This window comes from Candidatus Chlorohelix sp., from assembly GCF_037138995.1.
Lineage (GTDB): Bacteria > Chloroflexota > Chloroflexia > Chloroheliales > Chloroheliaceae > Chlorohelix.
In genome coordinates, this window is the sequence record NZ_JBAXHI010000007.1 from 1 (window position 1) to 115,343 (window position 115,343).

The 115,343-nt window shown below is 45.5% G+C and carries 96 protein-coding genes, 1 pseudogene and 1 riboswitch (1 of these 98 running past the window's edge); of the genes and pseudogenes, 43 read left to right on the top strand and 54 right to left on the bottom strand.

What is annotated here, in order from left to right:
- The first annotated feature begins 455 nt into the window (after nt 1-455).
- Nucleotides 456-2,612, top strand: a complete 2,157-nt coding sequence (locus tag WCK19_RS04990; protein WP_342396266.1) for a molybdopterin oxidoreductase family protein — start codon at nt 456-458, stop codon at nt 2,610-2,612.
- A gap of 753 nt (nt 2,613-3,365) precedes the next feature.
- A complete protein-coding gene (locus WCK19_RS04995; protein ID WP_342396267.1) occupies nt 3,366-3,722 on the top strand; it encodes a hypothetical protein in 357 nt (118 codons plus the stop codon).
- A gap of 122 nt (nt 3,723-3,844) precedes the next feature.
- Here the strand turns inward: WCK19_RS04995 and WCK19_RS05000 are convergent, their stop codons facing one another.
- Nucleotides 3,845-4,051 (bottom strand): hypothetical protein, encoded by a 207-nt coding sequence (locus WCK19_RS05000; RefSeq protein WP_342396268.1) that lies wholly within the window; start codon nt 4,049-4,051, stop codon nt 3,845-3,847.
- Nucleotides 4,052-4,420: 369 nt separating this feature from the next.
- Here WCK19_RS05000 and WCK19_RS05005 point away from each other — a divergent pair, with 369 nt between their 5' ends.
- From WCK19_RS05005 to WCK19_RS05015, 3 genes are read left to right on the top strand one after another with little or no spacing between them, the layout of a single operon-like run.
- Entirely contained in the window at nt 4,421-5,365 is a 945-nt protein-coding gene (locus WCK19_RS05005) for a LysR family transcriptional regulator (protein ID WP_342396269.1), read from the top strand.
- Nucleotides 5,362-6,009 carry a dephospho-CoA kinase gene (coaE, locus tag WCK19_RS05010; protein ID WP_342396270.1) on the top strand — a complete coding sequence of 216 codons (648 nt, stop codon included), beginning with the start codon at nt 5,362-5,364 and terminating at the stop codon, nt 6,007-6,009. The genes WCK19_RS05005 and coaE overlap by 4 nt, the downstream gene beginning before the upstream one ends.
- A gap of 2 nt (nt 6,010-6,011) precedes the next feature.
- Nucleotides 6,012-6,869 (top strand): transaldolase family protein, encoded by an 858-nt coding sequence (locus WCK19_RS05015; protein WP_342396271.1) that lies wholly within the window; start codon nt 6,012-6,014, stop codon nt 6,867-6,869.
- 29 nt (nt 6,870-6,898) lie between these two features.
- Here the strand turns inward: WCK19_RS05015 and WCK19_RS05020 are convergent, their stop codons facing one another.
- Both WCK19_RS05020 and purL read right to left on the bottom strand, forming a co-directional pair.
- Nucleotides 6,899-7,393, bottom strand: coding sequence for a GNAT family N-acetyltransferase (locus WCK19_RS05020; RefSeq protein ID WP_342396369.1), 495 nt, complete (start codon nt 7,391-7,393; stop codon nt 6,899-6,901).
- A gap of 1 nt (nt 7,394) precedes the next feature.
- Nucleotides 7,395-10,325 carry a phosphoribosylformylglycinamidine synthase subunit PurL gene (gene purL, locus WCK19_RS05025; protein WP_342396272.1) on the bottom strand — a complete coding sequence of 977 codons (2,931 nt, stop codon included), beginning with the start codon at nt 10,323-10,325 and terminating at the stop codon, nt 7,395-7,397.
- 533 nt (nt 10,326-10,858) lie between these two features.
- On the opposite strand from purL, the gene WCK19_RS05030 reads away from it, so the two are divergent.
- The 4 genes from WCK19_RS05030 (at nt 10,859) to WCK19_RS05045 (ending at nt 14,295) form a co-directional block, all read left to right on the top strand.
- Nucleotides 10,859-11,479 (top strand): molybdenum cofactor guanylyltransferase, encoded by a 621-nt coding sequence (locus WCK19_RS05030; RefSeq protein ID WP_342396273.1) that lies wholly within the window; start codon nt 10,859-10,861, stop codon nt 11,477-11,479.
- 52 nt (nt 11,480-11,531) lie between these two features.
- Nucleotides 11,532-12,023, top strand: a complete 492-nt coding sequence (locus WCK19_RS05035; RefSeq protein WP_342396274.1) for a DinB family protein — start codon at nt 11,532-11,534, stop codon at nt 12,021-12,023.
- A 60-nt stretch (nt 12,024-12,083) separates the two neighbouring features.
- A complete protein-coding gene (guaB, locus tag WCK19_RS05040; RefSeq protein ID WP_342396275.1) occupies nt 12,084-13,571 on the top strand; it encodes an IMP dehydrogenase in 1,488 nt (495 codons plus the stop codon).
- Between the two features lie 262 nt (nt 13,572-13,833).
- Entirely contained in the window at nt 13,834-14,295 is a 462-nt protein-coding gene (locus WCK19_RS05045; protein ID WP_342396276.1) for a hypothetical protein, read from the top strand.
- 16 nt (nt 14,296-14,311) lie between these two features.
- Here WCK19_RS05045 and WCK19_RS05050 read toward each other — a convergent pair whose 3' ends face one another.
- The 3 genes from WCK19_RS05050 to WCK19_RS05060 form a co-directional block, all read right to left on the bottom strand.
- A complete protein-coding gene (locus tag WCK19_RS05050; RefSeq protein ID WP_342396277.1) occupies nt 14,312-14,842 on the bottom strand; it encodes a hypothetical protein in 531 nt (176 codons plus the stop codon).
- Between the two features lie 255 nt (nt 14,843-15,097).
- The gene (locus tag WCK19_RS05055) at nt 15,098-17,371 is read right to left on the bottom strand and encodes a VWA domain-containing protein (RefSeq protein ID WP_342396278.1); all 2,274 of its coding nucleotides are present in this window, start codon (nt 17,369-17,371) and stop codon (nt 15,098-15,100) included.
- Nucleotides 17,372-17,568: 197 nt separating this feature from the next.
- Complete coding sequence (locus tag WCK19_RS05060; RefSeq protein ID WP_342396279.1) at nt 17,569-18,198, bottom strand: LysE family translocator; 630 nt, start codon at nt 18,196-18,198, stop codon at nt 17,569-17,571.
- A 433-nt stretch (nt 18,199-18,631) separates the two neighbouring features.
- Between WCK19_RS05060 and WCK19_RS05065 the strand changes: the two genes are divergently transcribed.
- Complete coding sequence (locus WCK19_RS05065) at nt 18,632-19,084, top strand: hypothetical protein (RefSeq protein WP_342396280.1); 453 nt, start codon at nt 18,632-18,634, stop codon at nt 19,082-19,084.
- 176 nt (nt 19,085-19,260) lie between these two features.
- On the top strand, nt 19,261-21,150 hold the full coding sequence (htpG, locus tag WCK19_RS05070) for a molecular chaperone HtpG (RefSeq protein ID WP_342396281.1): 1,890 nt from the start codon (nt 19,261-19,263) through the stop codon (nt 21,148-21,150).
- Between the two features lie 61 nt (nt 21,151-21,211).
- On the opposite strand, the gene WCK19_RS05075 is transcribed toward htpG, so the two are convergent.
- From WCK19_RS05075 to WCK19_RS05085, 3 genes are read right to left on the bottom strand one after another with little or no spacing between them, the layout of a single operon-like run.
- Entirely contained in the window at nt 21,212-23,389 is a 2,178-nt protein-coding gene (locus tag WCK19_RS05075; RefSeq protein WP_342396282.1) for a helicase-associated domain-containing protein, read from the bottom strand.
- 21 nt (nt 23,390-23,410) lie between these two features.
- Nucleotides 23,411-24,502, bottom strand: a complete 1,092-nt coding sequence (locus tag WCK19_RS05080; protein WP_342396283.1) for a dipeptide epimerase — start codon at nt 24,500-24,502, stop codon at nt 23,411-23,413.
- Between the two features lie 4 nt (nt 24,503-24,506).
- Entirely contained in the window at nt 24,507-25,013 is a 507-nt protein-coding gene (locus WCK19_RS05085) for a GNAT family protein (RefSeq protein ID WP_342396284.1), read from the bottom strand.
- Between the two features lie 116 nt (nt 25,014-25,129).
- Between WCK19_RS05085 and WCK19_RS05090 the strand changes: the two genes are divergently transcribed.
- Nucleotides 25,130-25,444, top strand: coding sequence for an AraC family ligand binding domain-containing protein (locus tag WCK19_RS05090; protein WP_342396285.1), 315 nt, complete (start codon nt 25,130-25,132; stop codon nt 25,442-25,444).
- Nucleotides 25,445-25,511: 67 nt separating this feature from the next.
- On the opposite strand, the gene WCK19_RS05095 is transcribed toward WCK19_RS05090, so the two are convergent.
- The 3 genes from WCK19_RS05095 to WCK19_RS05105 form a co-directional block, all read right to left on the bottom strand.
- Complete coding sequence (locus tag WCK19_RS05095) at nt 25,512-25,910, bottom strand: hypothetical protein (RefSeq protein ID WP_342396286.1); 399 nt, start codon at nt 25,908-25,910, stop codon at nt 25,512-25,514.
- A 33-nt stretch (nt 25,911-25,943) separates the two neighbouring features.
- Nucleotides 25,944-26,588, bottom strand: a complete 645-nt coding sequence (locus WCK19_RS05100) for a hypothetical protein (protein WP_342396287.1) — start codon at nt 26,586-26,588, stop codon at nt 25,944-25,946.
- A gap of 404 nt (nt 26,589-26,992) precedes the next feature.
- Nucleotides 26,993-27,874: a response regulator transcription factor gene (locus WCK19_RS05105; RefSeq protein WP_342396288.1), complete on the bottom strand. Its 882-nt coding sequence runs from the start codon at nt 27,872-27,874 to the stop codon at nt 26,993-26,995.
- Nucleotides 27,875-28,276: 402 nt separating this feature from the next.
- Here WCK19_RS05105 and WCK19_RS05110 point away from each other — a divergent pair, with 402 nt between their 5' ends.
- From WCK19_RS05110 to pgm, 4 genes are all read left to right on the top strand, one after another.
- On the top strand, nt 28,277-28,933 hold the full coding sequence (locus WCK19_RS05110; protein WP_342396289.1) for a hypothetical protein: 657 nt from the start codon (nt 28,277-28,279) through the stop codon (nt 28,931-28,933).
- A gap of 100 nt (nt 28,934-29,033) precedes the next feature.
- On the top strand, nt 29,034-33,578 hold the full coding sequence (locus tag WCK19_RS05115; RefSeq protein ID WP_342396370.1) for a PAS domain S-box protein: 4,545 nt from the start codon (nt 29,034-29,036) through the stop codon (nt 33,576-33,578).
- A gap of 1 nt (nt 33,579) precedes the next feature.
- A complete protein-coding gene (locus WCK19_RS05120) occupies nt 33,580-34,692 on the top strand; it encodes a response regulator (protein WP_342396290.1) in 1,113 nt (370 codons plus the stop codon).
- A 46-nt stretch (nt 34,693-34,738) separates the two neighbouring features.
- A complete protein-coding gene (gene pgm / locus WCK19_RS05125; RefSeq protein WP_342396291.1) occupies nt 34,739-36,376 on the top strand; it encodes a phosphoglucomutase (alpha-D-glucose-1,6-bisphosphate-dependent) in 1,638 nt (545 codons plus the stop codon).
- A gap of 56 nt (nt 36,377-36,432) precedes the next feature.
- Here pgm and WCK19_RS05130 read toward each other — a convergent pair whose 3' ends face one another.
- Both WCK19_RS05130 and WCK19_RS05135 read right to left on the bottom strand, forming a co-directional pair.
- Nucleotides 36,433-38,631, bottom strand: a complete 2,199-nt coding sequence (locus WCK19_RS05130; protein ID WP_342396292.1) for a Tex family protein — start codon at nt 38,629-38,631, stop codon at nt 36,433-36,435.
- Between the two features lie 15 nt (nt 38,632-38,646).
- Nucleotides 38,647-39,264 carry an RraA family protein gene (locus WCK19_RS05135; protein ID WP_342396293.1) on the bottom strand — a complete coding sequence of 206 codons (618 nt, stop codon included), beginning with the start codon at nt 39,262-39,264 and terminating at the stop codon, nt 38,647-38,649.
- A 404-nt stretch (nt 39,265-39,668) separates the two neighbouring features.
- Here WCK19_RS05135 and WCK19_RS05140 point away from each other — a divergent pair, with 404 nt between their 5' ends.
- Nucleotides 39,669-41,381, top strand: coding sequence for a right-handed parallel beta-helix repeat-containing protein (locus WCK19_RS05140; RefSeq protein WP_342396294.1), 1,713 nt, complete (start codon nt 39,669-39,671; stop codon nt 41,379-41,381).
- On the opposite strand, the gene WCK19_RS05145 is transcribed toward WCK19_RS05140, so the two are convergent.
- Entirely contained in the window at nt 41,373-42,398 is a 1,026-nt protein-coding gene (locus WCK19_RS05145) for an aspartate-semialdehyde dehydrogenase (protein ID WP_342396295.1), read from the bottom strand. The genes WCK19_RS05140 and WCK19_RS05145 overlap by 9 nt on opposite strands.
- A gap of 164 nt (nt 42,399-42,562) precedes the next feature.
- Here WCK19_RS05145 and WCK19_RS05150 point away from each other — a divergent pair, with 164 nt between their 5' ends.
- The 6 genes from WCK19_RS05150 (at nt 42,563) to nagA (ending at nt 49,106) form a co-directional block, all read left to right on the top strand.
- A complete protein-coding gene (locus tag WCK19_RS05150; RefSeq protein WP_342396296.1) occupies nt 42,563-43,045 on the top strand; it encodes a dual specificity protein phosphatase 23 in 483 nt (160 codons plus the stop codon).
- 159 nt (nt 43,046-43,204) lie between these two features.
- Entirely contained in the window at nt 43,205-44,410 is a 1,206-nt protein-coding gene (locus WCK19_RS05155) for a Coenzyme F420 hydrogenase/dehydrogenase, beta subunit C-terminal domain (RefSeq protein WP_342396297.1), read from the top strand.
- 136 nt (nt 44,411-44,546) lie between these two features.
- The gene (murQ, locus tag WCK19_RS05160; protein ID WP_342396298.1) at nt 44,547-45,476 is read left to right on the top strand and encodes an N-acetylmuramic acid 6-phosphate etherase; all 930 of its coding nucleotides are present in this window, start codon (nt 44,547-44,549) and stop codon (nt 45,474-45,476) included.
- 3 nt (nt 45,477-45,479) lie between these two features.
- Complete coding sequence (locus tag WCK19_RS05165; protein ID WP_342396299.1) at nt 45,480-46,406, top strand: BadF/BadG/BcrA/BcrD ATPase family protein; 927 nt, start codon at nt 45,480-45,482, stop codon at nt 46,404-46,406.
- Nucleotides 46,407-46,410: 4 nt separating this feature from the next.
- Entirely contained in the window at nt 46,411-47,967 is a 1,557-nt protein-coding gene (gene nagZ, locus WCK19_RS05170; protein ID WP_342396300.1) for a beta-N-acetylhexosaminidase, read from the top strand.
- Nucleotides 47,967-49,106, top strand: a complete 1,140-nt coding sequence (gene nagA / locus WCK19_RS05175) for an N-acetylglucosamine-6-phosphate deacetylase (protein WP_342396301.1) — start codon at nt 47,967-47,969, stop codon at nt 49,104-49,106. Before nagZ ends, nagA begins: the two co-directional genes overlap by 1 nt.
- Nucleotides 49,107-49,151: 45 nt before the next feature.
- Here nagA and WCK19_RS05180 read toward each other — a convergent pair whose 3' ends face one another.
- From WCK19_RS05180 to WCK19_RS05195, 4 genes are all read right to left on the bottom strand, one after another.
- The gene (locus WCK19_RS05180; protein WP_342396302.1) at nt 49,152-49,772 is read right to left on the bottom strand and encodes an FMN-binding negative transcriptional regulator; all 621 of its coding nucleotides are present in this window, start codon (nt 49,770-49,772) and stop codon (nt 49,152-49,154) included.
- Nucleotides 49,773-49,843: 71 nt separating this feature from the next.
- Nucleotides 49,844-51,124: an acetyl-CoA hydrolase/transferase C-terminal domain-containing protein gene (locus tag WCK19_RS05185; RefSeq protein WP_342396303.1), complete on the bottom strand. Its 1,281-nt coding sequence runs from the start codon at nt 51,122-51,124 to the stop codon at nt 49,844-49,846.
- Nucleotides 51,125-51,334: 210 nt separating this feature from the next.
- The gene (locus WCK19_RS05190; protein WP_342396304.1) at nt 51,335-53,392 is read right to left on the bottom strand and encodes a glycoside hydrolase family 172 protein; all 2,058 of its coding nucleotides are present in this window, start codon (nt 53,390-53,392) and stop codon (nt 51,335-51,337) included.
- Between the two features lie 11 nt (nt 53,393-53,403).
- Nucleotides 53,404-54,309, bottom strand: a complete 906-nt coding sequence (locus WCK19_RS05195) for an alpha/beta hydrolase (protein ID WP_342396305.1) — start codon at nt 54,307-54,309, stop codon at nt 53,404-53,406.
- A 535-nt stretch (nt 54,310-54,844) separates the two neighbouring features.
- Between WCK19_RS05195 and WCK19_RS05200 the strand changes: the two genes are divergently transcribed.
- Both WCK19_RS05200 and moaA read left to right on the top strand, forming a co-directional pair.
- Nucleotides 54,845-55,780: a hypothetical protein gene (locus tag WCK19_RS05200; RefSeq protein WP_342396306.1), complete on the top strand. Its 936-nt coding sequence runs from the start codon at nt 54,845-54,847 to the stop codon at nt 55,778-55,780.
- Nucleotides 55,781-55,843: 63 nt separating this feature from the next.
- Nucleotides 55,844-56,884 carry a GTP 3',8-cyclase MoaA gene (gene moaA, locus WCK19_RS05205; RefSeq protein WP_342396307.1) on the top strand — a complete coding sequence of 347 codons (1,041 nt, stop codon included), beginning with the start codon at nt 55,844-55,846 and terminating at the stop codon, nt 56,882-56,884.
- Between the two features lie 11 nt (nt 56,885-56,895).
- On the opposite strand, the gene WCK19_RS05210 is transcribed toward moaA, so the two are convergent.
- The 16 genes from WCK19_RS05210 to WCK19_RS05285 all read right to left on the bottom strand — a co-directional run bounded on the left by WCK19_RS05210 (nt 56,896) and on the right by WCK19_RS05285 (nt 75,626).
- On the bottom strand, nt 56,896-59,295 hold the full coding sequence (locus tag WCK19_RS05210) for a tetratricopeptide repeat protein (protein ID WP_342396308.1): 2,400 nt from the start codon (nt 59,293-59,295) through the stop codon (nt 56,896-56,898).
- 68 nt (nt 59,296-59,363) lie between these two features.
- Nucleotides 59,364-60,236 carry a hypothetical protein gene (locus WCK19_RS05215; protein WP_342396309.1) on the bottom strand — a complete coding sequence of 291 codons (873 nt, stop codon included), beginning with the start codon at nt 60,234-60,236 and terminating at the stop codon, nt 59,364-59,366.
- A gap of 73 nt (nt 60,237-60,309) precedes the next feature.
- A complete protein-coding gene (locus WCK19_RS05220; RefSeq protein WP_342396310.1) occupies nt 60,310-61,068 on the bottom strand; it encodes an inositol monophosphatase family protein in 759 nt (252 codons plus the stop codon).
- A gap of 248 nt (nt 61,069-61,316) precedes the next feature.
- On the bottom strand, nt 61,317-61,676 hold the full coding sequence (locus WCK19_RS05225; RefSeq protein ID WP_342396311.1) for a hypothetical protein: 360 nt from the start codon (nt 61,674-61,676) through the stop codon (nt 61,317-61,319).
- Nucleotides 61,677-61,696: 20 nt separating this feature from the next.
- Nucleotides 61,697-62,287, bottom strand: coding sequence for a poly-beta-hydroxybutyrate-responsive repressor (phaQ, locus tag WCK19_RS05230; RefSeq protein ID WP_342396312.1), 591 nt, complete (start codon nt 62,285-62,287; stop codon nt 61,697-61,699).
- A 385-nt stretch (nt 62,288-62,672) separates the two neighbouring features.
- Nucleotides 62,673-64,232: a hypothetical protein gene (locus tag WCK19_RS05235; protein WP_342396313.1), complete on the bottom strand. Its 1,560-nt coding sequence runs from the start codon at nt 64,230-64,232 to the stop codon at nt 62,673-62,675.
- 351 nt (nt 64,233-64,583) lie between these two features.
- Nucleotides 64,584-66,206, bottom strand: a complete 1,623-nt coding sequence (locus WCK19_RS05240) for a long-chain fatty acid--CoA ligase (RefSeq protein ID WP_342396314.1) — start codon at nt 66,204-66,206, stop codon at nt 64,584-64,586.
- Nucleotides 66,207-66,344: 138 nt separating this feature from the next.
- Nucleotides 66,345-67,109: a L,D-transpeptidase family protein gene (locus tag WCK19_RS05245; RefSeq protein ID WP_342396315.1), complete on the bottom strand. Its 765-nt coding sequence runs from the start codon at nt 67,107-67,109 to the stop codon at nt 66,345-66,347.
- A gap of 5 nt (nt 67,110-67,114) precedes the next feature.
- The gene (locus WCK19_RS05250; RefSeq protein ID WP_342396316.1) at nt 67,115-68,392 is read right to left on the bottom strand and encodes a glucose-1-phosphate adenylyltransferase; all 1,278 of its coding nucleotides are present in this window, start codon (nt 68,390-68,392) and stop codon (nt 67,115-67,117) included.
- 315 nt (nt 68,393-68,707) lie between these two features.
- On the bottom strand, nt 68,708-69,028 hold the full coding sequence (locus WCK19_RS05255; protein WP_342396317.1) for a hypothetical protein: 321 nt from the start codon (nt 69,026-69,028) through the stop codon (nt 68,708-68,710).
- Between the two features lie 89 nt (nt 69,029-69,117).
- Nucleotides 69,118-69,276, bottom strand: coding sequence for a hypothetical protein (locus WCK19_RS05260; protein ID WP_342396318.1), 159 nt, complete (start codon nt 69,274-69,276; stop codon nt 69,118-69,120).
- A 172-nt stretch (nt 69,277-69,448) separates the two neighbouring features.
- Nucleotides 69,449-72,838 (bottom strand): tetratricopeptide repeat protein, encoded by a 3,390-nt coding sequence (locus WCK19_RS05265; RefSeq protein ID WP_342396319.1) that lies wholly within the window; start codon nt 72,836-72,838, stop codon nt 69,449-69,451.
- A gap of 326 nt (nt 72,839-73,164) precedes the next feature.
- The gene (ruvA, locus tag WCK19_RS05270; RefSeq protein WP_342396320.1) at nt 73,165-73,761 is read right to left on the bottom strand and encodes a Holliday junction branch migration protein RuvA; all 597 of its coding nucleotides are present in this window, start codon (nt 73,759-73,761) and stop codon (nt 73,165-73,167) included.
- Nucleotides 73,758-74,615 carry an amidohydrolase family protein gene (locus tag WCK19_RS05275; RefSeq protein WP_342396321.1) on the bottom strand — a complete coding sequence of 286 codons (858 nt, stop codon included), beginning with the start codon at nt 74,613-74,615 and terminating at the stop codon, nt 73,758-73,760. Before WCK19_RS05275 ends, ruvA begins: the two co-directional genes overlap by 4 nt.
- A gap of 8 nt (nt 74,616-74,623) precedes the next feature.
- Nucleotides 74,624-75,124, bottom strand: coding sequence for a polyhydroxyalkanoate synthesis regulator DNA-binding domain-containing protein (locus WCK19_RS05280; protein ID WP_342396322.1), 501 nt, complete (start codon nt 75,122-75,124; stop codon nt 74,624-74,626).
- A gap of 178 nt (nt 75,125-75,302) precedes the next feature.
- Nucleotides 75,303-75,626, bottom strand: a complete 324-nt coding sequence (locus WCK19_RS05285) for a hypothetical protein (RefSeq protein WP_342396323.1) — start codon at nt 75,624-75,626, stop codon at nt 75,303-75,305.
- 227 nt (nt 75,627-75,853) lie between these two features.
- Here WCK19_RS05285 and WCK19_RS05290 point away from each other — a divergent pair, with 227 nt between their 5' ends.
- Nucleotides 75,854-77,530, top strand: a complete 1,677-nt coding sequence (locus tag WCK19_RS05290) for an AMP-binding protein (RefSeq protein ID WP_342396324.1) — start codon at nt 75,854-75,856, stop codon at nt 77,528-77,530.
- 231 nt (nt 77,531-77,761) lie between these two features.
- Nucleotides 77,762-78,289: an inorganic diphosphatase gene (locus WCK19_RS05295; protein ID WP_342396325.1), complete on the top strand. Its 528-nt coding sequence runs from the start codon at nt 77,762-77,764 to the stop codon at nt 78,287-78,289.
- An 86-nt stretch (nt 78,290-78,375) separates the two neighbouring features.
- Here the strand turns inward: WCK19_RS05295 and WCK19_RS05300 are convergent, their stop codons facing one another.
- Nucleotides 78,376-79,515: an inositol-3-phosphate synthase gene (locus tag WCK19_RS05300; protein WP_342396326.1), complete on the bottom strand. Its 1,140-nt coding sequence runs from the start codon at nt 79,513-79,515 to the stop codon at nt 78,376-78,378.
- 280 nt (nt 79,516-79,795) lie between these two features.
- Here WCK19_RS05300 and WCK19_RS05305 point away from each other — a divergent pair, with 280 nt between their 5' ends.
- Nucleotides 79,796-80,104, top strand: coding sequence for a 2Fe-2S iron-sulfur cluster-binding protein (locus WCK19_RS05305; protein ID WP_342396327.1), 309 nt, complete (start codon nt 79,796-79,798; stop codon nt 80,102-80,104).
- A 2-nt stretch (nt 80,105-80,106) separates the two neighbouring features.
- Here WCK19_RS05305 and WCK19_RS05310 read toward each other — a convergent pair whose 3' ends face one another.
- On the bottom strand, nt 80,107-80,661 hold the full coding sequence (locus WCK19_RS05310; RefSeq protein ID WP_342396328.1) for a hypothetical protein: 555 nt from the start codon (nt 80,659-80,661) through the stop codon (nt 80,107-80,109).
- A gap of 843 nt (nt 80,662-81,504) precedes the next feature.
- Between WCK19_RS05310 and greA the strand changes: the two genes are divergently transcribed.
- Both greA and lysS read left to right on the top strand, forming a co-directional pair.
- Nucleotides 81,505-81,978: a transcription elongation factor GreA gene (greA, locus tag WCK19_RS05315; RefSeq protein ID WP_342396329.1), complete on the top strand. Its 474-nt coding sequence runs from the start codon at nt 81,505-81,507 to the stop codon at nt 81,976-81,978.
- 126 nt (nt 81,979-82,104) lie between these two features.
- On the top strand, nt 82,105-83,628 hold the full coding sequence (lysS, locus tag WCK19_RS05320; RefSeq protein ID WP_342396330.1) for a lysine--tRNA ligase: 1,524 nt from the start codon (nt 82,105-82,107) through the stop codon (nt 83,626-83,628).
- 116 nt (nt 83,629-83,744) lie between these two features.
- Here lysS and WCK19_RS05325 read toward each other — a convergent pair whose 3' ends face one another.
- The 4 genes from WCK19_RS05325 to WCK19_RS05340 form a co-directional block, all read right to left on the bottom strand.
- On the bottom strand, nt 83,745-84,494 hold the full coding sequence (locus WCK19_RS05325) for a VWA domain-containing protein (RefSeq protein ID WP_342396331.1): 750 nt from the start codon (nt 84,492-84,494) through the stop codon (nt 83,745-83,747).
- A gap of 120 nt (nt 84,495-84,614) precedes the next feature.
- Nucleotides 84,615-85,559 (bottom strand): hypothetical protein, encoded by a 945-nt coding sequence (locus WCK19_RS05330; protein ID WP_342396332.1) that lies wholly within the window; start codon nt 85,557-85,559, stop codon nt 84,615-84,617.
- A 32-nt stretch (nt 85,560-85,591) separates the two neighbouring features.
- On the bottom strand, nt 85,592-87,466 hold the full coding sequence (locus WCK19_RS05335) for a hypothetical protein (protein WP_342396333.1): 1,875 nt from the start codon (nt 87,464-87,466) through the stop codon (nt 85,592-85,594).
- A 2-nt stretch (nt 87,467-87,468) separates the two neighbouring features.
- On the bottom strand, nt 87,469-88,173 hold the full coding sequence (locus tag WCK19_RS05340) for a protein phosphatase 2C domain-containing protein (RefSeq protein ID WP_342396334.1): 705 nt from the start codon (nt 88,171-88,173) through the stop codon (nt 87,469-87,471).
- Between the two features lie 379 nt (nt 88,174-88,552).
- On the opposite strand from WCK19_RS05340, the gene WCK19_RS05345 reads away from it, so the two are divergent.
- From WCK19_RS05345 to WCK19_RS05355, 3 genes are read left to right on the top strand one after another with little or no spacing between them, the layout of a single operon-like run.
- On the top strand, nt 88,553-89,707 hold the full coding sequence (locus tag WCK19_RS05345) for a M50 family metallopeptidase (RefSeq protein ID WP_342396335.1): 1,155 nt from the start codon (nt 88,553-88,555) through the stop codon (nt 89,705-89,707).
- Nucleotides 89,708-89,745: 38 nt separating this feature from the next.
- Entirely contained in the window at nt 89,746-89,997 is a 252-nt protein-coding gene (locus WCK19_RS05350; protein WP_342396336.1) for a zinc ribbon domain-containing protein, read from the top strand.
- A 9-nt stretch (nt 89,998-90,006) separates the two neighbouring features.
- A complete protein-coding gene (locus WCK19_RS05355) occupies nt 90,007-90,807 on the top strand; it encodes a hypothetical protein (RefSeq protein WP_342396337.1) in 801 nt (266 codons plus the stop codon).
- 55 nt (nt 90,808-90,862) lie between these two features.
- On the opposite strand, the gene WCK19_RS05360 is transcribed toward WCK19_RS05355, so the two are convergent.
- Complete coding sequence (locus WCK19_RS05360; protein ID WP_342396338.1) at nt 90,863-91,864, bottom strand: polyprenyl synthetase family protein; 1,002 nt, start codon at nt 91,862-91,864, stop codon at nt 90,863-90,865.
- Nucleotides 91,865-91,925: 61 nt separating this feature from the next.
- A complete protein-coding gene (locus tag WCK19_RS05365; RefSeq protein WP_342396339.1) occupies nt 91,926-92,582 on the bottom strand; it encodes a hypothetical protein in 657 nt (218 codons plus the stop codon).
- A gap of 227 nt (nt 92,583-92,809) precedes the next feature.
- Between WCK19_RS05365 and ubiE the strand changes: the two genes are divergently transcribed.
- Together ubiE and WCK19_RS05375 are read left to right on the top strand one after the other, a co-directional pair.
- On the top strand, nt 92,810-93,577 hold the full coding sequence (gene ubiE / locus WCK19_RS05370; RefSeq protein ID WP_342396340.1) for a bifunctional demethylmenaquinone methyltransferase/2-methoxy-6-polyprenyl-1,4-benzoquinol methylase UbiE: 768 nt from the start codon (nt 92,810-92,812) through the stop codon (nt 93,575-93,577).
- A gap of 86 nt (nt 93,578-93,663) precedes the next feature.
- Nucleotides 93,664-94,329 (top strand): redox-sensing transcriptional repressor Rex, encoded by a 666-nt coding sequence (locus tag WCK19_RS05375; protein WP_342396341.1) that lies wholly within the window; start codon nt 93,664-93,666, stop codon nt 94,327-94,329.
- A 49-nt stretch (nt 94,330-94,378) separates the two neighbouring features.
- On the opposite strand, the gene WCK19_RS05380 is transcribed toward WCK19_RS05375, so the two are convergent.
- Nucleotides 94,379-95,731: a nucleotide pyrophosphatase/phosphodiesterase family protein gene (locus WCK19_RS05380; RefSeq protein WP_342396342.1), complete on the bottom strand. Its 1,353-nt coding sequence runs from the start codon at nt 95,729-95,731 to the stop codon at nt 94,379-94,381.
- 366 nt (nt 95,732-96,097) lie between these two features.
- Between WCK19_RS05380 and WCK19_RS05385 the strand changes: the two are divergent.
- The 7 genes and pseudogenes from WCK19_RS05385 to WCK19_RS05415 form a co-directional block, all read left to right on the top strand.
- Nucleotides 96,098-96,625 (top strand): annotated as a pseudogene (locus WCK19_RS05385) (HAD-IB family phosphatase); the annotation flags it as partial.
- A gap of 27 nt (nt 96,626-96,652) precedes the next feature.
- Nucleotides 96,653-97,990: a phosphoglycerate dehydrogenase gene (serA, locus tag WCK19_RS05390; RefSeq protein ID WP_342396371.1), complete on the top strand. Its 1,338-nt coding sequence runs from the start codon at nt 96,653-96,655 to the stop codon at nt 97,988-97,990.
- 179 nt (nt 97,991-98,169) lie between these two features.
- The gene (locus tag WCK19_RS05395; protein ID WP_342396343.1) at nt 98,170-98,295 is read left to right on the top strand and encodes a hypothetical protein; all 126 of its coding nucleotides are present in this window, start codon (nt 98,170-98,172) and stop codon (nt 98,293-98,295) included.
- 335 nt (nt 98,296-98,630) lie between these two features.
- Complete coding sequence (locus tag WCK19_RS05400) at nt 98,631-99,296, top strand: carbon monoxide dehydrogenase subunit G (protein ID WP_342396344.1); 666 nt, start codon at nt 98,631-98,633, stop codon at nt 99,294-99,296.
- A gap of 37 nt (nt 99,297-99,333) precedes the next feature.
- A complete protein-coding gene (locus WCK19_RS05405; protein WP_342396345.1) occupies nt 99,334-100,107 on the top strand; it encodes a DUF364 domain-containing protein in 774 nt (257 codons plus the stop codon).
- Nucleotides 100,108-100,134: 27 nt separating this feature from the next.
- A complete protein-coding gene (locus WCK19_RS05410; protein WP_342396346.1) occupies nt 100,135-101,430 on the top strand; it encodes an MFS transporter in 1,296 nt (431 codons plus the stop codon).
- Between the two features lie 24 nt (nt 101,431-101,454).
- The gene (locus tag WCK19_RS05415) at nt 101,455-102,690 is read left to right on the top strand and encodes a copper resistance protein CopC (RefSeq protein ID WP_342396347.1); all 1,236 of its coding nucleotides are present in this window, start codon (nt 101,455-101,457) and stop codon (nt 102,688-102,690) included.
- A gap of 91 nt (nt 102,691-102,781) precedes the next feature.
- Here WCK19_RS05415 and WCK19_RS05420 read toward each other — a convergent pair whose 3' ends face one another.
- The 9 genes from WCK19_RS05420 to accC form a co-directional block, all read right to left on the bottom strand.
- A complete protein-coding gene (locus WCK19_RS05420; RefSeq protein ID WP_342396348.1) occupies nt 102,782-103,513 on the bottom strand; it encodes an ABC transporter ATP-binding protein in 732 nt (243 codons plus the stop codon).
- Nucleotides 103,514-103,559: 46 nt separating this feature from the next.
- Nucleotides 103,560-106,187: an FtsX-like permease family protein gene (locus WCK19_RS05425; RefSeq protein WP_342396349.1), complete on the bottom strand. Its 2,628-nt coding sequence runs from the start codon at nt 106,185-106,187 to the stop codon at nt 103,560-103,562.
- 333 nt (nt 106,188-106,520) lie between these two features.
- A complete protein-coding gene (locus tag WCK19_RS05430; protein ID WP_342396350.1) occupies nt 106,521-107,135 on the bottom strand; it encodes a biotin transporter BioY in 615 nt (204 codons plus the stop codon).
- A gap of 24 nt (nt 107,136-107,159) precedes the next feature.
- Entirely contained in the window at nt 107,160-108,251 is a 1,092-nt protein-coding gene (gene cobT, locus WCK19_RS05435; protein ID WP_342396351.1) for a nicotinate-nucleotide--dimethylbenzimidazole phosphoribosyltransferase, read from the bottom strand.
- A 216-nt stretch (nt 108,252-108,467) separates the two neighbouring features.
- A riboswitch (cobalamin riboswitch) is annotated at nt 108,468-108,625 on the bottom strand.
- A gap of 87 nt (nt 108,626-108,712) precedes the next feature.
- Nucleotides 108,713-109,666, bottom strand: a complete 954-nt coding sequence (locus WCK19_RS05440; protein WP_342396352.1) for a hypothetical protein — start codon at nt 109,664-109,666, stop codon at nt 108,713-108,715.
- Nucleotides 109,667-109,792: 126 nt separating this feature from the next.
- A complete protein-coding gene (locus tag WCK19_RS05445) occupies nt 109,793-110,107 on the bottom strand; it encodes a hypothetical protein (RefSeq protein WP_342396353.1) in 315 nt (104 codons plus the stop codon).
- A 116-nt stretch (nt 110,108-110,223) separates the two neighbouring features.
- Nucleotides 110,224-111,885 (bottom strand): methylmalonyl-CoA mutase family protein, encoded by a 1,662-nt coding sequence (locus WCK19_RS05450; protein ID WP_342396354.1) that lies wholly within the window; start codon nt 111,883-111,885, stop codon nt 110,224-110,226.
- A 96-nt stretch (nt 111,886-111,981) separates the two neighbouring features.
- Nucleotides 111,982-112,497 (bottom strand): acetyl-CoA carboxylase biotin carboxyl carrier protein subunit, encoded by a 516-nt coding sequence (locus tag WCK19_RS05455; RefSeq protein ID WP_342396355.1) that lies wholly within the window; start codon nt 112,495-112,497, stop codon nt 111,982-111,984.
- Nucleotides 112,498-112,536: 39 nt separating this feature from the next.
- On the bottom strand, nt 112,537-114,063 hold the full coding sequence (accC, locus tag WCK19_RS05460) for an acetyl-CoA carboxylase biotin carboxylase subunit (RefSeq protein ID WP_342396356.1): 1,527 nt from the start codon (nt 114,061-114,063) through the stop codon (nt 112,537-112,539).
- A 357-nt stretch (nt 114,064-114,420) separates the two neighbouring features.
- Between accC and WCK19_RS05465 the strand changes: the two genes are divergently transcribed.
- The gene (locus WCK19_RS05465) at nt 114,421-115,032 is read left to right on the top strand and encodes a peptide deformylase (RefSeq protein WP_342396357.1); all 612 of its coding nucleotides are present in this window, start codon (nt 114,421-114,423) and stop codon (nt 115,030-115,032) included.
- An 82-nt stretch (nt 115,033-115,114) separates the two neighbouring features.
- Here WCK19_RS05465 and nifJ read toward each other — a convergent pair whose 3' ends face one another.
- Nucleotides 115,115-115,343 carry the final stretch of a pyruvate:ferredoxin (flavodoxin) oxidoreductase gene (nifJ, locus tag WCK19_RS05470; protein WP_342396358.1) on the bottom strand. Its footprint extends 3,380 nt past the window's final position, so 229 of the gene's 3,609 nt are visible here — the last part of the coding sequence; the start codon falls outside the window, past its right edge — the gene reads right to left on this strand; the stop codon is at nt 115,115-115,117.

Genomic DNA, 115,343 nt, shown 5'->3' on the forward strand with positions numbered 1-115,343 from the left:
GGAGGCTGACCATAAGGCGGTTGTCCCTGCGGAGGCTGACCATAAGGCGGTTGCCCCTGTGGAGGTTGGTTTGGATATTGAGCCATGGTATCTCCTTTCTGTACGGAAGAATTCCGACTCACTCTAATATTGGAAAACAATTATTCCTGTTTCAGAAAAACACTCTTAACATAATTATAGCGCAAAACATGTGTCTGTAAAGCCATATATGCTATTGAAAGCGTTGGAATCCACGTCTCAATATGTCAAGACCGATAATAAAGAGCATTATTAACACTAATCGGTTAAAAAATCCGGCTTATTTCATCTCTTTATTAACCAATTAGGTCAAACTGCTTATTTCGGCGTTATTGGACAACCTGTATAATTCAATTTATAGTGCATTTACCAGAGGGTATATATCATAGATGCAGATTAGCATATGATTTTGCTTTTAAAATAAATGAGAGGCTTGTATGACGATTGCGCCTGATAGAACTCGGCAATTGCCGATGGTTGAGAAAAAGCGGGTGGTCTGCCCGCACGATTGCCCTGATACCTGCCTTATGAATGCAACGATACAGGACGGGCGGGTTATCAAGGTTGAAGGTGACGAGGAAATGCCTTTTACAGGGGGTTTCCTGTGTATCAAAACCCGCTATTATCAGGAACGCATTTATAGTCCTATCCGTATAACAACTCCTCTAAAACGAGTTGGCGCAAAAGGCGCGGGCGAATTTACTCCGATTAGTTGGAATGAAGCTCTGGATATTATTGTCGAGCGTTTCAAGGCGATAATTGCCGAGTATGGCGCAGAAGCAATTTTGCCGTTCAGCTATGCGGGAAATATGGGCAAGTTGGCGTATGCCAGTATGGACAGACGCTTTTTCCACTATATGGGCGCGAGCCTGCTTGATCGTACTATCTGCTCAACCGCAGGAGGAGTGGGCTATACCTACACAATGGGCGCGAAAATCGGCACCGACCCTGAGACGGTTGGGGAAAGCAAGCTCATCATTGCGTGGGGCGCGAACCCGGTTTCCAGCAATGTCCATTTGATGCCATTTATAAACGAGGCAAGAAAGCGTGGCGCGAAATTTGTGGTAGTTGACCCACATCGTAGCAAAACCGCCGAGCAAGCAGATTTGGTTATCCAACCCTACCCCGGCACAGATTCAGCGTTGGCTCTTGGTATGATGCGGGTGATTATTAATGAGAATTTATACGATAAAGCCTTTGTCGAGCAGGATACACTCGGTTTCGAGCTTTTGCGCGAGCATGTTCAGCAATTTACCCCTGCGTATGTGGAAGCAATTACTGGGGTTAGGGCTGTGCAAATGCTTGATTTTGCGCGAATGTATGCCACCATCAAACCCAGCTTTATACGGCTTAATTACGGGTTGAACCGCCACACCAACGGCGGAATGATGGTGCGTACAGTTGCTTGTTTGCCTGCTCTGGTGGGGGCGTGGGGTGTGCCGGGCGGTGGCGCATTGCTTAGCGCTGGAGGCGATTTCCCGCTAAATCTGGCAGCTTTAGAGCGTGCCGACTTGCTAAACCGCCACCCTAAAAGACCGCGCACCATCAATATGATTAAATTGGGCGAGGCGTTGTTGGAATACAACAATCCGCGTGTGATGGGTCTATTTGTCTATAATTGCAACCCCGCTTCAGTTGTGCCTAATCAGACAAAAGTGATAAAAGGGTTGGAACGCGAAGACCTTTTCACCGTGGTTCACGAACAGGTTATGACCGATAGCGCACGCTACGCTGATATTGTGCTGCCCGCGCCCACCATTTTTGAAGATACCGATATTTTTGCCGCATACGGGCATCTGTATGTGCAGCTAAACCGCCCTGTAATAAATCCGGTAGGCGAATCAAAGCCCAACATCGAGGTATTTCGCTTGCTGTCACAGCGCATGGGCTTTGTTGACCCTTGCTTTAATGATAGCGCGGAGGATATGATTCGTCAGGCGCTTACCAGTAAAGACCCGCGCCTCGAAGGGATAACCTACGAGCGTTTGGAGAAAGAGTCGTTTGCGCGTCTCAATCTGCCTCGCCCCTATGTCCCCTTTGCTGATGGCAAATACCCCACTCCCAGCGGTAAAATAGAGTTCTACAGCGAGCGCATGTTGCGAGACGGTCTCGACCCTCTTCCGAATCATAATCCTTCGGCTGAAAGCGCGGATGGTTCGCCTGAATTGTTCAGCCGTTATCCGATTCGGTTGGTAACACCCGCTGCCCACCATTTCCTCAACAGCAGTTTCGCCGATATGCCCACCATGCTCAAGAAACAGCGGTTTCCTACCCTAGAATTGAATAGCAGTGATGCGGAGGAGCGCGGTATTCAAAATGGGGATTGGCTACGCGCTTTCAATGGTCGGGGTCAAGCCTATTTTGTAGCAGAAGTGGGCGATTCGGTAACTCAAGGGGTTGCTTGCCATCTTAGCATTTGGTGGAACAGCCGAAGCCCAAAAGGCTGGAATTGCAATGTACTAACCAGTGACGCTGAAGCCGATATGGGAAAAGGCGCAACTTTTCACACTAATCTAGTGCAGGTAGAGCAAGCCTCTCGAACACTTACCGTTGATGAAATTACGGCTATGCAAGCTTTATACGAGAGAAATTAGCTCTTATAATTAGGGAGGTTATGACTAGAGGAATGCCCGAATTTAGGAATTGCGCGAAATTTCGGCGCAAGAATAGAAACTTTTGGGACAGCTTGGCGTTTAATACTGTATACACAACCGAAATTTGCAACACCAATAGCGAATTATGAAACATTGACAAAAAATTCACGTATATATCTATGAAAGTTGCCGCATAAGTGGATTACTTCTGTTATAATAGCATTGAGTAAATCTAAAAAAGCTTTCTGCTTGTTAACATAAATCTTAATTTTCTAACAATGGGTTCTTCGCTAAACTGGAAATTACCTCTATCCAGCAAATAAAACTATTGCCCCGACCAAGTTTGTTTCACGCCGGTGTGGTACTCCGATGATGGGTTATAGGTTAAAGTTTCATATTCAGATTCTCAACCTGTAACCTTCAAGCGAATGACTTATTTGATATAAAGTTCTGTTTTTTAATTTGAAAGGATATTTTAATGGCTTTTGTGAAAAGACCTACCGGTCCTAGATGCCCGGGCTGTGGGAGAATATTTCAACCGCGTGTATTACGCGATGGTAACATGTCCCAAAGTTGTGGGCAAACCTCTTGCGTCGCATTGATAAATCGCCGCAAAAATGTACAGTTTGACCGAAAAGTGGGTCCACGCTCTTTAAGCAACGTAAATTAGTCGTATTCAATAAAATCATATCAGGGTACTGAGTTTCGCATACCGCGATACTTATTATTTAGTGTTGGAGTAGTACAAGTAGTATGGCAAAACCTATTCAGATTATTATTTATCGTATTACCGGAAAGCAATTTTTCTTTAGTGTTTCAGATGAAATGTGCGAAGAATGTGAATTGACCATCGGGCTAACTAAAAGCGTGCTGAAAGAATTGGGTGTTGGTCAGAATGACCCGCGTGTTAAACTCATAGTCAAGCCTTGGATTGAGTTTTCGCTTGAGGCGTTGGCTAAAGGGGGCTGGCACGCTCCGGTACTTATGATTGATGGCTCTATATTTACGCAAGGTATTATTCCTCACCGAACAAAGCTAAAAGAACGGCTTGCCCAGGAGCTTAAACGCTTTGGAACCGGGCAAATGCAAGAGGATTCAATCGCAGGTTAATAAAATTAGCCCCTATGCTAGGCGAAAGGGGCTTTTTAATATTGAGATTAGCCTATACCTCGACCACTTTTGTGCATATGCGGGGCTGTAGATATTTTCTGGTGCAAAATGCTCAGGGTGGTTCACTGAGAGATTGGTCTGGTGGCAGCGTAACTGTTGGCAGGTTGATGCGCTTTCCCCAGATGAATTACTCCCGCCAGTTCTATAGACCAACCCTCTTTTTCAAGCTCTTGGCGAAGCTCAGCAAAGGGCTGGAAATTGCCAGAACGGGAGGTTTTCATACTTACAACCAACCCATCATCAAGTACCAGACTTTCAATTTCAAGCACCCTGTCTTCTGCATCGCAGTGAATTAATTGTTTGTCATATTGCATAATTAGGCTAACTTAGATAGAACCAACGTCTCAATATTACTGTATAAATTGAGACTATTTGAAATCATAGGTGTATTCAGGCGCATGCTCTTTAGAGAACGCCCTTTCTTGATAATGTTCCGGTAAGTAACTTCGTCAATCATCAAACTGTTATCCACTACCTTTATACCATAAACGGGAGACTTCTGGGTATTTGCTTCTACTTAACAAACTTCCGGCGACTGCGACTGCTTCACTCGAAAAGAGATGGAATAACTTCTACCATCGTGTTATAATCGCTGGAATAGATAGAAATTGTTATATCCATAGAAATGGATAATGGTTATGCTAAGTCTTGATCTTCAAAAGCTACAAATATTTTGTGAAGTAGCCCGACAACGCAGCTTTACCAGAGCAGCAGAAGCATTGTATTTAACCCAACCAACCGTTAGCCAGCAAGTGCAAGCCCTCGAACGTCAGATTGGGGTACGCCTCTTTGAGCGACTCGCCAAAGAAGTTTATTTGACTGAGGCGGGGAAGGTGCTTTACGCCAAAGCCGTAAACCTGCTATCGCAAGCTCAGGAGACTGAGCAAGCGGTAAGGGAAGCCGCCGGGATTTCGGCTGGCAGACTTGATTTGGGAGTTGGGGTAACTCTGGCGACTTATGTGTTGCCCGAATTATTGCGCCGTTTCAAATTGAGTTATAACTCACCTAGCAATGGGGCAGTTAAATTTGAAATTGCGCTTGGTAATACCGAAACCCTTGCTCAGAAGTTATTGAAGAATGAAGTTGACCTCGCGTTGGTGGGAACTCCAATGGAGCCTCATCCTTTGCTGGAAATCCACCCTTTCCTAGAAGATAAATTAATTATGATTTGCAGTCCCGCTGATGGATGGGCGATGGAAGGGCGCAACAGCGTTAATCTCAGCGAGATTGGGAATCGCACCATGTTAATTCGGGAGCGTGGTTCGGCATTGCAAGCGTTTGCTTCTCAAATGCTGGAAGTTGCCCATACCCAAGCGGAAAATTATTTAGTAATGGCAAATCTCGAAGCGATAAAACGCAGTGTGGAAATTGGTTTGGGCGTGGCGATTATTCCCGCTCTTTCTATTAGGCGCGAACTTGAGTCTGGTAGGCTGCATGTGATGGATATTGATGGCGCAAAGGCAGGACGCACTTTTGTTTACGCCCATCATAAAGATAAAGAATTGACTCGCCCGGCACGCGCTTTTCTCGAAGTTATCAAAGCCTACGCGGGTTATTCTATTGCAGTTGAGGCGGAAGCATGACGGTTTCTGACCTCAGACAGGGCAGAACAGATATTTATCTAATAGGGATTACCGGAAACATCGCCTGTGGCAAAAGCGCGGCGCTGGAAATGTTGCGTAGGCGCGGCGCTTACAATGTAGATGCTGATACCGCCGTTCATCGCATCATGGCTCCCAGCGGCAGCGCGTATGCGCCTATTGTGGCACATTTTGGCAAAGAAATACTTCAGGCTGATGCGCCCAATCCTGCCCCGATAGACCGACGTAAGCTCGGCGCAATTGTTTTTGCAAATCCTCAAGCACTGCGCGAATTGGAACAACTTACTCACCCGTTGGTTAGAATAGAAATCCTGCGGCAGCTTGTCGAAGCTACTTCCCATATTGTTGTAATAGACGCTATAAAGTTGCTAGAAAGCGGCTTAGCGGATAATTGCGATACCATTTGGGTAGTAACTTGCGCTTCTGAAATTCAACTTGAACGCTTGATGCGCCGCAATAATTTTTCTGTGGAAGAAGCCCGCTTGCGGATAAACGCGCAACCGCCCCAATCGGAAAAAATTGCTCGCGCAGCAGTAGTAATTGATAATAGCGGTACTCTGGAAGAAACCGAACGGCAGGTTGAAGAAGCCTGGCGCAAAATACCCCTTACCTTTCGAGGAGGTTAACTGTGGCTCTTTATCTTGACTCAGCCAGCTTGAGCGATGCCCAAGAAGCGGCAGGTTATGGGTTCGTAGCGGGAATTACCACTAACCCTACGTTGTTGGCAAAGGAAACTTCTGCCCCTTTTGAGCATCTCAAAAAAATGACGGCTGCTTTTCCCGGTCCGGTATTTTATCAGCTTATTGCTTCTACACCCGAAGAAATGGTTAAGGAAGCGTGGCAGGCGCATGCGGTTGCGCCGGGCAAAATCATCCTGAAAATCCCATGCAACCTCAACGGCTTGAAGGTAGTATCCCAAATGAGTCCGCAGGTTATATGCGCCGTTACTGCGCTTTTCAGTGTACAACAGGGTTGGTTGGCGGCTTTGGCAGGGGCGCGTTATGTGATACCCTATGTTAGCCGCACCGAAAGGCTGGGAGGCACCCCGCTAAAATTGGTTGAAAATCTGTCGCTCCTTTATCGGGAAAAACCATTTTCCACCGAGATTTTAGCTGCCAGCGTTAAAACACCAGAACAAGCGTTGGATACCCTGTTGGCGGGCGCACATCACCTAACTATTCCCTTGAGTCTGATAAATGAATTGGCGGAGCATGCGTGGAGTGTACAGGCAGTAGAAGATTTCAGCAAGTCTGCCAGCGACATGAAAAGCGCACCACCCGCTACCCCGTCCCTGAGCGAAAATGTGCGTGTGCCGTTTGATATGCTGGATTATATTATCGGCAAAATCCAGATTGAAGAACTGTTTGCTTCTAATAGCCAGCAAGATTTGAAGGCTTACATGGCGCAACGTGAGTTGGAAAAGCTGATTGAAGAAGACGAAATTACAACGCGGCTTGAGGAATTGAAAAAGAAGCTGGGCAAATAACCCAGCTATGCTTCTGTTATTTCTAACCCTTAATGGGCAATACCAAGCTCAAACTGGAATAGCGTCCATTCTATTCCGCGCAATGGCATTTGCGCCACACCGCTAAAACCCGCGTTTTTATAGTAGGCGTTTAATAAGGGATTTTTGGCGGGAGTATCTAGCCGCAAGTAACGCTTGCCTAGCGAACGGGCGTAGCCTTTAACCCAATCTAGAACTTGGCTACCCAAATTTTGCCCGGCAAACTCGCGCCGAATAGAGAAGGTGTGGAAATACAGGCAGTCTCCATCATCTTCTCCCCAGAAGTCAGGGTCAGAATGGATGAGCCTAAACTCACCTGCAATTTGCCCATTCATTCGCACCATCCAAAATTCCCCAGCTCCTATCTTCTGCACAATCCATTCTAGCTGAAATGGCAGGAGCCAGTGATTTTCTCCAAGGCTTGCCATCCAAGCGCGAGACTGTTCTAGCGTATCGCGGATTGCTACGGCATCGGGCAGAACGGCAAGCGCAATCTGTAGATTCATATCAGGCAAAGAGCGGTTCTTTCCAAGCTGCTTTTAATGCGCCAATATGCAAACGTAGCATAGTTGCGCTGGAAAGCCCTGTAATGGAAAACTCATCATCTTCCAGCACTACCCCAATGCGGGCAAAAACCGTTCCGTGCATTGCTGCTTCAAAAGCCTCTTTCTTGTCAGGCTCAACTTCTATAAGAAACCGGCTAGGCGTTTCGCTGAACAAGATTGCGGCATTGGTGCGGTCGCGCCTTAGCCCGGAATAGGGCAGATGAAGCAGGTCGAGGCGCATACCATAGCCTCCGGCAATGGACATTTCCGCCGCCGCTACCGCTAGACCCCCTTCGGACATGTCGTGACAGCTACTCACCAAACCTTCATGGATGGCTTTGGATAGGGCGCGGAAGTTGCGAAGGGCTGACCCTGCTTCAACTTTGGGTACTTCGCCCTCAATCAAGCCGTACAGTTTGCTGTAATAACTTGCCCCTAGTTCCGGGCGTGTTCGTCCAAGGATATAGATTAAATTTCCGGGCTGCTTTAAATCCATCGTAACCGCTCGTTCTACATCTTCAATTATAGAGATGGCAGAAACCAGCAGCGTACCGGGTATAGCAATACGCTTACCTGTCGCAGGGTCTTTGTACTCATTGTTCAAGCTGTCCTTACCGCTGATAAAGGGCAGCCCAAAAGCAAGCGCGTAATCTCGACAAGCCATAACAGCGCGGGTTAGTTCGCCTAATCGTTCCGGTACATTTGGGTTGCCCCAACAGAAATTATCCAGCAACGCCATATGCTTTATATCTGCGCCAACCGCTACGGCATTGCGTACTGCTTCATCAATAGCGCAAGCCGCCATGTGGTAAGGGTCAATTAAGCTGTAGCGCGGGTTAATGCCGTTTGAGATGACAAAGCCACGCTTTGAATCGGGCAAAGGGCGAATTACTGCGGCATCGCTTGGTCCGTCATTGGCTTGTCCCACCAATGGTTTTACTACTGTGCCGCCCTGTACCTCGTGGTCATATAGGCGTATGACCTGTTCTTTGCTGGCGATATTGGGGTCGGCTAGGATTTTGAGCAAAACATTTTCGTAGCCCTGATATGGACGGGAGTGTTCGTATTCGGCGCGGAGATTGCGCGGGCGAGTGGCGCGTCTTTGCCATCGTGCCGAAAGCTCTCGGCGGGGCAAGCCATTATGCAGGAAGTCCATTTTCAGGCTACCAACCGTGTTTCCGGCATAGTTCAGGGTTAGCAGATTATCGTTTGTAAACTCGCCTATAACAGTGGCTTCTACATTCTCAAGTTTACATAACTCCATAAATTTATCAAGCTTGGCTGGCTCTATTGCCAGCAACATGCGCTCTTGCGCCTCGCTCAACCAGATTTCCCAAGGTTCTAACCCGGCATACTTGAGCGGTATTTTCTCAAGCTCAACCCGTACGCCCGTATCCTTGCCCATCTCGCCTACGGCGCTGCTCAAACCGCCGCCACCGCAATCGGTAATAGCGCTGTAGAGCTTCAAATCACGCGCCTTAAGAATTAGGTCGAGGGTTTTCTTCTCCACGATAGGGTTGCCGATTTGCACCACGCTGCCCGCTTCAGCGGCGATTTGCTCACCGCCCAATTCAATGGAACTGAAAGTCGCGCCATGAATACCATCGCGCCCTGTGCGCCCACCCACTACTACCACCAAATCGCCCGGTTTGAGATTGCTAGGATGGCTGCCGTGTGGGGCAATACCCACCGTGCCGCAAAACACCAAAGGATTAGCCACATAACCGGGGTCGAACAGAATTGCGCCATTGACGGTGGGAATACCCATTTTGTTGCCGTAATCGCGCACGCCACCTACCACGCCATCAAATATGCGCTGTGGTGGAAGCACCTCGGAGGGCAACGTGGCGGGGTCGGTATTAGGCATACCAAAGCAGAAAATATCAGTGTTAGCGATAGGTTTAGCAGATACTGCCATAATATCGCGAATTACCCCACCTAACCCGGTATTAGCTCCACCAAAAGGCTCTAATGCGCTGGGATGGTTATGGGTTTCCGCTTTAAAACTCAGGTCGTAGTTGCGATCAAAGCTAATGATTCCGGCATTATCCACGAAAGCGGAGATAATCCACTTTTTGTTCATTTGGTGAGTGGGCGCAGCAATTCCCTCTTTGAACAAGCCGTCAATTATATTTTCTTCCACCACTGCTCCGGCGCTATCGGTTTCGGTGTAAGTGATACGCGCTTTAAAGGTCTTATGTACGCAATGCTCGCTCCAAGTTTGCGCCAGAGTCTCCAATTCCACATCGGTTGGGTCGCGCTGCTCTTGCCGGAAAAATGCCTGAATCGCTTGCATTTCCGCCAGATTCAAAGCCAACAACCCTTCGCGGGAGATTCGCTCTAATTCTGCTTCTGCCACCTCACGAATTGGGATAATACTCGCCAACCCTTTGGCGGAATGCTCGAAATGGAATTGATGTTCGAGAAATTTGCCGACATCCCCTGAAAGCGGTACGCTCTCCTGAATTAATTCGTTAATCAAATGTTGCCGCACATAAGCGGGGTCATTTTCTTTGAGTAGGTATAAATCGGCAGTACGCACGCGCTTAAGCGGAGGCAAATCCGCTTCATATTCCGCCAGCACCCTATAGCCGGTAAAAACGCTCTCGCCGGTGGTATCAGTAACGCCGGGGCGATAGGCGGTAAGCAGGGCAAAAGCTGCGCTCGAATCGTTCAAGCTTTTTAGCAAATCTTCTGCTAGCCCGATATTGGTTTCTTCTATAACCGGGTCGCTAAATAGGGTATCTGCCACCTTTCGGGTAGCGTTTTCCGCTAACTCGCGCTTAATTTCGTTTTCAAACTCAAGCAGATAAAGGCGCGAGCGGGAAATCACCAACCCGTTTGGGGAGTAATGTGTCAGTTCGGTGTGGTTTTGACTGGTTGCAACAGTCACGCAATAAATCATCTCTTTACACCTTTTTAGGAATTATTTCACTTTGGCAAGTTTACACTCGGCATCTATTACCAGCAAGCCTGTACCTGCGCCAAAACAACGCGCACACACCATCAGCGGTTCCCCACTTATAATAAAACTTTTTTCGGTGTGCGAGCAAATAGCGTGTTCTTTGCTCCAACTGAAATTGGCGATAGCCCTAAAGAACAGTATAGCGATACACCATCATATGTGGCATCAGTATATGTCCTAAAAAGACAAAAACCACCGTTACCTTGCCAACTAAACGGCGATTACAATGGGTACGGTGTATTGATAAATTCTTAGGTAACGCCATAGGTGGAATAGATGGTGTCCAGAAAAAAGATTAAAAATACAAAATATTGTGGTCTTAAATTTTCGAACACATCTTAACACGGCTTTAGGTGAGTCGCAACTTTGTTAATTATTGCAATAGATTGTAGGTTGTGGTAGCATAAAATTGATATTTATGACCTGAAGCATGGAATCAGGTTCGTATTTGAGGAGTATAGTTGAGTAAAAATACAGGTGTTATAATTTTAGCGGGTGGTCAGAGCCGTAGAATGGGTACTGAGAAAGCCTTGCTAAAATTTGAAAAGGACGGTCTGACTCTGCTTGAAATGGTAGTAGAGGCGGCTCGCCCGGTAGCAAGCGCCGGTATTGTGCTTGTTACAAACCAGCCAGAAAAGTACGAGTTTCTAAAACCAAGCCTGTCGGTAGTAGTAGATAACCAACCGGGTGGTGGTCCTTTGGCGGGTCTTGAGGCAGGTATAGAAGCTCTTACGGCACAACAATATCTTTTGCTGGCGTGCGATATGCCTTTTGTCCGAACCGAGTTGCTTAAAGGGCTGGTTGAATGGGAAGAAGAAGGCAAATCACGGGATGCGCTAGTGCCGTTGAACCCAGAGGGATTGCCTGAGCCACTTTGCGCTCTGTATAACGCAAGGGTATTAGCGGTTGTGAAAGAACATCTGGGCGAACATAGATATAAAATGTCCGACTTTCTTGCTTCGATAGTTACCCGGTACTTAGTAGGCATTGAGTTGGAACAATATGACCCAGCTTTACGCAGTTTCTTAAATTTTAATACCCCTGCGGATTTCGAGCGCTATAAAGCGGTTTTTAGTAAATAATAGCGCTTATCAATTCACTAAATTGGCATCTGACACAGGGAGTAGGGATATTATGTTCGAGTCCGAAACTATAGCCCAAGCAAAAGTGACTATCAAGGAGCTGTCAGAATTGACTCAGCTTCTAAACCGGGAGATAGAGGGGCTCAGCCCGAAGCTTTACGAGTTTAAACCTACGCCACAGGATTGGAGCGTAAAAGAGATTATCTGCCACATGCGTGATGTTGATGAAATATTTCATGAGCGTTGTGTGCGTATGGTGGAAGATGATGAACCGTTCCTTCGCTCTTTTAATCCCGAAGAATTGGCGGAAGAAAAAGGTTATTCGCGCCAACTCTGGGAAGAAGTGCTTCAGGAATGGGACACCAACCGAGCGCGTAACCTTGAGTTATTCAAGAGCTTAAGCCCTTTACAATGGCTGAAAGGCGCTTTTCATCAGGAGCGTGGGCATTTCAATGTGATGGATATTGCCTCCGCTTTGATAAGGCAAACTGAAGAGCATTTGGAGCAAATACGCAGTAACTTGAAAGTAGCGCATTCAATGTAAAACCGGTAGCCCCGATCGAGTCGGGGCTTCTTTGTATTCATTTATTATGAGGATGGAGTAATGGCTATTAGCGACCGTTTTGTTTATTCGGGTTTAACTTTTGACGATGTACTTTTGCTTCCCGCAGATTCGGAAGTTATTCCTGCTACAGTGGATGTTTCCACCAACCTAACCCGGAATATCAGATTAAAAATCCCGTTGCTAAGTTCTCCGATGGATACTGTTACTGAGGCGCGAATGGGTATAGCGTTGGCTCAAGAAGGGGGTTTGGGTGTTATCCATCGTAACCTTACGATTGAGCGTCAGGCAGAGGAAGTGGATAAGGTTAAGCGCAGTGAAGCGGGAATGATTCTTGACCCGATTACGCTTAAGCCCACCGCCAACCTGAGCGAAGGTTTAGCGATGATGGAGAAATTCCATATCAGCGGTATTCCCATTACTGACGACAAGGGTTTGCTGGTAGGTATTCTCACCAACCGCGATATTCGCTTCGAGGAAGATTTTAGCAAGCCCATCTCAGAATTGATGACCAATAAGGAACTGATAACCGCTCCGATGGGTACTAACCTTGATGAAGCCAAGAAAATCCTGCACCAATATCGCATCGAGAAATTGCCGATTGTGGATGAACACGGATTTTTGAAAGGTTTGATAACCGTCAAGGATATTCAGAAAAAGATAAAATATCCCAATGCTGCCAAAGACCATATTGGTCGGTTACTGTGTGGGGCGGCGTTAGGCGTTGGACGCGATATGCTGGATCGGGCTGCTGAACTGGTGCGCCACAATGTGGATGTGCTGGTGCTAGATAGCTCTCACGGGCATGCGCGGGCAGTACAGCGGGCAGTAACCCAGCTTAAAGAGAAATTTCCCAATGTGGCGGTTATTGCCGGGAATGTGGCGACAGGCACTGGCACTGAAGCGTTGATTAAAGCAGGCGCAGATGCGGTTCGTATTGGGGTAGGACCCGGCTCAATCTGCACCACTCGCGTGGTAACAGGCGTGGGTGTACCGCAGGTAACTGCGATTATGGAAGCCGCCGAGATTGGCGCAAAATATAATATCCCGGTTATAGCGGATGGCGGCGTGAAATACAGTGGCGATATTACTAAGGCATTGGCAGCAGGCGCAAGCTCCGTTATGATAGGTTCGTTGTTCGCAGGGGTAGAGGAAAGCCCCGGAGATGTGGTTTTGTTCCAAGGCGAGCATTTCAAGGAATATCGCGGGATGGGTTCGATGGGGGCGATGAAAGCGGGCGAGGGCGCACGCGAACGTTACCATCAGGACGAAGTGAAGGATTCGGTCAAGCTTGTGCCGGAAGGCATTGAAGGGCGCGTGCCATATCGCGGCTCTCTTAGCAATCTGGTATTTCAGCTAATGGGAGGCTTGAGGAGCGGTATGGGTTATGTGGGCGCAGGTTCGATTTATGAACTTCAAACCGTATCACGCTTCATGCAAATTACTTCTGCCAGCTTGAAAGAAAGCCACCCGCATGATGTAGTTATTACCAAAGAAGCGCCTAATTATGAGGTGAGATACCGAGATTAGCTTCAAAAAGACATATTAGAACATAAATGGACGGGCATACACCCGTCTTTTTTTGCGTTATAGACCTATAAAAAGATGTGTTTTGAAATCATTTGTATATTTTGTAACGATAATTTCCATGTTATAATTATTACAACTTGTTACTACTTCTGGTATCTGTTTATGTTATGTTCGCTACTTTCCAATGTGGAAAACATTGTAGTATTGTTATATTATTAATTCTGAATGAAGCAGTAAAACTTATTCTCGGTATGGGTGACATATGCATAATAACATTGAAGCTGAGCGTAGCTACCAACTCGATGCTTGGATTAACTCAAATCGCGAACAGATTCTGGTAGAAACAACACAGGCAATCAAACATTCCGATAACACCCATTTTCAAGATTTATCTGAAGAAGTTCTCTTTTACTTAACCGAACGTTATTTGCCCTTTAGTTGTTTCCAGCCTCTAAACGGTAAAGAATACGCTACGTTTGCCGCTTTTTCCCTGAAAAGGGGTGCTTGCCTTGAAGAAGAACTGAAAATACTCCGGTTATTCTATAGAACGCTTGAGTCCATAATCTGGCATGATCGAGAGTTGGAAATAAGTTTGCGCCAGTTTATGTGTGAGCGCATTCAGCTTACCGGAACATTAGTAAGCGCCGGGCTGACCACCGCTCATCTCAAATGCTTGATGAGTGGCAGCTATAATCAAGAGGCATTAAACGGTCAATCTGCCTGAGCATTACAGGCTGAGGTTACATCTGCAAATCAAGGAAAGCTAACGCAGAGCTAAGCATCTGCGCTTCGGTGTGGTAGCCGAAGTCTGACAGTATTTCGTCCAAACGGTAAATTTTACCTTCTAAACGCATACAGGCTTGGTAATGCAAAGCTGCGCGTACTTTTAATTCGTTCAGAATTCCACGCTTAATCAGATAATCTGCCACCAACACCTGCACTTTGTTGTTGTCGTAATATTCTTTCAGGGTTTTAATAGTTGCCTGTTTATTATTGGCACGTGACTTTTTTTCCACCAATTCATAGTATCTTTGCGCGATAATATTACTTGGATTGCGGCTTAAAATCCGATTGAGATACATTTTAGCTTCTTCTGGGTTGCAGGAAAGCCGCCCACACCAGATTAGCGCGGTTTCATTATAAGGCTCAAGCTCAAGCGCTTTCTGGAAATGTTCGAAAGCTGCTTCTTTGTTGTCATGATGATATTCGCAAATACCTAGCGCGAGTTGCTTACGGGTTGTTAAGGTGACAGCTTTATTATCGGTGACCATAATGTCTCTCCAATCATGGAAGTTAGAACAACAGCTTATATCTTTTAAGTGGAGAGTAAGCGAAGAAATAGCGGGTGAGGTTCTGCTTTAATGTTGGAAAAATACCCTTACTTGCTCCTTACTACTACATTAAATTTAACAGACCTCGCATTTTAATACTGTGATAGCCCTTTCTTTATTAATGTGACTGTTCGCACTTTTTGATATTATTTCCCGTAACCATTTGCGATAGGAATTGTAGGATTAAATGCCAAGTTACTCCACCAATTTTGCTGCTACTACCAGCGCATCATCTACCAGATATTGCAAAACCAGCCGTCTTTTCTGACCGGCAATAGGCGTTACGGGGCTGGCATCGGGCTGACCTGCTAGATTAAAACTTAGCTTGAATGGATGGCTCAAGAGTTGCTTAAGGCTATCCTGTGCTAGGCTAAGTTCGTTTTCGTTTTGCGCCTCCGCATAATAGCCTCCTGTCATTTCAGCCATCTGGCGCAAACTGGCGGCGGTTTGTGGGGTGGGGCGATAGCTGACCACATAAAGGTTCACGTCATATTCCAGCAAGCGATCCAGTATAAATGAGGGGCGTGTTACGGGGCTGAAATTATCGCCACCGGCAGTAAATAAGACCAGAGCTTTGCGCCCGCTACTTCCCTTAAATTGCTCTACCCCGTTGAGTAGCGCATCGAAAGTGGCGTTTGCTCCATTCGGGCGGTAGTTTTTCAAAGATTCGGCGATTTTAGTTGGGTCGCCGCCCAACTCTACCGCAATTTCCGCTGTGACGGCATAGCGCAGCAATCCCAATTTGCTTTTATTACTAAAGCTTGCGCTAATTTGGTTGATACTATCTTTGGCATGGTTCAGCACGGTCACAGTCATATTGTCGCTGGTATCGAGCGCAAATAGTGCTGTCAGAGGCTCAACTGTTTGCTCCAGCTTCATAACGGTTAATTCGCGTCCTTCTAGGTAAAGGCGTAAGCCCTGACTTTTTATATCCTGCACCGGCTTGTTATCACGATTGAGCGCATTGAAGAACAGGGTTATTAGCGGCTCTTTCGCGTTGAATTGCTGGAGCAAGAGCCTGCCGGGTTGGGTTTGTGGAGAAGTAGCGGTAACGGGTGCAACCGCCGCCGCGCTCGGTAAGCTAGTCGAGTGTAAGTTTGTTGCGGTAGGGCTAGAGAAGGTGGTAACAGGCGCAGTAGCGCTAATAAGAGGCGCCGTATTTTCGGTGGTGCTTGCCAGAACAACGGTTTCGGCTTTGCTTCCAAAGCTCCACCAGTTTTGCGATACCCCGATGATAGCCCCCGCAACTAGCGCCACTACCAGCGCTGCTGCTACACCCCACAGCCAATTACGCCGGGTAGGGTAGTGCTTCCGGTGAGCTACCGCCAGTTCATCACGTAACGCCTGAAAATTAGGGAAACGCCGTTGTGGCGTAAGAGCTAGACCTCTTTCGAGTGTTTTAACCAATTTGCGCTCAAGTGAATGTCCGTTATGCTCGAACAGCAATGCCCTTCCACGATTGCGATATTGCGTAAGACCCTCAATATCGGCGGTAATCATAAAATAGAGGATGGCGCAAACGGTAAATTCATCGCTGCGTTGGTCTCTATCGGAACGCTTGTTATATTCAGGCGGTAAAAACAAATGGGCATATTCGGGCGCGGGCGCATCTACAAATTCAAAATCAGGCTCTAGCTCGCCATTAGCCGATACTGTTATATCGTGCAGACCATGTGCGCCTGTTCCCAACCAACATTTAGCCTGTTTTTTCGGGTAATATGCCAGCAAATTGTCGCACAGGCTCAAAATTAAATCCAGTGCTTCGGCTTCAGGGATATTGCCTACCTGTTCAAGAAAACTAGCGAGCGCGATATTCTTCAGGTTGGCAGGGGTGCGATGGTATTCTTGCCTATCTTCTATCAGATGGTCGGGCTGCTCTTTAAATTGCGAGTCGGCGCTATAAAGCGCAAAGCTGCCGTTATAGATATGACGCGCAAGCAGTTTGCGCCCGTTGTCAGTCAGTACATAGGGTTCATAAAGTGACTTTAACTTGTGGGTTTTGCCCTGCGCTCTAGCGATTTTTTTATCTGACGCTGTGGGTTCTGCGGTTTTGCCGGATTCGATAACTGCCAATCCGGTCTCTTCGGGGGCAATTTCGCGTACTTCTGCGTTTATCACCTCATCAGGGGCGGGGTAAAAGCTAGTTCCCATGTTGCCAAGCTTGATTTCGACTCCCGTTTCAGGAGTTGGCAAATCTTGCAGCGGCTCAGGGATTTGAGGCGTATCTGCGAACTTTTCCAAACCAATCAACGCATTGCGATTATTGGGGTTGAGTGCCAGCGCTCGCTCGAAGCACTCTTTTTTCCGCTCAGGTTCTTCCACTAAAGCTGCCATCCACAGCCATGCTTTTTCGTTGGCGGGGTCTTTGTATAGGGAAAGACCAACTAAGCGACGCGCTTCTGCCTTGCGTTTGGCTTTGAAAGCGACAATGCCCTGCTCGAGCAGCAAATCTGACTTGCCGGGTGGCATGCTCTTACCTCATTCTTTTGGAATCAGTTTGGAAATAGAAAAATGTCCGAAAAGCACGGGGACCCGAAAGTTAGCCTAGTTTAATACTTTATAGCGGAAAGGTCAATATCAAGAGGGTTCTTAGTTTTAACAGGCGATTTTTAGGCAAGAGGCTTAAGCTTCTTTGGCGGCACCCGCGAAACCGAAAACGGCACTTTCTAACTGCGTTCACTCAGGACAATACGCACCCCCAATAAAATAAACACGCTTCCGGTAAACCAGCGTTGCGCTCTGGTGAAGCCGGGACGCGAGTTCAGGAAAGAGCTTGCCCCGGCTGCTATCCACGCGACCCCACAGTATAAAATCGTGCTGCTGGTATTGAACAGCATACCAAGAAATAGAATCTGCCAGAAGGCGCTACCCTTGCTTGGGTCGGTAAATTGAGGCAGGAACGCTAGAAAGAATAAAGCCACTTTTGGGTTCAATACGTTAGTAACCACGCCCTGACGAAAAATTCGGCTCAATTTTTCTTGTGGTAGCGCTTTGTTTAGGGAAAGGTTCTCTTTGGTTATGAGCGTTTTTATTCCGAGATAAAGCAGATAAGCCGCCCCGGAATATTTGACCACTTCAAACGCTACCGGAACCGAGATTAACAAGGCGGATAGACCACAAGCTAATAGTAAGGTATGTACTACTATGCCACCGCCGATGCCTAACGCTGAAACCAAGCCCGCCCTCCGGCTTTGCCCAACGCTACGTGCAATCACATAGAGCATATCCGGTCCCGGTACTAGGTTTAGAGTGAGTGAGGCTGCCATAAAAACGAAAATAGTTGATAACTCTGGCATTAATCACCACCGTTTGTTTCTATATTTGATAGGATGCGAAGAATATAACAAATTGTGGGATGTTGGTCTAGCTTTTTTCTGGAAATCACTAATTCAATTGCTGAATCATACTGATTTGCACTAACCTGTAAGCATAATTAATCATTACAAAAAAGAATGAGAGAGAATTATTAGCAAAATACGATGGGGTATATTGAGCGCGAATAATTGCTAAAAGCTAAACCTTAAAATGTTATTAGAGAAATGTGATGTATGTTATACTTTTTGTAATAATCTTTTGCTATGATTGAGCTATTGTTAGAATGGTCTAACAAAACTTTTCTCGCGTACTCTTCGCTAAGCAGTTACCGTTTTCCCATTGTTTTATTTTACGTTATGTACCCCGTAATGTGCGGGAGGACAAAAGTTAGGTATCTTTTGAAAGGAGCCTTTAATGTTTAAGAAACTTGGCTTGATGATTATTGTTGTACTCATGATGACCATTGCATTGGTAGCTTGCGGTGATGAGGCTGCGGTAGTTCCTACTTATAGTGGCGCAAGCACCGTAACGTTGCCTGATTCGCTCAAAACCCAAATGGAAACCAGTATGGGCGCAAACGTTAAGAATGCCAAGATTGAAGCTTTCAAAACCAGTGATGATGCCGCGAAGGTTAAAACTTCGTTAGCAGACGGTTTCAAGAAGAATGGTTGGGATGACAAGAGCAAAGATTTAGGCGATACCACTACTCAGATGGACAGTATCGGCGCATTTGCAATGCTGTACCAAAAAGGCACCAGCGCAGCGGGCGTGATTGGCTTCCCCGGCGCTATCGCAGGTGCGATGGGCTTTGCCGGCGCAACTGATAAGGACACCGTGTATATTATTGCCAGCGGTACTAGCAAGTAGGCTTTTTCCACTGCTTCTCTAATAAATTAGCCCTCTCTTTGGGAGGGCTTTTTATTTTGATTTGCTCTAACGCATTTCTAACTGTATGCTTATGTTGCTCTAACACTTTATAATGTAAAAAGGTTCTTAGAATTATCTATCCAAAACAATTTCTATAAGGAGGCTAGTTGCAACATATGAGCGTGGAAACGCAGAAAGAAACCTTAGGCTTTCAAGCCGAAGTAAAACAACTTCTCGATTTAATGATTCATTCGCTTTATAGCAATAAAGAAATCTTCCTGCGCGAGCTTATTTCCAATGCTTCAGATGCGGTGGATAAACTGCGCTTTGAGGCATTATCCGATAGCGCCCTTTATGAAGCAGACTCTGATTTAAAAATACGAATCAGCTATGATAAAGAGGCACGCACCATAACTATATCTGATAATGGTATCGGGATGTCGCGTCAGGAAGTAATTGATAATATCGGCACAATTGCTAAATCCGGCACTCGCGAATTTTTTCAAGCGCTGACCGGAGACCAACGCAAAGATGCTAACCTAATCGGGCAATTTGGGGTGGGCTTCTATTCCTCCTTCATTGTGGCGGAAAAGGTATCGGTTATAACTCGGCGTGCCGGATTGGGCGCAGAACATGGGGTGCAGTGGGAGTCGGACGGCAACGGCGAATACACCATTGAGAATACTAATCGCGAACTGCGCGGCACGGATGTAGTGTTGCACCTACGCGCCGAAGAAGATGAATTGCTGGACGGTTACGGGCTGCGCCAGATTATTCGCAAATATTCCGACCATATCAACCTGCCGATTATCATGAAACGCGAGAGTACCGAAGAAGGTGAGCCGGAAGATGAGACGGTAAACAAGGCTTCCGCATTATGGGCGCGTTCTCGCAACGAAATTACGGATGAGGAATATAACGAGTTTTACAAACACGTAGCGCATGATTTTACCGACCCATTAGGGCGTATCCACAGCCGCATGGAAGGCAAGTACGAATATACCTTGCTGCTGTATATTCCTTCCCGCGCCCCCTTTGATTTGTACAACCGTGATAGCCGACACGGGGTTAAGCTGTATGTACGGCGCGTTTTCATAATGGATGATGCCGAACAGTTAATGCCTTCCTATCTGCGTTTCGTGCGTGGTGTAGTTGACTCAAGTGATTTGCCGCTCAACGTTTCTCGCGAGATTTTACAGCATAACCGGGTTATAGAAACTATCAAAGCTGGTGCGGTAAAGAAGGTGCTGGGTTTCCTTGAGGATTTATCCAACAATGACAAGGAAAAGTACGCCACCTTCTGGCAGGAATTTGGCTCGGCGTTGAAAGAGGGCGTAGGCGAAGATTCTGGTAATAAAGAGAATATTGCCCGTTTGCTGCGCTTCTCTACCACCCTGAACGATAGCGAGAAGCAGGAATCTTCGCTGGATGATTATATCAGCCGGATGAAAGAGGGACAGGAAGATATTTATTACATCACCGCCGAGACCTTTGCGGCTGCAAAAAACAGCCCGTTGCTAGAAATCTTCCGCAAGAAGGGTGTAGAAGTGCTGTTGCTCGCCGATATGGTTGACAATTACATGGTTTCGCATATGTTCGAATATAAGGGCAAGTCGCTGCAATCTGTTTCAAAGGGCGTGGCAGACCTTGCCGGGATGTCGGACGAGCAGGAAAAGCAAGAACTCCAAAAATCTGCGGATGAGTTCAAAGAATTAACCGAGCGCATCAAGCATACTTTACAGGATAAGGTTAAGGAAGTGCGGGTTTCTAACCGCTTGACCAGTTCACCCTCTTGTATTGTGGCGGACGATAACGATATTGACCCTAGCTTGCGCCGCTTGTTAAAAGCTGCGGGAAAAGATTTGCCTGGCGGTAAACCTGTATTCGAGATTAACCCCAACCATCTAATCCTGCAAAAGCTTAAAACTGAGGGTGACGATGCACGTTTTGCTAACTGGACTCACGTATTGTTTGATCAGGCGCTATTGGCTGAAGGCGAACAATTAGAAGACCCGGTTAGTTTCGTTAATCGCTTGAATGAATTGCTGGTAGCTTTATCGGCGTAAGGATTCGGGTTAGAGCTAATAAGGGCGCGGCGTAAAAACCGCGCTTTTTTAGTTTCAACTGCTAACGGGTAGAATAACCTGCATTTTTGAGCTTGGTTTTGAAGGTTTTTAAGGGGTCGCTGCGTGAATAGCTTTCAAGGGGCGGAATATTCAAGATAGCAGCGGTTGGCGAAAGTCGCTTTGTGATAAACCCTGCAAATTGTTTGCTGGCAAGCAATTCATCCAGCACTTCTGCATTCCCGGCTTCAAGCAATACAGCACGTTGTACCTCCACCGATTTGAAGCCTTTGCACCAATCTTGAATCGAAATCAGAATATTTTGAGCTGGCGGTTGTGCGCTCTTGTCTATTAACCACTCTTGGATTGCTTCCGCGCTTTTCCCGCATTCAACCGCTTTGAGAATTGAAGCGCGGGTCATGCTGTACAGGCTGACGCTATCGAGCTTTTTTCGTTCGGTAAACTGCATCAAGTCCCAAAGAGTTTGGCTGTGGGGTACAAAGAGCATAATTTCAAAGTTAGCCAACGCTAGTAACGGGTTGGGAGTATCGGGGAAAGCTTGCTTTATTGCTTGCGGGTGTCCGATAATTTCAGCCCCAAAATCGGTTAAGCTGAAAGCAACGGGATTACCTTGAGCATCGTGCGAGATTCGCACCAGCCCCAACCACTCGAAGAGCAAGCCAATAGAGCTGCGGATTAGTTCCCCCTCAAGTTTTTGCCATTGGTGGGACATTAGTTGCAAACGCTGCGCCCCGAATATATTCAGCAAATCGCGGCGGGAGCGGATAAAAAAGGGCTGCTCTTTCTCTACTTTCAGCAGCAACGAATTTAGCGAATACCAAACGCCCGGTTGGCAATTTCGTAGCCATGAGAACATTGCGTTTATAGCGGTTACTTTATTTTCCTGACTGTTGTAAGGGTAGGAGAAAAATACCGGTTCTGAAAAATAATTATGTTCTAACCAGAATTTAAATATGTGACGAGTTTGCTCGTATAAGTCCAGTTTAAGCCATTCATTCAGCTCAGGCGCTAACCGCAGAGCTTTCTCATCTTCTTCCCGGTCAAGTAAATCGAGAGAATTACACAGGTTTATCAATAGGGCAGTGCGATTAAGCGCGTCAGGGTTTTCAGGATGCCACAAAAGCTCTCCTAACTTTTTCAAATGGCGTTTTGGTATCCGTCCTTCATTGGTAACTTCTACCTCATTCAGTCGAATATAATTAAGAAAAGTTAGAATATCCCAAGCGAAAGCGTAAGGAGGGTACTTGGTCATTTCGGTTGGTTCGGTGACAGTCTGAAGTTCAATTGTACTGCTTTGTTCGATTGAAACACGCGGTTGGGCAATTTCGTTAGGAACCCATACCACACTTTTCCCATCCTCAAAGGCTTCCCAAACCATCCGATATTCCAGCAAAGGCTGGATGGTACGGCTTAACCGCTTTATGCTGACATACTTTTTCAGCAATTTATCTATAGTTGTGCGATTTTGCTTGAGATTGGCAAACAACTCGCGAGTATCCTTATCCATGTCTTCTAGAATCTGTTTCTGAGTAGCTTCTTCGCTCATCAAGCGGCTAAGCTCCTCATAGAACTGCTGGTTTTTAGCCTCGCCCTGCATGCTGTATGCGCCCCACATTGCTGCCAGAATATCCAGTCCTTCCACTTCGCTTTTCTTTAGCAAGCTGATAAGCGGTAGATGTGAGTATTTAATCTGATTGCTGGAAGCCGAGAACTCACCTACTTCCAACTTTTCAGATAACAGCCTTTTGAGAGAGTGAGTCAGTTCTCGCGGTACGGTCACTACAATTTTGGTTTGAAAAAGCTCTGCTTGGTTACGGCGGTTATAATCACCCCAACTATTCTTGCGCTTAGGTATAGACGGTTTAATACTTTCCAACTCGGCGACAGGAATCCTGATGGTATCTGGGTATATCAAGCCGTTATTGCGTAATTCATTTACCAGCTTTTCGGCAACTGTCGGGGGAATTTGAAGCATAGCAGCCAGTTCAAAAACCTGCAAAACTGCTTCTTGCTGTGAAACCAGCGTCAGTAGCAATCTTTGCTGCTCCACCCCTAGTTTTTCCAGAACACGGCGCTGCATAAACTCGCTAATCATTTGCTTTGCCAGTTCAAAGGTATTACCTGAGAAAAGCTTGGTGCTTAGGGTAACTTCCCAGAAATCTACTATCTCTCTGAGTTCAATTGGCGCACGTTCGTTTAAGTAGGCAACCAGCGTTTTCAAGCTCTTAATCCTTTAATTATATTAAATATAACCTGAAGGGCGCCCAGACGGGTAGCAGCCGATTCCGGCTTTTATCTCGCTAAGCTCATAAATGCCGCCGCTTTGTTTCCAACCTCCCTCGAAAGGGTCTTCTGCCAGCAGCATCGGGGTATCCAAATCTATATAATCGAATCCGCCCAACCCGGCGGCAAAATGCGCCGAACAGCACATCGCCAGTTTCGATTCAATCATGCCACCAATCATCAATTGAATATTTCCGGCGCGACATACGGCGGCAATATCTAATGCTTCTACCAACCCGGATTTCATGAGCTTGATATTCACCACCGTAGCTGCGCCTGTTTCTATAACCCGGATGGCATCATAGGCATTGAATATTGTCTCGTCTGCTGCAACTGGTACGCTGCTATGTTGGGTCACATATTTCATGCCGTTCCAGTCGTGCTTGGGGACGGGCTGTTCAAAAAGGCGCACCGGAATATTGAGTCGCGCAAGTTCATTCAGCAGTTGCACCGCGCCGGGGGCGTTATAGCCTTGATTTGCATCTAGTTGGATGCCTAACTTAGATCCGCCTTCCACCACGCCCAATACCCGCGCTACATCTGCTGCTATATCGCCCCCGACCTTGATTTTGATGAAATGCACTCCTCTTGCCTGAATTTCGGCGGCAAGTTCACGGGCGCGTTCAGGGGTCACAATCGGAATACTGATGTCGGTTTCCACCCGACTACTTGCTCCGCCTAGAAACTTGTAAAGTGGTACACGCATACTTTTGGTGGCGGCATCCAGCAACGCCATCTCGATACCAGCACGAGCAGCGTTTTGCATAGAGAAAACTTTATGAATCTCGGCGGAAATTGTACGCCATTCTAGCGCATCACGTCCAACCAATAGCGGTGTATATGTTTTCAGAGTTGCCAGTATCGTGGCTTGGTTTTCGCCATTGATAGGCTCTAAAGCGGCGGCTTCACCGTAGCCGATTGCGCCGTTTTCCAGTTCTATTGTAATTAGCACATTGCGTACATGTTCAAGCCGCCCAATCGCAATGGTGAATGGTTCTAGCAAGGGAATATCCAGCGGTTCGTAGGTTATTTTGACGATTTTAGTTGACATAATGTTATTTTACCTTGAGTTTCCATTTTATCAGGTTATCTATTATTCCGGTTCTTACCAAACCGACTTTTTCCAACACCCCAATAGAGGCGAGGTTGTCGTTTTCGCATTCGGCAACAACTTGCCGTACTTTAGGTTGTGCGGTTGCCCATTCTAGCAGCGCTTTGACCGCTTCGAGCGCGTAGCCCTGGCGACGGTATTGTGGCAAAATGCTATAGCCTATTTCGACAGTGCCTTTGAAATCGGATGAGCCTTTGAAACCAGCATCTCCTATAATAATCGACTCGGTGCGGTGGCGCAAAAAGCGCAATCCCCATTCCGCATGCTCTGAGTGATTGGTAAGTTGCTGTTGGAGAAATGGCAAAAATTCGGCGACCTCTGGAGAGGGATAATCTATTGGTAGCCTTGCCAAAACTAGCCGTTCAAATTCGTTTCGTTTGTGCAACAAAGCCTGCACCATTACGGCAGAACAGGCAACCAATGATAGGCGCGAGGTTTCAAGAACGGGCAAAATAGCAACCTTTTACTCAAAAACACGAATTGTAATACACTAAATGGATAGTATATGCTATAGCACAGATAGTCGCAATAAAATTAAAACAGAAAAATTCGCTTAGGAGGCGCAAAATGGAAGAATCGAAACTCGTTGTTATTCGCTGGAATAGCCTCACAATACCTGATGAGCAAATGCTTCGAGAGCTTATGGAGCAGGAAGGTTTACAACCGTATAGATGGTGGAATTATCCCGGCGACATCTATTTACCTCACACCCACCCTTATTTTAAGGCTCTATACGTGGTGAATGGTTCGATTACATTTGAACTGGCGAGTGGAGAGTTGCTGGAATTAACTGCAGGTGACCGTTTGGATTTGCCTGCTGGGATAGTGCATGCGGCAAAGGCTGGAGTAAATGGGGTAATTTGCTTGGAAGCGACACGCTAAAATAAAAGGGATGAGTCAGTTACCTTACTCATCCCTTCCCAATTACACCGTCAAACTGAGTTTGCGCTTATTCTTTGCTACGGGTATATATTTCCTGTACTACAAAGCCTGCTACCAGCGCTATAAGCCCTCCGGTAATTTGCAAGCCCCACAGCTCGTTTTTCAGCTTAGAATAGTTAAAAAGGTAGGGGGCAGACATCACCCATATACCGATAAAAACCATTACAGCGCCACCGTAAAAGCGGAGGGTTTTAAGCCCCTCGTTTTTTTCGGTCACAACCAGCAGCAATGAAACTACAATGGCTATTGCTCCGCAAATAATAGACAATAGTTGAGCATTGCTACCGGGCGTTTTGTCATCGCTATAGCCTAGTAAAAAAGGCATAATAATAAGCCATATTCCACCCACTGCGCCCAACATCCCGATTATCGTCAGATTTAGAGTGGATAAAGGTCTATTCTTCATACGAAATTGACTCCTTTCGAGCTTGTTTCTCACTCACTTGGCTGCGGTAACCGGTGGCAAACTGCTGCCGGGTGTTTTGGAAGAACGGCGGAATAAGAAACCGGGTTCCCACGGAGTGCCTAGTGCGGGCAACACGTAGCGATCTAGTCCCCACCATCCGGCGGTTCGCCATGCCAGAATAACAAACACGGCAGTACCGAAAAGAACCGGGTTTGTCGAGGTAGAACCAGCCAATTCAAAACTAAAGTTTAATATAGTTCCAAAGAAGGCAGCTACTGCGGTCAGGCAGCCAAAGATTAAGCCTAAACCTACCGCCATTTCCCCAAAAGCAACAAACCAAGAGAACCATTCGTAATGACCGCCATTTAACATACCTTTGATAAATTCGTAGTACCAATCGTAGGTGATAACTGCACCTTGCGCGCCGGGCGGGACGGCAACTATTCTTTCCCAGAATGATTTTAGCCCTTTACCGCCATTGGCAATGTATTGGCTATTGCTAATATCCCAGAACATAGCTTTGCCCCAACCTGAGGAAAACCATTGCAAGCCTAACCATACGCGCACAACCAACCATATTGGCGCTGAACTGGTATTGGCAAACAACCATTTAGCTACAGGTGGTTCATTTACCATTGCGCCGAATTTCCCTGTTTTGTGTGGCGCTTCCATACTCATAAAGAAACCTCCTTTAATGATACTGCTACGAGTGGATGTGCAGCACATTTGTACTTTTTACTACTAACGAGAAACGAATAGATATAAAATAGAAAATTTTAGTCGGGAACTGGAACAATATTATACTGAGTAATTTGTATAACTTTGGAGTTTAGATAAACATAATTAAGAGCGAATTAACCTGTTGCAAAGGGATAAAGCTAGTTATGGGTATCCCTTTGCAAAGCTATAAAAGCGCTGCTAGATTAGCGTTTATCCAAACATCAAATAACTAGGAAGGACGAGCGTAAAATTTTCTCTCTCATGATTTATGGGAGAATCCTAACACAATGGTTAGATTTTTGCAAGGGGTTTGAACTCACAACGCCCGCAGTTTTTCCAATTATTAGAATTTAATTAATCTATTACAGCGCAGCCATGTGATAGCCATAACCCCGCGTGGTGAATATATAGCGAGGTTTTGAGGGGTCTGGTTCTATTTTTTGGCGCAATTGATTGATAAATACATGCAGGTATTGCGTTTCCTGTTCGTATTCAGGACCCCAGACACTCAGCAAGATACTTCTATGAGAAAGAATTCGCCCAGCGTTTTCTGCCAAGAGCTTCAATAATTCAAATTGTCGTGGACTTAGCTTAAATGCTTTTCCTTCAACAGTTACTATATGTTGCTGTGTATCAATTGAAAGTCCATTGCATTTTATAATCAAATTCGGTTGAGCGGGATTTTTCTCTACATTTGAAATTTCAGCGGAAGCTTCAGCGTTGTCTGTCAAATTATTTTGCTCAGCCTGAAACTGCTCGTATTTATCAATATCAATATCAATGCTATTCAGCATTTGCTTGATTGTATTGGAGGCAAGTTGAAGTTCATCAGATACCGGTTGTAGAATTGCAGATTTTACTTTGGCTTGCTTTTCAAGGCGCGTTTTGACTGCCTGTAGCAATTCTTTTTGCGTAAAAGGCTTCGTCAGGTAATCGTCCGCGCCTAACTCCATGCCATAGCGTAAATCACCTTTTGCTGCTTTAGCCGTTAGAAAGATGAAAGGAATAGTGAGGGTGGAAGGGTCATTACGTAAAACCTCCAGCACCTCATACCCGCTCATTTCAGGCATAATAATATCGGAAATAATCAGGTCAGGCTTTTGTTGTTGGGCAATTTGTATGCCAGCCGTGCCATCTGCTGCGCTTACTATCTGGAAACCTTCAACTTCGAGAAAGTATTCCAAGTTAAGACGAATGGTAGCTTCATCTTCGATTATTAGTATCTTTTTTTGCGTTTTTCCCATTTTGTTATCAACGAATATAATTATGCTATAGTGACTAATGCTTCGACTTATAAATAGCTACATTTAGCCTATCCAATACGTTTTGAGGAATCAGCTTAGAGAAATCTACTTCTATTTTACTACTTTGACGGGTTTATATCCAGATTAATTCACTTGGATTTGTATTATGAAATCAAATTGTAATATTGTGTATCTATTCTAAAATATAGGTAACATTTAGATATAGCGAATATCGTCTTTATGAAGGGTTTAGATAATAGCTTTATAATTATTATTAAATCATTTATGTAATTTGTGGGTACTTCGGCGCATTGTATCTGCAAGCATTTGCGTTTTTTGTTACCGCTAGGATGTATTAAAAGGAATCTATTACCCTTTATTTGAGAGGTGGGAATAATTACTATGTTAGCTCCAATCACAAAAACAATTCTGGTTGTTGAAAGTGCAAAACTAGAAGGACAAAAACTTTCCACCTTTCTCGATACAATCGGTCTTGACACTATTTTGACCGAAGAGGTGTATGGAATTCTGTTAACTAAAGGGAAAATTGCCAAACGAGAGCTACACTACATCTTGCTTTCTAAACTTAACGATACAGCACAACCCCTTTCGATAGATATTAATCAGAAGCTTAGCCAGAATTCGGTTAGATTTCTAACTTCTCAAGACCACGTAGGCGCACCGGATGATGGGAATATTTTGGTAGCAGTTATGGATAATGCCTCTGAACTCGTGGCAACTGTAAAACGTTATCAAATTAATATAAAAAATCAAGCTGAATTCGAATATAATTCTAATACAGCGGTTTCAACTAACCAAAAGTTACCGCCCAGCTATCCTAAAAAACTGAGTTTTTTGGAAAAAGTCGAATTGGTAGTGAAAAATAGTCCACCTAGTTCGGTAGAACATAGGTTGTTTCAAGGAGAGTGTGTTTCTCGCTTAGAAATAAGGTGGCGGATAAAGTCCCTTTGGGGAGAATATGATGCCAGCCTATACGAGCCGTCTGGTCTTATTGCTGTTTGGTTGGAAAATAAGTTGGCAGAAATTGAAAATAAATGATAATCTAGATTTTTAATAGCTCCGAAATATAGAGTTGTAGTAACGATATGGATAATAAAATATGACAGTTGGTATATCCTTCTCAGATTCCCATACACTAATGTCGGCATTGTTTAACAGCAGCCCTAGCTCAATGATTTTAATTGGCGAGAACTTTCAGATTATCGCCATAAATAAGCAAGCTAAAGAAGAATCAGCCGCATTTTTAGGGTGCGAAATCAGAGTAGGGGAATATATATTACCACTGGTAGAAGTATTTAGAATCTCAAATTTCGAGAGGCATTTTAAAGAAGCTCTGACCGGAAAACTTATAACAATTGAGCAATATTACAACAATCTAAATGGTCAGGAAAAGTGGCTTGAGTATAGCTATATTCCGGTGCATGAAAATACAGATAAACCTTCGATAGTTTGCCTTTCCATCCAAAATATAACATCCCACAAGAAAACTGAAGATTTATTTAACAGCAATGTTACGGTAAATCAGACTATACAGGAATGTATCCCTGATATGATTTTTCAGATAAAACGGGATGGGACTTTCCTGAACTTCAAAGCGGGAGACCAAAGCAATTTACTTCTTGAACCCAATTATTTTATCGGAAGAAATGCTAAGGATGTGCTTCCGCCGGAAATTGCAAACCGTACCATAGAATATCTAGAAAAAACCTTTGAAACTGGCAAATTGCAGATTTTTGAATATGAGCTTGTGCTAGAAGGTACTACCAGTTTTTTTGAAGCTCGGATAGTAGTTAGTAGCAGAAATGAGGCACTCATTATTGCGCGGGATATTACCGAGCGCAAACAGGTAGAAAAGGCTCTTAGGCGTTATAGGCTTCTCTCCGAAAATACCCTTGATATTATTCTGTTTATTAAGCCAGATGGCACAATTCTGGAGGCTAATAGGGCGGCGGCGCAGGCGTACGGCTATAGTATTGAAGAGCTACAAGCCCTCAATATTCGCGACTTGCGTGCGTCTGAGATACTTACCCAAGTAACTGTTCAGATGCAACGCGCCGGTACCGAAGGTATTTTATTTGAAACAAACCATCGTCGCAAAGATGGAAACATTTTCCCGGTAGAAGTAAGCTCTCATGGTATTGACCTAGATAATGAGCGCGTTTTATTAAGCGTTATTCGCGATATTTCTGAACGCAAACAGTCAGAGTATGCCGTTAAGGAGAGCGAAGCTAGTTATCGGGAACTTGCCGATAGTATTACAGATGTTTTTTATGCCTTCGACTCCGATTTAAGGTTTACCTATTGGAACAAAGCTATGGCTTTGATAACCGGAATCTCTGCCGACACAGCTTTAGGTAAGAAATATTTTGATATCTTTCCGGATGAACCGCTTAGAAGAAAATCCTTCGAGTTTTTCTGTGAGACGCTAAAAACTCAACATGCCACTTCTTTCCAAAACCAATACAACAATAAAATATACGAGTATAGCGTATATCCTACAAAAAGCGGCATAGCAGTATTTAGCCGTGATATTACCGAAAATTATACTATTAACGAGGTGCTTCGGGAAAAGGAAGAACTCTACCGTAGTGTTATTAGCGCAATGTCAGAGGGAGTTGTTATACAGGGGAAAGATGGAGCTATGATAGCTTCAAACAAAAGTGCTGAAAAATTTCTGCCCCTTTCCAAAAATACATTGGAGAGACGCACCGCAAACGACACGATTTTGCATGCCATACATGAAGATGGCTCTCCTTTCCCCAAAGAAACACACCCTGCAATGGTCACTTTAAGAACTGGTGAGAAGTGTTCGGGTGTAATTATGGGCTTACAAATGGCGGATACTTCGGTTAGCTGGATCTCAATAAATACCAACCCTCTCTTCCACTCCGATGGTGTTACCATACGTGGCGTAGTATCTTCGTTTACTGATATTACTCAGCAAAGGCAGATGGAGGAATCTTTACGGCGCAGCGAAGAACTGTACCGAACATTAGTATATAGCCTACCCGGCACTTCGGTGGTGCTTTTCGACCATGAACTACGTATCCTAGTAGCCAGCGGTGATAATGTGCCGGGTCGCAGTTTTACCGGCGATACAGTGGAAGGAAAAACGCTCTACGAAGTTGTATCAAATACGGGAGTCGCCAGAATTGAGCCTTACTACAAAGCGGCTTTGTCGGGGATTGAACTGACAGAAGAATACAAATTTCGGGATAAAACATTCCTATTACGCTCTACTCCGGTTAGAAATGCCCAAAATGAAATATTTGCCGGAATGCTGCTTGTATTTGATGTAACCGCTCTGAAAAAAGCTGAACAAGCTCAGCATGAGAGTGAAGACAGATTCCGCTCGGTTATAAATAATGTCACGGAAGTAATTTTCCAAACCGATGCAGCAGGGCTATGGACATTCCTGAACCCCGCTTGGCACGAAATAACCGATTTTACGCTTGAAGAAAGTATTGGGCAAAACTTCCTCGATTACGTTCATCCAGATGACCGAGAACGAAATACGGCTCTATTTATCCCATTAATAGAACGAAAGAAAGAGTATTGCAGACATCAGGTGCGTTATCTGACCAAATCAGGCGGCTTCCGCTGGATTGAGGTTTATGCGCGTCTGACCTTGGATGATGAAAATACTATTGTCGGTACTTCCGGCACGCTCCGGGATATTACAGAACAGCGCTTAGCAGAAGAAGCCCTGCAATATCGCCTAGAGTTTGAACAAATATTAGCGTCTATTTCTACCAGCTTTATAAATCTGGGAATTGGAGAAATAGAAGAAGAAATGCATAATGCGCTTGTTGCGGCAAGTCATTTCGCGGGGGCTGACCGAAGTTATATTTGCATTTTCTCTGAAGATGGCAAGCAGGTAATCCAAACGTATGAATGGTGCGCTCTCGGCATTCAACCTACCCCAGAAACACATAAAATTCAGCCTATTACTGCTTTTCCGTGGCTAATGTCTCGTATTAAGCGATTAGAAAGCCTGAATTTAGGTAGTCTTGTGCAACTGCCGGAAAATGCTAAAGCTGAAAAGGCACTATTGGAAAGTTTGTCAATAAAATCCACTTTAATTGTTCCGATTGCCTATCAGTTAAAACCGATCGGATTTTTGGGTTTTGATAACATTTTAGTGGCAAAGAGTCGAAGTGATAATGATATACGTCTCCTGAAAATGATAAGTGAGATTTTTGCCAATGCTATCAAGCGGAAATCCTATGAAAGCCAGATTGTAGAACAGCGTGATTTTGCTCAATTGGTGATGAATACAATGGGGCAAGGTTTAACAGTTTCTTCCGATAATGATCGTTTTGACTTTGTAAATCCTGCCTATGCTAGTATGCTTGGTTATTCGCCGGATGAGTTAATAGGTAAGAGACCTTCAGATTTGACCGATTCCGCTGACCGACCTAAGTTAAAAGATGCCTTTAATCACAGGCGTTTTGGTGAAATCAGCACCTACGAGAATCGCCTTATCTGCAAAGATGGCTCTATCCGCTATGTTACTATTACCAGTGTTCCGGTTATGAAAGAGGGGCAGTTAAAAAATATTATCGCGGTAATCACCGACCTTACCGAACGCAAAAAAGCAGAGGAAGCCTTGCGTGAAAGCGAGCAAAGGCTGCGGACGGTGGTTTCCAATGTGCCTCTTATTCTATTTGCTATGGATACTAACGGTATAATTACTTTAGCAGATGGACGCGGCTTCAAAGACTTAGGGATTGAACCCAATATAATTGTTGGCAATTCTATTAAGAATAGTCACCCATCTACTGCTGAAGATATTCGGAAGGCGTTGGATGGGCAGTTTGTTAATACTACACTCGAACTGGGTAAAGGAATCTTCGAGTTTTGGTATATACCAATCAAAGACCAATACAACCGGGTTTCAAGCATTATCGGCGTTGCTTTGAATATTACCGAAAGAATACGTGCCGAGCAAGAACTAGTTATTGCCCTCGAAAAAGAAAAAGAATTGAATAACCTCAAATCTAGTTTCGTTTCGATGGCATCTCATGAGTTTCGTACTCCTTTAACCACTATACTTTCTTCCTCAGAGTTACTTGAAAATTATGGTCATAGATTGACTAAAGAGCGAAATCAAGAGCTATACCAACGCATTAATCACGCCGTCAAAAACATGACACAGCTTATTGATGAAGTATTGCTGATTAACCGCGCCGAAGCCGGAAAATTGGATTTTAACCCTGATTGGTTTGACATGTCCGTTTTCAGCGCAACGGTAATCGAAGAGATTCAGCTGGGACTCGGCATTCATCATCGCTTTGATTTAAATATTTCAGCCGCCCCTCAATTGATAAAGGCAGATGAAAAACTATTGCGGCAGGTGGTTTCCAATTTGGTCACCAACGCGATTAAGTATTCAAAGAGCGGTAGTATAGTTTATATCGAACTGGTATATAAAAGTGACAAAGTGATTTTTACAGTTAGAGATGAAGGCATCGGTATCCCCCCGGAAGGGTTAAAACACCTTTATGAGGTGTTCTACCGCGCCCCCAACGTTGGCAGTATTCAGGGGACGGGATTAGGGTTGGCTATTGTTAAACGCTGCCTAGATTTACATAACGGTACTATTGATATAATGAGTGAACAAGGTAAAAGCACTACTTGTATCGCGACAATTCCGCTATCATCAGAAAAGGCGATTAAGTAACATGAAAAAGAAAATTGTAATAATAGAAGATGAAGAACCAGTTCGAATGAATCTGCAATTGTTGCTCGAATCCGAAGAGTTTGAAGTATATACCGCTTCGGATGGAGAACAAGGCTTGAAAGAAATTGCCAGCCGAAAACCAGACCTTGTTATTTGCGATATGATGCTGCCTATAGTTGAAGGCTATGAAGTTTTGAAAAGGATGCGGCTTGAAGAAAGTTATAGAAATACACCTTTCATTTTCCTAACGGCGCGTAATGATAAAACCTCTATGCGTCAGGGAATGGAACTTGGGGCGGATGATTACATTACCAAGCCTTTTACTATGAAAGAAATACTAACTGCGATTAACATCCGGCTGGAAAAAATGGATTTAATCGAAAAAAATGCTGAGCTAAAAATGAATGAGTTAAGGCTTTCAATGGCGCATTCCTTACCTCACGAATTTATAACCCCTTTAAGTTCCATAATCGGCTACTCTGATATGTTGATTGCCGATAAGGGTAATTTTGAGGAGAGCATCCGGCAAGAAATGTTGGAGAGTATTTATTATAATGCGCTACGCTTGAATCGCCTGACTCAAAATTTCCTACTTTTAGCAGAATTGGAGATTCTAGCCACCGATAAAGTTAAATTAAATGGTTTCAAAACAGAAATCACAGAAGCTGCCGAGGAATTAATAATCGGGGTAGCTTCCTCCAAAGCGCGTTCCTTCGATAGATTAAGTGATTTGGAGTTTGATTTCGAGCAGTCTAATATTACTGCGCCGCTATCCTCATCAAATTTAGCAAAAATAACTGAAGAACTGGTAGATAATGCCTTTCGTTATTCAGAGGTCGCGCAAAAAGTTCATGTAACTGCAAGCCTCCAGAATGGCAATTTTGTTATAAATATAACCGATAATGGTAGAGGCTTGACGCAAAAACAAATTGCCAAAATTGGCGCTTTTATTCAATTTGAGCGGAAACGCTATGAGCAGCAAGGTGTTGGTCAGGGTCTCTCGTTGGTTAAGCGTCTTGTAGAGCTACACGATGGCGAATTTAGTATAAGCAGTGTGCCGGGAAAGCTGACTGTAGCGCGTGTTTTAATTCCTGTTAAAGTAAAAACGCTATGAATTCTGCCGGACACAATTAGAAAGTCTCCAAAAGGAGTATTTATTTATGGCAATTAGCCCATTAGCGGGTAAACCTGCTCCAGCACAGCTAATTATTGATGTTGATAAACTTACCGACCAGTATTATCGTTTGCATCCTGATGTTTCTGACCCTCAACAACAAGTTCAGTTTGGTACTTCAGGGCATCGCGGCTCTTCCGCTAACGCCGCTTTCAATGAAGACCATATTCTGGCAGCAACTCAGGCAATTGTGGAATACAGACAGAGCAAAAATATTAGCGGTCCACTATTTCTGGGCATAGATACTCACGCGCTTTCTGCTCCGGCGCACCGCACCACCTTAGAAGTGCTTGCCGCGCATGGAGTTGAGGTTTTTATTGCACAGAACAACGGCTATACCCCTACTCCGGTTATTTCGCATGCTATTCTGGCTTATAACAAGGGGCGCACTGCCGGGCTTTCCGATGGAATAGTAGTTACTCCCTCGCATAATCCGCCAGCTGATGGCGGTTATAAGTACAACCCGCCAAACGGTGGACCCGCCGATGTGGATATTACGGGCTGGGTGCAAAATCGCGCCAATGAATTGTTGCAGAACAAAAATAGGGAAGTGAAGCGCATTTCTTATGAAATGGCTCTCAAGGCTGCCACTACCCATCAATATGATTACATCACTCCTTACGTGAACGACTTGGTTAATGTAGTTGACCTTGAAGCTATCAAGGAAGCCGGATTGAGATTGGGTGCAGACCCGCTTGGAGGCGCAAATGTGGCGTATTGGGAGCCGATTGCCTCCCGTTACGGCTTGAATATTACGGTGGTAAATAATTTGGTTGACCCAACTTTTCGCTTTATGTCGGTTGACCATGATGGCAAAATCCGCATGGATTGTTCCTCGCCCTATGCGATGGCTAATCTAATCGGCTTGAAGGATAGCTACGATATTGCCTTTGGTAATGATGCAGACTCAGACCGTCATGGGATTGTTACTCCTAGCGTTGGCTTGTTGAATCCTAACCATTTTCTATCGGTTGCGATTTGGTATCTATTCCAAAACCGCAAAGATTGGTTACCTACCAGTGCCATCGGTAAAACACTGGTGAGCAGTTCTATGATTGACCGAGTTGGCAAGGACATAGGACGGGTTGTGTCCGAAGTCCCTGTCGGGTTTAAATGGTTTGTGGATGGTCTGGTGGACGGTAGTTTTGGCTTTGGCGGGGAAGAAAGCGCGGGCGCATCCTTCTTGCGTAAAGATGGTACGGTTTGGACTACCGACAAGGACGGCATAATTATGGATTTGCTCGCGGCGGAAATTACGGCGAAAACGGGCAGAGACCCCGGCTTGCACTATCAAGATTTAACCGCGAAGCTCGGCACTCCCTACTACAACCGAGTAGATGCGCCCGCTACCCCTGAACAGAAAGCGCGTCTCAAGAAGCTTTCGCCGGACGATGTTAAGGCGGAGAGCATGGCAGGGGAGAAGATTATAGCGCGTTTGACCAAAGCGCCCGGTAATGGAGCAGAGATTGGCGGCTTAAAGATTGTGACTGAGAATGGATGGTTCGCGGCACGTCCCTCCGGCACTGAGAATGTCTATAAGATTTATGCAGAGAGCTTTATAAGCCAGCAACACCTTGCACAAATCCTGAGCGAGGCACAGGAAATCGTTACACAGGCACTTTAAAAGCAAAGACCGCCGGAAGAAATATGACTCTCTCCGGCGGTTTTTACCTGCTATGCTCAGGGCAATTTCATGCTCAGGCTGACTCGTCCGCGCTTTTCATCTATGCCCAACACTTTCACCTCGATAATCTGCCCAACCTGTACCACGTCTAGCGGGTGCTTGATGAAGCGATTGCTCATTTCGGTGATATGCACCAAGCCATCTTGTTTTAGCCCAATATCCACGAATGCGCCGAAATCAATCACGTTGCGGACTGTGCCTTTAAGTACCATGCCGGGTTTGAGGTCTTGAAGTTTTAGCACATCGTTTCGCAGGATGGGCTTGGGAAGCTCATCGCGTGGGTCACGTCCCGGTTTTTCGAGGTCATCAAGAATATCGGAAAGGGTCAACGCGCCCACGCCTAGTTGTCGGGCTATATCCTCCATACCTTTAAGTTTCGACCTGAATTCTTTTACGGCAACGGCTGACGGTAGCGTGGTAGCTTTACCAGACCCTATCAGCTTTAGTAATTTGTCAGCCGCCTCGTAGCTTTCAGGGTGAACAAAGGTATTATCCAAAGGGTTAGAGCCATCAGGAATTTTCAAAAAACCTGCTGCTTGCTCGAAGGCTTTTTCACCCAAGCCCGGTACTTTGAGCAACTCCCGCCGGGTTTTGAAAGAGCCTTTAGTCTCTCGGTAGGTTACGATTGAATCTGCTACCTTGCGATTAATCCCCGAAACATAGCGCAAAAGGGCAGAAGAGGCGGTATTTAAATTTACTCCTACATAGTTCACGCACGACTCCACTACCGTATCGAGAGTTTGACCAAGCGTTTTTTGGTCAACATCATGTTGGTACAAGCCGACTCCGATAGCTTTCGGCTCAACCTTGACCAATTCGGCTAAGGGGTCTTGTAAGCGGCGTGCAATTGAAATATTTCCACGTTGGGTAACATCGAGGTCGGGAAATTCCTTTCGCGCCAATTCGCTCGCGCTATAAACAGATGCGCCCGCCTCGCTCACAATCACATAGGATGGCTTGGGTTCTGGGCAGGCGGCAATTACCTCTGCTGCCAGCATTTCAGTTTCACGACTGGCAGTGCCGTTCCCGATTGCAAAGACATTTACCTTGAAACGCTTGGATAATTCAAGCAATATTTTCTTTGAGCCTTCCCAATCATTTTTTGGTTCGTGCGGGTAAATATTCAGGTTGGCAATTGGCTTTCCGGTGGTATCAATCACCGCAACTTTACAGCCAGTACGAAAGCCGGGGTCAATGCCCAACACCGACATACCACGCAAGGGCGGTTGCAACAATAGCTGGCGCAGATTGGCGGCAAATATTTTAATGGCATGCGCTTCCGCCTGTTCGGTCAAAGCGGCGCGTACTTCGTTTTGAAGTGAAGGAATCAGCAACCGTTTCAAGCTATCGGCAATCGCCGTTTCTAATTCAGCTTTGAAGATGCAGTGCGAATCAGCCGGGTAATAATAAGCCGCCGCTTTCTCGGCAACCCCACTCGGTAATACCAGATTTATCTTCAATGCTTCCTCACTCTCACCACGATTAAGGGCGAGGACGCGGTGTGGCGGGATTCTGGAGGCAGGTTCGGCATAATCGTAATATTGCTGATACTTGCCCTCCTCGTCTTTTGCGCCCTTTGCCAGCGTTGCGCTAAAGGAGGCTTGCTTGAGAAATAACTGTCGCAACTCTCGGCGCAGGTTTGCATCTTCCGCTACCTGCTCCGCTACAATATCCCTGGCTCCGCTCAAGGCTGTTTCGTTGGTATCTACCCCTTTTTCAGAGTTAATAAATTTAGCGGCGTAATCTCCGAGCTTGCCGTTAAAAGTTTTCTGAGTGAGTATCAAATTGGCAAGCGGCTCAAGCCCTTTTTCGCGGGCAGCGGTAGCGCGGGTATGCCGTTTGGGGCGATATGGCAGATATAAATCCTCTATCTCCTGTAAAATCACCGCTTTCTCGATTGCCGCTTTTAATTCGGCAGTGAGTTTCCCCTGTTGTTCGATAGAGGCTACTATTTCCTGTTTACGGCGGGAAAGCTGGCGTAGATAAGTTACGCGCTTTTCAAGTTGGCGCAACTGCTCTTCATCCAGATTGCCCGTCACTTCCTTGCGGTAGCGCGAAATAAAGGGAATCGTTGCTCCCTCGTCCAATAACTCAAGCGCGTTACGCGCCGAGGCGGTTCTGAGCTTTAGCTCTGCTGCAGCTTGCTCGATAATCCAGTTTTCATTCACCACTGTAGTTGAGTCTGAAGATGCCAAAAGAAACTCCTATATTTATCGGGTTAGTATCTCATCCAGATATTTGAGGATGGCTTCGGCGTTGCCGGAAATCTTCGCTTCTCGTTTTATGTCTTTTTCGAGCTTATCTTGCGCTTTTCGTAAAATTTTCTGTTCTTTTGACTGTGGTATTACCACTACGCCGTCCGCATCTCCCACAATAATATCGCCGGGATTTATCGAAACGCCACCGCAGGAAATCGGCACATTGATTTCGCCCACACCGGCTTTACCGCTGGCAGCAACCGCCGTACCTTTGCAGAAAACCGGGAAATCGAGCTTCTTTATGCCTTGTATATCCCGGATAACCCCATCTACCACAAAACCCTGTATTCCAAGAGTTTGCGCCATTCCGATTACAAAATCTCCGGCAATGGCGCGATAGGTGTCGCCTTTAGCGTTAATCACCACCACATCGCCCGGTTGCGCGTTTCTCATCGCTTTAAGAACCGCGAGGTTATCGCCAACGGGCATTTTCACCGTCAAAGCTCTACCCGCGATTCTGTATTCCTCCTTGAGCGGCTTTATAGCTGAGTCGAGGTTGTTAAGCCCTTCCATAGCATCAGAAATGCAGGTAGTGGGTAATCCTAAAAACTCTTTCAGAATGTTCTCCAAGTCGAATGTTCTCCTATTTCTAAATTTGCTATCGTACAGATTCACAATACCACCCCCGCTTGCGGGTCAGGTTCTAGACAACAACCAAAAAAAATTTTACTTGACTTTAACAACTTATACAAGTTAGCAAGCATACTGGTTTGAAAGGCTTCGAAACAACTCGATAGGGATGTCAAACAATTACGCTACTACTTAAGCCGGGCAATCTTCGGTAAAAATGATTGTTTGGTAATGAAAAGCCTAAATTTTGTAATCGCCAAAAAGGTGGCAGTCCCACGTTCGCAATTAAAAAAATTCAAGCAGTCTGTAAGCTTGTCCGTAATCATCAAATTTTATACTAAAAGATAGCAAAGTAAATTTTTACAGTGGCATACTTTTTTATTAGAGAAAGGGTTAAGAACTTTATGCGATACGCCGTTCGCCCTCAAAAAACCATATTATTTACTGGCGGATGCTTGCTGTTTATTCTGGTATTTCTTCTATGCAATTATCCCTACAAGGTGTCTGCTCAAGCACTCGATGTCCAGAAATATGACATCGGGACACCTGTTGTCATGGATGTATGGGTTGATTACACGAACGGCAATGATTCTAATAATGGTTCAAGCCGTTCTCAAGCTCTCAAAACGCTGAATGCAGCTTGGAATCTTATACCGGAAGGTCAAGAATTAGCCGAAACTGGCTATCGGGTTATGCTGGCGGCAGGAAATTATCCGAGGGATTCGATTCCTAATTATCTGGAGAATCGGCTTGGGACTGCCCAATTCCCTGTTATTTTTCAATCTGCGGACGGGCGAGGCAAGGCTCAACTTAATGGTGACTTGAATATCTATAATTCCAGCTATTTTTATCTTATAGATATAGCTATCATGCCTGACCCACCCGGCGATGCTTTCCATTGTGAGAAATGCAATCACTTTCTGATAAGAGGCACAACCCTGAGCGTGGCAAATCGGGCGGCGCAAGAAGTGATAAAAATAAATCAATCCCAGTATATTTATATTGAGGATAGCGATATTTCAGGGGCTTATGATAACGCTATAGATTTCGTGGCGGTACAATATGGGCATGTGAAAGCAAACCGGATTCATGATTCGGAAGATTGGTGTTTTTACGCGAAAGGCGGTTCTGGCTATTTGCTGGTGGAAGGCAACGAAGTATTTAACTGCGGTACCGGGGGCATTACCGCCGGACAAGGCACTGGCTTTGAATATATGGTTTCGCCTTGGCTGCACTACGAGAGTTATGATATAAAGATTATCAATAACTTGATACACGACACCAACGGCGCAGGGCTTGGGGTAAACGGCGGGTATAATATCCTGCTGGCTTATAATACCCTCTATAGAGTAGGAGCGCGTAGCCATTTGATAGAAGTAGTGTTCGGTAGCCGTAGCTGTGATGGGGATACTGACCGTTGCACTGCGAATTTGCAAGCGGGCGGTTGGGGTACTGTATCTGCTGATAGCCCTCAACTTATCCCCGACCGCAACGTTTATATTTATAATAACTTGATATACAACCCGGACGGCTATCAAAGCGGTTACCAGCACTTTGCTATTTATGGGTCGCAGCAACCTTCTGACAATAGCAATATACCTGCCCCTGCTCGTACCGATACTAATCTGCAAATCAAAGGAAATATTATCTGGAATGGTTCGGCAGATTACCCGTTAGGAATTGAAGATGAAAACGCAGGTTGCCCACCCGCTAACCCTACCTGCAATGCCGAGCAATTGCGCCGCGATAATATGATAAACATTTTCCAACCGCAATTGGTTAATCCAGTCATAGGAGATTTCCACCCTATTTCGGCTAACAATGGGCTTAATGCGCGTAGCGTGGCGATACCAGATTTTGTTGGGGGCGATTTGCCGCAAAGCTGGAATATTCCCGGCGGTAATATCGCAAATAATATCAATCGGGATTTGGAGGCAAATCAACGCTCCGATAAGGTGCAGGCAGGCGCGTTATTGGCGCAAGGTAGCGTGGCTTCTACCAGCGCAAACGTAGCGCATATTACTACGCCAAGTGTTGCCCAACCGCAAAAGGCACAAGCCGCGTTGTTCAACACCCTGCTTGCGCTTTTTTTTAAGGCGCTGGGCAAATTATACTAGCTTAAGGCGGGAGGCGGATTCGGCTATCTGGATAGCGTTTAGAGCAGAGCCTTTTCGGAGATTGTCCATGCAACTCCAGAAAGCCATCGTGTTATAATTGCTGTCCAGTTCCCGGATACGCCCAACCACAATATCGTCAGTATTGATGCTTTGCCATGGCTGCGGGTACAAATTGACGCTTGGGTCGTCTGATACTTTTACGCCGGGGGTATCTCCCATTACCTCGCGCATTTCATCGGGAGTAACTTTTTTACCCAAATCAACTATTATTGATTGGGACATGCCTTGATAAAGCGGCACACGGATTGCCGTAACCGCAATGTTGAGTTCGGGCATACGCCAGAGACGTTTTATTTCGCGAATTATGCGTGCTTCACTGCGGGTTAAGCCTGTATCCAGAAAATTCTCGGTTTCAGGTAACAGGTTAAAAGCTATCTGGTGGTGATAGGTGTGGGGAATAACATTTTTCCCATCCAATACCGTTCGCGCTTCTGTAGTTAGAAACTCAACCGCACTATGCCCACTTTCCGAAACAGGCTCATAGCTGTGTACTATCAAACGGCGCAGACTAGTCCATTGTCGAAGGGTGTTCAACGGCAGTGAAAGTTGGATAACGGCGGGACTGGGAGAAGCTACTAACCGTTTCTTTTTTAGCTGCTGAAGTTCTTCCGCATTGATTTCAGGGATTATCGAAAGAACTTTTTCATCGCCCCGAAACGCGCCGCTCACGTCAATAACGAAACAGCCAAACTCGGTGATAATGGGCGCAAAATGTTGGGCAGTTTCGGCATCTCCACAGAAAAAAGCTATATCCACCTCTTTAAAGGCGCGACTGGTAATTTCCGGCACCTCAAAGTCTTTACCTGAGAAAAAGACACGACGACCGGGTACATATTGAGCTGGATTTGTCAGAAACTTTATATTGTTGACGGGAAACCGCCGGGATTGCAAGATTTTTATCAATTCCTGTCCGGTTAACTCGGTTGCGCCTACGATTGCAAGATTATAGCCTGCCATAATAATACTTTTAATTACTTCTCACTTTTTTGATAATCCTGAAAAACACCTTGCCTAGTTTAACTATGCCTATATGATTTGTCAAAAGACTTGTACAAGCAATCAGCGGGCGATATAATCACTGGAATTATCAAACTGATTTTGCAGAGAGGGTATTAGGCGATATGTTGGAGAACTGGGGTTGGGTAATCGAGGGGAAACTGGCGGGAAGCGCCCTTCCCGGCGGGAGCGGTAAAGAGGATGAAGACCTCCTATTTTTGCACCAACAGGGTATTCGTGCCATCGTTTCTTTATCCCAAAAAAGCCCACGCCCCGAATTACTTCAAAAATACCAGATAATGCACAAACATTTGCCGCTTCCCGATTTTAGCGCACCTACAGTAGAGCAGATTGAAAAGCTCGTTCACTTTATCGAGAAACGAATACAGCGCCTTGAACCTGTTCTGATACACTGTCGCGCAGGATATGGTAGAACCGGGACAATATTGGCTTGCTATCTGGTACATCGCGGAATGAGCGCATCTCAGGCAATCGCGGAGATACGGCGGATTCGCCCCGATTCGATTGAAATTAAGGAGCAAGAACGCGCTGTACAGGAATATGCCCGTCGCTTGCACGTAATGCCTCTGGAGGAGAACGCTTGGTAAAGCCGCGCTGCTTGGTTTGATAAAACTATTAATAGGTAGTTCCTACTACAGACGCAAAGCCTCTAACTACACTAATATGCTAACAAACTCAGAATTGCAAAATGTTGTTTAATGCTGCTATCTGTCATTTCTGACATAGCAAAAAAGCGAGATAAGATAATGAGCCAGACTTACGAGCCGAATCTGCCAATCCAAGTTTCCCGAAAGGGCGATGTGGCTTCAAACCGCCTAGACAAGCCGTTGATGTGCAGTCGCTGTGGTCTTTGCTATGCCAACCGCCGCGAACAACTGCCGGATGCTTGCGTGTTTGTGGGGAATCGCTACGAAGAAATCGAGCTTCGGCTACACGGTCGGGGTCGAGTACCCACCTCTGATGAGGATATGTTTGGGATTTTCCAGCACATGTACACCGCTCGTTTGAAACAACCGGTAGAGGGCGCACAATGGAGCGGCATTATGAGTACAGCGGCAAGCATGCTTCTGAAAAATAATATGGTGGATGGCGTAATCGTAGTAGATAACGTACCCGGCACGCGCTTTAAGCCCATGCCCAGAGTTGCTACCACCGTTGAAGAAATATTTGCGGCAAAGGGAAACAAGCCTTGCCTGTCCCAAAACGTTTCAGCCATCGAAGAAGCCGAAAAGAGGGGACTAAAACGAATTGCCTTTATCGGTAACGGTTGCCAAACGCATGCGGTACGCGCAATCCAAGATACGCTACCCTTTGAGAAAGTCTACTTTCTGGGCTTGCCATGCACCGATGTTGTGACTTATCAGAAGTGGAACAAGTTCCTTGAGGTTGTATCGAAGTCGCCTTCAACGGTTGTTCACCTAGAGTTTATGCCGGATTATCGGGTTTGGATGAAGCATGAAGATGGGCATATCGAGAAAATCGGCTTTTTCGAGCTTGATTTGGACAAAATGGGGGCGGATATTTTCCCCGATAGTTGCTTGAGTTGCTTTGACTACGCCAATGCTCTTTCGGATATTACGATAGGTTATTTGGGCGCAATAATGCCATACCAGTGGATAACAGTTCGTACCAAGGTTGGCGAAGAACTATTCGAGATGTTGCGCCCGCACTTGGAATTTACACCCTTGGTTGAGAAGGGCGATTACCATCGCGCCGTCCAACTTTCGGTAGATATGCTAAGTAAGCCCCCCCGCAAATTGCCGAAATGGGGCGCAAAGCTTCTAACTTTCGTGGTAAGGCATCGCGGTTTGAAGGGTATCAATTTTGCGCGTGGTACTCTTACTATGAAGTGGGCGCGTAACCTTGACCATATTCGCAAAAATTTCCCGGCTCATGAGGATAAATTGGTGCCGGAATTTGCGAAGCGCGTTCTCAAGCGATACGGCATGTAAGCTTCTTTTTTTAGAATGTAACCCTCGTTTGGTTTAGACGGACGAGGGTTTTTTGTATGCTTGACGCTAAAAGGCATATCCTGTAAACTGGTATATACATCTATACAATACCCTCGATTCACATTCAGAGGTAAGCATGCAAGGTAAATACATAGAAGAATCCGCACGTGATAGTGATAATCTGGCAACGGAAGGGCGCAATCAGGAAAGCTCTACTCTCGACACCTTGAACGCACTTGAAATAGTGCAAATTATTAATAATCAAGATGCACTGGTGGCGCAGGCTATTAAGGCGGAAATACCCTCAATTGCTCGCGCGGTAGAAGAAATCGTAAAATGCTTCAAGCGGGGCGGTAGGCTGATTTATATCGGAGCAGGTACTAGCGGTAGGCTTGGCGTGCTGGATGCGTCCGAATGTCCGCCTACTTTTAATACTCCACCTTCAATGGTTATCGGCATTATCGCCGGGGGAGAGGTTGCCCTAACCAGTGCGGTGGAAGAAGCTGAAGATAATGCCGAATTGGGCAAACAGGATTTGATTAAGGTTCAGCTAAACTCGAACGATGCGGTGGTGGGGATTACTGCCAGCGGGCGCACCCCTTATGTATTGGGCGCGTTGGAATACGCCCGTAGTTGTGGCGCATTCACTATCGGGCTAACCTGTAATAAAGCCACTCCCTTAGAAGCGTTGTCTCAAATCACCCTTGCGCCTGTTACGGGCGCTGAAGTAGTCTCCGGCTCAACTCGTCTTAAAGCCGGAACAGCCCAGAAAATGGCGTTGAATATGCTGTCAACTGCGGCTATGACATTAATGGGCAAAACCTACGGCAATCTGATGGTAGATGTGCGTGTCAGCAATGCTAAACTTCGGCGCAGGGCGGTGCGGATAGTAATTGATTGCACCGGGCTGCCCGAACTTGAAGCTGCCGCTTTGCTGGAGCGTTGCAACGGGGAAACCAAAGTGGCAATTGTAGCGGCATTGGCAGGGGTTAGCCCGAATCAAGCAGCAGAAAAACTTGCCAGAGCGGATGGTGTGGTGCGCTTGGCGTTGAAAAAGGCGAATTAAGCAATGCGCTACTTTGCGGCTGTAGATGGCGGTGCTAGTAAAACGCTGGTAGTAATAGTAGATGAGAATGGGCAAGAGCTTGGGCGGGGCGGGGCAACCGGCTCTAATTATCAGGCGCTTGGGCTGGAGAAGGCGGTAACGGCGGTTAGAATGGCTTTGCTAGAGGCATGTTCGGCTGCAAACCTGTCCCCTGCTACCGTTGTACTAGACAAAATCTATTTAGGTTTGTCCGGTCTTGATCGCACCGATGACCAAGAAATCTGGAAGAAAAAGACTGCCGAACTTGAATTTCCTCAAGCACGCCGGATGTTGTTTGGAAATGATGGCGAACTGGTACTGGCGGCGCTACCGCATTCAATCGGGTTGAGCCTAATTTGCGGCACAGGTTCGATTGCAATCGGGCGCGACCATGCGGGAAAGCGCACCCGTGCTGGGGGTTGGGGACATTTCTTCGGGGATGAGGGCAGCGGTTTATGGTTCGGGCGTGCTATTCTGCAAAAAGCGGCGCGTATGGCGGATGGGCGCGAACCTGAAACTTTGCTGCTGGATTTGGTATTGCAAGAGTGGAATTTGGCGAATGCCTCTCAACTAATCGGGGCAGTTTATACTAGCCCACTGGTGAATAATGCGCGTATCGCCCGCTTATCCGGTCTGGTGTTTCAAGCGGCTGCATCAGGTGATACCACCGCGCTGGCATTAATCGAGGAAGCGGCGGAAGAACTGGCTTTAATTGTAAAAGCGGTTTATCGCAAGCTGGAATTTTCTGTGCCGCCCTCGCTGTCGGTAGCCGGAGGGGTGATATTAAATCATCCCGTGTTGCTTGCCAGAGTCGAAGGGTTATTACGAGCGCAAATCCAACTGGATAAAATCGTGCAAGTACCAGAACCGGCATTGGCAGCAGCAGTAGCAATGGCGCAAGAAGTGGAGTGAGCGTATGAACTTGCTTGAAAAAGTCGGTCAACGTTTCATGCTATCCTTCGATGGTACTGAATTGACCCCAACTTTGCGGGCTTGGCTCTTGGAATGTCGCCCCGGCGGGGTTATTTTATTCGGGCGCAATATAAAAAGCATCGAGCAAGTAAACACACTTACTGCAAATTTGCAAGATTTAGCCGCCCGCAATGGGTTGCCGCCTTTCATTATTGCGTTGGATGAGGAGGGCGGGAGAGTTAGCCGCATGAGCGCGGATGGCTCATCGTGGATTGCGCCAAGCCAGATGGCACAAGCTGCCGCTGGTATTGAAGCGGTACGTGCCTCTGCCAAAGTAACGGCACGCCGCTTGCAACGCATGGGCATTAACCTCAATTTTGCGCCTGTTGCAGATATAAATAATAATCCCCACAACCCGGTTATCGGTATCCGCAGTTACGGTAGCGACCCTGCTATAGTGGCAGAACTGGTGGCATGTGCAATAGCAGAGTATAACGCAGTGGGGGTTGGCAGTTGTGTAAAACATTTTCCGGGTCATGGCGATACAGGCGTGGATAGTCACTTTGGCTTGCCGGTTATTTCTCACACGCGCGAACGCTTGGACGCGGTAGAGCTTGTACCTTTTCGCCGCGCTTTTGCCGCTAATGTACCCGCTTTGATGACTGCTCATGTTATGTTTCCGGCTTTGGAACAGGCTGTTCCGGTTACGTTAAGCCGGAAATTTCTGACCGAACTTTTACGTGAAGAGCTTGGATTCGGCGGGTTGGTTTTTACCGATGCGCTGGATATGAAAGCGATTGCCGAACGCTATACCCCCGCCGAATCAGCCCTTGCGACTTTGCGAGCGGGCGCTGATGTCGTTTTGCCGTGTTTTACTATGGAAATTCAACGCGCTGCCATTCGCCAAACGGTGAGAGCTGCTTCTGAAAATGCTTTTGAACTTGAGGAAGGCTTGCAACGGGTATTGTCTTTCAAAGAGCGTTTTTGCAAGCCTGTGAGTAGGGCTTACTCGCTGGAAGACCTGAATCAGGAGGCGATAGACGCTCAAACTATCCTTGTGGTGGCACGAAAGAGTTTGACGCTGGTTTCGATTAGAGAAGGTTTCGAGTTTGGGAAGCAAGCCGAAAGTCCGGTGGTTATAGATTTTACGCTGCCGTCTGCTTCTCCGGTTGAAGAAGGGAGACAGGCTGCTCCTTTGCTCCGAACGTTGCTTTCTGAGTACTGGGAAAACTTGCGCTATTTGACGCTACCCGCGCAACCTTCTACTGAACAGATTGCGTTGTCTTGTCAATTGGCACAGACTACCGACAACCTGACGCTACTTGTTCGCAATGCGACAAGGAATGAGTCACAAGTGCGGGCATTGCAAGAGTTAGTCAAAATTCAGCCTAACACGGTGGCAGTAGCAGTTAGAGACCCTTACGACCTGACTTTGGCAAAGGGCGCGGCATCTCTCGCTACGTATGGCGACCCTCCCTGCTCGGTCAGGGCATTGGCAGAGGTCTTGCTTGGCAAGCTAAAGCCTACAGGTAAGTTGCCAGTGCGGTTAGAGGAAGTGTAATGCAAGAATTTTCAATCAGCGGTCAACTTTGGACAGAAAAGGGCTTTTGTGACGGGAGGCTCACAATCTCCGGCAATAAAATTCAGGGCTGTGAGTATGGAGAGGGTTTGAGCGCAGATTATTCTTTTCCCAACAGCTATGTTTGCCCCGGCTTAATTGATTTGCAAATAAATGGTGGGCTTGGTTATGATTTCACCCGGCAGCCGAATAGCGTGGGAGAAGTAGCTAAAGCCTTACCACGTTGGGGTGTTACTGCCTTTCTGCCTACCTATATAACTGCCCCGCTTGAAACCTATCTTGAGGCTTTGAATTGGCTTAAAGCCAATGCTGCAACTACAAGAGGAGCAATCCCACTCGGCGCACATATTGAAGGTCCCTTTCTTAATCCCCGCTACAAGGGAGCGCACGAAGAAAGTTTTTTGCGGCAACCTTCGCTGGAGGAAGTCCGCCGTTTATGGGCATGTGGCGGCGATAACCTGAAGCTGATGACCCTTGCGCCAGAATTAGTAGGAGCGTTGGAAGTGTCAGGCTGGTTGAATGAAAAAGGGATAATAGTGTCGGCAGGGCATACCGCCGCAACTTATGAAGAAGGTCAAGCGGCTTTTAAGGCAGGTATCCGTATGGTTACACACCTGTTCAATGCCATGCCGTCCTTACACCATCGCAAACCGGGCATCGCGGGAGCAACGCTGTTATCGAAAGATACTTTTTGCGGAATAATAGTAGATGGAATCCATCTGCATCACGGTATTGTCAATTTGGCATATCGTTTGAAGGGCGCGGCAAATATTATATTGGTGACGGATGCGATGGCGGGTATGGGTATGCCTCCGGGTAAATATGTGTTGGGTGGTCAGGAAGTGATAGTAACGGACAAAACGGCAAGGCTGGCTGATTTTGCCGGAACTCTTGCCGGTAGCATTTTGACTTTGAACCAAGCTGTAGCCAATATGATTAGCTATAGCGGGTGTAGCGTTGCCGAAGCGGTGGGAATGGCTTCCCTGAATCCGGCGCGTTTACTTGGTATTGATAAGCGCAAGGGGCGACTTGAAGCAAACTATGATGCGGATATAGCGGTTTTCCAGCCTGACAGCTTTGAGGCGCAAATGACGCTGGTGGGTGGGAATATTTTGTATTGACTCTCCTAATCCTGATAGAACACAATCGGTTAATGGCGCAACTTCTTAAAGTTCACGCTGCTTCATAATATCGCTTACTTCGGCAACGAGCGGGTCGAGATTGCCTTCCAACGCGCTAATTACGCCGCGGCGGTCTTTTTCGCTTCGGTTTTGACTTAGCTTATACTTACCTTCCAGCCGAGTAATTTCGATTTCAATGCCTACAATCCCTTTGACCATATTCTGCATATAATCTTCAGGTAAATCCATTGCCCATGGGTGTGGGTAATGCTGTTCGTGTTTGTGAACAAGTGAATCGAGCATTGGATGTAAGTTGTCATAGCCTTCAAGCAGGCGGGGTATTCCGTAAGCGTGAATTGCCACGTAATTCCACGTTGGTACGCTTGGATGTGCCTCGTACCATGAAGGCGAGATGTAAGCATGGGGACCTTGAAAAATCACCAACGCTTCTACGCCTTCGTTAAACTCTTGCCATTGCGGATTGGCGCGGGCGATATGCGCCCGAAGCATGCCATAAGTACCCTTTGTTTCATCCAACATAAACGGAATATGGGTAGCCTGAATCGCACCTTCATTTGTATTTATAAGGGTGGCGAAATTAAAGCGACGCATCATTGCGTGCAGTTCGGGTAAGTCATTTTCTTCAAAGGATTTTGGTATATACATCCAGTTATTCTCCTGAAAAAAGAATGCCCCTTTCCAGACAACGGAAAAGGGCGCATTCAAGGAATTTAGAACTAGTAATAGATTTTGCCGAAGCGTTTGAAAGCAGATTCTTCAAGGGCAGCACGGTTATTCGGATGTGAAATATCTATCAGCAATCGGGCGCGTTGCCTTAAGTTCTTGCAATAAAGGTCGGCTACACCGTATTCGGTGACAATGTATTGGACATGAGCGCGGGTAGTTACCACGCCTGCGCCTTCCTTGAGGAATGGTACAATTCTGGATTCACCCTTGCTGGTGACTGAAGGTAGAGCAATAATGGGTTTGCCACCTTGTGATAACATTGCGCCCCGCATGAAGTCCATTTGACCGCCAACCCCAGAGTACATATACGTGCCGATTGAGTCGGCGCAAACTTGCCCGGTAAAATCCACTTCCAAGGCACTGTTAATCGCGGTAACTTTGGGGTTACGCCGAATTACATGAGTATCGTTAATGTAGGCAATATCGAGCATTGCCACCTGCGGGTTATCATCCACGAAATCATAGAGACGGCGGGTTCCCATTACAAAACCTGCCACAATTTTACCGGGATGGGTTACTTTGTCTTCTCCGGTTATCACGCCTCTTTCCACCAAATCAATTACGCCATCTGAAAACATTTCAGTATGCACACCCAAACGTTGGTGGTGCGTGAGCGAAATTAAAACGGCATCCGGAATTGCGCCGATACCCATTTGCAAGGTTGCTCCATCTTCGACCAATTCAGCTATATGCCGTCCGATGGCGCTTTCTTCATCGGTAAGAATTGGACGTGTATGCTCGTGGAGCGGGTCATCGCATTCTACCATTGCATCAAATTCACTGAAATGAACCAAACCGTCACCGTGCGTTCGGGGCATATTTCGATTTACCTGAGCAATTACATGCTTAGCGGTTTGAACAGCCGCGCGAGTGCTTTCCACCGAGATACCCAAAGAACAGAAGCCATGTTTATCTGGCGGGGAAACCTGTACCATTGCCACATCTAAAGGTAGAATATTGCGGCGGAATAGATTAGGCACTTCACTTAGAAACACGGGGGTATAGTCAGCCTGACCTGACTCAACTGCTTTACGCATATTTGGTCCCACAAAAAGGGCATTAGTGTGAAAGCTTTCGGCTAATTCGGGGGCTGCATACGGTGCGGTTCCTTCGGTGTGAAGGTGAATTATTTCGACACCTTTTAATTCCGGCGCTCTAGCGGTCATTGCATCTATCAAGCGTTGAGGCGCTGCCGAGATTGAATGAATATAAACCCTGTCTCTAGATTTGATTACTTTTACCGCTTCTTCAAAAGAAACGTAGCTATACATAAAGGCTCAAACTCCTGCAAAATAGATTTATTACAAAAAATAACGGTAACTTTTACAGTATAGCAAAAAAGGGCGATTAATTATTGCGTGCTAATGCCTATATACAGGGCGATTTTGAGCTTGCTGGTACCTCAGAAATTTTACAGATTGCCGACAGGTTGTATGCGCCAATTGTAAAACACATTATTCTATGAATCATACTGCACTATATCAAAATCGGGGACAGCTATTTACCGATTGTGATTTACTGCCAAGAGAAAGGACTTCGTATCCAAACTCGTTCCAATCCTTAATAGAACTTACAAATTTAATTGTTATGTTAAGTTTGTCCATGCCTCTGGTCAAATAAGAGGGTATTAGGAACTCACTATCGCGCCATTCACCGCCCTTGATGGTCAAACGGTCTTGCCACAACCCCGCTGAAATCCCGTTTACCAGCACCTCTGCCACTTGATTTCCTGTGCCAACATCGGTATGTCGTCTCAATAAAATTGCCTTTGCTTCGGGCTTGACCTCTACGTTAAAAGAACTCTGCCCAGTGAAGGCAACTCCCTCAAAAGTGCGTAAAGTAACCCTTTGGTCACCCGGATACGGCAAAGTGCGTGAACCTAGAAAAGTACGACCTTGCACCTTATAATCGTGCGCTTTCTCATCCTCGCTATTTCCAAGAGTTAGCGTATCTGTAATAGCAGAAGGAGAATCGGTTACGCCATACCAGAAAGCAACCGCTCGGCGGTCGGTAGCAGCAACATCATTTACCGGACCGATTTCAAAACCTGCATTAAGGCTATTCTGAAAATTAATCGAATCGGAAATTAGCCAGCGATACCAACTCATATCGCGGTCAGGCTCTCCGTTATTGTTCAGGCTGTTGGTGGTTGTACCGGATAGTGGCGAAACCCAGAATGAGTTTGGCTCATACGCCATATTGAAAAAGTCTTCTGTGCCTGTTCCGTTAATCTGAGGCGAACGACTGCCATCAATATAGAATCTCTCATCTCCCTCCCACCAACTATCCTTATCGCCTGTCAAGGCGGTACTCATTACCACCCCTACCAGTTGCCCGCGCCCTTTGATACTCAATAATTGCCAGTCGGTGCCGAGCGTGGTTTTAGGAGTATTGCGATAAGTGGCATGGAAAGAGCCGCTCGTATCCTTCTGGTAAATATTTGTGCCTGAACTTAACTCAAAAGCAACCACCAATGGGTTAGCGGTTGAATTTACCAGTTGTATAGTGGCATTTTTCCAGTAGGGCATTGGGAAATAATTATACCATAGCCCTTTTTCCGGCATTCCTGCCATCAAGGAACTAAAAGGGAGTAAGCTCATACCTCCGCCAAAGAAAAAACCAACCGGAACTTCAACTGAGGGTTCAGGCTCATCATCCCAAAAAATCTGGATTTTCAGATTTAGCAACACATCTGCATTTATACGGTCTGGACGCAAAGCAATTGCCGAGATTGAACCCGGACTTAGGTCTGAAAATAACGCGACTGGCTTACCATCATTTAACAACTTTTTCTGCCCGGAAACTGTTCTCTGTGCCTTTGGTTCTTTCGGGTCACTACCGCTATTTCCCCAAATACGGCGCACCTCACTCAGATTTTCTTTACCGCTATACGCGCTTACTCCCAGATTAGAGGCATATTTCTTGACATAAAAATGATAATAACCGGGTACATTTTGCAAGGTCACTTTAACCGATTTTAGAAAACCTATCGGATAATTATTAAAAAAAGTGGATTTGCAGCGAACACAGCCATTAGCGTTGCCAACTGCTGCTGAGAAACTCAAAGGTTCAGAAAAGGGCGCGGTTGTGCCATCAAAGAAACTGGCAACGGGAATATCAATTAGCGGCTTTGTAGTGCCATCGAAATAGAAACGGATGTTGCCGCCGGGCAATCCCCCACCCGGTAAGCTGGTCATCCACGAATTATAAATATAGCCTGAACCTTGTTCATCCAAAATAACATATTCGCCGTTGGGGTCACGGTCGAGGAAATTAAAGGCATCCACATTGCCCCCGGTAGGGTCAACACTGGAAATCTCTTTAACTGTGCTATCTTCCTGAAAATTCGGCAGCCCTTCGAAATCGGTTAACGCTGCTACCCCGCGTGAGCCATCTCCTTTTAGCAATCCCGCTATACTGTTCGTCAATTGCAACAGAGACGGTTCAACGCAAGTATCCGTTGATTTTTGTTCAGGTAGTAGCAATGGTGGCAAGATAAGCTGGAATATCAAAATTACAGCCACCATAAAATTTAGCAAGCGCGTCCCCCTTATTCCAAGTGTTTGATTACGAGGCGCAACACCTCATCACGCCCATGCCCCTCATTCATAAGAATGGTGAAATGGTTAGTTCCGTTAATATCTACTGTTTTACCGCCACCCTGAATATTTTGCGCCATCTTTGCGCTGCCCTCAGCAGTTAGGATAAAGCCAGCTTTTCCGCTGTCAAGCAAACCATCGGTAGCGCGTAGAATCAGGGTTGGGGCTTCGATATGGGTATGCAGCGCGGAAAGATACTTTTCCATATTATTGAGGTTGTGCTGCTCCTCCATTATGGCTTCTTTCTCGCATTTTGGAGTCACGGTTCCATCTGGATTTTGCTTTACATCGTAGGTATAGTAATTCTCCACAGAATCGTTCCAAATTGGAAAGTAAGGAGAAACCTTGAACATAGAAATATACGCTTCAAGCGAAGGGAAAGTTTTACCGAGGCGCTCCAGCGAACGAGCGATTGCTTGCCATGTGTCAGGTGGCAAAGGTGCGCCACCGTCCAGTAAAATCAGTCGGCGTACTCTTTCAGGATAGTGTGCGCTAAAATACACGCCAATAGCAGCGCCTAAAGAATGTCCTAATACGTTAGCTTGTTCTATATTGAAATAATCCAACAAAGCGCGAAGGTCAAAGCTATGGGTGGTAAGGTCATAACCGTTGGCAGGTTTGCTGCTTTCGCCTCTACCTCTCAAATCGTAGGCGATAAAACGATAGCCAGAAGCTGCTAACTTTTCGGCAAAGGCATTCCACCCTATCAGATTAGCAGTAATACCATGTACCCCCACAATTGTTTTTTCAGGGGAAGCATCTTCGGGACCCCAATCGGCATAAGCTAATTTGATTCCGGGCTGCGAACCGGATGCGAACCCGTTACGCGGCTTGATTGCTGTTCTTTTAATCGTCATTTCTCTTCAAATCCTCTACATCGAGTATGCAATAAATAGTTTCTGAGAATAACATTTTGTATTTTACCTCAAAATGGGCGTACGTGAAAATAGAAAAAAAAGACATCTGTATGGTTACAGATGCCGTTTGTGCTCGCATTATTTGTGTGAGGAAAATTTTACAGGAGAATATAAACTTAGAGGGTTATTTCTACAATCACGTCGTTTGCGACTGTATCGAGAGCAATTTGATGGGGCTTCATTGCCGAATTTTTTTCTCTCTTGCTTTATATTACGCTTGCATTATCCTAAATGTTACAATTGCAGGAGTGAAAAGACTATTTCTTATATAACTCTAATTAAGCGAGGCACAGCCAGTTCAATTTTTTATAGGAGTAAAAGCCTCAGAATATTTCCCTAACCAAGATTTCGTAACCGCGAGAATCTGATGCGCCCTGCCGTAAGGAGATTTGATTTGTATTTTGGCTGGGTCAGTATGATATAATAATCAAACTCTGAGTACCGGGTTGTTGGTAATAGAAAGTAAACTCCAATTTTGGACAATCTTATTCAACTTGATAGAGGTATAGTGGCAAAACGCCAACAAGCCCAAGCAGCGGCGCGTATCGGGGCTGCATTTGTTGCGGCTGTGCGCGTCGGGGCAATTGACCCCCTCAAGGATATGTTGTTACCGGGTAGCTCTGCGGCAATGCAACTAGAGATTTTCGGGGCAACTTTGTTCAGAATTGCGCTACGTCTCGATAATCCCTGTGAGCAAGGGCAACTTGCTCCTGTCGAGTTTGAAATGCAGGGCAATACCAGTTTGCTAGAGCTTGGCATATCTCCGGGCGCTACTTTAGCGGCAAGTTTGTTTTTGCAGAATCAACCATCCGGGGCATGGTTGATTCTGGAGGTTTTGCCCGGTACTCCCGGTGCGCCCCTCAACCCGAATGAATCTGCCGATTGCGCTGTGCTGAATTATTATCAGGGTTACGCCTCTCTGCCGCTTCTAGAAGGAAATCTCGACCCGGTAGAGCGTTTTTTTTTGAAAGAGATGCAAGGGCGTGAAGGGCTTTTTAATCTGGATGAATTGCTCAACGCTTTTCGCTTGTGGCGCGATTTTCGCAAAAAGTCGGGGAGTGTGCTGAAAGGAAGCTCGGCAAGCTATGCCGCAGCGGTTGAATACTTGATAAGCTTGTTTGACCGCTTTCAGGTTGAGGGCGCAACGGTGGCGAAACGCTATTCCACCACTGTTTCTGCCATGCAAGGACGCGCCCGATTAATAGCGCATGCTCTCAATGCTACCCAATTTGATGACCGCTATTCGATTCATTCTGACCCGATAGCGCATTATCGCCAAGTGTTTGAGGACATCGGCGGACGCTTTAACCAGCATGAGATGGAGAAAGCGGCGCAAAAATACGCTGGGGTTTTTAATACTGTAGAGGTATCACCTGATGATACTGATTTCTTTGGACCAACCGACCGTTAACCACGATTTTGCAACTTCGCAATTGAATCGAAGTTTGTCTTTATAAATTTGAGGGGAAGATTGATGGAAATGGATACCAATTCCGGCAATGCTGTCGGGCTAACACGCGAGCCTTTGCGCGATAGCTTTGGACGCTATATCCACAATGTGCGTATTAGCGTTACCGACCGCTGCAACTTTCGCTGCGTCTATTGTATGCCCGCTGAGGGGCTGGAATGGCTCAAGCGCGAACAAATTCTAAGCTTCGAGGAGATTGAACGCCTTACCCGCTTGCTGGTGAGTATGGGGGTAAACCAAGTACGCCTCACTGGAGGCGAGCCATTGGTTCGTAAGGATTTACCACTGCTGATTTCTCGCCTAAGTAAAATTGAGGGTTTGAAAAGCCTGAGCCTTACCACTAACGGGGTATTGCTCAAAGATATGGCTAAAGACCTCGCTGAAGCCGGTTTGACCAGAATAAATGTTAGCTGCGACAGCCTTATCCGTGACAAGTTCCATCAAATTACGCGCCGGGATGATTTGCAACGGGTGTTGGAAGGGTTGGAAGAACTGGAAAAATACCCGACTATTACCCCCATCAAGGTAAATGCGGTAGCGATGCGCGGCTTTACTGAGGAAGAAGTTGTTCCATTCGCGCTACTGGCACGCCGCAAGCCTTATTCAATTCGCTTCATTGAGTTTATGCCGCTGGACGCTGACCAGCTTTGGGAGCGTGAAATGGTGCTGACCGGAGATGAGCTTAAAGCTATCATCGAGCGTGAGGTCGGCAAGTTGATAAAAATCCCTAGCGATGACCTTGCCGAAACTGCTACCAAATATCGCTTCTGGGACGGTAAGGGCGAACTCGGCTTTATAAGTCCGGTGTCGCATCCTTTCTGCCGCTACTGTGACCGCATCCGTATGACTGCCGAGGGCAAGATGCTAACCTGCTTGTTCGGTCATATTGAAACCGACCTCAAAGCGGTTATACGTAGCGGGGCGAGCGATGAAGTATTGGCAGAAACTATCCGCCGCGCCGTCTTACAGAAAGAGCTAAAGCATTTCATCAATGACGGTGAAGCCTTCCAGCGTACCAAACGCAACATGTCACAAATCGGGGGGTAATCCGGTTATTATTATTTGCTCTTATAAAGTTCGCGATATACCGCATAGTTGGTATAGACGATTCTTACGTACTGGCGAGTTTCCCCGTAGGTGATACCATCTACGAACAGGTCGAAATCTTTTTCGGGCGGGTTTGCCTTTAACCAATCTCCCACATTGCTGGGACCCGCATTGTAGCCGGCGAGCGCGGCATAAGGGTTGCCGTTGAAATTATCCAACTGCCGATTGAGGAAAAAAGCCCCAAAGCGGATTGCGGTATAGGGTTGGTATAAATCTTCTAAGCTGAAATCGCTAATGCCTAATGCTGAGGCAATCCCACGCCCAGTAGCGGGTATCACCTGAGATAAACCGCGTGCTTCTGCCCCCGAAGTAGCGGTCGGGTCAAATGCGCTCTCCTGCTTGATAAGTCCTGCCAACAAAAGAGGGTCAAAGCTATATTGCCCTGAGAACTCAAGGATAATATCCTGAAAGTCCAACGGATAGATTAATTTTTGCAGTAGAGTCGGGGAGCTGCGTAAGCCTGTGGCAGGGTTTTGCTTCTGGTATAGCGCGAATACTTCCTTAGCGGCAAGAATGGATTGGCTATACTGACGATTGTCATTGAAAAGCAGCGACAGACAATATAATTCGAGGGGCTTACCTAAAAAACGAGCCTGCGCTTCCATCGCTTCCCGATTAGCTTGCTCAGTTTTTCCTAGTCGGGTTAATTCTATCATTCGTTTTATGCCGCTATCTTCCCTTACAGCTTTGAGCGCAGCATCTAGCGAAGGACTAGAGGGAGTAGCCATATTTGGGGTTGTTTTTGTTGCCCAACCGGACAACCAAGATTCCAATTCCTTGCGTTCTCGCTCAAAATCGGCTGCAAATTTTAGCGGGTTAAAAACTGCCGGATGGGTTTCGGGAGTGGCTTTTACAGGTGCAAGGGGATTAACTCCAGCAAGTATTTCAGCCGCACGTACTGAAAAATAGTCATCAGCTTTCGTATCTGCCAATTTTTGGTAAAGGGGACGCGCTTTATCGGGTGCTTGTGCGCTATATGCCTCTGCCACCCTAAAAAGGGCTTCTCTGCCACTGGCTGTATTGCTATTAAATAATTTCGTAGCCGATTCCAACGCGCCATCTGCTCCATCTTTTTGCAAAATCAGACTAAACCTACTGAATTGTGCCTCTACTCCATAGCGTGAACTGCCTGAGAGCTTGGCAAACTCGGTAATTGCTTCATCCGCTTTGTTTTGCTGGCGTAGCAACATTGCCAGTTGCCATTGTGCATCTTCTCCAGCCTCATTAGAGGGGAAACGGGCGGCAAGTTGTTTGTATTCGCTAATTGCTCTATCCGGGTTGTTCAGTCGCTCATAGCTAACCGCTTCCCAGTACCATGCGCGGGCGAATCGCACTTGCTCAGACGCTGCAATGCCGGGAGGAATTGCTGAAATGGGCTGTGTTGAGGCAGAGCGTTTCAGGAACTTATCCAAAATAACGAGCGTATTTGTATAATCGCCTTTTCTGTAAGCGTTATAACCCTTGAAATAATCATCCATACCGGAGTCATCCCGGTCAATTAATATTTGCAAGGCATTTCCGGCTGCGCTAGTTCCAAAATACTGGTCAATCACTACCCGATAAGCGGTGTTAGCTTGCTCTATCATTTTGGCTTTATCGTATGCCGCCCCGATTTTAAATGCCACATCGGCGCGATAGCTTTGCACTTTCGCAAAATCAAGAATACGTTTGTAGTATGTTACCGCTTCTTCAGCTTTACCTTGCGCCGCGTAGTAATCGCCATTTTTCTCAAGCACCTGAGCTTGTAATAGGTTCGAGCTACTTCCCCTTAAATCCGCCGCTTTTTTGTAACTATCCAGCATTTCTGCTTGCTTGCCACCTTTAACATAGGCTTCGGCGATAGAGTAGTTTACATAACCTTCGATTATTTTGGCATTTTCCTTACCTTCCGCCAAATACCGTTGATAAGAAGCAATTGCCTGTTCCCACTGTCCCAGATTCGCCTGTGCTTCACCAATGCCAAAGAAAGCCAGATAACGGCGGGGGTCGCTTGGAAACTCAAGCTGAAATTTGAGGTAATCATCTATTGCTTCTTTGTATTTTCCCAACTGGGATTCTGCTAGTGCAAGCCCAAACCGTGCAGCGCCTGTGCCTGTACCGTTAGGATAGCTTTGTAGCACGAAACGATAGCGTGAAACTGACTCGCTATACTGCCCGTTGTAATATGACACATCGGCTATAGCTACCAGTCGCGCCGAGTCGTCTTGTGGTTGTGAAGCTTTGGGGGAAGTATAATCATCCGAAGAAGGATTTTGTGAAGGATTTGCGCCAGCTGTATTAGTGGTTATGCGTTTTTGTCCACCTTGTTGCCCAAGTTGGAAGCCTAGCCAAATTGAACCAGCGCTTATCAAGATTATAACACCGCCTAGCAGCAACCAAATTATAGTTCGCTGTGACGAAGGTTTGCCCGATTTCACCATTATGCACGAGGTCTGGAATTAATTATCAATTCCAGAAACTCATCTGCTTGCTCTAAAGTCAGTTCGTAGGTCATTTTTCCATAGCGCCGCTGACTGCGTTTGTCCACAATATCTGGTGCAATGTTATGACGGGTTCTGGCTTCATTGTAAATCTGTTTTACAGCTAGACCGGTTTGAAAATCCTGCACATTATTTAACCTGTCCTCAATCGCTGGATCAATTAATTGAGGTCCTCCTATGAATCCCGGTTTACGGAGTATTGGCACGTCTTGCTCATTTTCAAGCGGTATAGCTTCAAGCTCATCGTTACGGGGAACGGAGCGTAAACGAGGGGTTTCTTCCCGAATTAATCGCACCTCTCCTAAGCGGGGTTTCTCCGGTTCATAGGTTTCTTCCGGTTCTTCCTCTTCGCTAAGAAGTTCTAGCGGCAATTCGATGGAAGCTGGCTCGTCCGCTTCGTCATAATCCTCGGCATTATCACCGGGTAACGTAATTGGCGCATATTCAAGCGGTGGGTCAAAATCGGTGGCATATTCCAGCCCAAAACCGAGAATTGAAAGCGCCCTTGATAATGCTAGGTTTTCAGCAGCAATAAGATAGGATAAATCGTTCCGATTGTCTTCAATAACGGATTCTGCGCCCCACCCCGTAGCTACCGCTCCATTGGGCAGTTTAATTTCAGCTTGGAAAATCGCCATCCCGCTATCTCGGCTAATCAACTGAGTACGGATTTCTGCTTGCGGTTGCTCATTTCTAAGCCACGCAAGCTGCCATTTTAGCGGTAAATACTGGCTATTACCGCGTGGCTGTAGATACTGAATAGGGTCAAATTCTGTTTTGTTGCCGGTACGATTGCCGCCGGTTGAAGCCATTTTTCCCACCGAATCCTGAAAATTTTAGGTAAATAATAGTTCAAGTAGCCGAATTTTACCACAAATTACCAAGTTATTCCTGCTTTATCAACTCCATAACTTGCTCAAATAACCAACCGTTGGTGGAAATCCCGCATTGCCCGTAAATTGTGGCTACTCCCTTGTAATCGGTAAAAGTTCCACCTGCTTCTCGCAAAATCGGTAACAGTGCGGCACAATCCCAGATAGAAAGCTCAGGGTCAAGCATTATTTCGGCGCGTCCGGTTGCAACCAGCATATGAGCGTAGCAATCGCCCCATCCCCTGAAATTTTTAACGCGCTGCCTGACCCGCCAGAAAGAATCATCGGGAGTTGCGGGGATGTTACCAGCCAGCAGCATGGCTTCATCCAAACGCTTTACCTCAGATACTTTGGTGAGCCTACCGTTGAAGAAACAACCCAATCCTTTCGCGGCGTACACAATTTCATTTATGGCGGGCATATTTACTACCCCCAACACAGCCTCTCCCTCAATTTCCAGCCCCATCATCACTCCATAAAGAGGCACCCCGTGTATGAATGAAACGGTGCCATCAATAGGGTCAAGAATCCAGCGATAGCTTGCACCTGCGTTGATTTCGCCAAATTCTTCACCTAGAATGCCGTGGTCTGGAAAACGGTCTTTGATAAGGCGGCGCAACATTTTTTCAGATTCGCGATCAGCTATGGTAACGGGGGAAGTATCGGCTTTAGTCTCAATTTCAAGATTAGTTTTAAAATAGTGACTAGTAATATCTCCTGCCTGTTTTGATGCCCAAACAGCAAATTCAAGGATGCTTTTCAGATTCTGCATGCTTCACTCTCCACGCTCTATTAATAACTATTATGATGTTTGTAATCTACCGGGAAATAGTAATAAATGCAAATTTGCAAAATTTAGCATATAAAAAAAACAGTTCCGGCTTCATTGGGTCGAGACCGGAACTTTGGGAGAGAAAGAATGGATGGACAGATAGATATTTGTAAAATGTGAGAGGAAAACTGATAAATACATTTAGTACCCCTTGCCGGATACCGGGAGGGGTACTAAATTACTGAAAATTAGTTATTGGAAACTTTCTTGCCGGTCGAAGTGAGTTTTTCATTGATTGACTCAATCTTGCGATCCAGTTCAACTACTGCGGCATCGCTGGCTACGCGCAAGGCATTCATGTTGGTGGTGGTGGACTTTACGCCTTCCTGCCATACTTCCTGGATGATACCTTGGGTGCGGCGTGCGCGTTCGCTGTAATCTTCGAGCAACTTCTTGCCTTCGTGCTGGTTGGCTTCAACCTGAGCAACAATTGATTTGGTCAAAGCGAGGGATTTCTCGGTACCCCATAGGATGCTGTTTACCGCGCCGTAGTAATATTCGTTAGCTAAATCCATCAATTTGTTAGTAGTGGTTATCCAATCGTTCATTTGTTTTAGCCTCCTGAAAGCTACTTAGTATTTTTATCGTTATTTTCCCCGATAGTGGGGGTAAAACTAAAGGGACTAGGAACCATTCCACCAGTGTATAATTTGAAAAAAAAGTCTAAAGTCTTTCTATATTGGTCAAGACCATTAGCCCAGACGTTCAAAAATTCTTCGCCTGCATCGGTTAGGGTGTAAATGCGCCGGGCGGGACCTTCTGCATTGGTGTCCCATTCGCTTTTTACTTTGCCTTCCTTCTCAAGCTGCCTTAGCGCCCTGTACACAGTAGCGCGATCATTCTGATCGAAACCCGGAAAGCCCATTCGCATCAACCTCTCCCACACCTCATACCCGTGCATACTCCACTGTTTTAACAGGAGTAGCATATAAGGCTGGAGAAAAGTTTTCGGGGCAAAGCTAAAACTCGATTCCTCACTTTTAGCTTTTGCGGGAGCTTCTTTTTCAGGGATAGGATTTTTATCCTCTTCTTCCCGTACACTTTTGATACCTTTAGCGGGACCACCACCATTTCGGTGTGGTTTTAAAACCTCCGCCGGTGCAGTATCATTCAGCGTGGTTTCACTGTTTTCTTTATCAGCAGTGTCTTTAGTATTCATATTTTTACTGCTATCTGTCCTTGCGTTAGCATTCATCTTTTTTCTTTACCTATGTGCATTATACACCTATATACAAATATGTCAATAGGTTTGCAATCGAATTTATAAATTTGCTCAAAGTGATAACAGCGGTAAAGTGAGGTCTTTTGAAATCGAAGCCGCTTAAGGGGGTACAGGGAAGCCATTTCACCAGTCCGAAATATATTGACCTAACAGAGGAAACTGGGGAGCATGGATGAAAGAGGTTGGGCTTTCGATAGAGATTAATAGTAGAGGTGAGGGATAAAACTCGGTCAAGCTACTTGCTATAGTTTGTCCCACATATTTTTGGAGTTCATCCCCACCTCTGGGTTACATAGGTTGCTTAATGTGCAACAGCTTGCGGCTATTTGTTAAGGGTAATAGTTGCGTTGGCGCTGCGTTGTCCATCAGCAGAGCTTGCGACTATCAACCATCTTCCGGGTTGCAAGTATTGTTCGTAGCCTTTGTACATTTCACGCACTGTCCAAATCCAAGTGCAACCACCACCAATACTAGAAGCATGTAAATGCCCCGCAAATGCTCCCTGCGGGTTTGGCGGTGTAAACAGCACATTAACTTGTTCACCCGGATTGAAGCCTACTATCACGGTAGTAATATCCTGATCCAGTCGTCCCGGATTCGGGAAAACTATAATAGTTGGCTTATCAACTGGCGGTTCAGCCCAAAGATAAGTTTCAGCTACTTTGCCACTACTTACCCCTTGGAAAGTGATTTTCCATTGACCCTGTTGATTTTTCGTGGATGCCCAGGAATATAGGAGGTTACCATCGGGATTGGAAACATCCACATCATACATAATTATTGAGCCTAGCCCTCCTGAGCCAGCTATAATCGTGATATTTACCAATTCATTATTTCCCATTGGAGCAATCGCGCCCATGACCATTCCGGCAGGTCCACATTTCAAAATCGGGTAAGCCCCTCCGGTGCTGGCTGGTAAGCTATCACAGCCGCTAGTAGGCGCAGGTGCAGTGGTGGTTGGAGGTGCGGTTGGGACTGGGGTAGGTGTAACCGCCGACTCATCGTATTTCTGATTATAGCGCCAGTTGTAGTAGTGCCGTCCCACGTTGCCCATCTCTACCTGAAACGCGGGCGGGTTGTCAGGTGTGAAGGTCAATACTCGGCGTTCGAACGCTTGTATCAACACATCTTTTTCCTGACCTGCCAGCGTTACCTTGCCCCAATAGGCATCCGTAATCGGTAAGCCGGCTGCCTCCAGCCATGGAGCTAATGTATTCTCGCCCAATATGGGCTGGTCGTTCACCAACTGCCCGTTCACATATACGTTCCCGCGCTGGTTCATAAAGGTGAGAAATACATCTGGTATATTGTGCTTCAAAGCGTTGTCGAAATAGGCATATTTGGCTTTCTTGCCTAGTTCGGTGTTGCTGCCAACATTTCCAGCCTTATCAATGGTATCGGCTACCGGTTGTCCGGTTTTGTCAGTTGAAGGATTATCGTTGTTCAAGCTGGCAATTTTGGCAAAACTGGCGTAAGTTGGACCGTTGTTGTTAGCCGGGTCACCTGCTACTGATATGTCATCAGCGGCACGTCTGGTGATGCTGGTGGTATCCCCCGCCGCTTGTTTACCTGAGATTAGCTCGCGTACCAGCAAGCCATTGGTTACAAGCGGGTTGGCAGGATTATTGATTTCCATGCGGGCTTTGTCGAAGTAGAGAACTTGGCGAGTACCGCCGGGGCTTTCGGTGTAGGGTTCGGTATTTCCGGCGACTGGGGAGAAGCTATCAGGTCCCCACAACCAACTACGGGAAGGATTGGCAGTGCCATCGCTGATGGGCTTGTCGGCACGTTGCCATTTTGTTTTGAATAGGTCACTGGTAAATGAAGGTTCGGCATGGACGAAGGATGGAGCGAAAAGCGTTAAAACTAGGAGCATACTCACAAACAGATGAATTCCTCTGCTTGCTTTCAAGTGGTGAGAATGCATACTATTACCCTCTTTTCTTGCGATTGGCAAAGATGCCAAGTGTATAATTAACAACTCTGTTAATTACGCCCATTCCAAAGGGAGTTATGTGTATAATAGCAACAAAAAGTAAATATAATAGTAAACAAATATGTATTTATTTTAACACTAGCCTCTATAATCGCATTATAGTATAAACTCTAATTTGTCATTAATAATCCTTTCAATATTATATAAGCTATAAATTGCAATAAATATAAATAAAAAGGCAGCAAGATCGCCTTATAATCTTGCTGCTCATTTCAATCAAACCGATGATTTATGTTATTAGGAAACGCCGACTTTATACTCCTTAAACTGCTCACGCAAGGCAGTTTTTAGGAATTTTCCGGTCGCAGTGCGCGGAATCGACTCCACAAACTCAATTGCGTCCGGTAACCACCATGGGGCAAACTTGGGTTTCAGGAAATCCTTCAATTCCTCGACAGTGGCGCTTTGCCCTTGTTTCAATACCACAATAGCAAGCGGTCGTTCTGCCCATTTGGGGTGGAAGACCGAAATCACTGCCGCTTCCGCTACTTTAGGATGTGCCATCAAGGCATTTTCCAAATCAACCGAGCTAATCCACTCTCCGCCCGACTTAATCAAATCTTTGCTACGATCCTGAATTTTTACAGTGCCACGAGAATCAATTGTGACAATATCGCCGGTGCGGAACCAACCATCCTCAGTAAAACGGTCTGCTCCTTGCGGGGCGTTATAGTACGAAGCCGCAATCCAAGGACCGCGCACTTCAAGTTCGCCCATGGTTTTACCATCCCACGGTATCAATCCATTATCATCGCCACGCCCCCTGATTTCAACCATTGGCGCGGGAGTACCTTGAGAGGCACGATACGCATATTTCACATCATCGGACTCATCATTAAGAATGCTTGGCAGATTCGCCATAGTGCCAAGGGGAGTCATCTCGGTCATACCCCAAGCTTGGACTACTCGCAGATTAAATTTGTCGTAGTTGCGGATCATACCTTCAGGCGCAGCGGAACCTCCCACAACCATTCGCATACCGGGAGTAAGGTTAAATTGATTCGGGTTCGCCTCAAGGTACTGGATGATTCCAAGCCAGATAGTAGGTACTCCGGCGGTTAAAGTAACTTTTTCGCGCTCGAAATCTTCGAGAAGACTCACCGCATCGAGGTGTGGTCCCGGATATACTTGCTTTGCGCCAACCATTGTGGCGGTATAGGGCAAGCCCCAAGCATTGGCGTGGAACATCGGCACTACCGGTAGCACCGTGTCAGCTTCGCTCAGGTTCATCACATCTGGTATAGCCGCACCCATTGAGTGCAGCACTACCGCGCGATGCGAATACAAAACCCCCTTTGGTTTTCCCGTTGTGCCAGAGGTATAGCACATTGCCGAAGCTTGGTTCTCATCAAATTCAGGATAAACAAAGCTTGATTCGTCTTCAGCTGCCAGCAAGGTTTCGTAATCGTACATGCCCTCTGGCACCTGTCCATCATCCGAAATTACGATGAAGGTACGCGCCTGAATATTATTTTTGAACTTCTCAAATAAGGGCAACAGGATTTTATCAACGATGATTACTTTATCATTAGCATCATTAGCGATAAAAGTAAGGTCTTCGGGGAAAAGGCGAATGTTGAGGGTATGTAACACTGCCCCAAATGTTGGGACGGCAAAATATGCTTCTAGGTGACGGTAATGGTTCCAGCAGAAAGTGGCTACTCTTTCACCGGGTTGCACGCCCAATCTTTGTAAAGCCAGAGTCAACCTTTTAGTGCGTCTTACGAAGTCGGCATAGGTATATTCGTGAAAACTTTTGTCAGGCTGGCGCGTTACAATTTTCTTGTAACTATAAACTTGCTCTGCCCGCCTTAAAATAGTCGGGATAGTAAGCTGATAATTCATCATCAAGCCTTGCATAGAACCTGCTCCTTTGGATGGCTAATGCATTACGCTATAAGCGTGTGTCTGTTCTTATTATGTTTTTGGGGAAATAACAGGAAAACAACTGCTATGTATGTTACAAAGCGTTCTTATACTTGTCAAATTAACGGAGAATTAACTTGGCGACACTAGTCGGGGAATCGAGCTAGAAGTTTTCCCATGCACAATTACAGTCATTCCATATTCTGAAAAGTTATATACTGCGCTCCAATCCTCCACTCTAACACAGCCATGCGAAACAGGACCGAGCCTACTATCTACCAGATTACCATTATTATCATAAAGGAAAGAGTGAAAGCCGTTAGCGCGTTCGGGATCGAAACCGATGAAACCGTAAATCCACAACATAGAGTAATTATAATCGTACCAAAATGCGTCAGAGCGGCTATAAATGGTATAAACGCCCGGCACAGTGGCGTAGAAATCGGTTGCAGCGCCGGGTTCGCCTTCGCCCCATGCGCTTGGCAAAGCCTTGACCAATTCCCGACCGTGCATTAGGCGAGTTGTGCCGTCTGTCAGGTTTACATCTATCCATTTACCTTCAACGGGTGGCGTATTCACCAATCCTTGCGTTATAATATCTTCTACAATAATTGGTTCGGGAGCAGTTAAAGGGAGTGGCGTGGCTTCGTCAGGTGTGGCAAGCGCAATCGTGGTTGGCGTGGCTTCAGCAGGCAGCGGTTGAGTTTCAGGGTTAACAACAGTAGTCGCTGGAATTGTCGAAATAGCAAGCGTAGGTTTAAGCAATACTTGTGTAGTAGCTGAAATCTTCGTACTAGGCGCTAGAGCGCGGCTTTCATTAACTTGTATCCAACCCAAATAAATTACACCGCCCAGAACCAGAAGTCCTGCAAACAGAGAAACCGCTAATTTTTTCATCAAATCTATCTGGCTTCTATGGTTCCGCCGCTGGGTAACTCCAACTGCCCAAAGTTTTCAGGTCTAAGGTCATGCCCTACTTTACAATTACGTCCGATTTTTACGCCTTCCGGTAGGTGCGCGCGGCTTCCGATTACACTAATACCAGTATGCAGGTTGCGCGGTTCTAGTTTGTTTGGCGTATTATCTTCGCCGTATCCTATCAGGCTGTTTGCGCCTATAACCGCTTCGCTATCCACAATTACATGGTCAAGTGTCGAGTTTTTACCGATAACTGCATCTCCCATGATGACCGAATCGCGCACTATTGCCCCTTCTTCTATGATTACGCCGGGCGAAAGCACGCTATGTATTACTGTGCCTCGTACCTGACAACCATGCGAAATCAGGCTGCGTTCCACATGTGCTTTTGAGCTTACAATGGCAGGTGGGCGTTCTTGGCTGCGAGTATAGATAATCCAGTCCCGCTCGTATAAATCTAAGCGTGGCGGAGACTCTAGCAATTCCATATGCGCTTCCCAGTAAGATTGGACTGTCCCAACATCGCGCCAGTAATCCTTAAAGGAATAAGCAACTACCCTATTGCCATTGTCTAGCATTAGCGGAATAATGTTGCGACCAAAATCGTGCTGGCTGTTCGGGTCACCCGCATCACGGTTGAGCAACGAAATTAGCACTTCTTTGTTGAAGATATAAATACCCATCGAAGCAAGGTTACTGCGTGGGCGGCGGGGTTTTTCCTCGAAATCTTCAACCTCGCCCTTTTTGTTTGCGGTGATAATGCCGTAGCGGCTGGCGCTTTCGGCTGGCACTTCAATCACGGCGATAGTAGCATCTGCTTCATTTTCCAGATGGAAATTGAGCATTTTGCTATAATCCATTTTGTAAATATGGTCGCCTGCCAGTATCAATACATTATCGCTATTTTCTTCAAGCAATTCTTCAATGTTCTGGTAAACCGCATCGGCAGTTCCTTTGTCCCATCCCCCCTCTTTCCTTCCAAGATAGGGTGACACAATTCGCACCCCCCCGTGTTGGCGGTCAAGGTCCCAAGGTTTGCCATTACCGATATGTTCATTAAGAGAAAGCGGGCGATATTGAGTAAGGAGCATAATATCGTCAAGCCCGGAATTAACACAGTTGCTCAAAGTGAAATCAATTATTCTGAATTTTCCAGCGAACGGCAAGGAGGGTAAAGCACTTTTTTCAGTAAATACGCTTAGGCGCTCACTTTTACCGCCCGCTAGTATTATTGCCATTACTTCACTATTTGGCTTACTCATCCAGACCTTCTCTCTACAATATTTATAAATTTAAGGAAATTATTATAGATACAGGCAAACCACGTATGTGGACGCGGTTAACCTTACAATTACCTTATTATAAAGGGTAAACGAGTAAATGTAAAAAGCCAAGCCTGTAAATTTTTGAGGAAAGGTGGTTGCTCATAGCGGCTCTATAGGTGAATCTGGCAAACTCTATGAAAAAAAACGAGAGCGTGGGTATAACGCTCTCGATGAAGTGACATAGGGTAAAACTAGTTGTGGAAAAAGGTAAAGCGGATCCATAGTGGTTCCGTTTTTTCTGATATTTCTATGTTAAGCGACTGAACCTTGCAGCTTTGCAAGTTCGTGATTGTAATTTTTGTTTTCGAGGTAAACTTTTGCCGGACTAGCCGCTTTTCTGCCAACTAAATCTAACAATATAGCAAAAAACTCTGGGACACTACCAGCGCTGACTGAAAGAATTAATTCTTTATCTTCATCAGACAGATAGATAGGTTGCTCTCCATAGCGAAGCGCGTAATTTCTATTGTACATATCGAGCGCACTAAGACGGTTTTGGAGGAAATCTCTTTCCAACTTTCTATCAAGTATTATTGCCCCGGCTAGCTTATCAAGTTGCTGAATTGAAAACACTGACGACACCTCTTTCACTACTAAAGAGAGCTATACCGAGTATTCCAGTGCCGCTACATTGCGGAGGAAAGGTTTTTTGTGCTAGTTACTTACCAAGGCCATACTTCAGCAACGACTTTCAATGCTGGAGTAGTATTATCAGTGGGGCATATGTTCAAAATTCCACCGACTAAAGCTGCTGTGAAAGCTAAAACTTGCATTGCAGCCAGACCTTTTTCTGAAGATACAAAATTAATCAGCTTGTGCATATCCCAGACTCCTTTTAACTACATTTCCCATTTACAATAAGAAGTCACTTTCAGTATCTATATGATATGAAAGGACTCTTAGCAAAAACTTAGCACCGAATCGGGATGGTGCTATGAGGAATTGTTAATAGTTGAAAGTAAGTAATGCTATGAGAAGCTTATAAGATTTGTGTCAGGCTAATTTAGGCAACAATGCCCTAATTTCAGAGGATGGTTCTATGTCAATTTCTTTCATAATGTGGCGGCACTCTTCATAATAATGCTGGGCTTCTTTCTTGTTTCCCATTGCCAAATGGCAATTGATTAGACCAATATATGCCTCTTCGCGGTATTCATCTCTTAGCAGATAACGTCGCCAACTTAATATTGCTTGGCTGACTAGGCGTTGTTTCTCGTAGGTACTGGCAAGCAATGACAACCCTTCCAGATAAATTTTTAAAAGCTCCTGACGGCGTGGGCTTGCCCAATCACTATAAATTTGATCCAGATAGTCACGCTTGTATAAATCGAGCGCTTTTGCCAGTTGCTCCAACTCTAGTTCTTGCGGTTTGGATAAAGCCGCCTTGACAGTTTTTTCCAGTTCAAGCGCGTCACACCAGATTTCACCGCTCAAGGTATAACTTTGGCTGGAGAATTTAATATCTACCGGCTTAATCAAGCGTCGTAAGTTGCTTAGGGTGAAGTGAAAATTATTGGCGGCTGCGCTATGGTCAACATCAGTCCATATCCTATCAAAGATTTCTTCTCTGGTTGATTTGCCATGTTCCAGTAGAAAAAAGAATAGTTCTTTGGCTTTACTAATGCGCCAATATTCGATTTCGGCTTCCGCTGTCCAAACCCTGCCCCCATCTAGTGTTCTTACTTCTAGTTGGAAGTTGCTACCGGTTATACGGCTACTGTAACGGTTTGGAGTTGAATCCTGACTAGGGCGCAACAGTGTAAGCTTGGGAGTTCCTTGAAACTCAAGCGGTGAGGCAGCGGGTGGGGGCGTAAATTCGGTTTCAAATTGGGCTATTACTGTGCCATCAAAGGTAACAGCATCCATGCCAGAGTTTTCAGAAAGAATCGAGCTTTGACGATAGCCTTTGCGTAGTAGAAATTCATGAAGGTTGTTGCTGATTTTTTTTCTTGCCGCATATTCAAATAAGGAGGAGGCTCGTATTAGGTCAAAGGGTTGGTAGGGTTCGAAGCCGATATTTGGTACTAATCCAATACTTTCTTCCAGAAGCCCTACTGCTCGTTTGAATTCGGACATTGAAAAGTAAACAATTGCTTGATATAAGCGACAACGGCATAACCAATCCAGCCATTTATGTTCTTTGAAAGCTTTCGCCGCCTGTTCCAGTGGAGCTAATGCCCTTTTATAATAGCGGTTTTCCAAATCGAGCAACCCGTTAACAACCTCCAGCATTGCCCCACATTTTTTCATGCCGTAATCCCGATTAAGCTCGTGACCTTGTATTAAAAATTCCCGCGCTTCGGCTCGATTTCCTTCCAGTAGACTGTTAAGCGCCAGCATAGCGATAGTTTCAAGTTCAAGAATGCGCAACCCAATTTGTCGGCTTAATGCCAATCCAGATTCATATTGCTCTCTCGCATTTACATGTTTATCGGTAAAATTACTTATATTGCCTTGTTGAAAAATCACATTGGCTTTTAGATAGAGATTTCCCAGTTTTTCGGTCAATTCTAGTGTGAGGTTAAGCTGTTCGGTAGCTTCCCGATAGTTTCCTCTCATAATCTGGCAAATTGCCAGACCATAACGGCAATAGGCTTCTTGATTCTGATTGCCTACTTCTGCAAAATATTTCAAGGCTTTGTCATAGTATATTCCTGCCCGTACTAAACGACCCATTGATTTATACAGGGTTGCCAGATAAATGTCGCTCATCATAACCCGGTATTTAAGTTCTAGCTGTCGGTATAAATCCTGACCTTTTTTAAAAAAGGTTTCAGCCTGTTCAATCTGACCGTGTTCGGTATTAACTATCCCGGCGCTGGTGGATATTAGCGCTTGCGCGTAAATTTTTTCCGGACTCAATCCACCCCAGTCTGCCAATGCCGAAGCTTTTTCTATCAGACGCGCTCCTTCCTCCACCTGCCCCATACGTGTGAAGGTGAGGGCGCGTTGCGCTATACACATTGCCGCATCTTCGACAGCCCCTTTTTCAAGGTAAACCTTTTCTGCTTTCTCGATTAATCCTAGCGCGGCTTCGCTCTGCCCTTTGTCAAATAAAATTCTGGAATAAATAAAAGCAAGTTCCGGGATAGATTCCACCGCTTCTTGCGGGATTAAGCCGATTAGCTCGGTCAAGCGGGTGATAAGCCCGGACTCATAAAGAGGAGTAGCCAGTCCGGCTATTATTTCCGCCGCTTTTCGCCCTTCATTTATAGCGAGGTAATTCTGCACCCCTTCTACATAATATTCTGAACGTATAGCCAGTTCCGCCGCTTTTAGATTACACTCACGCCACCTCTCTTTCTTATTGGCAAGGCGCGACTGTAGAAAACGCTTGAAAAGCGAGTGATATTTATAATAATAGGTGTCAGGCTTGCCGAAGTCGCTAGAAGGAACTTGGGCTACCGCTTCCACAAAGAGCTTGCGCTTGTCCAGTTTTTCTAAAATTTGCTCACTATCCTGCAAACTGGTAAGTTCATTGCAAAGTTCAGGACTTAAAAGGTGTAAGCAAGAAGTCCGCAGCAAAAAATCCTCAATATCGGGCGGTTGGTCGGCTAGAACCACATCACCCAGATATTCAAATAGAGCCGAACTGTCCAAGTAGCCCTGTCCATATGGTCCACTCCGATTATTAAGATGGCTTAATGATGTGTTACTGCTAACCATAGCAAGAATAACAGCTGTGACCCAACCTTCAGAGTATTCCGCCAACTTGTCAACCATCTTTGGGTCTTTAATTTTATACACCTCTACCAGCAAAGCAGCAATTTCTTGATGTTTAAAGCTTAACTCGGCTGCTCCTATACCTTTTATCAGGCGTTTGGCGTATAAATAGGCGAGCGGCAAATGGTCTGGCACACTTCTGGTAGAGACAATCAGTCTGAAACGTTCGGGTAACTTGAGCGACAGATGCCGCATAAAGGTTCCAACTGGCTCACTTTCAGCGTATTGATAATCATCTAGTACCATCACAGAAAGCTTGTTATCCACCAAAATTTGGGTTGCCAATTCTTCTGCAAACTGATAAGCCAATCGCTGGAGATTATTTTCCTGCTCTAGGCTTCTACCAGATTCGATTTGTCCCAAAAGTGCTTCAAATTGGATACCAAATTCAGGAAAAAATGCTTTGACCGATTGCACTAGATAACGGAAAAATCTTAGGGGGTCTCTATCTCCTTCATCGAGGGAATACCAAATCAGCCGCGCTGAGGTTTGTGCGGCAAAATCGGCAAGGAGGGCTGTTTTACCATAACCTGATCCCGCCGAAATCAAGAGCAAACGATAAGAATCAAAGTCGTTGATTTCATCAATCAAACGCTGGCGGCTGACTAACCCTCGTGCTTTAGGCGCTGTAATTTTTGCAACTAAAATTGTTTTATCCACTCTAGCTATAAATAATTATACATCTAGATATTAATCAATTATAATTCTAAAATTATAAGCTTACAATATGATAAAGTATTATTATTATACTATTTTACAATACTATTATTATAAAATCTGCGAATTTATCTGCATAAATTTAACCGCACTCTAAAATTTTATTAGCATTATGGTTTTTTAGCTTTCACCCGTTCAAATAATGAAGAACAAATATAGGGTTCTAATATTTATAAAAATATAATAGGAAATTTGGGGCTTAAATCTCGATAAATAATGCGAGAATCTCAATTTTTGAGGAAACTAATAAAGTAGCATATTGCTAATTTTTATTGTCCCAGAAAACGCAACGCTTCCAGCACTTGCTCTTCAAGCGATAGCTCTTGCTCTGCCGGAAGTGCGTTCAAAGCGGTTTGTATCTCTGCTGGGGTGTAACCTAAACCACCCAGCGCTTCTACCAATTGTCGCCGCTCCAATACGGTGGGGGTTGCTTCGACATTCCGGCTTGGTTTTGCCGGTTGCACCTCCACCAATTTCCCCTTCAGTTCAAGAATGATTCGGGCAGCGGTTTTGGGTCCAATGCCGGATACTTTCTTTAGAAAATCTACGTTGCTTTGTGCAATAGCCAGATGTGTTGCGCCTACATCAGCCGCTCCTATTAAGTTAAGCGCGGCTCGCGGACCTACTCCTGCTACACTCAATAACATTTCAAATAACTCTTGTTGTTCAGAAGTTTTGAAACCATAAAGGGCAAGTTGGTCTTCGCGAACATAGAAATGGGTAAACAGCTTTACCTCTCGCCCAATCTCGCCGAGGTCGTCTAGTGCGGATGTAGGCACAAATACTCTCAGGCTAACTCCTCCTACATTGATAAGAGCCGAATCGGTTCCCATTTGCTCCAACTGCCCACGAATCGCTGCTATCATTCTCCTCTTTCCTCCAAACCCAGCAAACGCGCTGCATTACCACCCAACACCAGTTCTAATTCAGTTTCGTTTAACATTGCTTCTTTTCGCACTCTTTCCAGTAAACGAGCTTGCCCAAGTAGTGGATAATCACTCGCCCACAAGATTTTATGCGCCCCCGCCAAATCACATACTGCTCTGAAAACGCCAAAGCGGTATAAATAAGTGGTAGCGGCTGTATCATAGTATAGGTTGGAAAGGGCTTTGGCTACTTCGGGCATTAATTCGTAAAAAGGTAACCCACCACCCCAATGCGCTGCGATTATATTGCATTCCGGGTGATGCTGCGCTAAAGCGAGAATTTTATCTGGGGTGGTTTTGCCCTTGCCGGGATATAGATGTCCCAGCGGTTCACTGGCATGTAGCATTATGACAGCCTTATATTTGATGGTTATTGCTGCCAAATCGTGGAATAAAGCAGGTTCGGTAAGGTCAAAGCCTTGACCATCGGCGGTTAGCTCGCCCAAACCGCGTAGTCCTGCTACATAGCAGCGTTCCGCTTCGTAAAGCGCTCTATCACCCTCAAGGGGTTGTATTGCCGCCAACCCTACCAGTTTATCCGGGAAAGCCTTTATTGCCTCAATAATATAATCATTTGAAGCGGCGCATAGTGTGCCATCGGCGAAGGCATAACCGGTAACAACCGTTCTATCTACTCCTGCGCGTTCCATTTCTTGTACCAATTCAGCGGCAGTTACCATTTTAGCTTTTGGCGAGGAGTAACATTCCCGAAAACGCTCATCACGTTCGGATAGATCGTTTCGGTGGGCTATCAAATCTTTTGAAAAAATGTGGGTATGGGAGTCAATAATCATGGGAAAGGTTATTTGGGCGGTAAGTCCTCAATAATTTCAATACGATTTACTTTATTGGGATTTTTACGATTGCTCTCATTTGGGCTACTGGCTTGATGGGTACGGCGGCGTTGTTCAACTAGTCGTTCAATAAAGCGCAACATATCTTCTTCACGCCCTTCCGCAATATCAACCCAAAACTTGAAGGTGCGCTCTACTTCCTGTTCAAGAAACTGCCCAAATGAAAGGGTGAAGGGACGGGTGAGGGTTGAGCCGAGTTTGCGACTGGTTTCACCCCCGAATCGTAACAATTGGCTGAGCATACCGCTAGGTAAAAAACGTTGCTCCCTTTCGCGCTCAAGCAAAAGCTGGCTAAAGATTACGGTGGTAATATCCTCATCCGTATCGTTATCCACAACCTGAACTTCTTCTCCTGATACCACAAGTTTGGCTACTACATCCAGTGTAATATAGGTTCGAGTCTCGGTATCGTAGAGTTTTCGATTGTTATAGCGTTTGATTACACGCATAAAATTACTGTCTGCGCTGCTCAATTAGGTTATCGTTTTCATCATAGCGTTCTTCAAAGGTTTCGCCTCGTAGTTGGTCATTTTACAATATGACCCTGCACAGGGGTGCGTTCCTGAGAACGAAGCTCGGAGTTTCCGTCAGTTCTAGGCTTTTCCCCATCCAGTTAAATTGTTATTCCTATTTATTAAAAAACACACCGTAAACGTTATCTTTAATAGCTTGTAGGCATTCTTCCAAATGTCCAGTGACTTCCAAATCCTGCCACTTTTTGTTATCTCGATAATAAGCTAGGATATAAAGGCTATGTCCATCATCTAACGGGCTGATACGCGCCCATGAAGCATAATAACCCTGCCATTGCTTTGAACCATGCGGAACCACGTATTCGTACATAGTTAGCGTTCCACGGCGGTCTTCCGCCAGAATGCTCTCCCATTTTGCGGCTGAACCTATAAATTCCTGCGCTCGTTTAAGTAATTCACTAATTCCTACTATCCGCATAGGTTAAGCATAGCACGAAGAGAGGCTTATATCAACTGAAAAGAGAGTTCGAGCAGGGCGTTTCAGTGTGTGTTTTCCATGAGAAAAATAGAAAAAGGACACTTTTACCCTTATTGTTACAAGAGAAATGACAAAATTACTGAATAGTTTGACCTACTTAGTGGCGGTACGTATAATCCAATAAGCAATTGTATATCCACCTGAAGAATATGTTCCGGAGGAAGAAGATGACAGATACTCGCCCCCTGTATCGTAATTTTGTCGATAATTTTACGTGGGATTCCTTGATGGCGCGTTGTGGTTGGAATCCGCGTGAGCGTTATAATCTTGGCTACGAAGTTTGTGACCGCTGGGCAAACGACCCCGCAAAAGCCGATTCTCCAGCTTTGCGATTCGAGTTAAAGGACGGTACGCATGGAAGCTATTCTTATAGTCAGTTGCGCGACCTCTCCAACCAAGTAGCCAATACGTTGACTGCGCTTGGAGTCAAAAAAGGTGATAGAGTAGCGGGTTTGTTGCCCAAATCCCCAGCTATCTTACCGACAGTTATTGCTATTTGGAAGATGGGCGCGGTTTATGTGCCGCTATTTACCGCTTTTGCCGGACCTGCCGTAGCTTATCGTATTCGCCATAGTGAGGCACGCGCAATAATTACCGATACCACAAATCTTCCCAAAATACAGGAAGGGCTAAATGAAGCGGAAGGTTTGCCGCTGTTAAATAATATTCTGGTAATTGGTGACGAAAAGTCATATTTGGGTGAAGGTATAACCAACTTTTGGGCGGTTGTTAATGCGGCTTCCACTGAATTTACCATAGTGGAAACGAAACTGGATGATTTGGCAGAAATCCAATATACCAGCGGTTCAACCGGACAGGCAAAAGGAGCAATGATTTCCCATAAAATCGGTCTGTCTATTTTGCCCTATGTTCTTTTTGCAATGGGTATGCGTGAAGATGATGTTTTCTGGGGCGGCGCAGACCCCGGTTGGGCTTATGGCTTGATTATCTGCTTGCTTGGACCCTTGCTGATTGGAAATACTGCCACGATGATTGAGCCGACCTTTAGCGCCGAGCTTTTCTGGCAAGTGGCAGAACGCTATGGGGTTACAAATATCGCTTACGCCCCTACTGCTTACCGGGCGTTAGCAGCGGCAGGCGCGGAAATCGCTCGCAAGTATAAGCCAATCGTAAGAGTTGCCAGCAGCGCGGGTGAGCCACTCAACCCTGAAGTAATTGATTGGTTCCAGCGTGAGTTAAATGTACCGATTTATGACCATTACGGGCAAAGCGAATTGCTGATGATTGTAAATAATTACCATGCTTTCAGTGACCCTATCCGTCCGGGTTCGATGGGTCGCCCGATGCCCGGTTTTGAGGTTGAATTGGTTGATGAGAAGGGCAATATTGTGCCTACTGGGTCTGTTGGACAAATTGCCCTGAACAAGACCTGTTTGGGTTATGTCTTTAAGGGCTACTTGAAAGAGCCTGAAAAAACTGAAGCGTTATATGCTGGGGATTGGCATTTAACTGGAGATATGGCGCGGCGCGATGAGGATGGCTATTTCTGGTTTGAGGGGCGAGCGGATGACCTGATTAATACCAGCGGTTATCGGGTCGGTCCGTTTGAAATTGAAAGCGCTTTGCTGGAACATCCGGCGGTAGCGGAGGCGGCGGTTATCGGCGTACCAGATCAACAACGTGGCGAAATCATCAAAGCGTATGTGACTCTAAAAGCAGGGAGCGTAGGAAGTGAAAAATTGGTAGAAGAATTGCAGCAGGTTGTACGGAAAAGCGTTGGTAAGCATGCCTTCCCTCGCCAAATTATTTTCACCGATGCGCTTCCTAAAACGCCTAGCGGGAAAATTCAACGCTTTTTGTTGCGTAAGGAAACCGCTAATTAATAAATAGTGAATTGACATAGTTCAAACACAGGGTAGAATTAGAAGGGATATTATTGAATTGGTTACTGGTACAAGCCCACGAATGTAAGTTGAATTTGAGGGCTGGTATAGAAGGCACAATTATTCAGACCAATTCTAACTTGCCACAAAGGGTTATCGGATATAAAATAGATGGCAAGAGTAGTAATACGAAAAAAAACCTTATCGTAATTTCGATTACAGGAGAATACTTTGAAGAGAACGAGTATTGAGGTTATTATCGAAATTCCAACGGGTTCGCGTAACAAGTATGAGTATGACAAAGAACGCAAACTTTTCAAATTGGATCGTGTTCTTTTTTCTTCGGTTCATTATCCGGCAGACTACGGGTATATAGACCAGACTCTTGCTTTAGACGGAGACCCACTTGATGCTTTGGTGATAATGGATTTTCCTACTTTTCCCGGTTGTGTTATTGATACCCGCCCAATCGGGATTCTGGGGATGCAAGACGAGCAGGGACAGGATGAAAAAATTCTGGCTGTTCCTACTAAGGACCCACGTTATCGCCATATTACCAAACTAGAGCATCTTGGTCCTCATTGGTTGAGAGAAATTGAAAACTTCTTTGCTACCTATAAAGCCCTTGAGGATAAATGGACAGAGTTGTTAGGCTGGTATGACGAAACAAAAGCTTGGGAAGTCATCGTAGAATGCGAAAAACGCTACCAAGATTTTGAAGCATCAAAAAAGCGCAAAGCTACGCATGAGCCAGAATAAAAAACAGTGATGTTTTTTAATTTTGCAAAGGTATAAAAGAAAAAAGGCTGTGGAATATAAACCACAGCCCTTTTGATTTCTAGCACTTATTCCTTAATAACAGGAGCGCTGGAAACATTAGTGTCGAAAGGAAGGCGTGTATCGTCTTTGCCCTCGATGAAATCTTGCACCATCTGGCGAGCGACATCATCATGGTATTGTACGGGTGGGCTTTTCATGAAATAGGCGCTAGGTCCGGCGATTGTACCGGCAACGCCACGATCCATAGCTAACTTAGCGCAGCGCAATGCGTCAATTACCACACCGGCGCTGTTAGGGCTATCCCATACTTCCAGTTTTACTTCCATTTTGAGCGGCACGTTGCCAAAAGTAGTACCTTCCATACGAATATGGCACCATTTCTGGTCTTCCAGCCACGGCACATAATCGGAAGGACCGACATGCACGTTCTTTTCCTCTAGGTGGGTATTCTCAAGTTGGCTGGTAACGGCATTGGTTTTGGAAATCTTCTTGCTCTCAAGACGGCTGCGTTCCAACATGTTATAGAAATCGGTATTACCACCGAAATTCAACTGGTAGGTACGATCGAGCCTTACGCCACGCTCCTCAAACAAACGGGCAAGCATACGGTGAGTAATAGTAGCGCCAACCTGTGATTTGATGTCATCACCAATGATAGGAAGACCCTTGGCAAGGAAGCGACGTTGCCAGTATTCTTCACGTCCGATAAATACCGGGATACAGTTTACGAAAGCACAACCTGCTTCCAAAATTTGCTCTACATACCATTTGGTAGCCATTTCGCTACCTACAGGCAGGTAATTTACTACAACGTCGGTCTTAGTTTCTCTCAATATACGGATAATATCTGCGGTTGGTCCGGGGGCTTTGGTGATAATCTGGCTCAGATAATGACCCAACCCGTCATGTGTCATGCCTCGATGAACCGGCACTCCAAGATGCGGCACATCCGAAAATTTGATAGTGTTGTTTGGTTCAGCGAAAATTGCTTCACTTAGGTCTTTACCGACCTTAGTGACATTGATGTCGAAAGCGGCGCTAAATTCAATATCGCTTATATGGTATCCGCCTAGGCGTACATGCATTAAGCCGGGGACAAATTCATTGTCCTTGGCATTTTTATAAAATTCTACGCCTTGTACCAGCGAAGAGGCGCAGTTGCCTACGCCAATAATAGCAACCCGGATTTTTTTCTTCTCGCCCAAGTTTGGTCGCTCCTTAATACATTACTCTCAAATAAACTTCATTTTTCTTAAAAATTCCGACTTTAATGCTAGTAGAAAGAGCATTAACATGCCCTAGTTTCACACATAATTGACCTTTTTGTCAAATTAACATCATTATCTCATGACATTCCATTATACAGTCTTATTCCAGTTGGCTATTTGATATTGCAAGTGAAAATTGCTAGTTGCTATAATTACCGCATGTTAATATTATTTCACAATTTGATAATTTATCGACTTCATATATATTGGATGACAAATGCCCATCATTACAATTTTACCTTCAGGACAGAAATTAGAGGTGGTAATAGGTTTGACGATTCTAGAGGCAGCGCTCGATAAACAGATAGCCTGGCCTAACACCTGTGGCGGTAAAGCCCATTGTACTACTTGTGCCTTTGTTTTAATTAAAGGATTTGAGAATGTTTCCCCTATGTCACGTTTGGAGGAATATCAATTGACGGTTCGGAAAGGACGGCACAGCTTAGTTCAAAAGATTCGTCTAGCCTGCCAGACTCGTATTATTGGGGATATTACCATTCGCAAGAGCTTACTGGATGTCTGTTAAATTTATTTCGATAAATTTGTCAAGGCAAAGGTGTCTAAAATCTGCACAAACTGACCGCAATACTTTTGACCAAGATCAGGCGAGGAGCTATAGCTTATCACCCATCCACGCCCTTGACTGACAAAAGTTATTTGAATAGATTGAGTCTGAATGGGTTGCGAAACATTGAAGGAGATAACATAAGCGGGGTTATCTGCCACGATTCTTTCTCCTTGCTGGTCTATAGGCAAGGACTTTTGTGTGGCGTTAAGTTCCTTTAACTTACTATCGAAATAAGCAGCCGAGTCAGTATTGGGATTATCGAGTTTCTCGGAAAGTACAAACATAAATGCCCTGCTATTATCTTTATATTCTGCCACTATCAAGTCGCTTTTGAGGTTTCCTGCCGACTGATTTTCTCTTATTGTCCAATTATCTGGATATGATAGCGCATAAGGATAGATATTGGATACGAAAATACGAAACCCTTGCGGGAGCGGCACTGTTTTGTTAGGTGTAAGACTACCCTTCGCGCTAACATTGCTCGACACACAATTCGTTAGATTTAAACGAGGCAAGCTGGCAATCTCTTCACTATTCTGTGAAGAAGTTTCCTCACTGCAAGCAGTCAGCAATATAATTAAGGTTAGAAGTAAAACAAAAAGAATCTTACCGAAGACTCTCGAATAGATAATTGAGCCTGAATTTTTTCTTATATACAATTTAAATATTGAACCCTTTCACTTTTTTATATTTTAGCATATCGGAGAATATCCAAAAGTTGTACCCATACGCTGCATTCAGGCTATAGCCTTCAATAAATTCCTCTACGAAAGCGTTTTTCACTACTCTTTACAAAATACAAAACATTAAATATAATAAATCTGTAAGCATATCGAGAGCAGAGGTTTACTTCTAACCGCTCTCGTTTTTCTTTTTTTTGTCAAGTACCGGCAAAACCTGATAAATCACTCACAGGTGGTACTAAAAATGCAATTTCACTCTTTCCGCAGCAAAGCTAACTCCGCGGAACAGGGTGAGCAAAACAAGCAGCTTTACAAATATTAATTCGGGTATTCTGATGAGGTTAGCCTCAGCTTCTTCAGTTATAGCCGTGCAGATATATAGAATCTGCAATTGTTAAGTGGCTCAAGGTTGCTCTTATTTCCGATACTATTTGGTAGTGCGAACCAAGCAGTACCCGCTTCCGTTCCTAAATAGCTTAATTGCTATCAGGCTTGGAGGATATGACCTTTCAGTTAAAAGGCTTTGCTGATTAACCCGGCGCTTCTGCCCGGTTTGGTCACTTGCCCTATTGCTTTTTCTCTCTAAGTAAAGAGGAAAACATGGTGTTAGAAATTGTCATTGTAGCTTTTCTTGCACCCTTACGTTACTAAATCGAGTTTCGAGGAGACTCTTATATGAGCATAACTGAGCGTACCATTCAGCTTACCGCCGAGGGTAAGAATAGACTCGAAAAAGAATTGCATCAATTGCGAACTACTAAACGCGAAGAAATAGCCGAACGCATCCAGCAAGCAAAACATGGCGGCGATATAAGCGAGAGCGGCGAATACGAAGATGCTAAGCAAGAACAGGCTATGCTGGAGAAAAAAATCTACGAACTTGAAAATACCCTTAGCAGGGCGCAAGTTATTACCCAAACCAATGGTAATACTCAAGCGTGCGTAGGTTGCACCGTTAAGATTATTGATGAGGATGGCGAAGAAGAAATCTATATGTTGGTTAGCTCGGCAGAGGCTAATATATCCGAGAACAAAATCAGCACTGAATCCCCCCTTGGCGCGGCTATAGTTGGTAAGAAAAAAGGTGAGGAAGTTTCCTATAACGCTCGCGTTGGGGTTGTTAAGGTTAAGATAATCTCTATCGACTAGCTTCCTTTAATATGTGGAAAGTGAAAGGATTCTGGATTAAACGTCCGGTTTCCTTTTTTGTTATAATCACACAGGCATCTAAACCGTCTGTTATAGTAAAAATTAAGAGAAGAGACGAAAAACCTGATGGATTCTTATACCAGTTTTGAAAATGGGATGCAGTTAAACGAATACCAGCGTTTAAGGCTGGATAAAGTAAAAAAATTCCGGGACTTGGGAATAGACCCTTACCCGCCCCGCTTCCTACAACGTACCCATAGCGTTGCGGAAGTCTTGCAAAACTTTGAAGCTCTGCAAAAAGATGACCATGCCGACCCGCCCGTGCAGGGTGTCTTGGTTGGCGTTTCCGGTCGTCTTATGCTCAAGCGCGATAAAAAAGTGGTCTTTGGGGATTTGATAGAGGACGGCAACCGTATTCAGATATATTTGAAAGATGCTCATCTTGAAGCCGGAGAACAGAGCTTATTACTTTTTAAAGATAGCGTAGATCTCGGCGATATTATCGGGGTAGTGGGCAAGCCTTTTATTACCAAAACCGGCGATAAAACTATTGAAGTCCATCAATGGAATATACTTTCAAAAGCTATAAACCAGCCACCCGATAAGCATGCCGGTTTGCAGGATACTGAGCAACGCTACCGCCAACGCTATGTTGACCTAATTTCCAACCCGGAAGTGCGCGATGTATTCGTCAAGCGCAGCCGTATCATTAGCGCGATGCGTAGCTATCTTGACCGTCAGGGCTTTCTTGAGGTGGAAACTCCAACCCTACAACCCTTGTATGGTGGCGCATCGGCTCGCCCCTTTGTTACTCATCATAATGCTCTTGACCAAAATTTTTACATGCGTATTGCCGATGAGCTATACCTAAAACGCTTAGTTTCAGGCGGGTTTGGCAAAGTGTACGAAATTTGTAAAGATTTCCGTAATGAAGGTATTGATGTTCGGCACAATCCCGAATTTACAATGATGGAATGTTACGCTGCCTACTGGGATTACAACGATGTGATGAAGTTGGTGGAGGAGATGTTTGCTTACATCGCGCAAGAGGTACTCGGCACGCTCAAAGTTCAGACCCGCGGTTACGAAGTGGATTTTACACCACCTTATCGGCGGCTTCAATTGCGTCAGGCTATAATTGATTATACCGGACTGGATTATGAGCAATACCCTGAGCAAGAAGACCTATATCGCGAAGTTAAAAAACTGGGTGTGGATGTAGCACCCGATACGGTTTGGCCCAAACTTGTAGATGAGACTCTCAAAACCTTTGTAATTCCCAAGCTGATTCAGCCTACTTTCCTTTATGATTATCCTGAAAAGCTCTCGCCGCTTGCTAAGAAAAAGCCGGGAGTAGCAGGCACAGTCGAAAGATTCCAGCCTTTTATTGCCGGTCTCGAATGTGGCAACGCTTTTACCGAATTAAATGACCCTGTTGACCAGCGCGAGCGTTTCCTTGACCAGAAACGCAATCAGGATGCCGGTGACGATGAAGCGATGCAAATGGATCTCGATTTTATTAACGCCTTGATGTATGGGATGCCACCTACTGGGGGTCTTGGCGTTGGCATAGATCGCCTTTGCATGTTGTTGCTCGATCAAGCCAGTATTCGTGATGTTATTCTGTTCCCGCAAATGCGTAATTTGTAGTAATTGAGACAAAGGCTTTCGCTTCAGGAGGGGCTTCGGGCAATTTGCTTTAGCCCCTAATGCAAAAGATAAAAGGCGAAGGCTATACCCTCGCCTCAAGCTACAAATAAACCCCATTAAATGAAGAAGCGATTTGCCCCTATTGTGGTTTGGCTACGTATAATCGAGGCGCTAACCTGATGGAAAATTCGGCGTATTTCACTTGCCGAAGCTTGCACCGTAAGTACCGCCGGGAATCCAACCTCCTGCGCTATTTGATTTAAATCGAGATTGCCAAACCCCACGTATGCCAGCGTATAAGACTCTTGCGCTACCAAAGCATTGCTTACGGTAAGCACTTGCTGATTAGTTGCTTTAGAGGTGTTATCTTCCCCGTCTGAAAAGACCACAATTATCCCACGGGTACGCACTCCATTATCCCGAAGCATTTGCCCATATGCCACCATTCCCGTCATAACGTGCAGCAGCGTATCATAAAGCGCGGTATTGCTATCGGGATTGAAATCTGCTTCGCTGATGCCATTTAGCCCTGTAACGGGGGTATAGCTGAACAGCAAACGAGGGTTTGCGCTGAAAGCCCATGTGCTTAACAGAATTGACTCTGGCATACGCGATTCTCGCAGAGCTTCTAGCATCTGGTTAAATCCTTCAATTACTGACTGTCTGTAAGGACTCATAGAGCCGCTTTCATCCAGCACTACCGCCACCAACGTAACATCATCGCTATCAATCTGGTCTAATCCCACCCCATTGCAACCCGCTAACGCCACTGCATCCAGATTTTCTACCAGTACCATCGCTGCTTGTTGGTCAAGGTCATTGTTTTGAACCGCGCTACTAAAGAGGTCATTTATATTGCCGCTCATATTATCGCTCCTTTCGGGCAAACTTTAAGTAAGCCTCACCTTTTACAGTGGTATAGTTGTAATTATTTGATTGCCCTGCCTCGCTTGTTGGAGTTAGACAGGGCTTTTAACTTGGGAGAATTAGTTAATCGGGTCTTTGGAAGTTACCAACCGCATACCCTGCTTCGACATCGCCTGTAACTCGGCATTGGCAATTGCATCAAAGTCAATGGCGGGGTGCTGCACGGAGGAGGTACAATCCATCAGGAAGCGCAACTTGGCAATAACCTCCGGTTGGTTGCTAAAATACTGTATAATCGAGCGCATCGTTGATAGCACGCAATGGCTTTTTGCCTGCCCTGCCACATACACCAAATCATACTTGCTCAACATATCCAGAAATGAAGTATTCAACCCGCCCAACGGATGCGTTGGTACTTTCACCTCCGGTTCAAGGATGGAGTAGTTTTCGGTTTGCGGAATCGAGCCTTTAATCAGCCACATGGGTTGGGCGTGCCGAGCCGCCGAGTGGTACATAATCGCTTCTGATAAGGCTGGTACAATAGATTGCCCCGGTGTTCCAATCATGGTGTGGTAGGGCCAAATCATCAAAATATATTTACCGCCTTTTTCCAGTTCTTCAACATAGTTCAATGACCAAGTTGGGTCAATAACCGGCTTCCAAATCCCGTTGCGAATATCTTCGCCCGAAATTGTGGTGAAAGGCGCAGGATGTTCGCCCTTTTCATTTATCCACCAAGTTGGGTAGAAAATCTGAAAAGCGGTGTGACTATCCAATGAAGCGGCGATACTGGTAATTTCCCCGTTGTGCTGATAAATCCATTCTATAGTACGGCGGGTATCTTCCACCGCACCCGGCACGCTCAAAGTTCCACTCGTTAAAACAAAATCCACTTGCGGGTCAACTAAGAGTAACATAACCCGCTTTTTATCATGTGCGCTTGGGGCGCTTTGCGCTTTCAAACCGGCTTCAGCTGCCACCGCAATCTCGGACTGGTATAGAGTGCCAACTTTTGCCGGGTCATAGTATGCCGGGAAAGCTGAATTTGTTTGATTAGTTGCCATTTTAATTTTCCTTTCATTCCAATATTTGAAACTTATTTTACCATCTTAAGAAAAGTAATCCTGCTCTCACTGACTACCAGCAAGCCCCGCCCGTAGGAGATTAGCGCATCGCCTTCCCCAACATAAGCGGCTGTAGCAGGTAACAGGCTATTCTGTCCGTTTGCCATCTCTACCCTTAGTATTCCGGCATTAGTTGGCAACAGCGCAGTGTTTTGAGAAAAAGCAATACCGCCAAGCTCATCTATACCGCCAAAATCCGCATTACACGCTCTACGACTGTGCCGAATTTTGCCGTCAGCGTCAACAACCTCGAACCGTATCCATGTAACACCGTTAAGGCGCGTTTTTCGTACCAGCAGTACCAATGCGCCTGAGAAAAAAGCTTGTGTTTCCAGCAAACTTTCTCCGGGTTGCAGCATCGCCACTTCAAGGTTATGCCGCCCCTCGTGGTTCAACAGGAAAAACTCATAGCGGTTAAATATACGGGTATAACCGATTAGCCTATCCTGATTTGGCAATTGGTCGGGGGCAGCGACAAACCACGTTTGGTTCTCCAGTACGCTAGTAACAGGACGCTCCAGCAATTGCCCCCAGCGCACTTCCCCTTTTAGCAACATTCCTCCCGCCACTCGGTAAAGTAGCCCGTCAGAACAGGAAAAGACGGGCGTATTTCCGCCGTATAACTCTGTGGTCAGCCTTGCAATTCCGGTGGGATGGTCGCTGCTCAGGTCTATTACCAACAGGGTATTGTCTCCGATTGCGGGACTAACTACTAGAAAATTCCCGGCAAACTCAAACCGCGCTCCCGGCAGTTCGTGGAATAAAACCTGTCGCTTGATTGGTGTTCCCGCCGCTTTCGAGTAGAGTACGGTATTGCCTTCTTCATTTGCCAAACAATACAGAATATCGCCCAACAAGCGGCAGTAAATCATCTTGCCGTTTACCTTCAAAAATTCTTCGCAGCGTAACCCGTTTACCTCTATCACCTCCGGCATAACAAACGCCAGTGTAGCGGCGCAGACCGGACAATTCAGACGTGCATTCGGATACCAATGTCCGCAACTGTGGCATTCTTGTAACGATTCGCGGTAAAGCTGCAATATTTCAACCGGAATTGCCCCACGCCAGCCCTTTGCAAAAATACTATGGAAAAGCTGCAATAACTCATCCGTCAATAGTTTTGGATTAAGTGCCGTTTTAGGATATTTCACACTCTGGTCAAACACTGTAACCCCGATTTGCGCTCGCGCTTCAAGCTGTTTCAGGGTAGGGTGAGTGCCACCGTAGGGATGCGTCAACAACAACGCCCTGAATACCATCACCGCAAAGCTGTACCAATCATTGGCAGGGCTGAAAAGCGTATTTGCGCTCAAGTCTTGGTTGTAAAGTTGCGGGTCTAGATAATCGCGAGTTGCTACCGAGCAAGGGTATTGCCCAAACTGATAACTATCCACATCTATAAATTGAACATTATCATTATAAAAAAGCTCGTTGGCATCGTTAAAATCTCCTACAACTAGCCCGGCAGCGTGAATTGCCAGCAAGGTAAGTTGCATTTCCAGAAACACGCCCGTTATATCGCGTTCGTTCAAATTGGTAGAGTCGCGATAGGCGCGTTGGAAAAGGCGTGAAATCGGCATATACCCGTTTGGCAGGCTTCGCATTGCAAATCCAACCGGAGCTTTGCCGCGTTCATCCCATATCAGTTCTTCCGGTAAAACTACGTTAGAAGGCAGTCTTGGCGCAAACTCGATTAGCTCCCTCACCTTATTTAGTCGTGCTGGGTTAGGACAGTGGTACAGTTTTAGGGCGCGATTGTTATAGCGCAAAACTGTTGCCTCCCCACCCGTTCCCAGCACATCTTTTTCCTGTACTGTAACCCGTTTGTTGCCCACTACCAGTTTCATAACTATGCCACTCTCTCCACCACAATTCCGGTGGTGTCGTCTTCTAGTCGCCCCTTGCGGAAATGTACGTTTAACTGACGTTGTAAGCCGCGTGGGTGGCTGTGACCCCACGTAGAGGGTAATAGTTGCGGGTCAAGCCCGTCCGTCCAGATTGCCAAACGCTCCAATTGCTTTACCGAAAATTCGCGCACCTCGAACGATGATGGGATGTTGTTCAGCAAATCATACGCCAGATAATGCGGGGTGTTATTCTGGTCAATTGCACTAATATTTTTATTCAAAACGCACAAGCCATCACCCGCGCTGAAAATAATCCCTTTTTCGCTATTCATCACAAAACCCAGCGCCGTAGTCAACAAATATTCGGCAATTACCTCGTGATTTTGCGCCGGATTGAGCGAACGCAAGCCCTGTAATACGCGCCGCATGTAACGCAATGCCGCCCGATAGAGTATGTCTGGTAGCCATTCGATTGGCACTCCTTTGGAAAGTTGTCGCGCTGACTCTTGGCAGAGAAAGCGAGCCATCAAACCAGCGCCCACTTCAGAATTGCTACCGCTTCCACATCCATCACAGACTACTCCAATCAGGTAGCTTTCACCGTTTACCTGAATTTCGGTAATGTTGTATTTGTCCTGACAATTGGCCTGACGCAGCGTATGATTTTTTCCAATGGTTGAACCGGCGCTAACTTTGAAGCGGCGCATATTCTTGTACCTTTCATGTGGTTAATGTATTTATCACACTAACTAAATCCGCAATTATGCCCTTTCTCAGTAAAAAAGCAAAAATATAGATATGCCGTAGAACCGTGATTGAGAAGGGCTAAAGATGATTTTCTAAACCTGTATGTGTAATTTACACACTAACTATATCATGGGATTGAATTGCTGTCAATAGGTTTCTTAGTGTTATTTATCACACTTACTAAGTTTGACGCATTTAACTTTCTAAGCAATAATTCAGGTCAAGCTATGGTAAGTTAGAGTATAATTTAAAAGAGGATTGTTCTGGGCGATGACATGACAATAGCCCAAATCATGGGTAAAATATAGCTGTATTCTCGAAAGGTGTTTTGGTTAATTTATGTTCGGAAATTCTTTCAAACTTTTTACTTGGCGCGGCGTGGAAATCTTTATGGATCTTACCGCGCTATTTATCATAGTTTTTTATGTAGCTACTCTTGGCGGGGTAAGCCGAAATGACGGTCTGCTGGTTGGTGTAGCGGTGGGAGTGCTGATAATATCGTCAATTCTAATACATGAATTGGCGCATGCGGCGGTTGGGATGTTGTTAGGCGCTAAAGTTGATAAAATTATGCTTTCGGTCATCGGTGGGGTGTGTGTCTTTCGCTCCAAGCGTGCCAGCAACTGGCGCGACTTGCTGATTTCATTAGCGGGACCTGCTTCTAACTTTGCGCTCTGGTTTATTTTTAACCTTTCTTTTGAGCAAACCCGCAACCAAAGTTTTCAAACTACTGCTTGGATATATATTTGCTACTATGTGTCCCAAGCTAATCTGCTACTGGCAATTTTTAACCTCTTGCCCGGCTTCCCGCTGGATGGTGGGCAAGCTCTCCGCGCTCTCGTGTTGCTGGTAACTCGCCGCGAGTTATGGGCTGCATGGGCGGTTGCGCTTGGCGGTTTGGGAGTAGGCGGATTTTTTGCTTATATAGTAATTAATGAATTGCAAAGCGGGCAACCTTCTATACTGAATGTCCTTTTATTGGGAATGCTGGGATACTGGATTGTCAGCGCTTCATTAGGGCAATTGCAAAGCGTTCAGCAATTTACCGGACAGGCTATGCGATTCAAGCGTCCAAATGCTGCGCCACCTCCGGAAAAGCAGGAAAGAACCTTAGAAGGAATTCCTGCCGGAGCTTTGGCAAATCGCGGATTTGATTCTACTTTTAGCCCGCGAACCACTATAATTGAGTTTCTAGCGCGAACTTCAAATATACCGGATGGGGTAATGATTCCGGTATTGCGCGATGGCTTTTTTGCCGGAATGTTATCCCGTTCTATCGCTCGCAAAGTTTCGCGTGACCAACAACAATTTACCTATCTTGAGAAAATTATGCTGCCGCGCCGTGACTTTCAAGCGGTTTATGAGGATGATGACCTAGGGATGGCACGCCTTTTGTTACGTGCCGGACGAGGTAAGCCTGTGCTAGTGCTAGACCGGGGCGGTGTATTTGTCGGTTCTATTTCTGCGGCAGAACTGGAAAAAGTTCGTCGGTAAACTTGAAAATGCTGATTACGTCATGTAGGAGATTATGAATGCCTGTTTACGCATATAAGTGTTCACACTGCAACTCAAGTTTTGAACGGTTGCGCGGAATTAGCCAGATTGACACCGAAATGGAATGCCCCGAATGTGGCGCTCAAGGCAAAGCCAAGCGTTTGATTAGCGCTTTTACGGCTTTCTCCAAATCTGATGGCATTACCAGACCCGCCAATCTACAGGTCGGTGGTAATAACGGTGGCGGTTGCTGCAAAGGCGGTGGTTGCGGCTGTCACGGTGGTATATAATTCAGCAATATGGAAAACCCTTTGCTGCTGCTTTTACCTATAATATTGGCATTGTGGGTTGGCTCTTTCTTCTACAACCTGCAATATAGCCGGCGCAAGTTAACTTGGCTTGCTCGCTGGTTGGAAGATTCGCTGGCGATGTTGGGTTCTGATATTGGTAGTCGCTGGTTGAACCAAAATACCCTAAGCATTGAAGTAAAACAGGGCAAGGGGCGTATTCGGGAAGTAGTAATAGTGCTGGGTAGCGTTCGCCGCGAAATCTTTGCGCGTCTGCTTACGCTAGTTCGGGGCGGTAAAGATAGCATGACCATCATGATTTCTATTAATCCACCGCCCCGCCCCGGTACAGAAATAGAAATCTTTAAAAAATCAGACCCCGTACCGCGTCCGGTAATGCTCGGTTTGGGGGGCATGAAGGATTGGGAAGTGCAGGATTATTCACATGGCGCTCCTTATCGGATTGCTTCGCGGCTCGACCAAATAAATGGACTTGCCGAACGGGTTATCACCCTGCTAAATGACGATGGCTATGACATCCGCCGCATATCGGTGCGTCCCACCAGTCCTCATTTGTTATTTGTATTTAATATGGTGAAGCTACCTAAAACTGACGCTCATGACCTAATCCAATTAATCCGAAATCTCATCGAGGAAGTTGCTGACCCACAGCCGCCAAAGCGGACAGGCTATAAGCTTCGGGACAAGCGTACTCCCAAAGAACCCGCTATTCGCGTAAATCCGATGCTCTCGTTGGGCGACCATCATGTACCCGAAAATTACGGCAAACCCGGAGACCCCTCCACAAATTAAAAAGAGGAGAAGGTTTGAGCTTCTCCTCCCTTCAGTTACTAACTTCTTAAAGGCTCTATTTATCCCGCTTCAAAGCGTAATCTGCAATGTTGAGCAAGGCGAGTACAGCCTCATTATCGCTTTGGTCTCTCACTAATTCTTTGGCTTGTTGAATAAAACTCCGCGCTTCTTCGTAAGCAGCTTCAAAAGCGCCGCTGGCTTTTATCAGTTCTACCGCTTGTGCAATATCCTGATCATTTGCTTCCTTGTTCTGGATTACCTTCTTGACGAAATCGGCATCTTCTTTTGAAGCTTTTTCAAAGAAGTTCATGGTAGGTAAGGTCACGATACCCTGTTTAAGGTCTCCACCGGTTGCTTTTCCGGTAACTGCCGCCGGTTGGAAATCAATAACATCATCTACAATTTGGAAAGCCATTCCGACCATATGCCCAAACTGTCGCATGCGGCTAACCAGTTCTTCCTCTGCGCCTCCCATGATTGCGCCCATTTCGCAAGCTGTTGCGAAAAGCGCGGCGGTTTTGCAATATATCCGCTTGTAATAATCCTCGCGTGTCTGCTTCCATTCACGGCTGCTAAAAATTTGAGTCAACTCTCCCTCGCAAATAGCCGCCAAGCATTCAGCAAAAATCCGAACAATAAGAGGGTTGCCGGGTCGCGTGATTAAAATAGCGGATTGAGCGAAAAGATAATCGCCCACCAGAATAACCGTACCACTGCTTAACTGTGAGTTTAGGGTAGCGAAGCCACGCCTTAACAAAGCATCGTCAATCGTGTCATCATGCACCAGCGTTGCGGTGTGCAACATCTCGACTGCTGCCGCTACCTGCCGCAATTTCAGAGCATCAATATTTTCAGGGGTACCCGACACGAGCGCTGAGAGTAGGGTAAGGTGAGGACGCAGGCGCTTGCCTCCGGCATTTATTATCGCTTGTAATAGAGGCTCTAAAAGTGGGAAGTTAAGTGATGCTGCCTCGGTTAAGACTTTGCTTACTTCTTCAATTTCCTCCTCGATACCAGCGAGCAGTTTAGGAGTTTCCAGCCCCTGTAAGCTATTCATAAGCTATACCTTCTTTAATAGATTATATTATTGCGATTTATTAGTAGAAAATGATGATTGCCTATTCTACTTCCGTTTCTAATACCTCAATTTCCGGTTCAGCGAAACCATTCTTATTCGCATCCACGATTTTGGAACTATGACGGGCAGTAGCAAAATTTACCTGACCACCTTTCACCATTTTTTCTAACAAGTGATCACCAAATTGTAATAGCTTGCGCAACATTTCCATTCGCATCAAATAAAAGTCTGCTACCTGCGCTTCCTGTCCACTCGCAACTGCTGAAACTTTCTCCAATGCTTCTATGCTATGGGTCAGTGAGCGTAATATTTGCGAATTTTCCCGCCGTTCGCGTTCCTGCAAAATACCGCTTATGGCTGTCCAGATGTCAGTTTCAGCTTCATAGTAATTTTTGCGATCTGCCCATTTGTAAATTTGACGTACCAATCCCCAGCGTTCAAGCGATCTGATATTTATGCTAACATTGCCCTTACTGCTGTCTAACCGCTTGACCATATCATCTAGGGTAAGAGGCTCAGGACTTAGAAATAGCGCTGCATATAGCTGACCCATCAGGCGATTAAACCCGAAGAAATCCGCCACTCGACCTAGGCTATTTATAAAATCACGAGAAGATTCTTCTAATTGTTCCTGAAGGTTGGCAGAATCAGGTGGGCTGGTAGGTTGATTGATGTCTTGAGCTTTGCTTTCTAACACAGCATATTGCTCCCTGATTGCGCTTGGCATTTTAAAAAGCCCATAAGCAACGGAAAATAAAAATGTTCGCATCGTTCAAAAAATTCTAAACGAATGCAACAAGATAATACCACTTTGTGAAATTCCTGTCAATAATTCCCAGAATCGATGCGGTTTGCCTCACATTGTGAATTTGTGATATAATTATCGATGCTATTTGAAATTTATCGAAAGTCATATGTAAGTTCATGAACAGCGAAACAACAGATTCGGTTGAACATGTAATTCCAACCGAACGCCTACCCGGATTTAATTCTGAAGCTAAGTCAACCTATGTGAATCGCATGTTTGGGCAAATTGCGCCTAAATATGATTTGATGAATCGTTTGATGACTTTTGGGCTAGATCAAGGCTGGCGTAAGGTGGTAGTGCGTGAATCATGCCTTAAACCCGGCGGAATTGCGCTGGATGTAGCAACTGGAACGGGCGACATTGCGCTCGCGCTCGCAGAGGTTGTAGGGCAGACCGGCAAAATAATAGCGAGTGATTTTAGCCTTGAAATGATGCGCCCCGGACCGGGAAAGGCTGACAAAAAAGGTGTCGGCAAGGTAGTACAGTTTATGGCAGCCGATGCCCTTGCCCTGCCTTACCCTGACAACACTTTTGACGCAATTACAACCGGTTTTGCTATGCGAAATGTTTCGGACATTGAACGAGCATTTTCTGAAATGCGCCGGGTGGTTAAACCGGGTGGGCGCGTGATTTGCCTTGAGGTAGCCAAGCCAAAATTTGCGCTGGTAAGGTGGGGACACCAATTGTATTTTAACCGCATAGTACCCATTATCGGGGGTTTTATTAGCGGACATAGGGAAGCTTATACATACCTTCCAGAATCTGCTAAGAATTTCCCTCCACCAGAACAGCTAAAGCAGATAATGGAGAAAGCGGGTCTAAGTAAGGTGCGATTCAAGTTATACGGCTTGGGCGCAGTTGCTATACACGTTGCCTCTAAATAGCACTCATATTTACCTATGTGTGGATAGATAGCACACACCGGCTGATTCGGCGAAGGTGCAGGTTGCCGTGAAAGGAAGCTAACTCCATGCCCATAAATGACCCGGAAATACCCGATATTGTAATAAGAAGACTACCAATTTATGCTCAAACGCTGACCTATTTAGCAAGCGAAGGGGTAACTACTGTTAGTAGCAGTGAGCTTGGAGCAAGAATCGGCGTAACGGCTGCTCAAATTCGACGTGACCTGAGCTATTTTGGTGAATTTGGCAAACAGGGCAAAGGCTATAATGTCCAGTTCTTATTAAACCAAGTTCGAGATATTTTACATCTTGACCACTCTTGGGGAGTGGCATTAATCGGTGTCGGTTTACTAGGCAAAGCAATTGTTCATTACACTGGGTTTAAGGATAAAGGCTTTGAAATAAAAGCCCTTTTCGACTCGGATACCCGCAAACTCGGCGCTGAAGAAATGGGGATGACAATACATCATTTTAGCAAAATCCCTGAAATTATTCCCGATTTGGGGTTGAACGTAGCGATTGTGGCTGTACCTGCCCATAGCGCCCAGCATGTAGTTGATTTGCTGATAAATGCTGGAGTAAAAGCTATTCTCAACTATGCTCCGATTACGGTACAGGTTCCGGCGGATGTGCGCCTTCGCTCGCTAGATCCGGTTGCAGCGCTTCAGAGTATGACTTACTACCTCAGCCCTGACCCCAAAGCGCGTAGCAAAAACGGAAAACACAAATAAGAAACAAAAGGGCGGGCTGCAAAACCCGCCTTTATTTTTACTTGCTTTTTTACTGGTTTAAGCGCAGAGCCAGAAATGGCACCAGCATCTCCTCGCGTGTAAGTCCGCCATGTACCCCTATAAGGAAGTTTAGACGGTCAACCCCTTTAAGCCTTTGCCTAATTTGCCAATTATCCAGCGGGCATAATACAAGGTCACCTATTCGATCTAGGCATTGTTCAGAAGGTACTTTCTGAGGGTCTCCGAAAAGCCCGGCATCCAACGCTTCGTTACGGGTTAGCGCCGCTACTTGCCCATTGAATTTGTCTTCAATGTAGGCACGTGTTCGCTCTAGTACCTCTGTTCCATTACGCAGATGTAAATAGGTAGCGCGACTTTCTCCGGTAGCCGGTGTAATCAGTGCGCTGGTAAGCACGGTGTGTTCATTCAACCACATAATACGATTGCCGAGTCCATGAATTTGCCCATGATCGGCAGTTATAATCAAGAGTACATCTTTGCGCTGCAAACGTGAGAGTATTTCACGATTTAGAGAAAAATCAATCGCTGCCAGTTCTGCTTCATAGTTAGGTTGGAGCGGTCCGTAAGCGTGCGCGGTGGTATCAATAGTGGGTATATAAGCATAAGTATAACTTTTCTGCGTACCATCGGCGGGTAATTGCTCGATTAATTGGCGTATAGTTGCCATTGCATCGGCAGGTGTATAATAACCGTTGTATTTTGTCTTCGACCCCGCAGTGGTGAAACGGCTGATACCCGAATTCTCATAAGCATAATAATTTACTTGCGAAGTTTTGATGCCCTTACGCTCTAGCATGGTAAAAATATTTGGAACAGGTAAAAGCGTATCCGGATTCAGATGCTGTTCGGAAATAGAAAGAGAAGAATCGAAAGCAGCAGCGAAGCGTATCAGGTTCACGCTTACGCCCAAATCTGGAAAGAAGTTACAAGTTCCCATAATGCCATGCTCTTGAGGTGTGCGTGCCGTCGCTACTGAAGTCAGAGCGGTGGTAGTGGTACTGGGATAAACCGAAGTGATGGGCGCATAGAAATTATGTGGGTTTTGAGTCATTTGCTCGAAGTTGGGAACTTTGCCCGCCTTGATTTGGTTTTCTAGCTGGTCATATCCAAGCGCATCTATTAACAATACTACAACATGATTAATTGGGCTTTGTTTCGTCAATTGTTCAAAAGCGTCGCTTATCTCATTGGAATTGTACAGAATCGGGTTATATGCAGGTACAGTTGTGCTATCTGCCCCAAGCAATTTCAAGGCAAGCGCAGGCACATTAGTTAGCCCCAAGCCATCATAACTAGGGCGAACCGCTTGCGAACCAAAAAAATTGGGTAATTGCTGTCTTTGCATCAAGGTTCGTTCCGCAATTTCTTTGAGATTATTCATCAATCTACTCCTGCTCAATTTATCGCGTTTCAATTTTAACGTACGTACAACGGGGCTACCAACTAGAGCCAACTCTAAAGTGAAATTTGAATATTTCTCTATAAAATAGACGAATTTTCAGTCATAGCCACCTTAAATTTAAGCTGAAATTCTGGGTGGCTAAAAATTTGCATGTAAATAGTTCTTCAGGGATACTAGCAGAATACTATAGGGATGTAAATAAATGAGGGTAACAAAAACTACCCTGTAACATCTAGTATAATTAGTAAAATTAGCAAGAGTATTAAAAGCGAGTAGCAAGTATTGAATTTCAAACGAAGTCGTGTCCCAAATTAAACACAGGAGAAGCAGGCACAGGTATTTCTGATGAAAAATAACCATACCTATATCATTGATTTCGATACCACCTTTGTAACAGTGGATGCCCTAGAAGAATTGGCGCGTATTGTATTGAAAAGTAGACCTGACCGCAACGGGCTACTTGACAGGATTAAGCACTTAACCCAACTGGAAAAAGAGGGCGAAATATCTTATCAAGACTCCCTTGCACAACGTACAAGTCTGTTTTTTCCAAACCGAAAACATATAAAGACGCTTGTTACTGCACTAAGCAAACAAATTAGCCCCTCTTTTGCAAGGAACAAACACTTTTTCAAGGAATACGGTGAGCAGGTATATATAGTTTCAAGCGGGTTCAAAGAATATATCGCCCCTGTAGTAGCAGCATACGGCATTAGCGAGAGCCATGTTTTGGCAAACACCTATATTTTTGATGCTAACGGAGATGCTACCGGCTATGATGAAAATAACCTACTCTCTCAAAATCAGGGCAAGGTAAAAGCAGTGCAAGCGCTCCATTTGCAGGGAGAGGTTTATGCAATTGGCTCCCGCTATAGTGATTACCAAATTAAGGAGCGAGCAATGGCAAAAGCCTTTTTCGCCTATACCGAAAGTGTCAGGCGAGAAGGTTTGGTAAAACTAGCCGATTATGAAGCGCCTGATTTTGACGAGTTTTTGTATCGCTTAAAACTGCCTAGGTCACAATCTTACCCTAAAAGCCGGATGAAAGTGCTACTACTTGAAAAAATTGACCAGAGGGCTGCCGAATACTACGAAAAGCAGGGCTATGATGTTAAAACTTACGACCGGGCATTGGGCGAAGATGAACTAATAAACGAAATCAAAAATGTCTCTATAGTAGGTATTCGTTCCAAAACAGAACTTACTCAGGAGGTTCTCAATAACGCTAACCGTTTGTTATCTATCGGGGCTTTTTGTATCGGAACTAACCAAATAAACCTTGAAGCCGCCACTCGCAAAGGCATAGCTGTTTTCAACGCTCCATATAGCAACACTCGCTCTGTAGTTGAGCTTACAATCGGCGAAATTATTATGCTAAGTCGGGACGTGTTTGATAAGAGCCAGAAAATGCACCGGGGTGTTTGGGAAAAATCTGCGGAAGGTTCTCGCGAAATTCGAGGCAAAAAACTTGGACTAATCGGGTATGGCAATATCGGCTCGCAGCTATCGGTGTTGGCTGAGAGTCTAGGTTTGGAAGTATATTTCTATGACATCGTGGATAAACTCGCGCTGGGCAACGCTAAAGTCTGCCGCTCTTTGGACGAACTACTTGAAATAGCCGATATTGTGTCGGTACACGTAGATGGGCGAAAATCCAACCATAACCTTATCGGTGCGCCTGAATTTAAAATGATGAAGCAGGGCGCAATATTCATCAATGCCAGTCGAGGTTCGGTAGTAGATCTAAAAGCTCTGGTAAAAGCTTTAAAGGATAAATCCATTAATGGCGCAGCTATAGACGTGTTTCCCGAAGAGCCGAAAAGTAACAAAGACCCCTTTGTGAGTGAACTTCAAGGTATGCCGAATGTCATTCTGACTCCGCATATTGCCGGAAGCACTATCGAAGCTCAACAAAACATTGCCGATTTCGTTAGCAATAAACTGAGCAATTATGTGGACAACGGCGATACTACCTTGAGTGTTAATTTCCCTAATATCAACCTTCCCACCTTGTTATCCGGTCACAGGTTAATTCATGTACATCAGAATGTACCGGGCATTTTGGCGCGTATCAACTCGATAATGGCAGATAATAACCTGAACATCATCGGGCAGTATTTGAAAACTAACGAAGAGATAGGTTATGTAATTACCGATGTAAGCAGCGCCTACTCTGACAAAGTAGTGCAGGAATTGGTTAGCATTCCCAACACCATAAAATTTAGAGTGCTATTCTAATTGTGTGCCTTCCATCAGGGCGATGGTGGCTGGGGTTCTTTCAAAGCGCGGGCGGTCTGGATATTCTTAGGTAAGGGCAGCCCGTGTGAGATTACTTCTGCCTCAAGCGATGGGTTTATATCTAGGTTTTAGGTAAATCCATCAGATTTGGTAAGTGTTCAGAGTTAGGATAAAGAAGGTTGAAAACCAGCAGGGCGCAACAAAGCCAAGCAGGATTTGAGCGGATTGAGCCAGCGCAACTCCCAAGAGCCAGAAAGACTGCGCGTCCCTGCTCTAGCTCTCCGGCTGCCTCCCATAATGCCTGATAAAAGCTTTGATGTTCCTGCTCACTTGGTCTAACTTTTTCTGATTTTTATAATCGATTACCCTAACATGGAACACTGCCAAGCTGTGAACAGTATTGTCAATCCTCTTTGGTTATGATACTATCTAAAAATTGAGAGAATCCACTTGTTCGGTTAGTTTATAGTATAGGAAATATCATGGGCTGAATCCATGTTTATTCCATTCTGTTTATATAAGTAAATTTCCCCAGCAGCATAAAAATAGGGGTTTTTATTTCAGCTTTTCAATAATCTAATTTGCTTACACTTGTGATAAATAGTTTTACTAAGAATATGTTTTAATCGAGGGATTGACTATGAAAATTGAAGGTAATTATACATTTGAAGCGCCTCGTGAAATGGTTTTCCAGATGCTACAAGACCCTGAAGTTCTTTCTAAAATTATTCCGGGTTGTGAACAATTAACCCTTGTAGGTGATAATGAATACGAAGCCGCTTTGGAAATTAACGTTGGACCTGTAAAAGGGAAATTTAAGGGCAAGGTAGTGCTTTCTGAACTTAATGCTCCTGAGAGTTATAGCATGACCATCAACGGAAACGGCGCACCCGGCTTTGTAAAAGGAACCGGACACATTAAGCTAGAACAGCAAGGCGTGACTACGACTCTGCTGATTTATGAGGGTGATGCTCATGTAGGTGGGCGCATAGCCAGTGTTGGGCAACGTCTAGTTGAAAGTGCCGCAAAAGCTCTTACCAAGCAAAGTCTCGATGGGGTTAATCAATATATCGAAGCTGTAGTTAAAGCCAAAGCTGAAAAAGAAGCCGCGCCCCCGCCAAAAATAGAAGCTCCTACTCAAACTGAATTTGCAATGGGTATGGCTAAGGGTGTGATTTCAGACATTGTTCCACCTAATCGCCGCCCTCTTTATATCGGTGCGGCAATTTCATTGTTCATACTATTCATTATATTACGCTCAAGACAATCCTCAAAAAAGAAGAGAATCCGAAATAGCGACAGCTAGATTCTGAATTTTAACAAGTTCACAGGCTCATACAGTTATGCCCTTAATACTAGATTCTATAATTGAAACGCTGATAGCTGGCTGGAAAATAAAACAGGTCAATATCGGGGTGAACTGGACGCTGGTTGAGGTTATTAACCATGAGGGGGAAACCCGCGCGGGCGTTGCCGCTACTCCCGGTACTGCGGAATTTAAAGCGCAAGCGCAATTCCATTACGGCTTGAACCATTTGGCTATTGAGGATGCGCGAATACTGGCAGGGAAAGTTAGAGAGGTTGAGCCTGTTCAGGTGGCGATAGGGTTGGCAACGCTCAATAGTATGCTTGCTCCAGACCCGGCAACACTTGCCGATATTGATGCCGGCGATTGGCTGGTTGAAAACGCTATCGGGCGTAAGGTGGCAATTGTAGGGCATTTTCCATTTGTGAAAGAACTTGAGCCAATTGCACAAAAGCTGTGGGTGTTGGAACTCGACCCGCGCGAAGGGGATTTGCCCGCTTCAGAAGCTCCCAGAGTGATACCCAACGCCGATTTGCTGGCAATTACCAGTAGCGCTTTGATAAACCATACCCTTGAGGGTATTCTTGCGCTTGTACAACCGGGAACTAAAGTTATTATGCTCGGTCCCTCCACTCCTCTCACTCCCATACTTTTCAAGTTCGGAGTAGATTTGCTATCAGGCGTGCAAGTTTCCGACATGCCCGCTCTAATTGAATCCATTGAAGCGGGCTTATCTTTCCGTAAAATGCGTGGGTTGCGCAGGGTGACTTTGCTAAACTTACTGGATAGCTTGCAGTGCTTTGACGTTTAAACTTTAAATTAATAAGGATAATTTTTAATGAAAGATAGAGCGGCATCCCCTCGATTTCACTATGCTTGGGTCATTGCAATTATTACCTTCCTGACGCTGCTCACAACTGCCGGTATTCGCTCCACTCCGGGGGTGCTGCTTGTTCCATTGGGCGAGGATTTTCATTGGAATAGAGCAACGGTTTCGCTTGCAATCGCCATTAACCTAGTTCTTTTTGGTCTGTTTGGTCCTTTCGCCGCCGCCTTGATGGATAGATTTGGCGTAAGGCGAGTGATGTTAATTGCCTTTGGCACGATTGCCTGCGCTTTATTATTGACTACTATTATGACCGAACCGTGGCAACTTTATATATTATGGGGTGGAATGGTCGGAACATCTACCGGAGCAACTGCTACAGTGCTGGCAGCATTTGTAACTAACCGCTGGTTTGTGAAACAGCGCGGGTTGGTGCTGGGCGTGATGACCGCCAGCAATGCTACCGGGCAACTGGTATTTCTACCGCTGCTGGCAACCCTGATTACCTCGTTTGGTTGGAGGGCAGCATCGTGGACTACCCTAACTGCAATAATTATTTTATTTCCGCTAGTTGCCATATTCATGCGGAATCGCCCTTCCGATAAAGGTTTAAAAGCTTACGGGGCTGAACCGGATGCCGTAGAACCGGAAAGAAGCGTCGGAAACCCTTTTGCAAACGCTATAAACGGCTTGTTGCGTGGCTTACGTTCGCGCGATTTTTGGCTTCTTTCCGGCAGTTTTTTTATTTGCGGCGCTACCACCAACGGGCTTATCGGCACACATCTGATTCCTGCCTCGATGGATCATGGCATATCGGAAGTAACTGCTGCGAGTTTGCTTGCGCTTATCGGTATCTTTGATATTATCGGCACCACCGCTTCAGGTTGGCTCTCAGACCGAGTTGATAATCGCGTGTTGTTGGCGTGGTACTATGGCTTGCGAGGTCTCTCGTTGCTTTTCTTGCCTTACGCTCTAGGTACAGGCTTTCTGTCGCTGGCAGTATTTATCGTATTTTACGGGCTGGATTGGGTCGCTACAGTACCGCCCACCGTTCGCTTAACCGCCGATATTTTTGGGAAAGCCAGTGCCGCCGTAATTTTTGGCTGGATATTCGCTGCACACCAACTAGGCGCGGCTTTTGCTTCTTTTGGGGCAGGCACGCTTTACACAATTTTGGGCGATTATCAAGTTAGCTTCTTGTTGGCGGGTCTTTTATCGCTTATTGCTTCGGGTCTGGTAATCAGGATTGGGCATAAGTCAGGAAAAATCCCGCCTACCCCTAAAGAAGTATCCCAGCAAGCAGCCTAATTTAAATTGCTCAGATTAAAAACAATGCACTTAAAACTTGTACTTGCAACATTTATCTGTTTATTTTTGCTATTGGGCTTTAGCCGGGCAAGTGTGGCAAATGCCCATTCCGGCTTTCTTCGCTCTGACCCTGCCGATAATTCAATTCTCGTAACTGCCCCGGATATGATTAATATTTGGTTCAGCGAACCGATTCGGTTGATTCGCCCCGGTGTGACCGTTTTCTCCCCATCCGGGAATAAAATTGAAACCGATGTGCCTGTAATCGAGGGGCAGAAAGTTACGGTTCCTCTAAAGCTCACCCAGAATGGGACATATCGGGTGGTTTGGCAAGTTATATCCGAAGATACTCATCCGGTTCGGGGCAGTTTTAGCTTTAGTGTAGGTAATCAAAGCTCGCAATTGTCAGGAAATTCGGCTGAATTTGGCTCGGTTTCATTGCTAGGCTTAGGCTTGCAAACCTTATCACGTTGGTTGCACTTTCTCGGTTATGCGCTCGGCTTTTTTCCTATATTATTTGGACTTTTCGCGCTTAAAAACCGAACAGAACAAGCAGAAAAGATAATATGGCGACTTGTAAATTCAGGAATATTATTGCTGGTGGTGGCGGAACCGCTGGCATTATTCGGACAGAGCGCCAGCCTTGATGAATCTCAGATTTTCGACAGCATAACCATTGGAGATATTCTAGCTTCAAATTTTGGGCGTGTCTTGGGGCAAAGGCTAGGCGCAGCCTTACTGTTATGGGTGCTGGTTAGCGTGGCAAGGCAAGGAAATACGGCAGCTAGAAGCGCGATTTTGGCAACAGGTATTGTTTTAGCGGTGGCAGACGGGCAATCCAGCCATGCGATTAATTTCGGGATAGCCGGATTGGCTATAAATACCTTGCATTTGTTAGCAATGGGCGTATGGGTAGGCGGTCTTTTCACGCTCATTGCTATTTGGCGATTAGCGGAAATAGCTTCTCAACGCCAGTATATAATCAAGCGTTTTGGAAGGTTAGCTGCCCTTGCTGTGCTGGTTCTGGTGACTACCGGAGTTACCAGCAGCATCCTCCAAACATATAAGCTTGAAATTGAAAGTAACTATGGCAAGACCTTAATTTTAAAGCTGCTTGTTTTTGTTGCTGCCATTTTCATTGTATTTGCAGGATTACGTGCCAGCCTGTTTCTGCGATGGCGCTGGTGGTTGGTGGAAGGGTTAGCGCTTGCTTCTATTCTGTTTATTGCGGGCTTGCTGGTATCGCTTCCGGTAGGTTAATCAACAGAATTTTAGCTTGTAACAATAAAAATGAACCTAGATATAGAGACAAGGGGTTTAAACCCCTTGCCTGAATCATATCATTAGAAGCCTAATTTATTAGCATCCCGTCTTTCATATTTACCTGACGGTCACACCTAGCTGCAATATTTGGGTCGTGTGTGACAATACATACGGTTAAACCGAGTCGGGCGCGTAAATCGCTTAATAAATCAAGGATTTCCTGCCCTCTTTGGCTGTCCAAGTTCCCCGTTGGTTCATCGCCTAATAACAACGCGGGTTGGTTAGCCAATGCTCTGGCAATGGCAACACGCTGTTGCTCGCCACCGGATAATTGAGTAGGCTTATTATTGAGACGATTGCTTAACCCCACCAAACCCAACAACTCGCGAGCGCGTTCTTCCGGCTTAAACTGAGCTTTTTTATCAAATTGAACCGGAAGCATCACGTTTTCCAATGCGCTTAGAGTAGGCACAAGATTGAAGAACTGGAAAACGAAGCCTATGGTGCGGTTTCGCACTCTAGCAAGTTGTTTTTCTTTGAGCTTGCTGATATTCTGCCCGGCAATCAAAACCTCACCGGAAGTTGGCACATCTAACCCGCCAATAATACCAAGCATAGTGGTTTTGCCTGAGCCGCTCGCGCCGACTATTGCCACCATCTCCCCCTGTTTTACCTGAAAGTTTGCCTCATGCAGAATGGTAAGATTTTGGTCGCGGCTCAAGCGTACAGTTTTAGTAATGTTGCGGCATTCTACAATGGTAGCACCCAACCCATTAGTGGGCATTTGTGCCACCTGTTTATTTATCTCTAAATTACTCATGTGTTAAAGATTACTCCCTTCTATCTTCCTATAACTTGAATGCTAATTATTCGTAACGCAACACTACCATTGGTTTTTCTTGCGCGGCGCCCCAAGCGGAGGCAATTGTCGCCGATACTGCCAGAACCAACGCTAAACCAATCATTCCAAAGGTAATGAAGGGTGAAATATCCAGCACTGCCGGGTTGTCTGCCGTACCAAACAATTGCACCACAAATATTGCAAGCGTGGTTGACAATATAATCCCAAATAACCCACCCAGAAAGCCCACGATGATACTTTCCAAGTTGATGATAGCTAAAACCCGATTGTTATCTGCGCCGATGCTTTTCATTACGCCCATCTCGGTTCGGCGATCTAGCACTGCTAACGCCACATTGTTAGCAATTAGCACTGCTCCGGCAATCAAGCACAGAAACGCCAGCAATACCGGGAAAGCGGTAAAGTTATCCAGCAACTGATTAAATATATTGGTAATGAAGGATAAATTGGTGACATTTGCGCCGGGGAAAGTAGTCTGAAAATACTTTTCTGCCTGGTCAACCTTCCCCTGCGAAATGGTAAGCGCGTACTGGAATTGGTGCGCTGGTAGCTGTCCCACTCGGTTATAAGTAGTTACGGCAGAGCCAATGTTAACCAAAAAGCTCTTATTTTCAAATATACCGGTAATCGTAAGGCTAAGTTCTTTGCCGCTGAAATCTTTATACACCAGTTTGTCACCGATTTTCAGGTTAAAGGCATCCTGAACTTGGTTAGAAATGGTTACTTCATCGTCTTTTTCATAGAGCTTGCCCTCTTTTAATTTAGCCAGTCCCAGTAAATCTTGGGTACTCATCCCGCCGATTAGTGACATATCGGGAACGCCGATATTGAAAGGATTACCCTGCTGCTGGTTTGAAGTCTCGTCAGCAGCATCCTTTTTAACCTTAGCGGCAATTAGCTCATCTGCGGAAGTGTTGCCCCCACTTGTCCATTGCACTTTTGCATAGGTGAAAACAAGCTGTTTCTCCAGACCCGGAACTTGCTTATTCTCGATACTTTTTTGAATTGCTTGACTCTGATTATCGTTAGTTACCTGAACCTGAAGGCTATAGCCAAAGCTCTTTTCCAGCGTTGCTTTAATGGTATCTTTCAGGCTACCCGCTAATATCAGCACGAACGACATCGCGAAAATGCCGACCAACATAACCAACACTGTAATTGCGCTCTTGGCACGATTACGGCTCAGGTTGCGCCTCGCCATTTTATAATTTAAGCCGAATGGCAAAGGGAGTTTGCCAACCACCCACAATATGCCAGAAAATATCAGTATCAGAATGGCACAACTTACCAGCGTACCAAATGCCATCAGTACGCCTTGCAGCAGTTCTCCTTTGAGAATAACGCCTGCCATTAAGCCCATTACAACTGTCATCACCAGAATGATGCCAATAGTAGCCCAAATTGAAATGCGGGGTAGGGCGTTGGTTTTTTGTCTTAATACCTGAGCGGGTGGTATTTTGCTGGCAGAATAAGCGGGTAATAACCCGAATACAATTGCAGTAATGATGCCAACCAAAAAGCCCATAATTATCGGATTTAAGTAAACCCTGTACTCCAATGAGCGGTTTACAAACCCTTCGGCTGCTCGGCTGGTTATTAACGCTAACAATTCACCCAGAATGATGCCAAAAAAGCTACCGATGAAACCAAGAATCGCCGATTCAATTACAAAGATTTTTACGGTTTGTCCGGCTTCCATTCCAATGGCTTTTATTGTGGCAATTTCTGTGCTACGCCGCCCTACTACCACCAGCATAGTATTTACCACACCCACGCTACCGATTAGCAAACTTATCAACCCGACATAGCTCAACAAGGTGCTTATGCCGTCCGATGCCTGTTTTACCTGATCGTTTATTTCGGCGCTGGTAGTAGCTTTAAAGCGTGGTGAAAGCGCTTTGACCGCGTCACGCGCTTTGTTATCTGCTGCTTCATTGCTTGCAGTTTTCACAAATACAGTGTTGGGCATTACATTTTCTGGGCTAAAGAGCAATTTAGCAGTAGCATTGCTCAAATAATTGTAGCCAAGAAATTCTGCCTGATTGTCCGGGCTTTTTGCTTTACTATTTAGAATACCCACTACTTCGATTTCAGTGGTTAAATCCCCCGTAGCTTTAACCTTATCTCCTACTTTAGCATTGATGCTACTAGCCATTTTGCTGTTAATGACTATCTGAGCGGGTTTTAGTAAAACATCCTTTAAGGATTTACCGGCAGGAGCTTCCAAATCAACTTTACCATAATAAGGATATTTAGTAGGGTCAATAATAAACGAACTATAGAAACTACCAAATTCGCTACTTTTGCTCCCATCCGGTTTGAAAATGGTGATGCCTATACCGTTTCCAATCCAGTAGGTGTAATCAAGGATTGTGCCAGCTTGTTTGAGGGCATCAAATTTGGAAAGCTCTTCTGTGGAGAAAGTATTTTGGCGGTTAGTGACAACCACATCTGCCCCAGCTTGCGCTTTCGCATCTCCAGAAATGGAGTCGCTGATGGCTTGCCCAGTAGTTTGAAGCGCTACGATAGCAGCCACACCCACTGCAATACACAAGATTGCAAAAAATGTGCGCTGTCCACCGCGCCAGATAGAACGCCAAGCATATTTGAAATAAAGGGTTAGTGTTTGCATTAATAGCCTTTCCTGTTTTCAAACCCAACGACATGACGATTAATTCTCCGGCTGAAGCATTTCATCATTGTACTATAAAAAAATTTATAGTTAACCCAATGTACTTTATAGTATAAAACGCTCCTGCTAAAAATTATGCGACGAAAGACCAATTTCATGTTCATTTAACGCGCGTTCTTTGGTTTGACAAAAATACTCGGCAAATTGTTTCAGATGTTCCCAAATGTAAGAGAGATTTTAGTTGACATAATTAAAATGCACATGCTTTTAAAATATAAAAGAGCAAGCATGTTATTAGCTTGCTCTCAAAGAATCTTTAAAGAAGGTTGTACCTTAGCGTTTTTTTACAAGGAACCAAGCTGAAGGCAATACTACTGCTGCTAATACCATCTTTACAGCATCAGCCAGTAAAAACGGTAAAATCGCGCGAGTAAAAGCAAGCTCAACCCCAAAGGTTAGGGAGTACCAAAAACCGCCCATCACCAGAATTATCAGGTTGCCTATCAGCATTGCCAGAAAAGAGGTGGTAAAGCGTTTATCCCAGCCTTTTTCAGCCAGCCAACCTATTATAAAAGCGGAAACAGCGAACCCGAAAAGATACCCCGCCGTAACGCCGGTTAGGGCAGAGAAGCCGGAATTACCGTTGGCAAAAAAGGGCAGACCCAACGCGCCTTCCGCCAAATATAACCCAACTGCGGCAAGCCCACGTTTGCTTCCAAGTATTGCCGCTGCCAGCACTACAATCATGTTTGAAGCCACAAACGGCACTTCACTGATAGGCGGTATATAGAAACGCACCTGTGCTGCTAAGGCTATCAACAGGCTGAAGCCTACTATTAGGCTCGCTTCTCTGACCCATACGAGCCGTCTTGAGGTGGGTATTAAATCTGAGAATGTTACAGGTCGGGCTGTAACTAATTCATTCCCTTTGCTGTTAGGAACTTGCATTTTGTGGTTTCCTTCACTTAGTTGTTATTGAGTGATTTCCAACTTACTTTCAGACTCTGAGACACCTGCTTCATCAAAGGTAGCCATTTCCTCCAGTGTTCTTGTGGCAGCTTCAATCACGCTCATGGCAATTGCCGCCCCAGTACCTTCACCCAAACGCAGGTTAAGATTTAACAAGGGGCTTAACTCCATATGTTCCAGCATTGCCCGGTGACCAATTTCAACCGAGTTATGAGCAGAAATTAGATAGCTACTTACCGGTGGATACCATTCGGTAGCAATCAAGGCGGCAGCGGTACTAATAAAACCGTCTATAACTACAGGTATTTGTGCCGCTGCTGCCCCAAATATCAATCCGGTCAAACCGGCTATTTCAAACCCACCCACTTTTGCTAAAACATCCAGTGGGTCGGATTTATCGGGTCTATTGGTTTCAATAGAGCGTTCGATCACACCTATTTTACGCGATAAACCGGAATCATCCAAACCGGTACCGCGTCCTGTAACCATGCCTACGGGAAGTCCGGTAAACGTAGCTACAATGGCGCTGCTTGGTGTTGTATTACCGATACCCATATCGCCGGTTCCAACCACATCAAGCCCTTTCTCCGCTTCTTGACGGGCTATTTCAATTCCGGCAAGTACCGCTTTTAAGGCTTCGAGCCTAGTCATAGCCTGACCAGTCATCATATTACGAGTGCCATAGCCAATTTTTCGATTTAATAAGCCGGGATGCTCCGGTAAATCGGTGGCTACCCCTAAATCTGCTACTACTACTCTCGCCCCAACCTGACGCGCCAGCACATTAATCGCAGCGCCGCCCCGTAGGAAATTAAACACCATTTGAGGGGTGACTTCAGAAGGATACGCGCTTACGCCTTCACTTACCACGCCATGGTCGCCAGCCATTAATACAATGCACTTCCTATCAACTTTGGGGTGCGGGTTTCCGGTGATACCGGCGAGTTTTACAGTAATTTCTTCGAGTCTTCCAAGACTGCCGGAGGGTTTGGTTAGGCGTTCTTGTCTAGCGCGTACTGCCGCCATTGCCTCTTTATCCATAGGCTTAATAGCGGCTAAAGTTGCTTCAATTTCCCGTTTCAAGCTCTCTTCCATTGTTCAGTTTCCTCTCATTTCAGGTATGCTATCATAAATTATTGATACCTTACAAGAGGAGTACGAGAGTAGGAAATGCTTAAAGCACAATCCAAAATCAACAACAAATCATCCCCTTGTATTTTAAAGTGGGTGGAAGTATTGCTATAAAATTCTGAGGTGGGGATTGAGCTAATTTGAGCCAATTTCTTACTGACGTGCCCTTTCTCGCGAAGGTCAACACGGTCTCTTGAGGGCAGGCGTTCTGGCTTGAGGCAATTAATACCTCTTACAGCAGCGGGACTGCGTCGGAGTTGCACCGATCTTTCCCTGTGTACTCTTTGCTAATATCGAATAAATTAGCGCAAAAAGAGTCCCTCAATCTATTTTTTTAATATAATCAGGTTAAGTCTAACAGTATATCCAAAAATAGTAAGTAATTTGCACTACCATATCAGTGTAGTTGCAGGAAAAGATGGAAATTAAGGCTTTGGCAATCTCACTGTGGTGGAACCACCCACAAACTTGGTACATTTTTTATTATTTGAACGGTGCAAATCTAGGCGAGTTCGTCCAACACTTCTAATCCAGCGTCCGGCAGGTACACAGTCTGCATATGGTATCTTTAGATATTGCCCAAGACACCATAAGGCATTATTATCACTCACGTCATTACTTACTTCATTGGTGGATTCTAAATGAGTAAGAAATTTTGTGATAAAATCTTCAAGCGTTTTTCCTGTTTCCCCCTGATATGCTTGCGCTTGTAATGTGTGCAAGTATTCATTAGGAGAACAACCTACTTCTAATTGTTTTCTGCCTCCTATTGTCTTTCCTAGACCTTGTTGCGGCATAATGGGGGAACTTTCAACTAATCCCACAGACCAACCTGCAACCGCGCAAATCTGCCCATTATTTACTACTTCTAATTTGGTCAGTCCCTTATGGGTGCTTGAATAGGCTTGCGGAAAATATACAAGTTCGTCTGTGTCTAGAGCTTGTTTTAAGGTTTCCCATACCCACACATGTTTTTCTTTATTGACGCGAACAGCTACTAAAGGGTCAGATGGAGAAAGTCTGGTTTGATAAATTTCCCTCGCATGTTTAAGAATAGCTGCTTTTAGTCGGTCAATAAGAAGGGCTGTTGGCATTGCTAGGGGTGTTAATTCTAAATTATCAAACCCTTGTGGAACTTTTCTGGATACAAGTTCTCTATTTTGAGCAAATAGTTCTATAACCTGCTCTTGGGTTGGAATGGGATACTCTTTTCCATCAATTCCAAGCGCCCCAAGATTTTGGGAATTTGGAAGAAGCGTGAGAATACCGGAGCGGTTTAAGGCGTTAACACAACGGACATATTCCCTTTCAACAGGAAATAATTGCTCTGATGGAGGGGAGCTTTTCATGTGCGATGTGTCTATAGATTGCTTTACCATACCCCATATTACCATTTTTTTGTCTAGTACAGAAAATTCTAAATAAAGCGCAAGAATAAGCTGTGGCTGCGACATCGAAAGTGGGCAAAAAAAAACGGCAGGAATACGCCTGCCGCCATCGAATTATTACTTAGGGGTTACTTTGCTTTTCAGTTTTAGCTTCATTGCACGGCTACCCGGAGTTTCATTGCCTATATCAAAGGTAGCGCCAATCTTGCCATCTTTATCGGCGAATGTCACTACTCCGGCAATTTCAATTTCCACTTCGGTTTCGCCGCTTACTCCTGCGCCAACTTGCTCCAATACACTGCTGACAAGCTCGGCGAGACTAATTTCAGGATGCGTTTCTTCCTTTTCAGTTTCGGCTTGTCGCATTATTCCGACACCGCCTTTTTTCTTTTCTTCCGGTTTGCCGGTTAAAACTGCAATTTGAATGCCCATCGTAATTTATCGCTCCTTTTTAACTATAATTCGTGCTATATTAAAGCCCGGTGTCCGCCATTATAGCATAGGCTGAATTTAACCGGGCTACTCATTGTGTTAGAGTCGTATAAGATTTAGGAAGGGTGATACACCCCGAATACTCCGCGCAAAGTATTGCAAATCTCACCAAGTGTTATTAGGTTTTCAACGCAATCAATTATATAAGGCATCAGGTTATCGGTACCTTCCGCCGCAGTTTTCAAGGCTTCCAACTTGGCTGTAGCAACCTCACTATTACGGCGGGCTTTTAGCGCATTCAGGCGTGCAATTTGCTCATCACGTAGAGCCGGATTTAACTTCAAGCGATCCACTGTGGCGGTTTCATCAATCGCAAATTTGTTAACGCCCACAATTATACGTTGTCCGGTTTCTACTTCTTCCTGCCACCGATAGGCTGCATCCTCTATTTCGTGATGGAAGAAGCCCCGATCTAGTGCCTTGAGAGTACCGCCCATCTCATCAATTTTATCGAGATATTCCTGAGCTTTTTGCTCAATTTCGTCCGTAAGCGCCTCAACCATATAGCTACCCGCCAACGGGTCAATCGTGTCGGCAACGCCACTTTCATAAGCCAGAATTTGCTGAGTGCGTAGGGCTATACGAACTGCTTTTTCGGTAGGTAGCGCCAACGCCTCATCCATACTGTTGGTGTGTAGGGATTGAGTTCCACCGAGTACAGATGCCAATGCTTGAAGCGTAACCCGTACAATATTGTTTTCAGGTTGTTGTGCGGTTAGCATAGAACCGGCAGTTTGGGTGTGGAAACGAAGCATCCAACTCTGAGGGTTCTGTGCCTTGAAGCGGTTACGCATAATTTTCGCCCATAGCCGCCGGGCAGCGCGAAATTTAGCTACTTCTTCAAAAAATTCGTTATGGGCGTTGAAGAAGAAGCTAAGGCGTGAAGCAAATTTATCAACATCCTGCCCGCTGGCAATCGCCGCTTCCACATAGGCAATGCCATTAGCAATGGTAAAAGCTACTTCCTGTACAGCGGTGCTTCCGGCTTCACGAATATGATAACCGCTGATACTGATGGTATTCCAGTTCGGTACTTCGTTGGTGCAGAAGGCAATCATATCGGTAATCAGGCGCATGCTTGGGCGAGATGGATAGATATAAGTGCCGCGTGCCACGTACTCTTTGAGGATGTCGTTTTGGACTGTGCCGCCAATTTTATTAAGCGGTACTCCGTTCTTTTTGGCTACGGCGATATAGAGCGCCAACAACACCGATGCGGTAGAGTTAATGGTCATTGAGGTGGTAATTTTGTCGAGCGGCAAGCCGTTTAGCAAAACTTCCATATCATCCAGTGAGCAGATACTCACCCCGACTTTTCCCACTTCACCGTCCGACATTGGGTGGTCCGCATCGTAGCCCATTTGGGTAGGCAAATCAAACGCTACTGAGAGACCAGTTTGCCCCTGACCTAACAGGTAATGATAACGTTTGTTGGATTCTTCCGCGCTTCCGAACCCGGCGTACTGGCGCATTGTCCAGAACCTGCCGCGATACATGGTTGGTTGCACTCCACGAGTGAAAGGATATTGCCCCGGATAACCTAGTTCTTTCTCGTAATCCTGCTTTTGCAGGTCTTCAGAAGTATAAAGTCGTTTTAAGGCTAAGCCACTGTTAGTCTGGAAATTTCCTTTGCGTTCGGGAGATTTCTTCAAGACCGGTTTTACCGCTTGTTCTTCCCATTGTTCTTTTTTACTGGTAATTTCGTTAGAGGCGGACATCTGTATGCTCCTACCAAGGTTAACTTTTGACCCAGCCTATTTATCGAAAAAATGCAGGTGTTAGCCCTGCGGAGTCAATAAGTTTCTTAAAAATAGTTATTCTAGGATAAGCAGGGCTTTGTTTTGTTCGACAGTCTGCCCTGCGCTAACTAGAATTTCTTTGATAACGCCTTGACGAGGCGCTTTCAATTCATTTTCCATTTTCATGGCTTCAAGCACTATTAATCGTTGTCCTTGTTCCACCTGGTCTCCCGGTTTTACACCTACTATAGTAACTAGACCGGGCATTGGCGCTTTAATTTTGATTTCACCTGATTCTATTGCTGATGCTTGCGTCAGGCTTGCGAAACGATGCTGACGCTCGGTCTCAACGCTTATAGAATAAGGCTGCCCATCTATTGATACTTGATAATCCGTACCTTCGCGGGTGTTCATATAAACTACGTGCGATTTATTATCTACCAGCATCGAATAGTGTTTGTTTCCAATTACACGGGTAAAATCAACCGCCCACTCTCGCCCATCCGGTAATTTTACAGTAGTATTCCCGGTGGAGTCGGTAATTACTTCAAGCCTGAATTCCTGATCGCCTGCTTTGCAATAATATATCATATGCTTTTTCCTGACTAGAAGTTCAAATACCGCTTATAGTTAACCGCGCCGCAGCACTTCGCGCCGCGCTACTTCTTTCCATCCAGACTTATCAACATTGCCGTTTACAATTGAATGTGCGACACCTTTACCCTGCCGCTCTTCGTTTTGCACGGTTTCTTCTATCAAGGCTCCGGCAATCGCCGCTAGAACAGGTTCAATCGGACGATATTGCGGATCAGGTTTTAGCGCCGGGTTGGTTTCCAATGAAGTGGTATAAAATTCCCCACTCAAGAAAGCTTCGGAAGCCAGCAATTGTTGATGGAAAGGTATGGTGGTTTTGATACCATACAGACGATATTCGCGCAACGCCCGTTGCATCCGCTCAATTGCTTGCAAACGATTATTACCGTAGGTTATTAATTTTGAAATCATTGGGTCGTAATAGAGTGATACTTCATAGCCATCGAAAACGGCGCTATCAAGCCTCACGCCCGGTCCATTGGGTGACACGTTGCGCTCAATTATACCAATGGATGGCAGGAAGTTATTAAAGGGGTCTTCCGCAGTGATTCGGCATTCGATAGACCAGCCTTTAAGAATAATGTCTTCTTGCTTGTAACTGAGGGGTAAGCCTGATGCTATTTTCAATTGTTCGGTAACAATATCAACCCCAGTGATTAGCTCGGTAACAGGATGCTCAACCTGAAGGCGAGTATTCATTTCCATAAAGTAGAATTTTTTGTCGTTGGTAACGAGGAATTCAATCGTACCAGCATTGACATAGTTCGCTTTTTTCGCAGCGGCTACTGCCACTTCGCCCATACGTTTGCGTAAATCATCGTCAAGCGCCATTGAGGGAGCTTCTTCCAGCATTTTTTGATGGCGGCGCTGCATGCTACACTCACGCTCTCCAAGATAAATAGCATTTCCAAAAACATCTGCTATTATTTGGATTTCAACGTGTTTGACGTTTTCCAACAATTTTTCGATGTAAACGCCACCGTACCCAAAGGAATTAGCGGCTTCGCGGGTGGCAGCGCCGAATGCCGACTCGATTTCATCCGAGCTACGCACTACGCGCATGCCTTTGCCGCCACCGCCCGCAGCGGCTTTAATTAATACAGGATAACCAATTTCGTCTGAAATACTTTTCGCTTCTGCCGCAGTTTTCGCTTCTGCATCTGTACCCGGAACGAGTGGAACACCCGCAGCACGTGCCAGTTGTTTTGCCATTACCTTGTCGCCCATATTTCGGATTGCAGCAGCAGGTGGTCCGATAAACACTAACCCAGCTTCTACACAAGCCTCGGCAAATTCTGCTCGTTCAGATAAAAAACCGTAACCGGGATGGATAGCATCTGCCCCTGATTTTTTTGCCACGTCAATTATTCGGTCAATCCGCAGATAACTATCTCTAGCGGGGGCAGGTCCAATCAGATAGGCTTCATCAGCATAACGGACGTGAAGACTTTTACGGTCGGCTTCGCTGAAAACTGCTACAGTGGCAATACCGAGGTCACGGCAGGCTCGGATAACTCTGATAGCAATTTCGCCACGGTTGGCGATCAGCACTTTTTTCAACATCTCTGCTCTACCTCGAGTTTAGACTATGAGCGCGGCTATTACCTCTTACCGCAAAGCAAATGTAAGTGTTTAGACCCGTGAAAAATAGCTTTTAAGGGGGTCATAACAATAGTCACATTATCAACTATTTGGGCTAAAATTGCAAAGCAGATTTAGTGTAGTGCAGGGCTTTTCAGAGAATAATATTTTTTACAATTGCCGAACCTAGCATATTGGCAACCTATAAAATTTCAGAAGTGGCAGCAAGCTCAAATTGTTAAATCTTGAATCGCCCTAGATTGTCAAGCTGACCTCTTTATTTTGAGGGCAAAAGTTGCTATGATTGGCAGCAAATATCACAAGGAGAAAAGTTCTGTAATGAGCAACCAACTTGACATAAATACTAAAGTCGCTGACCCGGTGCTGCAATTTGACGACATGCGTCTGCGCCAGATTTCTGCGCCCGTACCCGAAGCCGAGTTTGATGGCGCGTGGCTGCGCGATTGGGTGGGGCGATTGGATTACTCACGGATAAAGTTTGGCGGTATCGGCATTGCTGCGCCACAGGTGGGGCTATTTTTGCGGTTGGTGGCACTTGCGATTCCGGCGCACGAGCGGGTGGGTTTTGGGCAGGTAGCAGAAATGCCGCTGCACGCGCTGGTAAACCCGCAAATAGTGTGGTATTCAGAAGATAAGCGCAGAGCCGCCGAGGGTTGTCTATCGGTTAAGGGTTATGAGGGCTTTGTGGTGCGTCCCGGCAAAATCGGGGTGGTGGCGTACAGCCCGGAGGGTAAGCAATTGGAGTTTGAAGCCGATAGTCTTTATGCCCGCGCTTTGCAGCATGAAATTGACCATTTGGATGGTATCCTCTACCCTGACCGAATTACTGCTTTGCGCGACCTTCGCAAAGTTTCGCCCGTTGCGCCGGATGACCCGGTACTGAATTTTAACAAGCTCATTCCCCGCTCTGAAACTGGAATAGTGCTGTAATAGAAAAAGCCCGGATTCTCGTCCGGGCTTTCTGGCTAGAATTACTGTGGACTACTGCTGCTGGTAGTCCACCGCAAAATTGCTAATTCTTGGTGTTGTCTCCGTCTGCTTCGGTCTTGTACATATTTGCTAGGTTCTTGTAGAACTGCCAGCGTTTTTTAACGTCGGCATCGGCTTGTTTCAGCATTTCGGCTGCTTCTTCCTTTTGCCCGTTATTAGCCAATACCTGATAGCGACCCTCGTTTTTGCTGTATTCCTCAAAGGTGGTGGTTGGGTCTTTGGAATCCAGTAGGAACGGGGTTTCGCCCAAC

What these genes read in the sequence shown, in the direction of transcription:
- WCK19_RS04990 (WP_342396266.1), top strand. Translation starts at nt 456, where the DNA reads ATGACGATTGCGCCTGATAGAACTCGGCAATTGCCGATGGTTGAGAAA.
- WCK19_RS04995 (WP_342396267.1), top strand. Translation starts at nt 3,366, where the DNA reads ATGGCAAAACCTATTCAGATTATTATTTATCGTATTACCGGAAAGCAA.
- WCK19_RS05005 (WP_342396269.1), top strand. Translation starts at nt 4,421, where the DNA reads ATGCTAAGTCTTGATCTTCAAAAGCTACAAATATTTTGTGAAGTAGCC.
- coaE (WP_342396270.1), top strand. Translation starts at nt 5,362, where the DNA reads ATGACGGTTTCTGACCTCAGACAGGGCAGAACAGATATTTATCTAATA.
- WCK19_RS05020 (WP_342396369.1), bottom strand. Translation starts at nt 7,393, where the DNA reads ATGAATCTACAGATTGCGCTTGCCGTTCTGCCCGATGCCGTAGCAATC.
- WCK19_RS05035 (WP_342396274.1), top strand. Translation starts at nt 11,532, where the DNA reads ATGTTCGAGTCCGAAACTATAGCCCAAGCAAAAGTGACTATCAAGGAG.
- guaB (WP_342396275.1), top strand. Translation starts at nt 12,084, where the DNA reads ATGGCTATTAGCGACCGTTTTGTTTATTCGGGTTTAACTTTTGACGAT.
- WCK19_RS05045 (WP_342396276.1), top strand. Translation starts at nt 13,834, where the DNA reads ATGCATAATAACATTGAAGCTGAGCGTAGCTACCAACTCGATGCTTGG.
- WCK19_RS05050 (WP_342396277.1), bottom strand. Translation starts at nt 14,842, where the DNA reads ATGGTCACCGATAATAAAGCTGTCACCTTAACAACCCGTAAGCAACTC.
- WCK19_RS05055 (WP_342396278.1), bottom strand. Translation starts at nt 17,371, where the DNA reads ATGCCACCCGGCAAGTCAGATTTGCTGCTCGAGCAGGGCATTGTCGCT.
- WCK19_RS05060 (WP_342396279.1), bottom strand. Translation starts at nt 18,198, where the DNA reads ATGCCAGAGTTATCAACTATTTTCGTTTTTATGGCAGCCTCACTCACT.
- WCK19_RS05065 (WP_342396280.1), top strand. Translation starts at nt 18,632, where the DNA reads ATGTTTAAGAAACTTGGCTTGATGATTATTGTTGTACTCATGATGACC.
- htpG (WP_342396281.1), top strand. Translation starts at nt 19,261, where the DNA reads ATGAGCGTGGAAACGCAGAAAGAAACCTTAGGCTTTCAAGCCGAAGTA.
- WCK19_RS05080 (WP_342396283.1), bottom strand. Translation starts at nt 24,502, where the DNA reads ATGTCAACTAAAATCGTCAAAATAACCTACGAACCGCTGGATATTCCC.
- WCK19_RS05090 (WP_342396285.1), top strand. Translation starts at nt 25,130, where the DNA reads ATGGAAGAATCGAAACTCGTTGTTATTCGCTGGAATAGCCTCACAATA.
- WCK19_RS05095 (WP_342396286.1), bottom strand. Translation starts at nt 25,910, where the DNA reads ATGAAGAATAGACCTTTATCCACTCTAAATCTGACGATAATCGGGATG.
- WCK19_RS05100 (WP_342396287.1), bottom strand. Translation starts at nt 26,588, where the DNA reads ATGAGTATGGAAGCGCCACACAAAACAGGGAAATTCGGCGCAATGGTA.
- WCK19_RS05105 (WP_342396288.1), bottom strand. Translation starts at nt 27,874, where the DNA reads ATGGGAAAAACGCAAAAAAAGATACTAATAATCGAAGATGAAGCTACC.
- WCK19_RS05110 (WP_342396289.1), top strand. Translation starts at nt 28,277, where the DNA reads ATGTTAGCTCCAATCACAAAAACAATTCTGGTTGTTGAAAGTGCAAAA.
- WCK19_RS05115 (WP_342396370.1), top strand. Translation starts at nt 29,034, where the DNA reads ATGTCGGCATTGTTTAACAGCAGCCCTAGCTCAATGATTTTAATTGGC.
- WCK19_RS05120 (WP_342396290.1), top strand. Translation starts at nt 33,580, where the DNA reads ATGAAAAAGAAAATTGTAATAATAGAAGATGAAGAACCAGTTCGAATG.
- pgm (WP_342396291.1), top strand. Translation starts at nt 34,739, where the DNA reads ATGGCAATTAGCCCATTAGCGGGTAAACCTGCTCCAGCACAGCTAATT.
- WCK19_RS05140 (WP_342396294.1), top strand. Translation starts at nt 39,669, where the DNA reads ATGCGATACGCCGTTCGCCCTCAAAAAACCATATTATTTACTGGCGGA.
- WCK19_RS05145 (WP_342396295.1), bottom strand. Translation starts at nt 42,398, where the DNA reads ATGGCAGGCTATAATCTTGCAATCGTAGGCGCAACCGAGTTAACCGGA.
- WCK19_RS05150 (WP_342396296.1), top strand. Translation starts at nt 42,563, where the DNA reads ATGTTGGAGAACTGGGGTTGGGTAATCGAGGGGAAACTGGCGGGAAGC.
- WCK19_RS05155 (WP_342396297.1), top strand. Translation starts at nt 43,205, where the DNA reads ATGAGCCAGACTTACGAGCCGAATCTGCCAATCCAAGTTTCCCGAAAG.
- murQ (WP_342396298.1), top strand. Translation starts at nt 44,547, where the DNA reads ATGCAAGGTAAATACATAGAAGAATCCGCACGTGATAGTGATAATCTG.
- WCK19_RS05165 (WP_342396299.1), top strand. Translation starts at nt 45,480, where the DNA reads ATGCGCTACTTTGCGGCTGTAGATGGCGGTGCTAGTAAAACGCTGGTA.
- nagZ (WP_342396300.1), top strand. Translation starts at nt 46,411, where the DNA reads ATGAACTTGCTTGAAAAAGTCGGTCAACGTTTCATGCTATCCTTCGAT.
- nagA (WP_342396301.1), top strand. Translation starts at nt 47,967, where the DNA reads ATGCAAGAATTTTCAATCAGCGGTCAACTTTGGACAGAAAAGGGCTTT.
- WCK19_RS05180 (WP_342396302.1), bottom strand. Translation starts at nt 49,772, where the DNA reads ATGTATATACCAAAATCCTTTGAAGAAAATGACTTACCCGAACTGCAC.
- WCK19_RS05185 (WP_342396303.1), bottom strand. Translation starts at nt 51,124, where the DNA reads ATGTATAGCTACGTTTCTTTTGAAGAAGCGGTAAAAGTAATCAAATCT.
- WCK19_RS05195 (WP_342396305.1), bottom strand. Translation starts at nt 54,309, where the DNA reads ATGACGATTAAAAGAACAGCAATCAAGCCGCGTAACGGGTTCGCATCC.
- moaA (WP_342396307.1), top strand. Translation starts at nt 55,844, where the DNA reads ATGGAAATGGATACCAATTCCGGCAATGCTGTCGGGCTAACACGCGAG.
- WCK19_RS05215 (WP_342396309.1), bottom strand. Translation starts at nt 60,236, where the DNA reads ATGGCTTCAACCGGCGGCAATCGTACCGGCAACAAAACAGAATTTGAC.
- WCK19_RS05220 (WP_342396310.1), bottom strand. Translation starts at nt 61,068, where the DNA reads ATGCAGAATCTGAAAAGCATCCTTGAATTTGCTGTTTGGGCATCAAAA.
- WCK19_RS05225 (WP_342396311.1), bottom strand. Translation starts at nt 61,676, where the DNA reads ATGAACGATTGGATAACCACTACTAACAAATTGATGGATTTAGCTAAC.
- phaQ (WP_342396312.1), bottom strand. Translation starts at nt 62,287, where the DNA reads ATGAATACTAAAGACACTGCTGATAAAGAAAACAGTGAAACCACGCTG.
- WCK19_RS05240 (WP_342396314.1), bottom strand. Translation starts at nt 66,206, where the DNA reads ATGCAAGGCTTGATGATGAATTATCAGCTTACTATCCCGACTATTTTA.
- WCK19_RS05245 (WP_342396315.1), bottom strand. Translation starts at nt 67,109, where the DNA reads ATGAAAAAATTAGCGGTTTCTCTGTTTGCAGGACTTCTGGTTCTGGGC.
- WCK19_RS05250 (WP_342396316.1), bottom strand. Translation starts at nt 68,392, where the DNA reads ATGAGTAAGCCAAATAGTGAAGTAATGGCAATAATACTAGCGGGCGGT.
- WCK19_RS05260 (WP_342396318.1), bottom strand. Translation starts at nt 69,276, where the DNA reads ATGCACAAGCTGATTAATTTTGTATCTTCAGAAAAAGGTCTGGCTGCA.
- ruvA (WP_342396320.1), bottom strand. Translation starts at nt 73,761, where the DNA reads ATGATAGCAGCGATTCGTGGGCAGTTGGAGCAAATGGGAACCGATTCG.
- WCK19_RS05275 (WP_342396321.1), bottom strand. Translation starts at nt 74,615, where the DNA reads ATGATTATTGACTCCCATACCCACATTTTTTCAAAAGATTTGATAGCC.
- WCK19_RS05280 (WP_342396322.1), bottom strand. Translation starts at nt 75,124, where the DNA reads ATGCGTGTAATCAAACGCTATAACAATCGAAAACTCTACGATACCGAG.
- WCK19_RS05285 (WP_342396323.1), bottom strand. Translation starts at nt 75,626, where the DNA reads ATGCGGATAGTAGGAATTAGTGAATTACTTAAACGAGCGCAGGAATTT.
- WCK19_RS05290 (WP_342396324.1), top strand. Translation starts at nt 75,854, where the DNA reads ATGACAGATACTCGCCCCCTGTATCGTAATTTTGTCGATAATTTTACG.
- WCK19_RS05305 (WP_342396327.1), top strand. Translation starts at nt 79,796, where the DNA reads ATGCCCATCATTACAATTTTACCTTCAGGACAGAAATTAGAGGTGGTA.
- greA (WP_342396329.1), top strand. Translation starts at nt 81,505, where the DNA reads ATGAGCATAACTGAGCGTACCATTCAGCTTACCGCCGAGGGTAAGAAT.
- lysS (WP_342396330.1), top strand. Translation starts at nt 82,105, where the DNA reads ATGGATTCTTATACCAGTTTTGAAAATGGGATGCAGTTAAACGAATAC.
- WCK19_RS05325 (WP_342396331.1), bottom strand. Translation starts at nt 84,494, where the DNA reads ATGAGCGGCAATATAAATGACCTCTTTAGTAGCGCGGTTCAAAACAAT.
- WCK19_RS05330 (WP_342396332.1), bottom strand. Translation starts at nt 85,559, where the DNA reads ATGGCAACTAATCAAACAAATTCAGCTTTCCCGGCATACTATGACCCG.
- WCK19_RS05335 (WP_342396333.1), bottom strand. Translation starts at nt 87,466, where the DNA reads ATGAAACTGGTAGTGGGCAACAAACGGGTTACAGTACAGGAAAAAGAT.
- WCK19_RS05340 (WP_342396334.1), bottom strand. Translation starts at nt 88,173, where the DNA reads ATGCGCCGCTTCAAAGTTAGCGCCGGTTCAACCATTGGAAAAAATCAT.
- WCK19_RS05345 (WP_342396335.1), top strand. Translation starts at nt 88,553, where the DNA reads ATGTTCGGAAATTCTTTCAAACTTTTTACTTGGCGCGGCGTGGAAATC.
- WCK19_RS05350 (WP_342396336.1), top strand. Translation starts at nt 89,746, where the DNA reads ATGCCTGTTTACGCATATAAGTGTTCACACTGCAACTCAAGTTTTGAA.
- WCK19_RS05355 (WP_342396337.1), top strand. Translation starts at nt 90,007, where the DNA reads ATGGAAAACCCTTTGCTGCTGCTTTTACCTATAATATTGGCATTGTGG.
- WCK19_RS05360 (WP_342396338.1), bottom strand. Translation starts at nt 91,864, where the DNA reads ATGAATAGCTTACAGGGGCTGGAAACTCCTAAACTGCTCGCTGGTATC.
- ubiE (WP_342396340.1), top strand. Translation starts at nt 92,810, where the DNA reads ATGAACAGCGAAACAACAGATTCGGTTGAACATGTAATTCCAACCGAA.
- WCK19_RS05375 (WP_342396341.1), top strand. Translation starts at nt 93,664, where the DNA reads ATGCCCATAAATGACCCGGAAATACCCGATATTGTAATAAGAAGACTA.
- WCK19_RS05380 (WP_342396342.1), bottom strand. Translation starts at nt 95,731, where the DNA reads ATGAATAATCTCAAAGAAATTGCGGAACGAACCTTGATGCAAAGACAG.
- serA (WP_342396371.1), top strand. Translation starts at nt 96,653, where the DNA reads ATGGCAAAAGCCTTTTTCGCCTATACCGAAAGTGTCAGGCGAGAAGGT.
- WCK19_RS05400 (WP_342396344.1), top strand. Translation starts at nt 98,631, where the DNA reads ATGAAAATTGAAGGTAATTATACATTTGAAGCGCCTCGTGAAATGGTT.
- WCK19_RS05405 (WP_342396345.1), top strand. Translation starts at nt 99,334, where the DNA reads ATGCCCTTAATACTAGATTCTATAATTGAAACGCTGATAGCTGGCTGG.
- WCK19_RS05410 (WP_342396346.1), top strand. Translation starts at nt 100,135, where the DNA reads ATGAAAGATAGAGCGGCATCCCCTCGATTTCACTATGCTTGGGTCATT.
- WCK19_RS05415 (WP_342396347.1), top strand. Translation starts at nt 101,455, where the DNA reads ATGCACTTAAAACTTGTACTTGCAACATTTATCTGTTTATTTTTGCTA.
- WCK19_RS05420 (WP_342396348.1), bottom strand. Translation starts at nt 103,513, where the DNA reads ATGAGTAATTTAGAGATAAATAAACAGGTGGCACAAATGCCCACTAAT.
- WCK19_RS05425 (WP_342396349.1), bottom strand. Translation starts at nt 106,187, where the DNA reads ATGCAAACACTAACCCTTTATTTCAAATATGCTTGGCGTTCTATCTGG.
- WCK19_RS05430 (WP_342396350.1), bottom strand. Translation starts at nt 107,135, where the DNA reads ATGCAAGTTCCTAACAGCAAAGGGAATGAATTAGTTACAGCCCGACCT.
- cobT (WP_342396351.1), bottom strand. Translation starts at nt 108,251, where the DNA reads ATGGAAGAGAGCTTGAAACGGGAAATTGAAGCAACTTTAGCCGCTATT.
- WCK19_RS05440 (WP_342396352.1), bottom strand. Translation starts at nt 109,666, where the DNA reads ATGGTAAAGCAATCTATAGACACATCGCACATGAAAAGCTCCCCTCCA.
- WCK19_RS05445 (WP_342396353.1), bottom strand. Translation starts at nt 110,107, where the DNA reads ATGGGCATTCAAATTGCAGTTTTAACCGGCAAACCGGAAGAAAAGAAA.
- WCK19_RS05450 (WP_342396354.1), bottom strand. Translation starts at nt 111,885, where the DNA reads ATGTCCGCCTCTAACGAAATTACCAGTAAAAAAGAACAATGGGAAGAA.
- WCK19_RS05455 (WP_342396355.1), bottom strand. Translation starts at nt 112,497, where the DNA reads ATGATATATTATTGCAAAGCAGGCGATCAGGAATTCAGGCTTGAAGTA.
- accC (WP_342396356.1), bottom strand. Translation starts at nt 114,063, where the DNA reads ATGTTGAAAAAAGTGCTGATCGCCAACCGTGGCGAAATTGCTATCAGA.
- WCK19_RS05465 (WP_342396357.1), top strand. Translation starts at nt 114,421, where the DNA reads ATGAGCAACCAACTTGACATAAATACTAAAGTCGCTGACCCGGTGCTG.